Raw genomic sequence first — 108,122 nt, forward strand, 5'->3', positions numbered from 1 at the left:
CGCGCATGCTGGTCTCCGCTTTCCCCGAGGGGGCCGGCTGGTGGGGGGTCAGGCGGCGGGAAGGCTCGCCTGTTCCGCCGACTCCAGCGCCGAACGATAGACCCAGACCCGGGCAGGCGGAAGATTGCGCCAGACGCGCGGGCTGACATGGGCGTGGATCGGCCGGTCTTCCAGCGGCAGCGGCGACACCACGGCATAGGTGAACTGGATGAACGGCGCGCCGGGACGGGACATCTCGAACGCCTGCTGCACCAGGGCGTGGCGCTCCGGCGCGGGCCGCGTGAACAGCGGCAGGCTGGAGACCACCGCGACCGCCGGGGCCGACAGCGTGTCGTTCAGCGTGGCGCGCATGTCATAGGCATCGCCCCGAATCACGGTGGCGCCGGGAAAGCGCGTCTTGAGCAGCCGGCAGAATTCCGGGTTGTATTCGATCAGCACCAGCCGCTCCGGGGCGACGCCGCGGGCCACCAGCGCACTCGTCACCGGCCCGGTGCCCGGTCCCAGCTCGATCACCGGCCCGTCCTCATGGGGATCGACGAAATTGGCCATGGTCCGCGCCAGCGCACGCCCCGACGGCGAGACCGCCCCGGTCCGCAGGGGGTTCTGGAACCAGGATTGCAGAAAGCGGACCTCATCGGGCCGGGTTTTCGGCCTCGAGCCACGGGTATCAGCGCGGTGCAGCATGCCACTAGGATTCCAGCAGACCCACCCGGAAGCGGGACGCGATGCGACGGAAAGACAACGAAACGAACGTCAACACTAGAAAGCTAATCGGCTCTTGTTAAGGCCCGGTGATGACGCAGGCATTACGTGCACCGTTTCCGGCGTGAAACGGAATCTTATTCGGCATCCCCGGCAAAGAAATCCTTTACCTTCGCAAAGAATCCGCTGGATTCGGGGTGCGTCTCCTTCGAGCACTCACCGTCGAACTCCGCCAGCAGTTCGCGCTGGCGGCGGGTGAGATTCTGCGGAGTCTCCACCATCACCTGCACATACATGTCGCCGCGATTGCGGGTGCGCAGCACCGGCATGCCCTTGGCCGTGAGGCGGAAGCGCTTGTCGGACTGCGTGCCCTCGGGGACCTTCACCTTGGTGGTGCCGCCATCGATGGTGGGCACCTCGAAGGCGCCGCCGAGCGCCGCCGTCACCATGGAGATCGGCACGCGGCAGAACAGGTCCGCGCCGTCACGCCGGAAGAATTCGTGCGGGGCGATCGACAGGAAGATGTAGAGGTCGCCCGAGGGGCCGCCCCGCGTGCCGGCCTCGCCTTCATTGGACAGGCGGATGCGGGTGCCGTCCTCGACGCCGGGCGGGATCGCGACCTCGAGCGTGCGCTCGCGGGTCTGGTGGCCGGTGCCGGCGCAGGAGGGGCACGGATCCTCGATCACCTGGCCGCGCCCCTGGCAGGACGGGCAGGTGCGCTCCAGCGTGAAGAAGCCCTGCGCCTGCCGGATGCGCCCGCTCCCTGAGCAGGTGCGGCAGGTGGTGGGCTGGGTGCCGGCCTTGGCGCCCGAGCCCGAACAGGTCTCGCAGACGATGGAGGTGGGCAAGTGGATGGTGGCATCCTTGCCGGCGAACGCGTCCTCCAGCGTGATTTCCATATTGTAGCGCAGGTCCGCCCCGCGCTCGCGCCCGCCGCGCTGCGGGCCGCGACGCCCGCCGCTCATGCCGAACAGGTCGTCGAAGATGTCGGAGAAGGTCGAGGCGAAATCAGCGCCGAAACCGGGGCCGCCGCCACCGCCCATGCCGTTCTCGAAGGCCGCATGGCCGAAACGGTCATAGGCCGCGCGCTTCTGCGGGTCCTTCAGCACCTCATAGGCTTCGCTGATCTGCTTGAAGCGGGCCTCCGCCTCGGCATTGCCGGGGTTCTTGTCCGGGTGCCACTTCATGGCGAGCTTGCGGTAGGAGCTCTTCAGCTCGCCGTCATTGCAGGTCCGGGTGACTTCCAGGAGCTCGTAATAGTCGATCTTGGCCATGAGTTCAGGTCAGCTCGGTCGGTTAAGCCGCGGCACTGCCGGTCCGGCGGGTGGCGTTCCTCACGGAAGGCCGTGCGGGCCGAAGCAGCCGGACCATGCAGGAATCCTGCCGCGCGCGTCGTCATCGGGCGCGCGCCGATCGGTCCTGCCGCAAAAAACACCGCCCCCGGCTTGTGGTCCGGGGGCGGGGCGAATCGTGGGCGATCAGGCCGACTTCTTGTTGTCGTCGTCGACCTCGGTGAACTCGGCATCCACCACGTCGTCCTTCGGCGCGGCGCCGGCATCGTCACCGCCGGACTGGGCGGCATACATCGCCTCGCCCAGCTTCAGCGAGGCCTGGGCCAGCGTGTTGGTCTTGGCGGCGATCGCCTCGGCATCCTCGCCTTCCAGCGCGGTCTTGAGCTCGGCGATCGCGGTGGCGATCGCGGCCTTCTCGGCCTCGCCGACCTTGTCACCATGCTCGGCGACGGCCTTCTCGGTCGAATGGACCAGCGCCTCGGCGTGGTTCTTCGCCTCGACGAGAGCCTTGCGCTTCTTGTCTTCCTCGGCGTGGGCCTCGGCGTCCTTCACCATCTTGTCGATGTCGGAATCCGAGAGACCGCCGGAGGCCTGGATGCGGATCTGCTGTTCCTTGCCAGTGCCCTTGTCCTTGGCGGACACGTTGACGATGCCGTTGGCGTCGATGTCGAAGGCGACCTCGATCTGCGGCACGCCGCGCGGCGCCGGGGGGATGCCCACGAGGTCGAACTGGCCGAGGATCTTGTTGTCCGCCGCCATTTCGCGCTCGCCCTGGAACACGCGGATCGTCACCGCGGTCTGGCCGTCTTCCGCCGTCGAGAACACCTGGCTCTTCTTGGTCGGGATCGTGGTGTTGCGGTCGATCAGGCGCGTGAACACGCCGCCCAGCGTCTCGATGCCGAGCGAGAGCGGGGTCACGTCGAGCAGCAACACGTCCTTGACGTCGCCCTGCAGCACGCCGGCCTGGATCGCGGCGCCGATGGCGACCACTTCATCCGGGTTGACGCCCTTGTGGGGCTCCTTGCCGAAGAACTGCTTCACGATCTCCTGCACCTTCGGCATGCGGGTCATGCCGCCGACCAGGACCACCTCGTCGATCTGACCAGCCGAAAGGCCCGCATCCTTGAGCGCCTTCTTGCAGGGCTCGACGGTGCGCTGGATCAGGTCGTCGACCAGCGCCTCGAACTTGGCGCGGGTGAGCTTCATGGTCAGGTGTTTGGGGCCCGAGGCGTCCGCCGTGATGAAGGGCAGGTTGATCTCGGTCTGGGTCGCGCTGGACAGCTCGATCTTGGCCTTCTCGGCCGCTTCCTTCAGGCGCTGAAGGGCCAGCTTGTCGTTGCGCAGGTCGATGCCCTGCTCCTTCTTGAACTCGTCCGCGAGATAGCCGACGAGCCGCATGTCGAAATCTTCGCCGCCGAGGAAGGTGTCGCCGTTGGTGGACTTCACCTCGAACACGCCGTCGCCGATCTCGAGGATCGACACGTCGAACGTGCCGCCGCCGAGGTCATAGACCGCGATGATGCCGGACTGCTTCTTGTCGAGGCCATAGGCCAGCGCGGCCGCGGTCGGCTCGTTGATGATGCGCAGCACTTCGAGGCCGGCGATCTTGCCGGCGTCCTTGGTGGCCTGGCGCTGGGCGTCGTTGAAATAGGCGGGAACCGTGATGACCGCCTGCGTGACCTTCGCGCCGAGATAGGATTCGGCGGTTTCCTTCATCTTCTGCAGGGTGAAGGCGGAGATCTGCGAGGGCGAGTACTTCTTGCCGTCCGATTCCAGCCACGCGTCGCCATTGTCGCCGCGCACGATCTGGTAGGGCACCAGACCCTTGTCCTTGGCGACGGTCGGGTCGTCGTAGCGGCGGCCGATGAGGCGCTTGACCGCGAAGAAGGTGCGCTCGGGGTTCGTGACCGCCTGGCGCTTGGCCGGCTGGCCGACGAGGCGCTCGCCGTCCTCGGTGAAGGCGACGATGGACGGGGTGGTGCGTGCACCTTCCGCGTTCTCGATCACCTTGGGCGTGGAGCCTTCCATGACCGCGACGCAGCTATTGGTCGTGCCAAGATCGATGCCGATGACTTTAGACATATGGTTTCTCCTTCCGGCAGGCCGGCCGGGCCTTCGTGAAGCACCCGGAGAAGAACGGCGGGTAGAACCCGCGCCGCCCTCCGGGACCGGCCCCCAAACAATTCGGGTACGGTGCGTCGAGCACCGTTCGTCGCCGATATAGGGGTGGCCATCAGCGCCCGCAAGACACTCCCTGCGCCGACACGCCACTCCTTGCGTTTAAAAGCGGCAGGCGGCGCTCAAGGGGCATGCCGTGCGAGGGCGCCACGCGCGCCTTGCGCTCAGCAGCGCCCCTCACGCCACCGGCGAGGACAGCGCGCGGAACCGTCCCGCCAGCGCCTTCAGCGCCGCCACCTGCTCGGGCAGTTCGCGCCAGTGGCGGGGATCGAGCTCCATGATCGCAACCGTGCCCGGCGCGACCGGAACCGCATTCACCACCGCCTCCCAGTCGATGCTGCCCCAGCCGATCGGCAGGTGCAGGTCGCCCTCGCCCAGCGCCACCGCCTCGGCGGGGTGATAGGTCCACAGCTCGGAGGGGCGGCCGAAGGAATCGTGCAGGTGCAGATGGGCGATATGGGGTGCCAGCGCCGCGATCTCCGGCAAAGGATCGATACGCTGCTCGGCGCAGCGGATGAAGGCGTGGCTGACGTCGAGTGTCGCCTTGACGGCCTTGTGGTCGATCGCCGCCAGTTCCCCGGCCAGCTTGGAGGGCGTGGCGGTCTCGCGGGCGCCACCGAAGCGGAACACGTTCTCCACGCACAGCGTCACGCCGAGCGCGGCGGCCTTGTCGCCGGCCCGCAGCAGGGCGCCGCGCTGGCGCTCATAGGCGAGTTCCAGATCGTCGGCCGCGTCGCGCACCACGCCGGTATGCATCACCAGATGCTGCGCGCCGATGGCGGCGGTGATCTCGATACTGGCTTCCAGCACCGCCTCATGGCGGGCGAGGCGCTCGGGAATGTCCATCAGGTTGACCGCGAGCGGGCCATGCACCGTGTAGCCGAGCCGGCGGCCGGCAAGTGCGCGCTTGAGGTCATCGAGACGGTTGCCCAGCAGGCGGCCACCCACGATGAGATGCCACGCATAGACCGGCAGCTCCACGACATCGACGCCCAGCGCCTCCGCTTCGTCGAGGCCGGCACCGAGATCGTCGAATTCGGGGCTTCCTTCCTGCAGGGCGTAACCGGAGGCGCGAATGGGGGAGAACGGGACATGCATCTGCATCGATCGGCTTTTCCTGTCGTTTCAAGGGCGTGCCATGAAATGGCCGCGGGGAAGCCATGGCCGGCGCCCCGCGTCGCCATGTCTGCGCCGTCACTATGGCACACGGATTACGCCCGTACCGAATCCGTCGGCGCGAGCGGGCGGGTAGCTGCCCCGCCGCTTCACATGCGCGGCGTCATCCACGCCATATAGGCGCCCGTGGCATCCTGCACCACCGCGATGCGGCCGACGCCCGGCACGTCGAACGGCGCCTTGGCCACAGCGCCGCCGGCCTCCACCGCCGCCGCGACCTGCGCATCGACATCATCCACCGCGAAATAAGTGAGCCAGTGCGCGGGAATATCGCGGAACTCCGGCGCGGTCAGCGGGAAGATGCCGCCGAGATCCTTGTCGCCGTGGCGGATGATCCAGTACTCGCCATCCGCCATCGGAAAGGCCGAGAAGCTCCAGCCGAACATCGTCGCATAGAAGGCGCGGGCGGCTTCGGGGTCGGGCGTGTTCAGCTCGTTCCAGATTATAGTACCGTGCAGAGGTCCGTCCGCCATGATTTTCTCCCGCGGCTGCTCTCTCCGAAAGGCCGGAATCTATCCGCCCTTCTTAACAGTTCAGATACGATATCTTGAACATTCCGGCACCGGGGTGGCGAAGATGCGGCGGTCCCGCCTTGTTGGTGCCGCGATCACTTGCGAAGTGGCATGATCCCTTCTAGACCAAACGAAGGTGCGCGCCGCAGCGGCCACGTGAATTTCCCGGAAAATGAAGCTTCATCATCACCCTTTCTGCGCACATTCGCGTCTTGTCAGGCTCGCTTTCGGCGAGATGGGAATCGAGCCCGAGCTCATCGAGGAGCGCGTCTGGGAGCGCCGGCCGGAATTCCTGATGCTCGACCCCGCGGGCGAGACCCCGGTGCTGGTCGAGGATGACGGCTTCGTCGTGCCGGGTGCGGCGGTGATCACGGAATATCTCGACGAGACGCGCGGCCACGCGCTGAACGGGCGCCGGCTCCTGCCCACCGAACCGTTCGAGCGCGTCGAGGTGCGCCGGCTCTCGGCGTGGTTCAACGAGAAATTCTTCACCGAGGTGTCCGAGCCTCTGGTGCGCGAGAAGGTCTACAAGCGCTACATGCCGCGTGAACTCGGCGGCGGACCGCCGGACATGGCGGTGATCCGCGCCGCGCGCTCGAACATCCGCTACCATCTCCAGTATATAGGCTGGCTGCTCAAGACGCGGAACTGGCTCGCCGGCGAGCGGCTGAGCTATGCTGACCTTGCCGCCGCCGCGCATATTTCCAGCGTCGACTATCTCGGCGACGTGCCGTGGGAAGAGGATGAGGGAGCGAAGATCTGGTACGCCCGCATCAAGTCGCGCCCGGCCTTCCGTCCGCTGCTCGCCCTCACCATGGCGGGGATGCCGCCGGCGGCCTGCTACGCGGATCTCGACTTCTAGAACCCGCGAGCGCGCGCGAGCTGCTGTTCGCCCTCGCCCGTGAGGAAGGTTTCGACGCCATGGGCATCGCCGCCCCCGGCGCGATCCCCCATGCCGCCCCGCGCCTTCATCAATGGATCGCCGAGGGCGCGCATGGCGACATGGAATGGATGCCGCAGACCGCCGATCGGCGCGCCGCTCCTGGCAGTCTCTGGCCGGAGGTCGGCGCCGTTCTCATGCTCGGGCTCAATTACGGCCCCGACAGCGACCCGCGCCTGTCGCTGGCGCAGCGCGAGGCCGGCACGATTTCGGTCTATGCCCGCGGCGATGATTATCATGAGCTGATCAAGGGCAAGCTCAAGCGCATCGCCTCGCGCTTCGTGCCGCGCGCGGGCGGCGAGGTGAAGGTGTTCGTCGACACCGCGCCGCTGATGGAGAAGCCGCTGGCCGAGGCCGCCGGGCTGGGCTGGCAGGGCAAGCACACCAATCTGGTGTCGCGCGAGAAGGGCTCCTGGCTGCTGTTAGGCGCCATCGCCACCTCGCTCGCTTTGCCGCCGGATGAGCCCGAGCGCGACCATTGCGGCTCCTGCCGCGCCTGCCTTGATGCCTGCCCGACCGGCGCCTTTCCCGCGCCGTACCGCATCGATGCGCGCCGCTGCGTCTCCTATCTCACCATCGAGCACAAGGGGCCGATCCCGCGCGAACTGCGACCGCTGATGGGCAACCGCATCTATGGCTGCGACGACTGCCTCGCCGCCTGCCCGTGGAACAAGTTCGCCGTGCTGGGCCGCGAGGCACGCCTTGCCGCCCGCGACGAGAACCGCGCGCCCGCGCTCGCCGACCTCGCCGGGCTCGACGAGGCGGCGTTCCGCGCCCGCTTCACCAAGAGCCCGGTCAAGCGCACCGGGCGCACCCGCTTCCTGCGCAATGTGCTGGTGGCAATAGGAAACTCCGGGGAGCCCGCTCTCGCCGCCGAGGCGCGACGCCTCCTCGACGACGACCAGCCGCTGATTCGCGGCGCCGCGATCTGGGCGCTCTCGCGGCTGCTGCCCCGGCCGGCTTTCGCGGCTCTGCGCGCCCGTCACCGCCCCGGCGAAGCCGATGCGCAGGTGCGCGAGGAATGGGACGCCGAGCCCCCCATAACCGACGGACCTTACGCATGACTGCCCTGCTCAGCCTCGGCCATGGCTATTGCGCCAGCCACTTCGTCGCCTTGCATGGCGAGCTGTTCACCCGGCGCACCGGCACGCATCGCGGCGAGCCGGGCGAGCGGGACGGCACCCGGCTTCTCACCTTCGCCGGCACCGCATCGCCGGAGCAGCTGGACGCCGCCACGCGGGCCGACATCGTGCTCGCCAGCGCCGCTCCGGGCGAGACCGGGGACCCGTTCCTGCCCGAGATCGGCGCAACGCTCGCGGCCTCCTCCCGCAAGGGCGCGCTGATCTATCTCTCCACCATCGGCGTCTATGGCGACACCGGAGGCGACTGGATCGACGAGAGCACGCAGCCCGCCGCCGCCAGTGCCCGCGCGCGCCGTCGCGTGGCGGCGGAAGCGGCCTGGCAGGCCGTCGGGGCGAAGGCCGGGCGGCCGGTGTTCATCCTGCGGCTCGGCGGCATTTACGGACCGGGACGCAACGCGCTGGTCGACGTCGCCGCCGGCACCGCCCGCTGCATCGAGCGCGAGGGGCAGGTGTTCAACCGCATCCATGTCGACGACATCGCCGACGCCATACGCGCGGCGTGCCTTTCCGCCAAGGGCGGCATCGTCAATGTCGTGGATGACGAGCCCTCGCCCTCCTGCGCGCCGGTGCGCTTCGCCGCCGGCCTGCTCGGCCAGCCCGCGCCGGAGCCGGAGCCGTTCGCGCTGGCGGCGCAGAGCATGTCGGCCATGGCGCTGTCGTTCTGGGCGGAAAACCGACGGGTGAGGAATGACGCGCTGCATCGCCTGACCGGCGGGCCCCTGCGCTATCCCAGCTATCGCGACGGGCTCGCCGCGCTTCATGCCGCCGCCGGCGGGGCGGCGGGCGGGACGGGCTGACGCGGCCTCAGTGCAGCGGGTCGTCGTCCTTGCGGCGACGGCGGGCATAGGCGCTCATGAACGAGTTCACCGTATGGTGGACCACGCGTTCGACCATGGCGGCGTCAGGCTCGCGGCCGCCGCCGAACAGCATCGGCATGCCCACCAGCGCATGGCAGCCCACCATGAACTGCCAGGCAGCGAGTTCCACGTCGTCGATCCACAATTCCCCGCGCGCGATCTTGGCGCGCAGCCACTCCGACAGGCGGCTCACGCCGGCTTCCTGGCCGGCCGAGAGATAGGCCTGACCGATCGCGGGGAATTTCTCGGTGACGCCGAGGACCATGCGCACCGTGGCGATGGTCTCGGGCCGGGTCATTGCCGCGACATAGCGAAAACCGGTCTGGGTGAGCGTGTCGCGCACATCCGCGTCGACATCCAACACGAAGCAGTGCTCGGCGGTCTGCCCGCATTCCTCGCGCACCAGAGCGGCGAACAGATCTTCCTTGGAGCCGAAATAGACATAGAGCGTGCCCTTGGACACGCCGGCCGCGCGGGCGATCTCACCCATGCTGGCGCCATCGAAGCCGCTGCCGAGAAAAACCTCGCGGGCGCCCGCGAGGATCTGCCGACGCTTTTCTTCGCTCTGGTTCGACGTCTGGGAGTGCGTTTCAGCCTCGCGCTGGGACGACAGCAGGGCCGCGAGGTGGTTTGTGTCTCCCATTCGAACAACCCGTGAAGCTGATTCTCGCCGCGGCGTCTGCGCTTGGCCGTGATTTTGACGATCTGGTCCGAGAACGCAATGGAATGTGAAACCCGACCCGAAAATGACCGGGGATTGACTGGCATGCCCGTCGTGGGAACCTCACGCAAATGAAATGACCGAACCGTTCGGTTCTGCTTGCTTGTATCCAATTCTGCGCTAAGATCATTTGCGTACCTCCGGACGGAGCTCGAAGGACCCCGCAAGCCTTCGGTTCAGCATCGGCCGATGGTCGAGGGAGGAGGGTTATATCCGCCCCCCAATCCTCCTCCCTCATTCATGCCCCGCTCACGGAGCGGGATGGCGCGACGATCCCGCCATCCGCACCCGATACGCCGCTTGGCGTCGGCGCCGTTGAAGGGTATTGCTGCGTAGCCTGCATCTACGGCACATCCCGCCCGATCCTGGCCCGCCCAAGCCATCGCCGCCTGTGCTGCACAGGTGGCGGCGACGCTGGCGGGCGAGACGGACGAGGGCATGCCGAATCGGTAACGCCATGGCCAAAACCACGCCGCATACACGTCGCTCGCTACCCTTTTCCGCCGAAATAGCGGCCCTCGGCGTCGTGTTCGGCGACATCGGCACCAGTCCGCTCTATGCGTTCAAGCAGGGGCTGCTGGCTGTCGGCGGCGATGGCGTCAATGATGGCGACGTGCTGGGCCTGCTCTCGCTCGTCACCTGGGCCATCATCCTCTCGGTCACCATCAAATATGTGATGCTGGTGCTGCGCGCCGACAATGACGGCGAAGGCGGCATCCTCGCGCTGGTGACGCTGCTGGACCTGCACCGCAGCGCCAGCGGGGCACGGCTCTGGCTGCTGGTCGCCGGGCTGGTCGGCGCCGCCATGCTGATCGGAGATGGCGTGCTGACCCCCGCCATCTCCGTGCTCTCCGCCATCGAGGGGCTTGAGGTCGCCGCCCCCGGGCTCGATCACTGGATCGTGCCAGCCACGGTGCTGGTGATCATGGTGGTCTTCATCTCGCAGCGCGCCGGCACTGACCGGATCGGGGCGTTCTATGGCCCGGTCATGCTGCTGTGGTTCTTCTCGCTCGGCGCGCTCGGCATTCATGGCATCGTGCAGGCGCCCGATGTGCTGGCCGCGCTCGATCCGCGCCACGGCCTGGCGCTGCTGGCCGATCACTACCTGCTGGCGGGCGCCATTCTCGGCGCAACCTTCCTCGCCATCACCGGCGGCGAGGCGCTCTATGCCGATCTCGGCCATTTCGGCCGCCCGGTCATCACCCGGGCGTGGCTGGCGGTGGCGATGCCCGCGCTGCTCCTCAATTATTACGGACAGGGCGCAAACGTGCTGATTCACCGCGAATCGGTGAAGAACCCGTTCTACGACCTGTCGCCGGACCTGCTCGAACTGCCGCTGATCATCCTTGCCACCGCCGCCACCGTCATCGCCTCGCAGGCGATCATCACCGGCGTGTTCTCGCTCGCCAAGCAGGCCATCGAGCTCGGCTACCTGCCGCCGATGCGCATCCGCTACACCAGCGAGCACAACGACCAGCACATCTATATCGGCCGGCTGAACTGGCTTTTGATGATCGCCTGCATCGGGGTCGTCATCTCCTTCGGCTCCTCGGACCGCCTCGCCTCCGCCTACGGCATCGCGGTGGCGATGGCGATGGTGTCGACCACCATCCTGTTCGTCTCCTTCGTCCGCCGGCGCTGGGGCTGGCCGCTGCCGGCCCTGATCGGCCTCGCCCTCGGGCTGGCCGTGGTCGACCTGTCCTTCGTCGCGGCCAACCTGACCAAGCTGCACGATGGCGGCTGGCTGCCAGTGGCGATCGCCGCCTGCGTGCTGGTGGTGATGGTGAGCTGGCGGCGCGGGCTGGAAGGGCTGGGCATCCAGCAGCGGCGCTTCACCGAGCCGCTGGAGGATTTCGTGGCGCGCGGCAAGCCGGTCGGCTGCGCCGTGAGCCCCCGCACCGCCATCTTCCTCGCCCGGGGCGGCACGGTGACGCCGGTGGCGCTCGGCCGGCTCTCGGACCTGCTCAACATCCAGTTCAACCGCGCGGTGATCGCCTCGGTCTGGATCGCCTCCCGCCCGCGCGTGGCGGTCGACGACCGGGTACGCGTCGTGGCGCTCGACGCGGTTCATGTGCGGGTCGACGTCCATTTCGGCTACATGCAGCAGATCGACGTGCCCTCGGTGCTCGGCCCGGCGCTCTACGCGCGCGGCATCGATCCCGACGAGGCGGTCTATGTCATCGGCCATGAGCGGGTGATGCCGCCCGACGAGGTGCGCGGCGTCCGCGACGTGCTGGCCCATGTCTTCGCCTTCCTCGCTCGCAACGCCGAACGCTCGGTCGACCGCTTCGGCCTGCCCCGCCCGCGCACCATCGAGATCGGCTACCCGGTGCGGCTGTAGGGGCGCGATCACGGCTGCGCGATGTCACACCGGCGTCACGTCATTGCCGCGAAGTGGTCGGACAAGCCCGGGCCTCGATAGTGCCCGGCGGGCGGCGCGCGCTTTACCATGCGGTAATGCGCCGCGCGTGACGGCGTAAACGGTTCCGAAACACGCCGAGGTCTGGTAGGCCTGCGCCGTGTCCTGTGGTCCGGGGCGGATCATACGGGGCCAGCCTTTCGGCGGGGGTGGCGTGATGAAAGTGACGAGTGAGGCATGAGCAGGCTGAAGGCGTTTCCCGGCTGGCTGCGCGAACGCGTGGGTTGGCACACGCTCGGCCTCGTCGCCAGCCTCGTCATCATCGGCATCGCCGTGGTCGTGCTCTACGAGATGCTGCGGAACATCAATCCGGGCGAGGTGTTCGATGCGCTCACCGACACCGACCCGTGGCGGGTCGCCCTGGCCGCGCTGTTCGTGGCCTGCGCCTATTTCACGCTCACCTTCTATGACTGGTTCGCGCTGCGCACCATCGGCAAGCCCCAGGTGCCCTATCGCACCGCGGCGCTCGCCTCCTTCACCTCCTATTCGATCGGCCACAATATCGGCTTCTCCGCCTTCACCGGCGGCACGGTGCGCTACCGCATCTATTCCGCGCACGGGCTCGGCGCGGTCGATGTCGCCAAGCTGTGCTTCATCACCGGACTGACCTTCTGGCTCGGCAACATAGCGATCCTCGGCCTCGGGATCACCGTGGAACCCTGGGCGGCGAGCGCGGTCGACCATCTGCCGCCCTGGATCAACCGACTGATCGGGCTGGCATTGCTGACGGCGCTCGGCGGCTATGTGGTGTGGGTGGGGCTGAAGCCGCGCCGGATCGGCGTCGGCGAGGGCCACTGGACCGTCACCCTGCCGGGCTCGCGACTGACGCTGACGCAGATCGCCATCGGCATCGTCGACCTCAGCTTCTGCGCGGCGGCGATGTATGTGCTGATGCCGCAGACCCCGTTCATCGACCCGATCGCGCTCGGCGTGGTGTTCATCTCCGCGACGCTGCTCGGCTTTGCCAGCCACGCGCCCGGCGGGCTCGGCGTGTTCGACGCCGCCATGCTGGTGGCGCTGCCGCAATTCGAGAAGGAACCGCTGCTCGGCGCCCTGCTGCTGCTGCGCCTGCTCTATTACGTGACGCCCTTCGCGATCGCGCTGATCATCATGGGCGTGCGCGAATTGCTGCTCAGCCGGAAGCGGCGACGCCAGATTCTGGCGGATACGCTGGACGAGGCACTCCACCAGGCCGCCACGGTCGATGGCGTCGCGGAGCCGGCTGCGACCGCCCAGCCCCCGGCGAACCGCCGCGCGGCCGGCTGACGGCGGAACGCCTTATTCCATCAGGCCGGGCAGCAGCTTCTGCATGCCGCGCGGAATCCGCGTGACGCTGGTGCCGGCCGGCACCGCGAAGCGCGCCGGGTCCTGAGCCACCCGCTCCAGCTCGGTCACCTCGAAACCCGCGCTGTCCCCGCCCGGCCCGCCGCGCATGCGCAGCGGGATGCCGTCATCGGTAAGGCACACCTCCAGCGACTTCGACGTCCCCTTCTCGCCGACGCGCCAGACGCCGCACGGCTCGGTCGCCACCATGTCGGCACCGACGAACTGCGCTTGGGGCGGCAGGTCGAGGAAGCGGAATTTCGGCGGCAGGTCCACCTCGACCGCCATACCCTCCATGCCGGTGACGCCGGACAGGAGCGTCATGCGATGGGACCGCAGGTCGAGCAGGCCGGTCAGCGCCGACCCGTCCTGCTGCGTCGAGACGTCGATGCGCACCCGCCCTTGCCGGTGAGCAATCATGATCTCGCCGCCAGCTGGCTGGGTGCGCCCGCGCATCGCGTAATCGGTGAGGGGACGGGGCGGCAATGTCTGGCCGATCGCGGGCAGCGGCCCGAGGAATGCGAGGCCGGCAAGAAGCGCCCGCGCACGCCGTCGAGCAGAACGCCGACAACCCGGCGCCGCGGGGCGCCGCGGGACCACCGGGCAGGAACGACCAGAAGGCATGTCAATCATTACGCCGCGCGAGAAAGCCAGGACCGTCGAGGACGATGGCCGGGTCGGTCACGCCGAGCACCCGGTCATCGCGTTCATCATAAGGAAGCTGGCTGAGCAACTGGCGTATGACGCCGAGGCGCGCGCGCATCTTGTCGTTGGCGAGCACCACGGTCCACGGTGCGGTCGGCGTGTGGGTCCGCGCCAGCATCACGTCGCGCGCCGTGGAAATCGCATCCCAGCGCGCCGGCGCGGCGAGGTCGACCGGCGACAGCTTCCAGTGCTTGAGAGGGTCCTTGCGGCGGTCGAACAGACGCTTGAGCTGCATTTCCCGGCCGATATCCAGCCAGATCTTGAACAGGCGGATGCCGTCATCGGCCAGCATCTTCTCGAACACCGGCACCTGTTCGAGAAAATGCGCGGTCTGCTGGGGCGTGCAGAAACCCATGACCGGCTCGACCACGGCGCGGTTGTACCAGGAACGGTCGAACAATGTTATTTCTCCGCCGCGCGGCAGATGCGCGACGTAGCGCTGGAAGTACCATTGCGCGGCCTCGGCATCGCTCGGCTTGGAGAGCGCGACCGTGCGCACATAGCGTGGGTTGAGGTGCTGGATGACGCGGTGAATGGTGCCACCCTTGCCGGCGCCGTCGCGTCCCTCGAACACGATCGCGATCCGCTCGCCGGTCTTGGTCACCCAGTTCTGCAGCTTGAGAAGCTCGATCTGCAGCGCGCGCAGCTCCTTCTGGTAGGCCTTGCGCTTGGGCCGGTCGACATAGGGGTAATGCCCGCTGCCATAGGCACGGGCGGCGATCACCGGGGCGAGCTGGGGCGCGTCGATCGAGAACGCCGACAGCGCGGCAGCCAAATCGTCCGGCACGACAGGGGCGGCTCCCTGTTGGGGGGAGGCACTGGCACGGTCGGAAGCCGATGCCTTGCGCGCGGCCTTGCCGGCCGGCACGCTGGGCGACTTTCCCGGCTTCTTCGTCATATGGAAGCCTCTCAGAAGGGACTAAAGGTAAGCATCACCCGCGAAAGCACACCGCCGCGGGCGCGCCTGCCCATAGCGAATAAAGCCGTTCACGTCGCGCGGCCACCATATCCAAGAACGCGACGTTGAGGAATGAATAGCCGGAGGAAAGAAGAGTCCATGGCCTTGAGCGATTCTCATCAACTCGCGGAAGATACGCTGCGCGAACGCCTCATCGGCGCGCGGTGGATTCTTGCGGGCGTCGCGCTCGGCCTTGGAATCTCGCTCTGGGGCGGCGTGCTAGGCCCCACCACGGCGATCGCCATCGGCGTGCTGGCACTCGCCGGCGGGTTGATTCCCTCCCGTCGCCGGCCGGTGGTGGCGGCGCTGGCCCGGCTTGGCGGCGAGACGCTCCCGCCCGCCGCCAAGCAGCAGGGCGAGGAGAAGCTGCGCGCCCTCGTCCGCGCGCTTCCCGAGGCGGCGCTGCTGCTCGACGCGCGCGGCACCGTGCTGGTGGCCAATGCGCGGGCGTCCGGCATCGTGTCGAGCGTGCGGGTCGGCGACCCCGTCTCCTTCGCGGTGCGCGTGCCCGAGGTGCTGGAGGCGATCCGCGCCAGCACCGGCGACCGCACGGCGCGGCACATCGAGTTTGCCGACCGCGTGCCGGTGGACCGCTGGCTGCGCGCCGACATCGTGCCCTTTTCCACCACGGGACGGGAAGGCCGCGATTCCGGCGCCATCCTCGTTACCTTCGTCGACCTTACCCCGCAGCGGCGCGTCGAGCAGATGCGGGTCGACTTCATCGCCAATGCCAGCCATGAGCTGCGCACCCCGCTCGCCTCGCTTTCCGGCTTCATCGAGACTCTGCAGGGGCCCGCGAAGAATGACGCCAGCGCGCGCGAGCGCTTCCTCAAGATCATGGGCGAGCAGGCCCGGCGCATGTCGCGCCTCATCGACGACCTGCTGTCGCTCTCGCGCATCGAACTCAACGCCCATCAGCGGCCCGTCGCCGAGATCGACCTGGTGGCGGTGGTCGGCCATGTGCGCGACACGCTCGCCCCGCTTGGACGCGAGCGCGGCGTGGAGATCGGCTTCGAGCACCCGGCGCCCTCGGTGACAGTGCGCGGCGACCGCGACGAACTGATCCGGGTGTTCGAGAACCTGGTCGAGAACGCGCTCAAATATGGCGGGTCCGGGCGGCGGGTCGACATCATCATCGCGCGTGAGGCCGCGGATGCGGTGGTCTCGGTGCGCGATTACGGCCCCGGAATCCCTCCCGAGCATGTGCCGCGCCTCACCGAACGCTTCTACCGCGTCGACACCGCCCATTCGCGCGAGCAGGGCGGCACCGGGCTGGGCCTCGCCATCGTCAAGCACATCGTGGCGCGCCATCGCGGACGGCTGGGCATAGAGAGTACCCCCGGCGAAGGCTCAACCTTTTCGGTACGCCTGTCCGCGCAACCGCCAGACATTTCGAATTCAGACGATTCTTCAACGACTTGAACTGTCATTCAGTCGTCATCGCAAGGTCATAGAACCTTGGTGCCGGGCCGCTAAAAGTCCTGCGTTGTTGTTTCCGCCGCCTCTGACCAGAGACGCTCCCGGCATGGGCCGGGATGCAGCCGGACTCCCGAGCTAAGGAGAAGACCCTTGAAGTTCACCCATATTCTCGGCGCTGCCGCGCTGTCGCTCAGCACCATGCTTTCCACGGGCGCCTTCGCCGCCGACATCACCGGCGCCGGCGCGTCGTTCCCGGCCCCGGTCTACCAGGCGTGGGCTGCCGCCTACAAGGCGAAGACCGGCACCGGCCTCAACTACCAGTCGATCGGCTCGGGCGGCGGCCAGAACCAGATCGTCAACCGCACCGTCGATTTCGGCGCCTCCGACGCGCCGATGAAGGATGACAAGCTGGAAGCCGCCAACCTACTCCAGTTCCCCACCGTGATCGGTTCGGTCGTCGCCATCGTCAACATTGACGGCGTCGAGAGCCTGACCCTGGACGGCACCACGATCGCCGACATCTATCAGGGCAAGATCACCAAGTGGAACGACCCGAAGATCGCCGCGCTCAACAAGGGCGTGACCCTGCCTGACAGCATGATCGTGCCGGTCTATCGTTCGGACTCCTCGGGCACCTCCTTCGTGTTCACCTCCTACCTCGCTGATTCCAGCGCGGGCTGGAAGTCCGACGTCGGCGCCGCCACCTCCGTTCAGTGGCCGGCCGGCGCGGGCGCCAAGGGCAATGAAGGCGTTGCCGGCACCGTGAAGAACACCAAGGGCGCGATCGGCTACGTCGAGTTCATCTACGCCGCCGCCAACAAGCTCGCCGCCGCTGACCTCGTGAACAAGGCCGGCAAGGTCGTGAAGCCGTCGGTCCCGGCCTTCATGGAAGCCGCCGCCGCTGCGGACTGGAAGAACGCGAAGAACTTCGCCGCCTCGATGATCAACACCGCCGGCGAGGGCGCGTGGCCGATCACCTCGGCGACCTACATCCTGCTGCCGAAGAACCCGACCAGCGCCGCCCAGTCGGCCGAAGTCATCAAGTTCTTCGACTGGGCCTACAGCGCGGAAGGCGACGCGGTCGCCGAGAAGCTGCACTACATCGCCCTTCCCGACGCGGTCGTCGCCGAGATCAAGAAGGCCTGGGCGAGCGAAGTGAAGGCCGACGGCAAGGCCGTGTGGACCAACTGATCGCCTGATCGACACCAGGGGCGGCCGCCACCCGCGGCCGCCCTTTTTGGCCGCCTCTTCTCGTGCATGCGCCACAGGGCTAGACTAGCCCGCCTTTCCGGCGATGCCGTGCCCGCCGCCCGCCATGGTAAGCCGCCCGGCCCTCTGGAGGCCCGGCGCTGAAGGATCACAGGACATGGATGCCACACTCAGCGGAGCGCAGACCGTGAAGGGTCTTGCCGCCGCCAAGCCGACCGGCCGGATCAGCGATCCCCTCTTCGTCGGATTGCTCTGGGCGAGCGGTATCTTCGTTCTCCTGCTTCTCGGCCTCATCATCGCGATGTTGTTCGAGGGCGGCCTGCCGGCGCTGCGCGAATTCGGCATCTCCTTTCTCTGGTCGACGACCTGGAACCCGGTCACCGAGCGCTTCGGCGCCGGCGTCATGGTGTTCGGCACGCTGTTCAGCGCCGTCATCGCGGTCATCGTCGCGCTGCCGCTGTCCTTCGGCATCGCTTTCTTCCTCACCGAGATCGCGCCGGGCCCGCTGCGTCGGCCCATCGGCGTTGCGATCCAGCTGCTCGCCGCCATCCCCTCGATCATCTACGGCATGTGGGGCTTCTTCATCGTGGTGCCACTGATCGCGGCCTATGTGCAGCCGCCGCTGATCGAATGGCTCGGCCCGATCCCGCTGATCGGCGCGCTGTTCCAGGGCCCCCCGCTCGGCGCGGGCATGCTGACCGCCGGCCTGATCCTCGCGCTGATGATCCTGCCCTTCATCACCGCCATGTTCGTCGAGGTGCTGGAATCGGTGCCGCCGATGATCAAGGAATCCGCCTACGGCGTGGGCGCCACCACCTATGAAGTCTACCGCAACGTGTCGGTGCCCTATGGCCGCAGCGCCATGGTCGGCGCGGTGATGCTGGGCCTCGGGCGCGCGCTCGGCGAGACCATGGCCGTCACCTTCGTCATCGGCAACGCGACCCGCATGTCGGCCTCGCTGTTCGCCCCGGGCGCGACCATCGCCTCGACCATCGCCAACGAGTTCCCCGAAGCCTCGATCGGCTCGCTCAAGCTTCAGGCGCTGCTGCAGCTCGGCTTCATCCTGTTCGTCATTTCCTTCATCGTGCTTGCGCTGTCGCGCATGCTCGTGCGGTCCAAGCTCAAGGGCTGAGAGGCAGATCATGGCTTCCCTCGCGCGCCGCCGCGCCACCGACTACACGGTCAAGGCCATCTCGATCGGCTTTGCCGGTCTCTCGCTGGTCCTGCTGGCCTGGATCATCTGGACCCTGCTGTCGCGCGGCCTGCCTGCGCTCGGCCCCCATGTCTTCACCCGCATCACCCTGCCGCCGGGCGCCGGTGGCGGCCTGCTCAACGCCATTGTCGGCTCGCTGATCCAGATCGGCATGGCGCTGGTGATCGGCACCCCGATCGGCCTGATGTGCGGCACCTTCCTCGCCGAGAATGGCCGGGGCACCCATATCGGCAACGTCGTGCGCTTCGTGAACGACGTGCTGCTGTCCGCCCCGTCGATCCTGATCGGCCTGTTCGTCTACCAGCTGCTGGTGGTGCCCTTCGGCGGGTTCTCGGGCTGGGCCGGCGTGGTAGCTCTCGCCATTCTCGTGATCCCGGTGGTGGTGCGCACCACCGAGGACATGCTCGCCCTGGTGCCGATCGGCCTGCGCGAGGCCGCCTTCGCGCTCGGCGCGCCGCAGTGGAAGGTGGTGACCATGATCACCTGGCGCGCCGCCCGCGCCGGCATCACCACCGGCATCCTGCTGGCGCTCGCTCGCGCCGCCGGCGAGACCGCCCCGCTGCTGTTCACCTCGCTCGGCAATAATGGCTGGTCGTTGAACCTCAATGCGCCGATGGCAAGCCTGCCGATCGCGATCTATCAATATGCCGCCAGCCCGTTCGAGGACTGGGTGGCTCTCGCCTGGGCCGGCGCGCTGCTGATCACCGCCGGTGTGCTCGCCCTCAATATTGTTTCCCGCCTCGTGCTGGCGAAGATGAAGTGAGACGGACCATGAACTTCGCTCCCGAAACGTCGATCGACATCGCCTCCGCCGTCAACCGCGCCACTGCGCCGTCGACCGAAGCCAAGCTCAAGGTCGAGAAGCTGAATTTCTACTACGGCGATAACCACGCCCTGAAGAACATCAACTTCGATATTCCCGAGAAGCGCGTCACCGCGATGATCGGGCCGTCGGGCTGCGGCAAGTCCACGCTGCTGCGCATCTTCAACCGCATGTACCAGCTCTATCCGGGCCAGCGCGCGGAAGGCTCCATCCTGTTCGACGGCATCAACCTGCTGGGCAAGGAACTGGATTCGACCATCGTGCGCTCGCGCATCGGCATGGTGTTCCAGAAGCCGACCCCGTTCCCGATGTCGATCTACGACAACATCGCCTTCGGCGTCCGGCTGCATGAGAGCCTCTCCAAGGCGCAGATGGACGAGCGCGTGGAATGGTGCCTGCGCAAGGCCGCGATCTGGGAGGAAACCAAGGACCGCCTCCACACCTCCGCGCTCGGCATGTCCGGCGGCCAGCAGCAGCGCCTGTGCATCGCCCGCACCATCGCGGTGCGCCCGGAAGTGATCCTGCTCGACGAGCCGACCTCGGCGCTCGACCCGATCTCGACCTCGAAGATCGAGGACCTGATCGACGAGCTGAAGCAGGAATTCACCATCGTCATCGTGACGCACAACATGCAGCAGGCCGCCCGCTGCGCCGATATCACCTCGTTCTTCTATCTCGGCGAGCTGATCGAGGTCGGCCCGTCCGCCGAAATCTTCACCAATCCCCGCGAAGCCCGCACCCGCGACTACATCACCGGCCGCTTCGGCTGAGCGAATGACGAGAGAGGTTCATGCCATGACCGAACATATCGTTTCGTCATTCGACACCGATCTGAAGGAAATCGGGCGCCGCGTCGTGGAAATGGGCGGCCAGGCCGAGCGGCTGGTGTCCGATTCCGTGGCGGCTCTGGTCAAGCGCGACACCGAACTTGCCCAGAAGGTCATCGTGCTCGACGGCCCGATCGACCTGCTCCAGCGCGAGATCGAGGAAAAGGCGATCCTGACCATCGCCCGCCGCCAGCCGCTGGCCGGCGACCTGCGCGAGATCGTGGCGGCCATGCGCATCGCCAACGACCTGGAGCGCATCGGCGACCTCGCCAAGAACACCGCCAAGCGCGTGCTCGCCCTCACCGGCGAGTTCCACCCGCAGAAGCTGGTGCGCGGCGTGGAGCACATGTCGAGCATCGTGTTCGAGCAGCTGAAGATGGTGCTGGACGCTTATGCCAGCCGCGACGATGCCCGCGCCGTCGAGGTGTGGCAGCGCGATGGCGAGGTCGACGTGCTCTACACCTCGCTGTTCCGCGAACTGCTCACCTATATGATGGAAGACCCGCGCAACATCTCGCTGTGCACCCACCTGCTGTTCTGCGCCAAAAACATCGAGCGCATCGGCGACCACGCGACCAACATCGCCGAGACCGTGCACTACCTCGCGACCGGCACGCTGCTCACCGAAGAGCGGCCCAAGCAGGACACTTCCAGCCTTACTTCCGTGGCGTTCCCGTCCTGATCGTCAGGCGCAGAGCGGCGTGCGGCGAGGATAGACGATGCCGACCAATATTCTGATCGTGGAGGATGAGGAGCCCCTCACCCTCCTTCTGCGCTACAATCTCGAATCCGAAGGCTACGCGGTGGAAAGCGTGGCGCGCGGCGACGAGGCCGAGACACGGCTGCGCGAGAGCGTGCCGGACCTCGTGATCCTCGACTGGATGCTGCCGGGCCTGTCGGGCATCGAGCTGTGCCGGCGCCTGCGCGCCCGGCCGGAAACCGAGCGCATGCCGGTGTTGATGCTCACCGCCCGCGGCGAGGAGACCGAGCGCGTGCGCGGCCTCGCCACCGGCGCCGACGACTATGTGGTGAAGCCGTTCTCTGTGCCGGAGCTGGTGGCGCGGGTGCGCGCGCTGCTGCGCCGCGCCAAGCCGGATCACATCTCCACTTTGCTGCGTGCCGGCGACATCGAACTCGACCGAGAGACCAAGCGGGTTCACCGCTCGGGCCGCGAGCTTCATCTGGGGCCGACCGAGTTCCGGCTGCTGGAGTTCCTGATGCAGTCGCCCGGCCGGGTCTATTCCCGCGAGCAATTGCTCGATGGCGTGTGGGGCCAGGACGTCTATATCGACGAGCGCACCGTCGACGTGCATGTCGGCCGCCTGCGCAAGGCGCTGAACCGCCCGCGCCAGCCCGACCCGATCCGCACCGTGCGCGGCTCCGGCTATTCGTTCAACGAAATGTTCGCCCGCGCCCATTGAGGGCGCAGGCGCCGCAACGAAATGTTCGCCCGCCCCATTAAGGGCACAGGCGCCGCAACGAAATGTTCGCCCGCGCCCATTGAGGGCTCGCTTCGACAAGATGATCGCCCGCGCGTGACCAACGCGCGGGCGATGTCGTCAGGCGGGCATTGCCGTCAGGTCCTTGTGATCGACAGCCCGCCATCGACCAGATGCGCGGTGCCGGAGACGAAGGACGCGTCGTCCGAGGCGAGATAGAGCACCGAGCGCGCCAGTTCCTCCGGCCGCGCCACGCGCTTCAGCGCGTGCAGTCCGGTGATGAACGATTGCGCTTCGGGCGTGTCGTTGGCTTCCTTGTACATCTCGGTCTCCACCGCGCCGGGCAGCACCGCATTGACGCGGATGTTCTGCGGCCCGAACTCGGAGGCCAGTGCCTGGGTGAGGCCGATCAGGCCGGATTTCGAGGCGGCATAGGCGGCGAGCCCGGGAAAGGCCGTGGTGTAGCCGACGAAGGTCGAGGTGAAGATCACCGACCCGCCGCCGGTCTTCAGCATCTGCGCGATCTGGTGCTTGGCCCCGAAGAACGAGCCGGTGAGATTCACCGCGAGCGCGTCCTCCCAGCCCCCGGCCGAGACGCCGGTGCTCGGCCCCTTCTCGCCGAGCGTGCCGGCATTGTTGAACGCGATGTCGAGCCGGCCGAAACGCTCCACCGCCAGCGCCACCAGCGCCTGCGCATAGTCTTCGGAACGCACGTCGCCCGCGAGCGCGACCGCCTCGCTGCCGGCGGCGGCGATCTCGGCAACCGCCGCATCGAGTTCCTCCTTGCGGCGGGCGCCGAGCACCACCTTCGCGCCCTCCCGCGCGAACAGAAGCGCGGTGGCGCGGCCAATGCCGGAACTGGCGCCGGTAATCAGCGCGACCTTGTTGCTAAGACGGGGCATCAAACTTCTCCGTGGATCAATGAACGGCCGCCGGGGCCGGTGTCGCGCAGGAATATGGCGCGGCAGCCTCGTTCGGATTAGCCTACCAAAAATGGAAACGATGTCCGGAAACTCCGAACGATGAAACTCGATGGCATCGCCGCCTTCGTCACGATCGCGGAGGCCGGCTCGATCAGCGAGGCCGCCCGCCGGCTGCGCCTGTCGAAATCGGTTGTCAGCGACCGGCTGGCGCAACTCGAACGCCGGCTTGGCGCCAGCCTGGTGCATCGCTCGACCCGCAGTCTGTCGCTGACCGAGGACGGCCTCGCCTTTCTGGAACTCGCCTCACAGGCGTTGCGCGACCTCGATTCGGCGGCCGCCGCGCTTGCGGAACGGCGCGGCACGCTGAGCGGACCGTTGCGGATCTCCGCGCCTGTGACGCTGACGGTCCTGCATGCCGGGCCCGCGCTCTACCGGTTCCTGCGCCGCCATCCGCAGATTGAGCTGAGCATCGAACTCGACGACCGCGTGGTCGACGCGCAGGCTGAGGGCTTCGACGGCGTGATCCGCCATGGGCCGATGCGCGACAGCCCGCTCACCGCGTGGCAGATCGCCCGCAGCCGCCGCGTGCTGGTCGCCTCACCCGACTATCTGGAACGGCAGGGCACGCCGCGCGACCTGGTCGAACTGGAGGCGCATCGCGGGATCTTCTACACCCATCGCGGCCTCGCCGACTGGCGGTTCGAGACCGACGCCGGCATGCGGCAGGTACGCGCCAGGCTGGGGCTGCAGGTGAACAACGGCATGGTGATGCGCGACGCGGCGATGGCCGGCCTCGGCATCGCCATGCTGCCGCTGTTCATCGCCGGGCCGCACATCCGTGACGGCGCGCTAAGGGTGATCGAGGTCGGCGCCGAAACGGAGCCGGAATTCATCCATGTCGCCCATCCCGAGGGGCGTAATCCCACGGCCAAGCTGCGCGCGCTCGCCGACTGCCTGCGCGAGGCTTTCGGCGATCCGCCCTATTGGGAAGCCGGATTATGAGCCGGCGAATGAACGTTCCACTCACGCCCCGCCCTGGTTGTGCCCCTTGCGCGACCAGTTGTGCGACAGCGTGAAATCGGCGATGCGCGGGGCGATCTCCGAGCGGAAGCGCGAACCGTTGAACACACCGTAATGGCCTACGGTCGGCTGCAGGTAGTGCGCCCGCATGTCCTCCGGCAGGCTGGAGCACAGCGTCTGCGCCGCGCGGGTCTGGCCGACGCCGGAAATATCGTCGTTCTCGCCCTCGATGGTCAGCAGCGCCACGTTGCGGATCTTCGAGGGATCGACCGGCGCGCCGCGATGCATCATCTCGCCCTTCGGCAGGGCATGGTCGATGAACACGGTCTGCAGCGTCTGCAGGTAATATTCAGCCGGCAGATCCATCACCGACAGATACTCGTCGTAGAATTCCCGGTGCTTGGCCGCGGAATCGCCGTCGCCCTTCACCAGATGGCCGAACATGTCGGCATGGGCACGCAGATGGCGCTCCAGATTCATCGAGACGAAGCCGTGAAGCTGGAGGAAGCCGGGATAGACCTGCCGCATGACGCCGGGATGCGGCCACGGCACGGTGGTGATGACATTGCGGCGGAACCAGTCGAGCCCGCGCTCCTGCGCGAAATCGTTCACCGCGGTCGGGTTCTCGCGCGTGTCGATCGGCCCACCCATCAGGATCATCGAGGCCGGGACCTGAGGGTCGCCTTCCGCCTCCATGCGCGCGACCGCCGCCAGCACCGGCACGGCCGGCTGGCACACGCCCACCACATGCATGCCGCCATCCATGTGGCGGAACATCTCGATCAGATAGTCGATATAGTCGTCGAGATCGAAGCGCCCCGCGCTCAGCGGCACCTCGCGCGCGTCCGTCCAGTCGGTGACATAGAGGTCGTGGGTCTCCAGCAGCGTCTGCACCGTGCCACGCAGCAGAGTGGCGTAATGGCCGGAGAGCGGCGCCACGATGAGCATGCGCGGCTGCGGCCGGCGCGGGGGACGGGCAAAGTCGCGCCGGAAATGCAGCAGCCGGCAGAACGGGCGTTCCCACACCGTCTCCACCGTCACCGGCACGCGCACGGCACCGATCGTCACCTCCTCGATGCCCCAGCCCGGCTTGCCATAGCGCCGCGTGGTGCGCTCCAGCATCTCGAACGCGGCGGACATCGAGCGGCCGACCCCGGTGTGCGACAGCGGATTGACCGGGTTGCGGTAATAGAGCCGGCCGGCATCGGCCATGATCCGCACCGGCTCCAGCGCCGCCTGCCCCATCTCGAACATCCAGTAGAGCGGCCGGGTGAAGGCCGATGCGAGCTGCACCTGCGCCTCGGGCGTGCGGACCGCGTCCTCCGCCTCGTAGACATCTCCGAAAACACCGATCGCCATGCATGCCTCCGTGGGGAAATCCCGACTGCCGGCCGACGCGCCTGCGCGGCTCTGGCCGCCTTCCGGGGCCGCGAGCCCCCTCGCGCCGAGGGCCGCACCTTACATTGTGCGCTGCAGCATAAATAGCCGCTTTCTTCGCCAGTTCAATGACCGCCCCGCAGTGACCGCGTGCGCGACGGCGACAGGCAGGCGGCAACGCGCGGCCGCGCCACCGGTTCCGCCGGTCGCGACAGGGTTCCTGAGACCCTTCGCGCCCCGGCGCTTCGGCGCTATAGAGGGAGCGCGACGGCAGGAACTCCATGACGCTCTCTCTCGACCGCCCCATCGGGGAACGCTATTTCGGCCTCAGGCTCGACACGCTGATCCGGCTGCGCTGGCTCGCCATTGGCGGACAGACGCTGGCCATCGTGGTGGTGCAGGGCCTGCTCGGCTTCACCCTGCCGCTCGGCGCGTGCCTCGCCGTGGTCGCGCTCTCGGCCTGGCTCAATCTTGCCTTGCGCCTGCGCAATCCCGGCGCGCGGCGGCTGTCGGATGTCGAGGCGGCGTGGCTGCTGGCCTATGACATCCTCCAGCTCACCGCGCTGCTGTTCCTCACCGGCGGCCTCGCCAATCCGTTCGCGCTGCTGTTTCTCGCTCCGGTGCTGATCTCGGCCACCGCGCTCTCGCCGCGCACCACCATCCTGCTCGGCATGCTGGCCAGCCTGTGCGCGGCGCTGGTCGGGCTGTGGCAGATGCCGCTGCCCTGGTCGCACAGCGACGCGCTGGGCGGCGGCCCGGTGCTGCCGCCGGTCTATCTCGCCGCGATCTGGTGCGCGCAGGCCATCGCCATCGGCTTCATCGGCGTGCACACCTGGCGGGTGGCGGAAGAGACCCGCGAACTCTCCGAAGCCCTCGCCGCCACCGAGCTGGTGCTGGCGCGCGAGCAGCATCTCTCGGCGCTGGACGGGCTGGCCGCGGCCGCCGCCCATGAGCTCGGCACGCCGCTCGCCACCATCACCGTGGTGGCCAAGGAGCTGGCCCGTGCGCTGCCGCCCGACAGCCCGATTGCCGACGACATCAAGCTGCTGGGTGAACAGTCCGAGCGTTGCCGCGCGATCCTGCGCACGCTGACCTCGCTCGGCGCGGGCGACGCGCCGTTCGACCGCATGCCCATTTCCCACCTTCTGGAGGACGTGGTCGCCCCACACCGCAATTTCGGCATCGTGATCAACGTCGCGCTCCCCTCCGGCTCGACCGACGTGCCGGTGCTCGCCCGCAATCCCGGCCTGCTCTACGGGCTGGGCAACATCGTCGAGAACGCGGTCGACTTCGCGCAAGGCCGCGTCGACATCGTCGCGAGCTGGAGCGAGGACGTCATCACCATCAACGTCACCGATGACGGCCCGGGATTTCCGTTGGAGCTGATCGACAGCATCGGCGCACCCTATGTGACCAGCCGGGGCCGCCAGCGCTGGCGCCGGGAGGTCGATGAGGGCGACGAGCCCAGTGGCGAGGGTCCGCGCGAGGGCCTGGGGCTCGGCGTGTTCATCGCCAAGACGCTGCTGGAGCGCACCGGCGCGACGCTGAGCTTCGTCAACCGCCACGCTCCCGCCCATGGCGCCGAGGTCGTGGTGCGCTGGCCGCGCCGCCTGATCGACATTTCGGGCGAAGCCGAGCGCGAGATGCTGGAAAACGCCGCGTCGGACGGACTATAAGACCAAAGAAGATGCGACAATTTTGCACTGTCCGGCCTGACAGTGTAACCTGCGCCGAAACGAAAAGAGAGGGGCCGCGCCGCCGGATTGTCGGCCCCAAGGGATACGTCATGCTTGATGCCACCGCTGAAACGCTCGACCGGACGCTGCTGATCGTCGATGACGACAAGCCGTTCCTGCAGCGCCTCGCCCGCGCCATGGAAATGCGCGGCTTCACGGTGGTCACCGCCGAGACCGTGGCGGACGGCCTCGCCCGCGTCGAAGGCGGCGCGCCGGCCTATGCGGTGGTCGACATGCGGCTCGGCGACGGCAACGGGCTCGACGTCATCTCCGCGCTCAAGCGCCGCCGGCCCGAAGCGCGCGGCATCATCCTCACCGGCTATGGCAACATCGCCACCGCCGTGAACGCGGTGAAGATGGGCGCGGTGGATTATCTCGCCAAGCCCGCCGACGCCGACGACATCTGCGCCGCGCTGAACGCGCAGGGCGACTTCAAGCCGCAGCTCCCCGAGAACCCGATGTCGGCCGACCGGGTGCGCTGGGAACACATTCAGCGGGTCTATGAATTGTGCGGGCGCAATGTCTCGGAGACCGCGCGCCGCCTGTCGATGCACCGCCGCACCCTCCAGCGCATCCTCGCCAAGCGCGCCCCGCGCTGAGGCGGGCTTTTTCGCCGCTATAGCCAGCATCCCGATGGCAAGGGCCGGACCATCAGCTTGTCAACGGGCGCGGCTATACAACTTTTAATTGCAATTAAAGCCTAAAATCGCAACCTTACGATGCCACACCAGCATCGAGGGGGACGCGCGTTGATTGAGGCTCTCAAAACCGTCATTGACCTGTTCAAAACCAAGCCTTTCAAAATCGCCTTTACCGCCTTCGTGCTTTCGACGCTGATATTCGGCGTTCTCTGGGCCCTTCTCCATCTGCAATTTGCCGACGGTGGCATTAATCAGATCCCGAACACCGAGGAGGCCGCCCTCACACGCTATGTTCTCGCAGCGACGTTTCCTGTTTGCCTGATTGTTGTCTGGTTCATTTTCTACGTGACGACCAACAACGACGCTTCGGATGTCTATACCGAGGTCAGAAATTTGCTCGAAGGTGACTGGATCGTCGAATACGAAGCCAATCATGGCCCGATCTCGAATATCACGATTGTCGATCAACGAATCGTCAGTTGTGAAATTTCAATAAATCCTGAAAATCTGAAGCTCGAAATGCGCTTCAATATAACGAATAATCCGATTTTCTCTGACAAAAGCGGTCAGATTATAAATGATGTCGCCATCAGATACGACACATCTGGTGAGTATATAATGTTTTATTACTTCAAAGCTGACCGAAAAATTTTACCGCACCTCGCGCAACATATCGTTCCGGAAGCAGAGCATCATGATCCGGCGGATCTCGAAGTAGAGATTTTCGGCCGGGTCTCCTTCAAGAAACCCGCCGGCAGGAACACCATTACCGATATGCAGGGCGAATGGTTCGATTTGAACGGAAATACCAGCCGGCTTCTGGCGCTGATTGACCACCACATGATGGCCGCGTTGCAGAAACAACCCTTCTCGCCGCTCAAGCTGTCGGAAGTGCCAATCCACCACCGCTATTTCGACGCGCGGATGGGAGCGGTTCATTTCCACCGCTCCTGAGGGCGCCCCGCCGCGTTCGGGCACCCCATCCCGGCTGTCCGAAAGCTAGACCCGCAGCCCCTGCTCGCGCGCCAGCTCCTTCAGCGCCTTCTCGGGGCGGGCGCCGATGTGGCTGATGATCTCACTCGCGCACAGCGCGCCGAGCTTCAGCGACTCTTCGGGCGAAAAACCCTTGGCGAAGCCGTGGAGATAGCCGGCGGCGAACAGGTCGCCGGCGCCGGTGGTGTCCACCACCTTCGCCACCGGGTGAGCCGGCACCGCGACCAGATCGTCGCCGCACACCGCGAGCGCGCCCTTCTCCGAGCGCGTGACCACCGCCCGCGTCACATCGCCCCGGATCGCCGCCAGCGCGGCGTCGAAGCCGGTCTCATAGAGCGAGGTCAGCTCGGCCTCGTTGGCGAACACCAGATCGACCACGCCCGAGCGCATCAGGTCGAGGAATTCCGCCCGGTAGCGGCCGACGCAGAACGCGTCCGACAGCGTCAGCGCGACGGTGCGGCCATTGGCATGGGCGATGCCTGACGCCTTCAGAAACGCCTCCTTGGCCGCCGGCGGGTCCCACAGATAGCCTTCGAGATAGGTCACGCCTGCGAGCGCGACCGCCGTCTCGTCGACATCGGCCGGGGAAAGATCCTGCGCGGCACCGAGATAGGTGTTCATGGTGCGCTCGCCGTCCGGCGTCACCAGAATGAGGCAGCGCGCCGTGGCCGGGCCGGCCGTCGCGGCCGGCGTGGCGTAGGCGACGCCCGCCGCGCGGATGTCGTGGGCAAAGATGCCGCCCAGCTCGTCGTCGCGCACCTTGCCGACGAAGCCGCCGCGCCCGCCCAGCGCGGCAATGCCGACCATTGTGTTGGCCGCCGAGCCGCCGGAAATCTCCACGCCCGGCCCCATCGCGCCATAGACCGTTTCGGCCCGCGCCTCGTCGATCAGCGTCATGGCGCCCTTCTGCATACCGTGGCTGGCAAGGAACGTCTCTTCCGAACGGGAGATCACGTCCACGATGGCATTGCCGAAGCCGATCACGTCGAGCGGTTGCACGGTCAAGGGTCTGGCCTTTCACGAGGGAGCGGGAGGTGAAACCGCGGTAGCAGAGCGCGCCGGGCCCCGCAACGCATTCCGGTTCGGCATAGTTGCGGCCGGGCGCTTCCCCGCCCGGCGCTCCGCGGCTATTGCTGGGCGGCGGCCTGCCGCTTCTCCCGCCGCTTCCTGGGATCTCATGGCCCTGTTCCGGCATGCCTCGACCGTTGCCGCCCTCACGCTGACCTCGCGCGTGCTCGGCTTCGCGCGGGACGCGGCGATCGCAAGCCTGTTCGGCACCGGCGTGGTCGCGGATGCGGCGGTGGCCGGCCTTGCCCTGCCCCAGCTGGCGCGGCGGCTGCTCGGCGAGGGCGCGCTCAACGGCGCCATCGCCCCGCGCCTCGGCAGCGGGGCGGCAGCGGCGCAGCGGGCGTCGGGTGCGCTGGCGCTGTTCGCTCTGGTGGCGAGCGCGCTCGCACTGCTGGCCTATGTCTTCATGCCGTGGGTGGTCGCTGTGATGATGCCGGGCTTTCCCGCGGACGGGCCGCGCGAGGCCGGCGCGGTACTCGCCGGGCGGCTGGCGGTGATCTGCCTGCCGCTGGCGGCGGTCGCCGGGGTGCTCGCCGCGCTCGCCAATGCCGCCGGGCGCGTCACCCGCCCCGCCATGGCGCCAGCGCTCGCCAATGTCGCGGTGATCGCGGTGATCGCGCTGCTTTATCTGAGCGGCGCGGTCGAGACCGGCAGCGAGGTGACCAACCTCGCCTGGCTGGCCGGCGCCACCGTGGCCGGCGCCGTGGTGCAGCTCCTCGTCATGGTGTCGGCGCGGCCGGACGGCGCGCTCGCGGCGGGGCTGCCCCGCGCGGCGCGGCGCGCGGGAGTGTTCGCCCAAGCGCTGCGCGCGGCCTTGCCCATGCTCGCCGCCGCCGGCCCCAGCCTGTTCGCCGCCGCCCTGCCGCAGCTGCGTTTCCTGCTCGCGGCAGCGGCGGCCTCCGCGCTCAGCGGCGGCGTCGCGGCGCTGTTCTTCGCGACCCGGCTGGTCGAGCTGCCGCTCGGGCTGGTCGGCGCCAGCGCCGGTGCGGTCCTGCTGCCCGCGCTCGCGGCCGGCGGCACGGACGGCACCGAACTGCGCACGCGCAGTGTCGAGGCCGCGCTGGCGCTCGCCCTGCCCGCCGCGCTCGGGCTTGCCGTGCTGGCCCACCCCATCGTCAGCGTGCTGTTCCAGCGCGGGGCGTTCGACGCGTCCGCCACCGAACTGACCGCCCGTGCGGTCGCGCTGCTGGCGCTGACCATCCCCATTCAGGCGCTGGAGAAGGTGCTCGCGGCCATCGCCTTTGCCCGAGGCTTCGGTCGCCTCGTCATCCGCGCCAATCTGCTGGCGCTTCCGGCCGGCGCGGCGGCGGGATTTCTGGGCGCCGGCGCGCTGGGCATTGCCGGCCCCGCACTGGGCGTGGTGGCCGCCAGCCTGCTCGGCACCGCGGGCCTCGCCCTCGCGCTGGCGCGCCGCGGCCTTGTGACGCTCGATCGGCCAGCCCGGCGCCGGGTGCTGGCGCTGGTGGGCTCCGCTGTCGCGATGGCGCTCCTGCTGATGCTGGCCGCGCGGGCGCTGGACGGGCCGCTGGCGGCCGGCGGACTGCGCGCGGCGCTGGTACTTGCCGGGCTGGTGGGTCTCGGTGTCGCAGTGTATGGCACGCTGGCAGCCCGGCTCGGCGCGGTGCGGCTTCCCGCGCTGCGGGCGGCGCTGCGCGAGTGAGGCCGGCCCGACCGAACCCCCGCCGCACGAAAACCTTGCGAGCGCCGGGATCGCATGCCATGAGGCCCGCGAATGGCACGGCTCTAGCGGGACCGACGGGACGTCGCCGGTCGTCGAGGACGTAACGATATGGCTTTCCAGCAGCGTGTGTTTTCCGGCGTTCAGCCGAGCGGCAACCTCCACCTCGGCAATTATCTCGGCGCCATCAAGCGCTTCGTCGAGATGCAGGCGGATTATGACTGCCTGTATTGCGTGGTCGACATGCACGCCATCACCGTGTGGCAGGACCCGGTGGAGCTGAAGCGCTGCATCCGCGAGGTCACGGCCGCCTTCCTCGCCGCCGGCATCGACCCGACGAAGCACATCGTGTTCAACCAGAGCCAGGTCTCCGGCCATGCCGAGCTGGCCTGGGTGTTCAACTGCGTGGCGCGCCTGGGCTGGCTGAACCGCATGACCCAGTTCAAGGAAAAGGCCGGCAAGGACCGCGAGAACGCCTCTGTCGGCCTCTATGCCTATCCGAACCTGATGGCCGCCGACATCCTGCTCTACCGCGCCACCCATGTGCCGGTGGGCGAGGACCAGAAGCAGCATCTCGAACTGACCCGCGACATCGCGCAGAAGTTCAACAATGATTTCAGCCCCTCCATCGCCGAGCTGGGCCTGGGCGACGCATTCTTCCCGCAGCCCGAACCGCTGATCGGCGGGCCCGCGGCGCGGGTGATGAGCCTGCGCGACGGTTCCAAGAAGATGTCGAAGTCCGACCCGTCGGACAATTCGCGCATCAACCTCACCGACGATGCCGACGCCATCGCCTCCAAGGTGCGCAAGGCCAAGACCGACCCCGAGCCGCTGCCCTCGGACGTTGAGGGGCTGAAGCCGCGCCCGGAGGCGGAGAACCTCGTCGGCATCTACGCCGCCCTCGCCGACACCACCAAGGACAAGGTGCTGGCGGATTTCGGCGGCGGCCAGTTTTCGACCTTCAAGTCGGCGCTGGTCGATCTCGCCGTCGCCCGGCTCGGGCCGATCGGGTCGGAGATGAAGCGCCTCGTTGCCGATCCCGGCTACATTGACGGCGTGCTGCGCGATGGCGCGTCCCGCGCGCGGGTGCTGGCGGACGAAACCATGGGCCACGTCAAGGATATCGTCGGCTTCGTGCGCTGAGCCCGGCTGGGGGGTGCGCTCCCCAGCCATGCCCGCTTGTGCTAAGAGCGGCGGCATGCCTCGCAGCCCGGCTGCGCCCCTCCCCTCGCACGGGCGAGTTTCGATGCCGCGCAAGCGCCAAAGTCATGAGCCCGGCCACCGCCGCAAGTTCCTGGTGGTGATCGACGACACGCCGGAATGCGACCGCGCGGTCTATTACGCCGCCCGCCGCGCCGCGCGCACCCATGGCGGCGTGGTCATGCTCTCCGTGCTGGAACTCGCCGACGTGCAGAGCCAGTGGCTCGGCGTCGCCGACCTGATGCGCGCCGAGGCCACCGACAAGGCGGAGGCGCAACTCGCCCATTTCGCCGCCCGCGCTCGCCTGCTGTCGGGAATGGAGCCCGAACGGGTGATCCGCGAGGGCAAGGTTGCCGACGAGATCCTAAAGGTCATCGAGGCCGACGAGGACATCGCCATCCTCGCGCTCGCCGCCGGGGCCGGCAGCGAGGGGCCCGGCCCGCTGGTCGCCATGCTCGCCGCCGGCATGGGTGCGGGAAGCTGGGCGCATCTGCCGATCCCGATCACCATCGTGCCGGGCGCGCTCGAAGACGCCGAACTCGACGCGCTGGCCTGAGCGGCCTTCACAGCCCCGCACCCGGCCGCTGGAGCCGGCGCAGGCCGACAAGAGGACGTCACTTGGACGCGCGCCACGATCCCGCCCCTGCCTCGGCAGCCAGCCGCCCCCGTCATGGCGGCGAGCTGGACGCGGCACGCGCCCGCTTCCCGCAGGCGCCCGAGCCGTGGATCGACCTGTCCACCGGCATCAATCCGCGACCCTACCCCTTCGACGCCGGCACGCTGGGCGAAGAACGGTGGACCCGGCTGCCGGAACGCGCGGCGATCGACCGGCTGGAGGCGACGGCCGCGCGGGCCTATGGCGTCGCGCCGCATGGCCGCGTGGTGGCGGCGAGCGGCACCCAGCCGCTGATCGCGGCGCTGCCGGCGCTGTTTCCCGCGCGCCGCGTCGCCATTCTCGGCTTCGGCTATCAGGAACACCCGGCCCGCTGGCACGCCGCCGGCGCGCAGGTGCGGATCGTCGAGGAGGTGGAGGCGCTGTGCGCGCAAGACATCGACCTCGCGGTCGTGGTCAACCCCAACAATCCCGACGGGCGGCTGGTGGAGCCGGGCGACCTCGCCACGGTGGCGGCCCGTCTTGCGGCACGCGATGGCGCGCTGGTGGTGGACGAGGCGTTCATGGATGTGGTCGCCCCCTCGCGCAGCCTCATCCCCGCCCTGCCCCCGCGTACGATCATCCTGCGCTCCTTCGGCAAGGCCTATGGCCTCGCCGGGCTGCGCCTGAGCTTCGCGGTCAGCGAGCCGGACCTTGCCGGGCGCCTGCGCGCCGCGCTCGGCCCTTGGCCGGTATCGGGGCCGGCGCTCGCCATCGGAACGCAGGCGCTCGCCGATGCCGGCTGGCTCGTGCGCACCCGCGCGCAACTCGATCACGACGCCGCGCGGCTGGACGGCCTGCTGCGCGCCACCGGGTTCCAACCGCTGGGCGGGACCAGCCTGTTCCGCCTCGCCGCCGCGCCCGATGCCGCCCACAGCTTCGAGCGCCTCGCCCGCGCCGGCATTCTGGTGCGGTCCTTCCCCGAGCGGCCGCACTGGCTGCGCTTCGGCCTGCCGGGCGACGATGCCGCCTGGCGACGGCTGGAAGCGGCGCTCGCCGGGTAACGGCGGCATTCGCGCCCACTTCCCCTTCCGCGGGCGAGAGCTTATTTAGATTCCAGATCCCCACGTCGCCGGGGCCTTGACCCCCGGTAGGCAGGAGCCAGACCCATGTTCATCCAGACCGAAGCCACGCCGAACCCCGCCACGCTGAAGTTCCTCCCCGGCCGCACCGTGCTGGGCGACGGCACCTTCGAGGCGCGCGACCCCTCCGAGGCCGGCCGCTCGCCGCTCGCCAGCCGCCTGTTCGAGATCCCCGGTGTCTCCGGGGTGTTCTTCGGCTCGGACTTCGTCACCGTGACCAAGCAGAACGCGGAATGGCCGCATCTCAAGCCGGCGATTCTCGGCGTGATCATGGAGCATTTCGTCTCCGGCCAGCCGGTGCTGCCCGGGACCCATGAGCATGCCGAGGACGACGCCTTCTTCGAGGCCAAGGACGAGGGGCTGGTCGACACCATCCGCGAGCTGATCGACACCCGCGTGCGCCCGGCCGTGGCCAATGACGGCGGCGACATCACCTTCCGCGGCTACAAGGACGGCGTGGTGTTCCTCGCCATGAAGGGCTCCTGCGCGGGCTGCCCGTCCTCGACCGCGACGCTGAAGAACGGCATCGAAAACCTGCTGCGCCATTTCGTGCCGGATGTGGTCGAGGTGCGCGCGGTCTGATCCGCGTCCTCGCGCGCCGGCCGCCACTTTCCTTCGCCCGCCGGCCGTGCGCATGGTGAGGCGAGATGTGACGGAAGGCCCATGCTGATTCTCGCCATCGATACCGCTCTGGAAGCGTGCTCCGCCGCGCTCCACGACATCGCCGAGGACCGCACCCTCGCCAGCGAAAGCCTGGCGATGGAGCGCGGCCATGCCGAGGCGCTGATTCCGCTGGTGCAGCGGCTGATGGACGGCGCCGGCATGGACTTCCGCGACATCGACCTGTTCGCGGTCACGGTAGGTCCCGGCAGCTTCACCGGGCTGCGCGTCGGCCTCTCCGCCGCCCGCAGCTTCGGCCTCGCGACCGGGCGTCCGGTGATCGGCATCTCGACGCTGGCGACGCTCGCCGCCCCGCTCTTCGCCACCGATGACAGCATCCCGGTCGCGGCGGCGATCGATGCCCGGCACGGCAATGTCTACCTCCAGATGATCGGCCCCGGCGGCCGCCTGCTGGTCGGTCCGCGCGCCATGGCGCTGCGCGACGCCGCGCGGGCGGTGTCCAATGGCCCGGTGCGACTGGTCGGCTCCGGGGCGGCGCTGCTGGCCGAGCACTGGCCCTCCGGCGAGCGCCCGCCGGTGCTGGTCTCGCCCGAGGCGGTGCCAGATCCGGTGTGGCTGGCGCGCCTCGCCTCCGTCGCCGATCCCGCGCGCTCCGAGCCGCGCCCGCTCTATCTGCGCGACGCCGACGCCAAGCCGCAGACGGCGGCGCGGATCGCAAGGCGATGATCGGCAGGTCCCGATGATGAGCCGGGCGCTGGCGTGGCTGGGCGGCCGGCTCGGCTTCCCGCGCCGCGCCCTGCACCTGCGCGGGGCCTCGCCCGCCGATGCCGACAGCTTCGCCCGGCTCCACGCCGAGGGGTTTCACATCGCGTGGGACAGCGCCGAGTTCGAACGCCTGCTCGCCGATCCGCTCGCCCGCGCCTTTCTCGCCACGGCGGGAGCCGGCGGCCCGGCGGTCGGCTTCGTGCTGTTCAAGGGCGTGCGGCCGGAGACCGAAATCCTCTCGGTGGCCGTGGCCCGCGCCCGCCGGGGCGAGGGAATCGGCCGAAAGCTGCTGGAGCGCGGTTTTTCCCTGCTGGCGGCAGAGGGATTCCGCACCGTGTTCCTGGAAGTCGAGGACGGCAACGCATCGGCCCTGCGGCTATACGAGCATCTCGGCTTTCGTGAAATCGCCCGGCGGCGGGATTATTATCGCACCGCCACGGGCGCGTCCGCCACGGCGATCGTGATGCGGCGGGACATCGCCTGAGGCGCAGGCCTCGACGAGCCGAGCCAAGGGTTGCCCTCGCGGGCTCCCCTGTTCCATAAGGCGCCGGAGACGGGAGACCCGCCGGATATGAACGACGAGAAGCCGACCGCCATCGAGGATGCCTGCGTCACGCTCGGCCTGCGCATGACCGACCAGCGGCGCGTCATCGCGCGCGTGATCGCCGACGCGCAGGACCATCCCGATGTCGAGGAACTGCACCGGCGCGCGGCGGCGGTCGATGACCGGATCTCCATCTCCACCGTCTACCGCACGGTGAAGCTGTTCGAGGATGCCGGCATCATCGAGCGCCACGATTTCCGCGACGGCCGCTCGCGCTACGAGCCGGTGCCCGACGAGCACCATGACCATTTGATCGACATCCGCTCCGGCCATGTCGTCGAGTTCCGCTCCGAGGAGATCGAGCATCTTCAGGAAGAGATCGCCCGCAAGCTCGGCTACAAGCTGATCGGCCACCGGCTGGAGCTTTACGGCGTGCCGCTCGACGCCAAGAAGAAGGGCTGAGCCCCCGTGCGCACGGCCAGCCTTCGTGCCTGGCTGGTGCTGGTGCCGGTCGTGGCGCTCACCCTTGTCGGCATTCCCCTGCAGGCCGGCGCCGTGGCGCTGAAGCTGAAGGCGCGGCGGCGGATTCCGGTGCTCTATCATCGCGCGGTGCTGGCGCTGATCGGGATAAGGGTGCGCGTCACCGGCGCGCCGGTGCCGGCCCGGCCGCTGCTCCTTGTCGCCAATCACGTCTCCTGGCTCGATATCTGCGTGCTCGGCGCGCAGTTCCCGCTGTGCTTCGTCGCCAAGAGCGAGGTCGGCCGCTGGCCCGGCATCGGGCTGCTGGCCAGGCTGCAGCGCACGGTCTTCGTCGACCGCACGGCGCGCGCCGCCACCGGCCGCGCGGCTGGGGAGATCGCCGGCCGGCTCGGCGACGGCGACCCGGTGGTGCTGTTCGCCGAGGGCACCTCCAGCGACGGCAACCGTGTGCTCGCCTTCCGCTCCGCCCTGCTCGGCGCGGCGAGCCGGGGCGCCGGCGAGCACGCGGCCGTCCAGCCGCTGGCCATCGCCTATGTCGCGCAAGGCGGGGTGTCGCTCGGGCGCACGCGCCGCCCGCTGGTCGCCTGGTATGGCGACATGGACCTCGCCGCGCACCTGATGGAAGTGCTGCGGCGCGGCACGCTCGATGTCGAACTGCGCTTCGGCGAGGTGATCGACGCTGGCAACCGCAAGGCGGCGGCGGGCGAGGCCGAGCGCCGGGTGCGCGCCATGCTCGCCCGCTCGCTGAACCCGCGCGTCGATTCAGGGCATTAACCCCCGCTTTACTTCTGGCGGCCGCATTCCCTTTTGGCGGGAATCCGGCTACACAGGAATGAGGTGTCACCGATCGGAGACGTGGACGATCTCAAGCTGGGAACGAGCGGCGAATAGCGGGGGCGCCTCATTGGCGGCGCATCTGACGCGCGCAATGTTTTCAAGGGATTTGACCGGCCTCTCGCTTGCCGAGACGGTGCGGCACAGCTCGATCGACACGCATGAGTGAACCGCGCAAACTTTATATCAAGTCCTTCGGCTGCCAGATGAACGTCTATGACGCCCAGCGCATGACGGATCAGCTCGCGCATGAGGGTTATGTCGAGACACAGACGGCGGAGGACGCCGATCTGGTCATTCTCAACACCTGCCATATCCGCGAGAAGGCCGCCGAGAAGGTCTATTCCGAGCTTGGCCGGCTGCGCAAAAGCCAGGACGAGCTGGGCCGCCGCCAGATGGTCGCGGTCGCCGGCTGCGTGGCGCAGGCCGAAGGCGCGGAAATCATCAAGCGCGCCCGCTCGGTCGACCTGGTGGTCGGCCCGCAGAGCTACCACAAGCTGCCCGAGCTGATCGCGCAGGCCGAGCTTCGCGGCTCGAATCGCCGCGCGGGCATCGTCGAGACCGAGTTCCCGGTCGAGGACAAGTTCGACCATCTCGCCGCCCCCTCGCGCGCGGCCATCGCCAAGCGTGGCCCCACCGCCTTCGTCACCGTGCAGGAAGGCTGCGACAAATTCTGCACCTTCTGCGTGGTGCCCTATACGCGCGGGGCGGAAGTCTCGCGGCCGGTGGCGAAGATCGTCGAGGAAGTGCGCCGCCTCGCCGATGGCGGCGTGCGCGAGGTCACGCTGATCGGGCAGAACGTCAACGCCTATCACGGCGAGGACGCGGCCGGCCGGCCGGTGAATCTTCCGGGGCTCATCCGCGCCATCGTCGAGGTGCCGGGCATCGCCCGCGTGCGCTACACCACCAGCCACCCGCGCGACATGGACGAGGAACTGATCGCCGCCCATCGCGATCTGCCCCAGCTCATGCCCTATCTGCACCTGCCGGTGCAGTCCGGCTCCAACCGCATTCTGGCGGCGATGAACCGCAAGCATGACCGCGAGCTGTTCTTCGAGACCGTGGAGCGCGTGCGCGCGGCGCGTCCCGACATCGCCTTCTCCTCGGATTTCATCGTCGGCTTCCCCGGCGAGACCGACGAGGATTTTGCCGACACCATGGACCTCGTGGAGAAGGTGCGCTTCGCTGGCGCCTTCTCGTTCAAATATTCCCCGCGTCCCGGCACGCCGGCCGCGACCATGGCCGGCCAGCTTCCCGAAGAGGTGAAGTCGCAGCGCATCTACGCGCTGCAGGCCCTGCTCGACCGGCAGAAGGCGGAATTCGACGCAGCCTGCCGTGGCCGGCGCTTCGACATTCTGCTGGAAAAGCACGGCAAGCTGCCGGGCCAGCTCATCGGCCGCTCGCCCTGGCTCCAGTCCGTGGTGGTGCTGGCGCCGCCGGAGGCGATCGGCACGCTCGCCACCGTCGAGGTGCGCGAGGTGTCCACCAAGAGCATGTCGGGGCAGATCCTCGGCGGCGAATTCTTCGACGGCCGCGGCGAACCCGCGGCCCGGTTCATGGGTTCCATTGGGCAGAGCGAGAAAGTGGAGGCATAAGCGTGCGTCGATCCGGGTCTGATTCCGATCGTGCCTTGGTAAGTGCCCGTGCGGGAACCACAACGGCCGGGACCCGCCCGCCCCGAACGCCCGCCTCCTCCTCCGACACAACGGCACGCTGGATGACACCCACCGTCGACGCCACCAACCAGACCGTCCTCGCCTTCGACGACAACAGGCTCGCCAGCCTGCTGTTCGGCCATTACGGCCAGAACCTCGCTTTGATCGAGCGTCGGCTGGAAATCGTGGCCGAGCAGCGCGGCAACCATGTCACGCTGGAGGGCCCGCGCGAGGCCTGCGATCAGGCGCGCCATGTGCTGGAGACGCTCTATGCCCGGCTGAAGAAGGGCGGCGAGATCGCCCCCGGTGATGTCGAGGGCGTGCTGCGCGAGGCCGCCAGCCAGGGCTTCCTGTTCGATTTCGACCCCGCCGCGCGCAAGCAGAGCTTCGACGAGATCCAGCTCCGCCGCCGCCCGGTGCGCGCCCGCACCGCCGCGCAGGACGCCTATATCCGCGCGCTCAAGCGCCAGACGCTGGTGTTCGGCGTCGGCCCGGCCGGCACCGGCAAGACCTGGCTCGCCGTCGCCTATGCCGTGCACCTGCTGGAGCGGCGGGTGGTGGACAAGATCATCCTGTCGCGCCCGGCGGTGGAGGCCGGGGAACGGCTCGGCTTCCTGCCCGGCGACATGAAAGAGAAGGTCGACCCCTATCTGCGTCCGATCTATGATGCGCTCCACGACCTGATGGACCGCGCCTTCGTCGAGCGGGCGCTGACCTCCGGCGAGATCGAGATCGCGCCGCTGGCCTTCATGCGCGGCCGCACGCTGGCCAATGCCTGCGTCATCCTCGACGAGGCGCAGAACACGACGTCGATGCAGATGAAGATGTTCCTGACCCGTCTGGGCGAGAATTCGCACATGATCATCACCGGCGACCCGAGCCAGATCGACCTGCCTCCCGGCCAGACCTCGGGCCTTGCCGAGGCCGTCGGGCTGCTCGGCGAGGTCGAGGGTGTCGAGGTGTGCCACTTCAACGCCGCCGACGTGGTGCGCCACGAACTGGTCGGGCGCATCGTCGCCGCCTATGACACCAAGGCCGCGACCGACCGCGCCGCCGCCATCGCGAAGGTGCCGCCGCGATGAGCGAGCGCCCCGCCATCGAGATCGACGTGCTGGTGGAGGCGCCCGCCTGGGATGCCGTGCCCGACGCCGAAAGTCTCGTGACGCGGGCGGTGATCGCGGCCTGCGAGGGCGCGGCCACCGAGTATGAGCTGGACATCGAGGGGGCGGAGATCGCGGTGATGCTCACCGACGATGCCGGCATCCGCGCGCTCAACCGCGACTGGCGCGGCAAGGACAAGGCGACCAATGTCCTGTCCTTCCCCACGCCGGAGGTGGCGCGGCGCGGCGGCGATCCCCATCTCGGCGACATCGCCATCGCCATCGAGACCCTTGAGCGCGAGGCGACGAGCGAGGCCAAGCCCTTCGCCGACCATCTCGTGCACCTCGCGGTGCACGGCACGCTGCACCTGCTCGGCTATGACCACGAGGTCCCCGAGGAGGCGGAGGAGATGGAGGCGATGGAGCGCGCGGTGCTCGCATCGCTTGGCGTGCCCGATCCCTATGCCGAAACCGAACCCGTATCTCAGGCGTCCTAGAAGAAGGCCAGAAGAAGCAAGGCTATGTCCGACCCCGTTCCCCATACCTCGCCCTCCGCTGCCGACAATTCCGGCAGCGAGGGGCCAAGTAGTCCCACCGCCGGCCCGCGACGCACCGGCGAGGTTCGCGCGACCGACCCTCGCGGCGGCCTGATCGATCGGCTTCGCGGCCTGATCGGCGGCTGGCGCTCCACCGGCTCGCTGCGCAGCGACCTCGCCGAGGTGCTTGCCGCCAACTCCGATGCCGGCGCGGACCTGACCGCGACCGAGCGCTCCATGCTCAAGAGCATTCTGGAGCTGCGCGAGCTGCGCATCGGCGACGTGATGGTGCCCCGCGCGGACATCGTGGCGGTGCAGAAGGACATTTCGCTGGGCGAACTGCTCGCCGTCTTCGCCGATGCCGGCCATTCCCGCCTCGTGGTCTATGACGACACGCTCGACGACCCGGTCGGCATGGTCCACATCCGCGACCTCGTGACCTATCTCACCCAGCGCGCCATGTCCGCCCGCCCCGGCGCCGCCCGCTCCGCTGCCAGGGACGCCGTCACGCGGGACGCGGCCCCCCGGGACAGCGACGAGCGCGTGGGCGAGCGCGCGCCGCGCGGCAAGGCGCTGGTGCCCGCCTTCAATCTCAAGGCGATCGACCTGTCGGCCTCGCTGTCTTCCGCCAAGCTGATCCGCCGCCTGCTGTTCGTGCCGCCCTCCATGCCCTCGATCGAGCTGCTGGCCAGCATGCAGGCGAGCCGCATCCATCTGGCCTTGGTCATCGACGAATATGGCGGAACCGACGGCATCGTCTCGATGGAAGATCTGGTCGAGGAGATCGTCGGCGACATCGAGGACGAGCACGATGACGACGAGACCCCGCTGATCGCCCGCCAGCCGGACGGCAGCTTCATCGCCGACGCCCGCGCCAATCTCGAAGACGTGGCCGAGGAGGTCGATCCCGCCTTCGCCGCCGGTGAAGAGGCCGAGGAGGTCGACACGCTGGGCGGCCTTCTGGTCACGCTCGCCGGCCGCGTGCCGGTGCGTGGCGAGATCGTCGCCGGGCCCGGCGGTTTCGAGATCGAGGTGCTGGACGCCGATCCGCGCCGGGTGAAGCGCCTGCGCATCGCCGCCGCGCGCGGCGCGGCCGACCGGGTGGCCGTCCGCGAGGACGAGCCCGCCCTGCGCGGACGCCCGGTTCCCGGCAGCCTGCCGCCGCCCGCCGAACAGGCCGGCGCGCATCATTCGGCATCCGCGCGCGGCCCGGATGCCGCCTGAAGCGCCGGGCGAGGCCGGGCGGGTGGCCCTTGAAGCCCCGCGCCCGGCTCCGGCCACCGGGCGGATCGGCCGTGCCCTGATGGGCCTGCCGCAGCGCCTGCGCCGCCTGTCGACGCGAAAGCGCGGCGGGCTGGCTTTTCTGGCCGGCGCGGTCTCCGCGCTTGCCATGCCGCCCTTCTCGCTCTGGCCGCTGCTGGCGCTGACACTGCCGCTGCTGGTGCTGCTGCTGGACGTCGCGCTGGAGGGTCGCCCGGCGCGCGCGCGGCTATGGCCCGGCTTCGCCACCGGCTGGCTGTTCGGCATGGGCTATTTCCTCGCCGGCCTGTGGTGGATCGGGCAGGCCTTCCTGGTTCAGGCCGACGCCTTCGCCTGGCTGATGCCGTTTGCGGTGCTGGCGCTGCCGGCGGGGCTGGCCTTGTTTACCGGCCTTGGCTGCGCGCTCGCCGCGCTGGGCTGGGGCGGAAGCCGGGGCCGCATCCTGCTGCTGGCGGGCGCGCTCACCCTTGCCGAGTGGCTGCGCGGCACCGTGCTCACCGGCTTCCCCTGGAACAATTTCGGCTATGCGCTGGCGAATGATCTGAGGCTGGCGCAGGCGGCTTCCGTGGTCGGCCTTTACGGCCTGTGCGTGATCGCGCTGGCGACGCTGGCCTCTCCCGCGGCGCTGTTCGGCGCCCGAGGCGGCATCAAGGCCCGCCTTGGCCCGCCGCTGCTCGCCGCGCTGGTGCTGGCCGTCCTGTGGGGCGCCGGCGCCTGGCGGCTCGCCACCACGCCCACCACCTTCGTGCCGGATGTGAAGCTGCGCCTGATGCAGCCCGACCTGCCGCAGGACCAGAAATTTCGCTACGACGCCCGCCGCTCGGTGATGGACCTCTACATCGCCACCAGCCAGCAGCCGGGCGGGCTTGCCGGCATCACTCATCTGATCTGGCCGGAATCGGCGTTTCCGTTCTTTCTGGAACGTGAGCCCGAGGCGCTGGCGCGGCTGCGCGGCCTGCTCGGGCCGACCGGCACCCGGCTCATCACCGGCGCCGCCCGCATGGAGCCGCGCCCGGGCCAGCCGAGGCCGGACGCCTATAACAGCCTGCGCGTGCTGGGCCCGGACGGCACCTTCCTCGCGACCGCGGACAAGGTGCATCTCGTTCCGTTCGGCGAATATCTGCCGTTCCAGGACACCATGGAATGGCTCGGCTTCGAGCAGCTGACCCGCCAGCGCGGCGGCTTCTCGGCGGCGCCGCGCCGCGAGCTTATGGCGATTCCCGGCCTGCCGCCGGCGGTACCGCTCATCTGCTACGAGGCGATTTTCCCCGGCCGGATCCTGCCCGACGACCTGGCTCCGGACGCCCGCCCCGGCTTTCTTCTCAATGTCAGCAACGATGCATGGTTCGGCATTACGCCGGGTCCCTACCAGCATTTCGAGCAGGCGCGCCTGCGTGCCGTAGAGGAAGGCCTGCCTCTGGTGCGGGCCACGAATAACGGTATTTCCGCGATCGTCGATCCGCTGGGTCGAATCACCGGGATGCTACCATTAGGTGTACGCGGCACCCTCGATGGAGCGCTCCCGGAACCGGGGAAAACGACTATTTATTCGAGAGTTGGCAGCTCGATACCACCGCTTCTTGTACTTTTGTGCCTAATCGTGACAATTATGCTGCAACGCCGTTATGCACGCGGAGATTGATCGACGATGCCCCACGCTTTGCCTAGACTAGCCGGGTATGAGGCAGCGCTTCCCTTCTCCTTGCCGGAGCAGGGGGGCATTTTTTTGCTTGAGGCTGGGGAAGATGATGACCAAGAAGTCTCCCAATCCAATTGACAGACATGTCGGAAGTCGCGTCCGGATGCGGCGGATGATGGTCGGGATGAGTCAGGAGAAACTTGGAGAGAGCTTGGGAATCACTTTCCAGCAGATTCAAAAATACGAAAAAGGCACCAATCGCATCGGCGCGAGCCGCCTGCAGAACATTTCCAGCGTGCTGAGCGTCCCCGTGGCTTTCTTCTTCGAGGGCGCACCGACCGGCACCGCTGGCGACGGCTTCGCCGAGGATGCCTCGCCCGCCTATGTCAACGATTTCCTCGCGACCTCCGAGGGCCTCGCCTTGACCCGCGCCTTTACCCGGATCGCCGATCCCAAGGTGAGGCGGCGCATCGTCGACCTCGTGGAATCCCTCGCGGACGCTCCCGCCGCCGGCTGAGGCGTTCTTTTTTCCGAACGCGTTCGCCAAAATTCTTGACCCTTCCGCCGGCGCTTGCCAGAACACCAGCGCCGGCTTTCCCTTTGCGCCGGCAGATATCCGAGGAGCCGACGCGTGTCCCGCCAAGACTATCTGTTCACCAGCGAATCCGTTTCCGAAGGCCACCCCGACAAGGTTTGCGACCGCATCTCCGATGAAGTGGTCGACGCCTTTTTCCGCCTCGGGCCGGAATTCGGCTGGGATCCGAGCCATCTGCGCGTCGCTTCCGAGACGCTGGCCACCACCAACCGCGTCGTGATCGCGGGCGAGACCCGCGGACCCGCGCAGATCACCCACGACCTCATCGTCCACCTCGCGCGGCTTGCCATCAAGGATATCGGCTACGAGCAGGAAGGCTTCCACTGGCAGGATGCCGACATCGAGGTGCTGCTGCACGCCCAGTCGGCCGACATCGCGCAGGGCGTCGATTCGGCCAGTAACAAGGACGAGGGCGCGGGCGACCAGGGCATCATGTTCGGCTATGCCTGCCGCGAGACCCCGGAGCTGATGCCGGCCCCGATCTTCTACGCCCACAAGATCCTGAAGCGCCTCGCCGAGGCCCGCCATTCCGGCGAGAGCACCGTGCTCGGCCCGGACGCCAAGAGCCAGGTCACCGTGCGCTATGAGGGCGGCAAGCCGGTCGAGGTCACGCAGATCGTGCTCTCCACCCAGCACCTCGACGCCGACCTGTCGTCGCACGACGTTCAGTCGATCGTGGAACCCTATATTCGCGAGACGCTGCCCCAGGGCTGGATCACCCCCTCCACCGTCTGGCACGTCAACCCGACCGGCAAGTTCGTCATCGGCGGTCCCGACGGTGATTGCGGCCTCACCGGCCGCAAGATCATCGTGGACACCTATGGCGGCGCGGCGCCCCATGGCGGCGGCGCCTTTTCCGGCAAGGACCCGACCAAGGTCGACCGCTCGGCCGCCTATGCCGCGCGCTACCTCGCCAAGAACGTGGTCGCCGCCGGCCTTGCCGACCGCGCCACCATCCAGCTCGCCTATGCCATCGGCGTCTCCGACCCGCTGGCGATCTATGTCGACCTGCACGGCACCGGCCAGGTCGAGGAAGCCAGGCTCGAAAAGATCCTGCGCGAGGTGATGAACCTGCGTCCGCGCGGTATTCGCGAGCATCTCGCCCTCAACAAGCCGATCTATGCGCGCACCGCCGCCTATGGCCATTTCGGCCGTCCGGCGGAAGAGGATGGCGGCTTCTCCTGGGAGCGCACCGACCTCGCCGACGCCATCAAGGCCGCCGTGGCCTGAGCACCGGCCGATTGCCTGATCCGGCAACGACGTTTAAGCGGGGCGGACCCAGATCCGCCCCGTTTCGTTTATCGACCGTCTCAAGAGCCGCCGCCGCTTCGTGACATGACCGCCGATCCCGACGACACCGCCCCCGCCCGCCGCGACGCCGCCTTCTATGGACGGCGCAAGGGCAAGCCGCTGCGCGCCGCGCAGGCCGCGAGCATGGACAGCGACCTGCCGCGCCTCGCCGTGCCGCTGGACGCACTCGCCGGCCAGCCGCTCGCCGCGCTGTTTCCCCGCCCCATGACCGCGTTCCGGCTGGAAATCGGCTTCGGCGGCGCCGAGCACCTGATGAGCGAGGCCAAGCGCCATCCCGATATCGGCTACATCGGCGCGGAAGCCTTTCTCAACGGCATCGCCAAGGCGACGGTCGCGGTCGCCGAGGCCGGGCTCGACAATATCCGCCTGCATGGCGACGATGTGGTGCCGCTGCTGGAGCGCCTGCCGGACGCCTGCCTCGACCGGGTGGACCTGCTCTATCCCGATCCGTGGCACAAGCGCCGGCACTGGAAGCGTCGCTTCGTGCAGGCCGACAATATCGGGCGCATCGCCCGGGTGCTGAAGCCGGGCGGGCGCTTCCGCTTCGCCACCGACATCGAGAGCTACGCCGCCTGGACGCTGCGCCAGATGCTGGCCGATCCGCGCTTCGAATGGACCGCGCGCCGCGCCGACGACTGGCGCCTGCCCTGGGCCGGCTGGCCCGGCACCCGTTATGAGGCCAAGGCCATCCGCGAGGGCCGCACGCCCGGATATTATGAGTTCCTGCGCACCTGAACACCGCCTATCATGGCGGAACCTACCGTGATGCCGCCGCGTTGAAGGGACAGCATCACCGATGATTGCTCAGGAGAACCATCATGGCCGAACCCGACGCGCAGAATGATTTCGCCAAGTTGAGCGAGGATCTGGCGGTCCTGAGGGCGGATGTCGCCAAGCTCGCCGAAACCCTGTCGCTCATGGCCAAGGCCGAGGGCGAAGCCGTTACCGACGCGGTGAGGCAGAAGGTTCGCGCCGGCGCGGCGAGGGCCGAAGCCACCGCCTCCGGCCTGCTCGAAGAAGGCACCGCCGCCTATGAGGAAGCCAAGGCCCGCGCGCAGGGGCTCACCAGCGAGCTCGGCTCCACCATCGAGCGCAACCCGCTCAGCGCCGTCGCCGCGGCGCTCGGCATCGGCTTCCTGTTCGGCCTGCTGACGCGGGGCCGCAACTGATGCTGCGCTTCATCCTGTCGCTTGCCGGCGTCGAGCTCGACCGCGCCCTGCGCCGGGCGGCGGGAACCGCGATTCTGTTCGCGATCGGCGCGCTGCTGCTTGGCGGCGCGCTGGTTGCGCTTCTGGTCGCTCTGTTCATCGCGCTGGCCGATGCCTATGACCCGGTGGTCGCGGCATTGCTCATCGCCGCCATCTCCTTCATCGGCGCAACCGTGCTGCTGATTCTCGGCTATGCGCGGCTGCGCCGTCCCGCTCCGCGCCCGGGCTATGGCTTCAACCCGCTGGCCGGTCTCGGCCCGGTGGCGCCTCCGCCGACGGCGGCCCCGCTCACCGGCGAGCTTCCGCCGTCCACCCCGCGGGTCGGCAGCGGCACCATTCTCGGCATTGCAGCCGGCGCGGCACTGCTCGGCCTTATTCTTGGCCGACGCATCTGAAATCCTGCACGCTCGGCAGTGCGGATTGCTTGGTACCGGCGCGCGGCTTGCGGTTGCGGGCGCGCGCAAAAAGGACCAATCTGCCCGCGAGCGCCGAACCGCGAACCGTCAAGGGTTCGCGGTGCCCATGCGCTGCAGGAGGTTTCCGACTTGACGTCTCGACGTTTGCCGCTGCGGCCGGGAGCGGCCATCATCGCCGCGCTCATGGGGCCGGTTTTCGCGTTCGGCTCCATCAGCCCCGCCTTTGCCGAAGCTCCGCCCCCCGGATTGATCGCGCGCTCCTCGCCCGCCGGTAATTACCTTGCGGCACGCCTGGCCGTGTCCGAACGCGATACCACTGCGGCGGCGGCCTATTACCGTGCGCTCGTGCAGGCCTTCCCGCGCAATGGCGAGATTCTGGAACGCGGTTTCCTGATCATGCTCGCCGACGGCTCGATCGACGAGGCCGTCGACCTCGCACAGCGCATCGTGCGCATCGATCCCGAGCACGGGCTGGCGCGGCTGGTGCTTGGCGTGCGCGCCATCAAGGCCAAGCAGTACATCACCGCGCGCTCCAATCTGAAGCGCGCCGGTCAGGACGCCATCGCCAAGCTCAACGAGACGCTGCTCACCGCCTGGAGCCAGTACGGCTCCGGCAATCCGCGCGCCGGCGTCACCGCCATCGAGGCGCTGCAGGGCCCGGAATGGTATTCCGGCTTCAAGGACTACAATGCGGGCCTGCTGCTGGAGCTTGCCGGTTCCAAGAAAGAGGCCGGCCAGAAGCTCGCCGAGGCGCTGAAGATCGATTCGCGCACGCTGCGCGTGGTCGACGCCTATGCCCGCTGGGCCTCGCGCAGCGGCAACAAGCAGCTCGCCATCGAGACCTATGAGAATTTCGACAAGCTGCTGCCGGACGATCCGCTGGTTAGCCAGTCGCTGGAGGCGCTGCGCGCCGGCAAGACGTTGCCCGCGCTGATCACCTCGCCGCAGGCCGGCGCCGCCGAGGTGTTCTACGGCCTCGGTTCCGCGCTCGGCCGGCAGGGCGAGGAGGACCTCGCGCTGATCTATCTCCAGCTCGGCCGCTGGCTCGATCCCTCGCACCCGCTGATCAACATCACGCTGGCCAATCTCTACGAGAACCTGAAGAAGCACGACGAGGCGATCGCGCTGTTCCGCGCGGTGCCCAAGGATTCGCCGTTCCGCGAGAACGCCGACATCCAGCTCGGCCTCAATCTCGACGCCGCCGGCGATTTCGCCGCGGCCCGCACCGCGCTGGAGACGGTGGTCGCCAACAACCCGAAGGACGTCCGCGCCAAGATGGCGCTCGGCGACGTGCTGCGCGCCAATGACAAATATGCCGAGGCGGCCGAGGTCTATACCCACGCCATCGACCTGCTTGGCACGCCGTCGGGCAATAACTGGATGCTGTTCTATTTCCGCGGCACCGCCTATGAGCGCACCAAGCAGTGGGACAAGTCCGAGGCGGATCTGCGCAAGGCGCTGGAACTGCGCCCCGACCAGCCGCATGTGCTGAATTATCTCGGCTATTCGTGGATCGACCAGGGCGTCAATCTCGACGAGGGCATGGAGATGATCCGCAAGGCGGTGACGCTGCGTCCTGATGACGGCTTCTTCATCGACAGTCTCGGCTGGGCCTATTACCGCACCGGCAAGTACAATGAGGCGGTCGAGGAACTGGAGCGCGCGGTCGAGCTGAAGCCGAACGAATCGGTGATCAACGACCATCTCGGCGATGCCTACTGGAAGGTCGGGCGCCGGCTGGAAGCCAAGTTCAAGTGGAACCACGCCCGCGATCTCGGCGCGGAGCCGGCCGATCTGGCGCGTATCGAGCGCAAGATCGCGGTCGGGCTCGACGAGGCGGACAAGGCCGACAAGGCCGATCCCGACGCGCCGGTGATGCAGAAGACCGAACAGCCCTCGACCGAGGCGCAGAAGGCCGCGGTCGAGCCGCCGGCCGCGCCGGCAACCGAAAAGGGCGGCGGCGGCTGAGGCCGCCACCACCCCCTTCTCGTGTCACGCCGCCGCAGGGCGGCCGACGAAAAACAGCGGGCGCGAGCGCAGGGCGAACGCGCCGTCGCCCAGCAGCCAGAGCGCGAAGGAGGCGGCGATCAGGAAGCCGGGATATTCCCAGCCGCCGCCAGCCGCCGAGAACAGCCAGCCATTGCCGAGATGCGCGCTCATGGCGCCGACCATCACCGGGATCATCAGCAGCGCGACATGGCGCGCATAGATGCCGGCGACGATGAGGACGCCGCCGATCAGCTCGGCATAGATCACCGGGCCGGCCAGCGCGGCGGGCAGGCCGAGGCTGGAAAGATAGCCGGCAAAGCCGGGAATCGTGAACATGATGTACTTCAGCAGCGCATGGGAAATCCACATGGCGCCCAGCGCCAGGCGAAGCACGAACACCCCGTAAGGGGCAGAGTGAGTGTCGATCATCGTCGTCATCCGTTGCGAGGATTTTGAGGGCGATCGCCCCGTCGGGAGCGGTCAGTGAAGATGCCCTTTGATAGCCCCGCCCATTTCGCAATGCGATAGACGATATCGAACGATCATTATTGCGTTTTTGCAATTATCGCGTCAAATGCGTACCGACGGCATCGCGCTGCTCCCGCGCCACCGACTGCCGGCATCCGCCCGTTCCGTCGTATGTTCAGTGTTGGTCGTCGCCCTGCGTGGTCGCCACGCGCTCGGTGCCGGCGCCCGGACGGCGGCTCTGCGCGGCGAGCTTGGTTCGCCCGCTGCCGCCGCGCTGGAACTCGCACCACAGCCGGTCGGCACCGGCGAGATTGCCGCGGAAGCTCTGCTCGCTGGTCTTCTCCAGGTCGAAGCAGGGCTGGAACATCATGCCCTTCAGCTTGGCGCACACCGCCTCGCCCTTCACCACCAGCGTGCCGGCCGGCAGCGTCACATAGCGGGCCTTGCCCTTGCCGCGCATCTGGATGGTGCCGGCGACCGACCCGTCCTTGAGAATGCGCCCGGAACCGACCGTGCCCTCGTAGCAGCTATAGGAGAAGGTGCGGCCGATCACGAAACGCTGCGCCGTCTGCGCATCGAGCGGCTCCGCCATCGCCGGCACGGCGGGGGCGATCGCGAGGAACAGGCCCGACAGGGCAAGAGACACGGAACGCATGCGCAGGTCCATCGATGCTGGTGAGCCTTCACGATGCGCTGCGAAAGCCCTGCCTTGTCAAGGCAAAGCAACCCCGGCCGGGCGCGGGAGAAGCGCGCGCGGCCCGCACTGTGGCGCATGCGCAACGCCCCCCTGCACCACAGCACCGCCATGATGAACGGATCTGGTTAAGGACCGGCAAACAGGGCGCGCCGGTCCGGGCCGCTCACGCCGTCTGCGGACGGGCCGCGACCGGGCGCTCGACGATCGGCAGGTTGATGATCGCCGAGGCGAAGCTCAGCGCCACCGCCAGCCACCACACGAAGTCATAGGAGCCGAGCCGCTCATAGAGCACGCCGCCGAGCCACACGCCGAGAAAGCCCCCGACCTGATGGCTGAAGAAGGCGAAGCCGTAGAGCATGGCGAGGTAGCGCGTGCCAAACATCAGCATCACCAGCCCCGAGGTCGGCGGCACGGTCGACAGCCACAGCAGGCCGAGCACGATGCCGAAGCCGATCGAGGTCACCGGGGATGCCGGCAGCAGCACGAAGGCGGCGATGGCGAGCCCGCGCGCGAAATAGATGATCGCCAGCAGCCAGCGCCGCGACATCCGGCTCGACAGCCAGCCCGAGGACAGCGAGCCCACCATATTGGCGAGGCCGATCACCGCCAGCGTCCAGCCGCCGACCTGGATCGAGAGCCCGCGATCGATGAGATAGGCCGGCAGATGGGTGGTGACGAAGGCGAGCTGGAAGCCACAGGTGAAGAAGCCGAGCACGAGATAGACATAGCTCGGGTGGCGGAACGCCTGCCCCAGCGCCTCGCCGATCGACTGCCGGGGCTCGTCCAGCCTGGCCGGGGCCGGCGCCGGACTGGCGAGAGCGAGGGCGAACGGCATCACCAGCAGCATGGCGAGGCCGAAGATGGTCAGCGTCTCCTGCCAGCCGACGCTGGAGATCAGCCCGGTCGCCAGCGGCGGAAACAGGAACTGGCCGAACGAACCCGCCGCCGTCCCCGCGCCGAAGGCGATCGGCCGCATCCGCTCCGGCAGCATCTTGCCGAACGCCGCCAGCACGATGTTGAACGAGCAGCCGGACAGGCCGAAGCCGACCAGCACGCCGGCCGACAGATGCAGCAGGCCGGGCGTCGAGGCATAGGCCATCAGCCCCAGCCCGAGCGCATAGATCAGCGCGCCGACGCACAGGACGCGCACCACGCCGAACCGGTCCGCCACCGCCCCGGCGAACGGCGTGCCGAGGCCCCAGAGCAGGTTCTGGATCGCGATGGCGAGGCCGAACGTGTCGCGGCCCCAGCCATATTCACCGGTCATCGGCAGCATGAAGATGCCGGAGGAGGCGCGCGGGCCGAAGGTCAGCATGGCAATCATGCAGCCGCAGAGCAGCACGAAGAGCGGGGCGCGGGTGGCGAGGCTGGCGCGGGGCGGCGAGGCGGCGGTCATGCGGGACTCCGGCGCGGATCGGGAGGCGGCGCGGAACAGGGCGCCCGGCCCTTTTAGATAGCGGCTCCGGGACGGGGCTGGAAAATGAATAATTTAGCGGACGGCCATCAGCAATGTTCATGCATCGCGCGCCACCCCTGCGGCGCCCGGCGCGGCCTGTCCCGCCATCCTTTTGGCCGAAAAGCGTTTTCAGATACCGTCCGCGCCCCTTAATCGCGCGTTTATGATGAATCCGCGTTCATAACTTGTAGACGCGAATCATGGCATGCCGCGTTTAGGACACGGCTCATGACCAACCTCCCGGTCATGACTCTCGTCGTAAACCGAATGCCAGGATGCCTCATGCCGCTCGACCGTCGCCTGTTCCTGCTCGCCGCCTCCGCCGCGCTCGCCGGCTGCACCGCGCGGCGTGGCCCCCAGCCGCAGGCCATTGCGCCGGTCAATGCCCAGTTCGCCTCGATGTATGCCGCGATCGACACCGAGCCGTTCCCGGTGCCGGCGATCGACGTCTCGGAGATGGACCCGCGCTTCCTGAGGCAGGAGGTCGCCTATCCCACCCGCGAGCAGCCCGGCACCATCGTGGTCGACCCCAATGAGCGTCACGCCTATCTGGTGCTGGAGGGTGGCCGCGCGCTCCGCTACGGCGTCGGTGTCGGCCGCGAGGAAGGCTTCAATTTCCGCGGTGACGCGACGATCGCGCGCAAGGCGGCCTGGCCGCGCTGGACGCCGACGCTCGACATGATCCGCCGCGAGCCGGACCGCTACGGCCCCTATGCCGGCGGCCTGGCGGGCGGCCCGACCAATCCGCTCGGCCCCCGCGCGCTCTATCTCTATTCGGGCGGCAAGGACACGCTGTACCGCCTGCACGGCACCACCGAGCCGCAGACCATTGGCACCATGGTGTCCTCCGGCTGCGTGCGCTTCCTGAACCAGGACATCATCGACCTCTACAACCGCGTGCCGGTCGGCACCAAGGTCGTGGTGCTGCCGGCCGCCGCCGCTGCGGTGAGCTGAGCCCTCAATCGAGCCGGATCTCGAACGGCTCGTTCTCCATCGCCTCCGCCCCGCGCCCGATGGCGGCGATCGCCTCGACCATCCGCCCGTTGCGCCCGAGCGCGGCGTCGGCCAGCGACACCAGCAGCGCGTTGGGCGTGGCGATAGGCGAGGCCGCGCGCAGGGCGAGCGCAAGCTCCCGTTCGTCGCGTTGCGGGGCGAGCGCGCAGGCGGCGACATAGGCCGAGGCGGTGGAGCGGCTGATTCCGGCATAGCAGTGCACCACCAGCGGCGCCGCGCGGTCCCAGCGGCGGGCAAAGCCGAGGATCGCCTCGACATGCTCGGCCGAGGGGTGCACCAGCCCGTCCTGCGGCGCCACGATGTCGTTGAAGCCCACGAACAGATGGTTCTCGCGCGGAAATTCCGCCGGCAGCGTCACCGGCGTCGCGATGTTGATCACGCTCAGCACATGGCGCGCCCCGGTGCGGGTCACGGTTTCCGAAAGGCGGGAGAGCGGGCAGATATGAATCATGGCTGGGGTCCGGCGGTTTCCTCGCCGGCAATCGCGGCAAAGCGTTCGAGAAATCGTGTCTTGGCTTCCTCCGCGCTCCAGGGCGCGAGCAGGTCGCGCTCGGTGGCGGGATCAAGCGGGAAGGGCTGACCGAAGAAGCGCCGGGCCTCGCCGACCTCGAAACCGGCCAGCCGCGTCGCCTCCAGAAAGGCGCTGGCGCGGTCGGCGGCCTTGACCAGGCGGACCAGCGGCGCCGGCCAGGTCGCCGGCAGGCCGAAACGCAGGCTCACCGCCACCAGCAGCCGTGCCTCCACCGCCTTGTAGTCGCCGCCCAACACCGCCTTGAACGGCGAGATCATGTCGCCCACCACATATTCCGGCGCGTCATGCAGCAGCGTGGCGAGCCGCCAGCGCCGGTCAAGCTCTGCGCCCCGCGCCCGCGCCTGCCGTTGCGCGATCAGTTCCACCAGCACGGAATGCTGCGCGACCGAGAAGGCGTGCGGGCCACCGGTCTGCCCGTTCCAGCGCGCGACGCGGGCGAGGCCATGGGCGATGTCCTCGATCTCGATGTCGAGCGGCGAGGGGTCGATCAAATCGAGCCGCCGCCCCGACAGCATGCGCTGCCACACCCGCGCGGAAGCGGCGCGCGGGGCCGCCGGCGCCCGCGTCACGCGCGCTTCCACGGGACGTCCTCCCCCGCATGGGCGCCGTGGCGGTGGCAGGTGGCGAGATGGTCGTCGACCATGCCGACCGCCTGCATGAAGGCATAGACGATGGTCGGCCCGACAAAGTTGAAGCCGCGCTTCTTCAGCTCCTTCGACATGGCGAGCGCGGTCGGGGTCGAGACCACCGGCGTGTCGCCCTCCTTCAGCGCGCCGTCGCGCGGCGGGCCGTTCATGTCCCAGAGCAGGGCGGCGAAGCCCGGGCCCTTCTCCATGATGTCGAGGAAGACCTGCGCCGAGCGCACCGTGGAGACGATCTTGGAGCGGTTGCGCACGATGCCGGGGTCCTGCATCAGCGCCTCGATCTTTTCCGGCGAGTAGCGGGCGATGATCTCCGGCTGGAACCCGTCGAAGGCGGCGCGAAAACCGTCGCGCTTGCGCAGAATGGTGATCCAGGCGAGCCCGGCCTGGAAGCCGTCGAGGATCAGCTTCTCGAACAGCGCGCGGTCGTCATATTCCGGCACGCCCCATTCGGTGTCGTGATAGGCGACATAGAGCGGATCGCTGCCGCACCAGGCGCAGCGCGTCACGCCGTCGGGATGGAGATGGGCCTTCACGTCAGCGCTCCGTACCGGGAATGGGGAAACTCGCCCAGGCGAGCGGCTCGGGAACCAGCGCGGCGCCGGCGGCCTCGATGCCGAGCCCGGCCTCGCGCGCTTCCGCGAGACGGTCAAGCCGCACCGTCGCCAGCACGCGCCCATCGGCCCCGGAGCCGACCTGCCCCAGCGTCTTTGCCCCCGCGACCACCGGCGTGCCCGGCGCCGGGACCGGCCCGTTCACCGCGAAGGGGATCACCCGCGTGCGCGCGGTGCCGCGATGCTGCATGCGGCTGACGATTTCCTGCCCGACATAGCACCCCTTGTCGAAATCGATGCCGTGGAGCTGGTCCATGTCCGCCTCGTGCGGGAAGGCGTCGCCATAAGCGAAATCGCGCCCGCCCTCCGGCACGCCGAGTGCGATGCGGTGCGCCTGCCAGTCGGCCTCGGGCACGGTGGCAAGCCCGCCCGCCGCGCCGGCCTCGATCAGGAAGCGCCGGCCGAGCGCGGGCAGCCGCGGGTCCTCGAAGGCCGGCGCGCCCTCGGGCACCGCCGCCCCATCCCAGGCGACGCCGGCGACGAGACCGTCCACAGCCTCGATCTCGACCCTGGCGCGCAGGCGATAGAGCTTCAGCTTCTTCAGGAGTTCGGCGAGCAGCGGCGCCGGCACATCGAGCCGGAATCCGTCCTCGGGCACGGCGAGCACGAACATGTCGGCGAGAATCTTGCCCTGCGGCGCCAGCAGCGCGGCATAGCGCGCCGCGCCCGGCGCGGGCGCGCGGGCGGTGAGCAGATTGTCGAGGAAATGCGCGGCCTCGGGTCCGGCGACCCGCGCCACCGCACGGCCCTCAAGAAGCGCGATCGGCATGGAGCATGCGTCCTCGCCCGCCCGAAGCGGCGGGGTGAGGGCAGAGGTAAGCACTGAGGCCGGCAGGAGCAAGGGTGCGAGATGGGTGCAACGCGGCTTGCCGGTGCGCGCCGGCTCAGGGCCGGAAGGACGGACCGTTGGTGATGATCATGCCGTGGCCCGCCACGTCGTTGCCGGTGGGATAGACCCCTTCCAGCACGGTCTCGAAGTGCTGGCGCACCACCGCGTGGCACTGGCAGCTCATCGCCTCCAGCATCTGCGGGTCGCGGATGCGCAGCCGGGCCCGGCGCGTGTCGATCGCGCCGCTGCTGCGCAGCTCGCGGATCACCCGCCCGATATAGGAGCGGCCCACCGCGAGCATCGAGGCGAGCTGCTCCTGGGTCAGCGTCACCTCCTCGTCGCCCGTGCGGTCGAGCGCGGCGAGAAGCCATTTGGCGGTGCGCTGCTCGATGCTGTGAGCCGCGTTGCAGGCGACCGACTGGAAGATCTGCGCCAGCAGGCAGTCGGCATATCGTGCGAACAGATGACGCAGCGCGGCGGATTGGTCCTTCGCGCGTTCCAGTTCGGCGCTGTCCAGCCGCAGCATCGGCCCGCCGATCTGCACCACGGCGCGGGCATAGGCCGGCAGGCGCCCCTGGGACACGATGCCCCCCACCGCGCCCTCGCGGCCGACCAGCCCGATCTCCACCAGCCGGCCATCCTCCAGCATCACCATGAATGACACCACGGTCTGCGCGCAGGGAAAATACACCGTGCGCACGTCGTCGCCGGGCTCGTACAGCACGGCCCCGGCCGGGCGGTCCAGGCGCCGCAGACTGGATTTCAGCAGGGCGAAGTCCGCCGCGCGCAGCGCGCCCAGCAGATTATTGCCGCCGGACGAGACCGCAGCATTGGCCTGCACCACCTGATCCATCCCCGCTCCCCCAAATGATACCTGTCACCATGTACTCTGCTATGGAGACTTAACGCGGCGGATCGGGATATGTTCACTAGTGGCCAAAACTTCCGGTGCGTTGGCTCTACAAGCATACCCATGGCAGCGACCTCTTTCATATCGGCAAGCACAGACATGATCGGCAACGGCTCAGGCCCGGTCGCGGCCCCGGCCCGTACGCGGGGCTGGGCGCTAGGTTGGGCGCGGGTTGGGGCGCGTCGATGACGAAACCACCTGCCGACTCCTTCCAGCCTCCCGTCTTCTGGCGCCTGATGGACGCGGTCGAGCCGCTGCGCCGCAACCGCCTGCTCGGCGATGTCTGCGGGATCGGGCTGTTCGCCCTCGCGCTAGCCCTTCGCGCGCTGGTGGACGACGTGCTGCCGGCGGGCTTTCCGTTCCTCACCTTCTTCCCGGCCGTCATCCTGTCGACCGTCATGTTCGGGCTGCGGCCCGGCATCGTGTGCGCCGTCCTCTCCGCATTGGCGGCGTGGTACTTCTTCATCGGTCCGGCGACCGGCATGGTGCTCACCGGGCAGGCGGCGCTGGCCCTCGGCTTCTTCGCGTGCATCGCGGCGATCGACATCGCGCTGGTCCATGTCAGCTTCGCCGCCGCCGAGCGGCTGCGGCAGGAGAAGGCGGTGACCGCCAAGCTCTATGAGGAACAGCGCACCATGTTCCAGGAGCTGCAGCACCGCGTCGCCAACAACATGCAGTTCGTCGCGGCGCTGCTGATCCTGCACCGGCGCGAGGCCGCGCAGGCGCCGGAGCGCGCGCTCACCACGCTGGACGAGGCCCGCCGGCGGCTGGAGACCATCGCCCGCCTGCATCGCCGGCTTCATGATCCCGACCGGCTGGCCCTGCCGATGGAGCCCTATCTGCGTGAGCTGTGCCGCGACCTGCTGGAAGCCGCCGGCGCACGCGCCGTGGTGTGCCACGTCTCGGCCCCGGACGTCACGCTGGGCGTCGCGCGCCTCACCACCCTGTCGCTGCTGGTGGCGGAGATCGTCACCAACAGCCTGAAACATGCGTTCGGGCCGCATGGCGTCGGCGCGCTCGACGTCACGCTGAGCCGCCTCTCCTCCGGCCGCCTCGAACTCGTCATCGTGGATGACGGCCCGGGACTGCCGGATGATTTCGATCTGGAACGCAGCCCGAGCCTCGGCCTGCGCATCATCCAGGGATTGGCCGGGCAGCTCGACGGCGCGGTCCGCTTCGAAAATCGCAACGGCACGGCCGTTCTGGTCGAGTTCAGCGCGGCCTGACACGGGGGCAGGCCGTTCGCGGCTCGCAAAAAGCGGTGCGCCCCGGCCCGACATGTTCTAGAAGCGCGAGCGTCACGTTGCCAACGCAGGAGCGCACCATGCCTGAGACCTTCGACCTCCTCCTCAAGGGCGGCACCGTGGTCAACCAGGATGGCGAGGGGGTGCGCGATATCGGCGTGAAGGCCGGCCGCATCGCCGGCATCGGCTCGTTCCATCCCGACCAGGCCGGCGAGACCATCGACTGCACCGGCCTGCACATATTGCCCGGCGTGATCGATACCCAGGTCCATTTCCGCGAGCCGGGACTGGATCACAAGGAAGACCTCGAATCAGGCTCCCGCGCCGCGGTGATGGGCGGCGTCACCGCCGTGTTCGAAATGCCGAACACCAACCCGCTCACCATCTCGGCGAGCGCGCTGGAAGACAAGCTCGCCCGCGCGCACGGCCGCATGCATTGCGACTTCGCCTTCTTCGTCGGCGGCACCCATGACAATGTGAAGGACCTGCCGGAGCTGGAGATGCTGCCCGGCGCGGCCGGCATTAAGGTGTTCATCGGCTCCTCCACCGGCTCGCTGCTGGTGGCCGACGATCCGGGCGTGCGCGCCATCCTGAAAGTCATCCGCCGCCGGGCCTCGTTCCATTGCGAGGACGAGCCGCGCCTCGAAGAGCGCAAGCACCTGCGCGTGGCCGGCGATCCCTCCTCGCACCCGGTGTGGCGCGACGAGATCGCCGCGCTCACCGCCACCACCCGCCTCGTCAACCTGGCGCGCGAGGTCGGCAAGCGCATCCACGTCCTGCACATCACCTCACAGGAGGAGATGGAGTTCCTGCGCGGCGCCAAGGATGTCGCCACCGTCGAGGTGACGCCCCATCACCTGACCATGGACGACAGCTGGTATGGCCGCCTTGGCTCGATGGTGCAGATGAACCCGCCGGTGCGGGCCGCCCATCACCGCGCCGCCATCTGGCGAGGCCTGTCGGAAGGCGTGGTCGACGTGCTCGGCTCCGACCACGCGCCCCACACGCTGGAGGAAAAGGCCAAGCCCTATCCGAACAGCCCCTCGGGCATGACCGGCGTGCAGACGCTGGTGCCGATGATGCTGGACCATGTGAATGCCGGCCGGCTCTCGCTCGCCCGCTTCGTCGACCTCTCCAGCGCCGGCCCGGCGCGCATCTTCAACATCGCGACCAAGGGCCGGATCGCGGTCGGCTACGATGCCGATTTCACCATTGTCGACCTCAAGCGCCGGCAGACCATCCGCAACGAATGGATCGCCTCCAAGCCCGGCTGGACGCCCTATGACGGCGTCGAGGTCACCGGCTGGCCGGTGGGGACGCTCATTCGCGGCAACAAGGTGATGTGGGAAGGCGAGCTGACCGGCCCCTCCGGCGGCGCCCCCGTGCGCTTCATGGAAGCGCTGGAGCCGACCCGCCCCACCCGCACCCCGACCCTGCTGGAGCGGCTGGGCTAGGGAGCGGCTGGGCTAGTACGTCACTTCCGCCAGATACAGCCCGGCGGAGGGGGCCATCGGGCCGCAGCGTGTGCGGTCCTTCGCTTCCAGCGCGGCGCTCACATCGTCCGGCGTCCACGCGCCCTCGCCGACCTTCACCAGCGTGCCGACCATGGAGCGCACCTGGTGGTGGAGGAAGGAGCGCGCCGCCGCGTGGACGCGGATTTCGCCGTCCAGCGTCTCCACCTCCAGCCGGTCCAGCGTCTTCACCGGCGAGGCGGACTGGCAGCCAATGGCGCGGAAGGTGGTGAAGTCGTGCCGCCCGACCAGCCGCGCCGCGCCCAGCGCCATCGCCGCGACATCGAGCGGCCGGCGGATGCGCCACGCCCGGTCGCGCTCCAGCGCGAGGTCGGCGCGGCGCACGATCAGCCGGTAGACATAGCGCCGCCCCGTCGCCGAGAACCGGGCGTGGAAATCATCCGCCACCCGCTCGGCCGTCAGCACCGCGACCGGGTGCGGGCGCAGATGCGCGTTCATGGCGTCGCGCACCGTGTCGGCGCGCCACTCCTTCGCCAGTTCGACATGGCCGACCTGCCCGGTGGCGTGCACCCCCGAATCGGTGCGCCCCGCGCCATGGACCGGCGCATCCTCGCCGGAAAAGCGCCGCACGGCGTCGGCCAGCACGCCTTGCACACTCGGCTGGCCGTCCTGGATCTGCCAGCCGGCGAAGGGCGTGCCGTCATATTCGATGGTCAGCTTGTAGCGGGGCATGGTTTCATCCTCGCGGGTTCTCTAAGCCCGCCGCCGCGCGCGGGCAATGGTTGCCCCCCTCTCCCGCTTGGGGCATCGTGCCGGCCCGAAACGGAGCCCCCCATGTCCGAGACCTCCAGGGAAGAGCCGGTCGATGCCGGCGACCATGTCGTCCTCATCGACGGCTCGGCCTATATCTTCCGCGCCTATCATGCCCTGCCCCCGCTCACCCGCTCCTCGGACAAGCTCCCGGTCGGCGCGGTGGCGGGGTTCTGCAACATGCTGTGGAAGCTGGTGCGGGCCGGACAGAATGGCGGCGGGTTCTCGCCCAGGCCCACCCATCTCGCCGTGGTGTTCGACAAGAGCGAACAGACCTTCCGCAAGGACATCTACCCGCTCTACAAGGCGCAGCGCCCGGAGCTGCCGGAGGATTTGCGCCCGCAATTCCCGCTGATCCGCGAGGCCACCCGCGCATTCGACCTCGCCTGCGTCGAGCAGGCCGGCTTCGAGGCCGACGACCTGATCGCGACCTATGCCGAACAGGCCAAGGCGCGCGGGGCGCAGGTCACCGTCATCTCCTCCGACAAGGACCTGATGCAGCTCGTCGACCGTCTGGTGCGCATGTACGACCCGATGAAGGACAAGGCCATCGGCACGGAGGAGGTATTCGAGAAATTCGGCGTCGCGCCGGAAAAGGTGGTCGACGTGCAGTCGCTGGCCGGCGATTCGGTGGACAACGTGCCGGGCGTGCCGGGCATCGGCATCAAGACCGCCGCGCAGCTTCTCGCCGAATATGGCGACCTCGACACCCTGTTGGCCCGCGCCGGCGAGATCAAGCAGACCAAGCGCCGCGAGAACCTGATCGAGTTCGCCGACCAGGCCCGGTTGTCGCGCGAATTGGTGACGCTGAAGCGCGACGTGCCGCTCGACGTGCCGCTCGACGACATCGCGGTGGTGGAGCCCGAGGGCAAGCGGCTGATCGCCTTCCTCAAGGCGATGGAGTTCACCACCCTCACCCGCCGCGTCGCGGAAGCCTATGAGATCGAGGCCGCCGCCGTCGAGCCGGACCCGGCGCTGAAGGCGGGGGGGGCGGAGAGCGACGCCCTCGCCAGCCTCGCCGACCCGGCGGATGGCACCAAAACCGCCGACGGCGCGCCGAAATCGCCGGTCGGCGCGGCGGGCAATGCCCTCACCCCGCAAGCGCTCTCCGCCGCCCGCGTGGCCGAGGGCACCGCGACCCCGGTCGACCGCGCGCGCTACGAGACCGTCACCACCCTCGCCCGGCTGAAGGAATGGATCGCACGCGCCGCCGACCTCGGTGTGGTCGCGGTCGATACCGAAACCACCGGGCTCGACGCCATGGCGGCCGATCTGGTCGGCATCTCGCTGGCCACCGCACCCAACGAAGCCTGCTACATCCCGCTCACCCACAAGGGCGGCGATGAGGGGCTGTTCAGCGAAGGCCTGCTGCCGGGCCAGATTGCGCTCGAAGACGCGATCACCGCGCTGAAGCCGCTGCTGGAGCATCCCGGCGTGCTCAAGATCGGCCAGAACATGAAATATGACTGGCTGATCTTCGCGCGCTACGGCATCGAGGTCGGCCCCTATGACGACACGATGCTGATCTCCTACGTGCTCGATGCCGGCGCCTCGCCCCATGGCATGGACCCGCTCTCGATCCGCTGGCTCGGCCACACGCCGATCAAATATGAAGAGGTCGCCGGCAAGGGCAAGAACGCCGTCACCTTCGACCGCGTGACCATCGAGAAGGCGGTCGAGTACGCCGCCGAGGATGCCGACGTCACGCTGCGGCTGTGGCGCGTGCTCAAGCCCCGGCTGGCATCGGAAGGCAAGGTCGCGGTCTATGAGACGCTGGAGCGCCCGCTGGTCGCGGTGCTCGGCAACATGGAGCGGCGCGGCATCCTCATCGACCGGCAGATGCTGTCGCGGCTCTCGGGCGAATTCGCCCAGGGCATGGCGCGGCTGGAGGCGGATATCTCGCAAATGGCGGGCGAGAGCTTCAACCCCGGCTCGCCCAAGCAGCTCGGCGACATCCTGTTCGGCAAGATGCAGATTCCCGGCGGCCGCAAGACCCCGACCGGGGCATGGTCCACCGGCGCCGACGTGCTGGAAGAGCTGGCGGAGGCGGGCCACGAACTGCCGCGCCGCATCCTCGACTGGCGCCAGTTGCAGAAGCTCAAATCAACCTATGCCGACGCGCTGCCGACCTATGTGAACCGCGACACCGGGCGCGTGCACACCTCCTTCGCCCTCGCCGCCACCACGACGGGCCGGCTCTCCTCCTCCGAGCCTAACCTGCAGAACATCCCGGTGCGCACCGAGGAAGGCCGCAAGATCCGCAAGGCCTTTATCGCCGAGCGCGGCCACAAGCTGGTCTCGGCGGACTATTCGCAGATCGAACTGCGCCTGCTTGCCGAGATCGCCGACACCCCGTCCTTGCGTCAGGCGTTCCAGGACGGGCTGGACATCCATGCCATGACCGCGTCGGAGATGTTCGGCGTGCCGATCGAGGGCATGCCGGGCGAGGTGCGCCGGCGTGCGAAGGCGATCAATTTCGGCATCATCTACGGCATTTCGGCCTTCGGGCTGGCCAACCAGCTCTCGATCCCGCGGGAGGAGGCGGGGGCCTATATCAAACGCTATTTCGAGCGCTTCCCCGGCATCCGCGCCTATATGGACGAGACCCGCGCCTTCGCCCGCGAGCACGGTTATGTGGAGACGCTGTTCGGCCGGCGCTGCCACTACCCGGACATCAACGCCAAGAACCCCTCGATCCGCGCCTTCAACGAGCGCGCGGCGATCAATGCCCGGCTTCAGGGCTCCGCCGCCGACATCATCCGCCGCGCCATGGCGCGCATGGACGCCGCGCTGGAAACCGCGCGCCTTTCCGCCCGCATGCTGCTGCAGGTGCATGACGAACTGATCTTCGAGGTGCCGGACGAGGAGATCGAGGCGACGCTGCCCGTGGTGCGCGAGGTGATGGAACAGGCGGCGCTGCCGGCCGTCGCGCTCGCCGTGCCGCTGAAGGTCGATGCCCGCGCCGCGCAGAACTGGGACGAGGCACATTGAGGGTACCGGCGACAAGCCGGCTAACCGAGCGCGCAAATCGAGCAGCCCCATCCTCTCCCCGCGGGGGGAGAGGATGGGGTTCGGTGCCTTACGCCACCGCGAGCTCGACCGGAATGTTCCCGCGCGTCGCCTTGGAATAGGGGCACATCTGGTGCGCGGCCTCGATCACTTCCTGCGCCTCGTCCTTGGAGAGCGCGGGCGCCTTGAGTGTGAGCTTCACGGCGAGGCTGAAGCCGTCATCGCCCTTTACCAGAGAGGCCGCGACCGTCACGGCGGCGCCCGTCACATCCAGCTTCTTCTGCCGGCCGACCGCCTCGACCGCCGAACCGAAACAGGCCGCATAGCCGGTCGCGAACAAATGCTCGGGCGTGGTCTTGCCGGAATCGAGCACGCCATTATTCGGCATGGCGAGATCGACGGAAACCGAGCCGTCGCTGGTCTGCGAATGGCCGTTGCGGCCGCCAATGGCGGTGGCGGTTCCCGTGAACAGAACAGTGCCGGACATGATGTGTCTCCCTTTGGGTTTTGACCGAGAATGACAGCCTCCTGCTAAAATGGTGCGACAGGCCGACACGACAACCGCCCCCTGTCCGAACCGCACGCCGCTCCTGCATGCGCGCCCTGCATCCGCGGCTCTTGTGCGGCAGGCGGAGGCATGGCACTTGGCCGTTCCATGAAAGCTGAAGCCGCTCCCGCTCTGCCGCCCTGCCTTCCCTTCTCGGAACTCGCGCCGCGCTATGACGTGCTGCTGTGCGACGTGTGGGGCGTGCTCCACAACGGGGCGCAGGGCCGCCCGGACGCCGCCAATGCCTTGGAACGCGCCCGCGCGGCCGGCGCCACGGTCATCCTGGTCTCCAACGCCCCGCGTCCGCCCGATGGCGTGGCGAAGATCCTGGACGGCTTCGGAATTCCGCGCAGCGCCTATGACGCCATCGTGACCTCCGGCATGGTCACGACAGCGCTGCTGGCGGAGCGGCCGGGCGTGCGGATGTGGCATCTCGGCCCCGATCGCGACCTCGGCATCTATGTCGGGCTCGACCTCGTGCTCACCGATCTGAAAAGCGCCGAGCTGATCGTCTGCACCGGCCTGTTCGACGACACGGTGGAGACACCGGAGGATTATCACGACACGCTGAAGGCGGCGAAGGCGCGCGACCTTCCCTTCATCTGCGCCAACCCGGACATCGTGGTGGAGCGCGGCGGCGAACTGATCTGGTGCGCCGGGGCCATCGCGGAAGCGTATGAAGCGCTCGGCGGTTCCGCGGTCTATTGTGGCAAGCCGCACCGGCCGATCTACCAGACCGCCTTCGACACCGCCCGCGCGCTCAGGGGCAGCGACACACCGCGCGAAAGATTCCTCGCCATCGGCGACGCGCTGCGCACCGATCTCGCTGGCGCGCTGGGCGCGGGCATTGACTGCCTGTTCGTCGCCGCCGGCATCCATGCCGGCGAGCTTGGGCTGGAAGACACTGGCACACTCGATCCGCACGCGTTGGCGCGCCTGCTGGAAGACGGCCCCGGCCGGCCCGCCGCCGTCACCACCCGGCTGGCCTGGGGCGCGTGATGAACAGCGGGGGCGGCGTCGGTTCCGGCCTTGACGGCACGCCACCCTGTCGCCTTCCATGCCCACCGGCCCGCACGGACGGGTGCCGAGCGTAGCGACATGACCCACCCCACCGTTTCCCTGAAGCCTTTCATGGTACTGCGCGGCGGCGACACGCTGCCGGCAGCGCTCCACGGGCCGGTGGTGGCGATCGGCAATTTCGACGGCGTGCATCGCGGCCACCGCGCGGTGATCGGCACCGCGATCGAACAGGCCCGCTCCTTCGGCAAGCCGGCGCTGGCGCTGACCTTCGAGCCGCACCCGCGCGCCTTCTTCCGCCCGGACGAGCCGATGTTCCGCCTCACCCCCGAGCCGATGAAGCTCGCCCGCCTCGCCGAGACCGGGCTCGACGGCGCGGTGGTGCTCGGCTTCGATGCGGCGCTGGCCGCCCGCGATGCCGAGAGCTTCGTCGCCGACATTCTGGTCGGCCAGCTCGGCGTCGCCATGGTGGTGGCCGGGTTCGACTTCCATTTCGGCAAGGGCCGCTCGGGTTCGCCCGCCTTTCTGCGCGAGGCCGGGGCGCGGCACGGCTTCCGGGTCGAGATCGTGCCGCCGCTGCTGGACGAGGGCGCGCAGATTTCCTCTTCCGCGATCCGCGCCGCGCTGGCGCAGGGCCGTGTCGAGCAGGCCGCCGACATGCTCGGTGCGCCATGGGAGATCGAGGCCGAGGTGATCCATGGCGACAAGCGCGGGCGCGAGTTCGGCTATCCCACCGCCAATATGCGGCTCGACCCCTCGATCCAGCTCGCCCACGGCATCTACGCCGTGACGCTGGAGATTGACGGCGCGCGTCGCCCCGGCGTCGCCAGCTTCGGCCGGCGCCCGACCTTCGACGACGGCGCGCCCCGGCTGGAGAGCTTCGTGTTCGACTTCACCGGCGATCTTTACGGCCGGCGGCTGCGCGTCGCCTTCCACGCCTATCTGCGCCCCGAGCTGAAGTTCGACAGCATCGAGGCGCTGATCGCGCAGATGGACATCGACAGCGCCAAGGCGCGGGCCGCGCTCGGGTCGTAGCGTTTGAAGGCGTCCGGCAGGCTTCCACGCCCTTGCACCGCCCCGTCGCTGCGCTTAAACCGTGCGGCGAGAACGAGGAGCGCGTCATGACGAGCCGCAACAGCGACGGTCGCGAGACCAGCGGGACCACGGGCAAGGCCGCACAGGGGGCCGAGACGGAGGCCGCGCGCGACTATTCGTCGACCCTGTTCCTGCCGCAGACCGATTTCCCGATGCGCGCGGGCCTGCCCCAGCGCGAGCCGGAAATGCTGGCGCGCTGGAAGGCGATCGACCTTTATGGCCGCCAGCGCAAGGCCGGCGAAGGCCGCCCGCGTTTCGTGCTGCATGACGGCCCGCCCTATGCCAATGGCAACATCCATATCGGCCATGCGCTCAACAAGATCCTGAAGGACGTGGTGGTGCGCTCGCAGGGAGCGCTGGGCCACGATTCCAACTATGTGCCCGGCTGGGACTGCCACGGCCTGCCGATCGAGTGGAAGATCGAGGAACAATACCGCGCCAAGGGCCGCAACAAGGACGAGGTGCCGGTCGTCGAGTTCCGCCAGGAATGCCGCGCCTTCGCGCAAGGCTGGCTCGACATCCAGCGCGAGGAATTCAAGCGGCTCGGCGTCGAAGGCGACTGGGCGCACCCTTACGTCACCATGAGCTTCGACGCCGAAGCGCAAATCGCGCGCGAGATCATGAAGTTCGCCGCCAACGGCCTGCTCTATCGCGGCTCGAAGCCGGTGATGTGGTCGGTGGTGGAGAAGACCGCGCTCGCCGAGGCCGAGGTCGAGTATCACGACCACCAGTCCACCACGATCTTCGTCAAGTTCCCGGTCACGGGATACCGCAAAAGTGCCGCCACCGCCGGTGGCCTGCCCAAGGGGCTGGAACCGGCCGACAATGCCGCCGACATCCACCTCTTCCCCTCCTATGAGGGGGCGAATGTGGTGATCTGGACCACCACGCCCTGGACCATCCCCGGCAACCGCGCCATCGCCTTCTCGAAGGATGTCACCTATGCCGTCTACGAGGTGACCGAGGCCGCGGCCGACAACTGGGCCAAGGTCGGCGAGCACTTCATCCTCGCCGACAAGCTGGCGCCCGAGGTGTTCAAGGCCGCCCGCGTGACGGGCTATGAGCGCCACCGCGAGGTGGACCCCACCCATCTGGTCTGCGCCCATCCGCTCAAGGGCGTCGAGGGTGCCGGTCATTATTTCGACTTCGCCGTGCCGGTTGTGGCGGGCGATTTTGTCACCGACGACACCGGCACCGGCTTCGTCCACCTGGCTCCCGGCCATGGCGCGGACGACTTCAACCTCTACATCGCCGAAAAGCTCGGCGAGGTGCCGCACACGGTTGGGCCGGACGGGCGCTATTACGATCACGTCCCGCTTTTCGCCGGCCATCGCGTGATGGATGACAAGGGCAAGGACGGCGACGCCAACGACGCGGTGATCAAGGCGCTGGCCGCGGCCGGCAAGATCATCGCGCGCGGCCGGCTGAAGCACCAATACCCGCATTCATGGCGCTCCAAGGCCCCGATCATCTTCCGCAACACGCCGCAATGGTTCATCGCGATGGACAAGGACATCGCGGCGTCCGACGGCTCGAAGACCAGCGGTGACACGCTGCGGGCGCGGGCGCTTTCGGGCATCGCCGGCGTGGACTGGGTGCCGGCCAGCGGGCGCAACCGCATCAATGGCATGATCGAGAACCGCCCGGACTGGGTGGTCTCGCGCCAGCGCGCCTGGGGCGTGCCGATCGCGGTGTTCGTCAAGGACAAGGGCGACGGCACGGTCGAAATCCTGAAGGACGACAAGGTGAACGCGCGCATCGCGAGCGCCTTCGCGGCCGAGGGCGCCGACGCCTGGTATGAGGAGGGCGCCGCCGCCCGCTTCCTCGGCAATGATTACAGCCCGGACGAGTGGTCCAAGATCGACGACATTCTCGATGTCTGGTTCGATTCCGGCTCCACCCACGCCTTCACGCTGGAAGTGCGCGACGACCTCAAGGTCGACCGCGCCTTTAATGGCGGGCCGGACCGGGTGATGTATCTCGAAGGCTCGGACCAGCATCGCGGCTGGTTCCATTCCTCGCTGCTGGAGAGCTGCGGCACGCGCGGGCGCCCACCCTATGACGTGGTGCTCACCCACGGCTTCGTGCTCGACGAGGACGGGCGCAAGATGTCGAAGTCGCTCGGCAACGTCGTCGCCCCGCAGGAGGTCATCAAGTCCTCCGGCGCCGACATACTGCGCCTCTGGGTCTGCGCCTCCGATTATTCCGACGATCTGCGCATCGGCCCGGAAATCCTCAAGACCACGGTCGAGACCTATCGCAAGCTGCGGAACACGCTGCGCTGGCTGCTCGGCTCGCTGCATCATTACCGCGAGAGCGAGCGCGTGGCTTTCTCCGACATGCCGGCGCTGGAGCGCATGGTGCTGCATCGTCTCGTCGAACTCGACGCCGTGGTGCGCGAGGCCTATGCGAGCTTCGACTTCAAGCGGGTGCACGCCGCGCTGTCGTCCTTCATGACCACCGAGTTGTCCGCCTTCTATTTCGACGTGCGCAAGGACGCGCTCTATTGCGACCCGATTTCGTCGGTGACGCGCCGCGCCTGCCTGACCGTGCTCGACGAGGTGTTCAACCGCCTTGTGGTCTGGCTCGCCCCGATCCTGCCTTTCACCGCGGAAGAGACCTTCCTGGCCCGCTTCCCGTCCGACACCAGCTCGGTGCATCTGGAGACCTTCCCGGATACCCCGGCCAAGTGGCGCAACGAGGTGCTGGCGGATGAGTGGCGCAAGATCCGGCTGGTCCGCCGCGTGGTCCTCGGCGCGCTGGAAGTGGAGCGCGCCGCCAAGCGCATCGGCTCCAGCCTGGAGGCGGCGCCGGTGATCCATGTCTCCGACCCGAAGCTGTTCGCCGCGGTGAGCGCGGTTGACCTCGCGGAGGTCTGCATCACCTCCGACGCGCATCTGATGCCCGATGAAGGTCCGGCCGAGGCGTTCCGGCTAGAAGAGGTGCCGGGCGTCAGCGTGGTGCCGAACCGCGCGCAGGGTCACAAATGCGCCCGCTCGTGGAAGATCTCTCCGCTGGTCGGCACCGATCCCGACTACCCGGACGTGACGCCTCGCGACGCGCAGGCGCTGCGCGAACTGGCGGTCGCGCGCCGCGCGGCCGAGTGAGGCTTCCCGCGAACGGGGCCGGCAAGGGACATCGATGAAACTGCGTCTGGCCGGCCCCCTCTCGCTCTATGGCGGCGTCTATGCGCTGGCGGCGCTGGTCATCGATCAGGCGTCGAAGCTCCTGGTGCTGAATCGGGTGGATTTTGGCGATGAGGGCATGGTCCGCGTCCTGCCGTTCCTCGACATCGTGCGCGCCTGGAACACCGGCATCAGCTACGGGCTGTTCTCACAGGGCGCGAATGGATGGTGGCTGCTTGGCGGGCTGAAGATCGCGGCGGCGGTCTTCTTCACCTTCTGGCTTGCCCGCGTGGAGCGGCGGCTGGAGGCGGCGGCGCTCGGCCTGCTGATCGGCGGCGCGCTTGGCAATGCCATTGACCGCGTGGCCTATGGCGCGGTGTTCGACTTCGTGTCGCTGCACGCTTTCGGCTTCTACTGGTACGTCTTCAACCTGTCGGATGTCGCCATAGTTGCCGGTGTCGCCCTGCTTTTGTATGACTCGCTTAAGGGCGATGCCGTAAAATAGCCGTCCTGAAATGAGAACCGAGCTTTCCGCACCTTGAGCGGATCGTCGCGGGAGCGGCTTTGCCCTTCCGTGCCGGGTCGGCAGGAGATGACCGGATGATCACACGACTGGACACCACGCGCCTTGCCAGCCGCCGCCCGGCGCTGGCTTTGGCGGCGGCCACCGGCTTCGCAATGGCTCTTCTTGCCGGCGGTGCACCGGCACAGGCGCAGGAAGATACCAGCTTCACCGAGCAGTTGTTCACCACACTCGGCCTCGTTCCCCCGGCGCCTCCCGCGATCGATTATCGCGAGCGCGCCCCGCTGGTGGTGCCGCCGAGCGGCGATATCCTGCCGCCGCCGCGCGACCAGTCGGCGCTGGCCGAAAATCCGGCCTGGCCCAAGGATGTCGATCAGGAAGAGCGCAAGAAGGCCGCCGCCGCCGCCAAGTTGCCGAGCTTCGTCAACGATCGCGACGACACCCGCGCCCTGACCCCGCGCGAGGTTGCCACCGGCCGGCGCTCCGGCGCCGGGCTGAACACCAGCGCGCCGCAGCCCACCAGCCTGCGCGAGAAGGAGGGCTGGATCCAGCCCAAGAATCTCGGCTTCACGGGCTGGATGAACAAGACGGAAGAGAAGCCGATTCCCTTCGACGGCGAGCCCGAGCGCCAGGCGCTGACCGAGCCGCCGCCCGGCTACCAGACGCCCGCGCCAAACGCGCCCTATGGCGTCGTGGCCGAGCGCGAGGAGGATAAGGGCTTCAAGCTTCCCAACCTGTTCGACCGCACGCAGAAGAACAACGACCGTCACTGACGGCTGCCGCGCAGCATCCGGCGCGGCTCCCGGGCGTGCGCGCCATCACACGGGATTGATCGGCTGCCGCACATTCGCCGGATGGAGTGTGGCAAGGTTCCACCTCCGCGCCTCCTGGGATGGCGCGGAACGGCCGGTGGAATCGTGTCCCCGGCTCCTCCCGTCAAACGCGTGCCCGTCGGGCGCCCACGCCTGGATAAACGTGACCGGAATGCCGACTCGAAAGCCGACTGGAAAGTTCATGCCCGCCCTCATGCTTCTCGCCGCCGCCGGCGCTGCCACGCTTGCCTCCTCCCGGCCCTCGCAAGCGGCGGAGATTTCGCAGTTCACGCTCGACAACGGCATGCAGGTCGTGGTGGTCCCCGACCATCGCGCGCCGGTGGTCACCCATATGGTGTGGTACCGCGTCGGCTCGGCGGATGAGCAGCCCGGCAAGTCCGGCATCGCCCATTTCCTCGAACACCTGATGTTCAAGGGGACCGAAAAGCACCCGACCGGCGAGTTCTCGCAGGTGGTGGCCAAGCTCGGCGGGCAGGAGAACGCCTTCACGTCGCAGGACTACACCGCCTATTTCCAGCGCGTGGCCAAGGAACACCTGCCTGTGGTGATGGGCTTCGAGGCCGACCGCATGACCGGTCTCGTGCTCACCGATGAGGTGGTGCTGCCCGAGCGCGACGTGGTGCTGGAGGAGCGCCGCATGCGCACCGACAACGACCCGGCGTCGCAGCTCTCCGAGGCGTCGCAGGCCGCGATGTTCACCAATCACCCTTACGGCCATCCGATCATCGGCTGGGAAGACGAGATCAAGCAGCTCAACCGCGAGGACGCGCTGGCCTTCTATCGTCGCTTCTACACGCCCAACAACGCCATCCTCGTGGTGGCGGGCGATGTCGATCCGGACGAGGTGAAGAAGCTCGCGCAGGAAAGTTACGGCAAGGTTCAGCCGCGCGCCGAAACCGCGGCGCGCGTGCGCCCCGCCGAGCCGACCCCGCGCGCCGAGCGCCGGCTGGTGCTCGCCGATGCCCGCGTCGGCCAGCCGAGCCTGTCGCGCTCCTATCTCGTGCCGTCCTATCGCGGCAACCAGCAGGAGAGCGTGGCGCTCGACGTGCTGTCGCAGGTGCTCGGCGGCGGTTCGACCGGCCGGCTCTACCGCAGCCTGGTGGCGGAGAAGGGCCTCGCCGCCAATGCCGGCGCCTGGTACCAGTCGACCGCGCTCGACGATGCGCGCTTCGGCCTTTCCGCCTCGCCGCGTCCCGACGTTCCGCTTGAGAAGCTGGAGGCCGCGCTCGACGAGGTGATCGCCAGCATCGCCGCGAACGGCCCCGATGCCGGCGAACTGGAGCGCGCCAAGACCCGCCTCGTCGCCGACGCGATCTACGCCCAGGACAATCAGGCTACGCTCGCCCGGATCTATGGCGCGGCGCTCGCCACCGGAAGCACCGTGGACGATGTGCAGAACTGGCCGGAAATGGTGAAGACCGTCACGGCCGACCAGGTGCGCGAGGCCGCCAAGCGCTACCTTGTCACCTCGCGCTCCGTCACCAGCCAGTTGCTTCCGGCCAAGACCGAGGCGCAGGGCACGCAAAAGCCGGCGCCGGAGAAGCGTTCATGAGCGGTTCCGCGCGCAGCATCGGCGCCCGCGCCGGAATTTCTCGCCCCGGATCTTTCCGTTCCCTGTCCCACCTCGCCGCCGCGGTCCTGACCCTGATGACCATTGCCCTGATCCCGACCGCCCCTGCCCAGTCCGAGACCACGCGCATCCAGCGCGTCGTCAGCCCGGGCGGCATCGAGGCGTGGCTGGTGCACGACACCACCCTGCCGCTGGTGGCGATGGAGTTTGCCTTCCTCGGCGGCGCAGCGCAGGACCCGGCCGACAAGCCCGGCGTCGCCTCGCTCGCCTCCTCCCTGCTCGACGAGGGCGCCGGCGATCTCGATTCCCAGGCGTTCCAGGACAAGCTGGCCGAGAAGGCGATCGAGCTGCGCTTCGACGCCTCGCGCGACATGCTCGGCGGCTCGCTGCGCACGCTCTCCGAGAATGTCGATCCGGCCTTCGAGCTGGTCCGGCTCTCGGTCAACGAGCCGCGCTTCGACGACGAGGCCGTGGAGCGCATCCGGCAGGGCGTGCTCGCCTCGCTGCGCCGGCGCGCCAATGATCCCTCCGCGCTCGCCAATCTCGGCTGGTCGGCCGCCGCTTTCCCGAACCACCCCTATGGCCGCCCGGTCTCCGGCACGCTGGACAGCGTGCTCACCATCACCCGCGAGGATCTCGCGAGCTACGCAAAGAAGGTGATGGCGCGCGACAACCTCAAGATCGCGGTGGTCGGCGACATCACCCCCGAAGCATTGGCGCCCAAGCTCGACGCCATGTTCGGCGCGCTGCCGGCCAAGGCCGAACTGACCCCGGTGCCGGACGTCACCCCGCAGGGCCTCGGCACGGTGGTGGTGAAGGAAGTCGACGTGCCGCAGACCTCGGTGGTGTTTGGCGGCATCGCGCTCAAGCGCAATGACCCGGACTTCATCCCGGCCTTCGTGCTCAACCACATGCTCGGCGGCAGCGCTTTTTCCTCGCGGCTGTTCCGGGAAGTGCGCGAGAAGCGCGGCCTCGCCTATTCGGTCTACAGCCACCTCGCCCCGCTCGACCATGCCGGCCTCATCCTCGGCGGCACCGCGACCAAGAACGACCGCACGGCCGAGTCCATCGATCTGATCCGCGCCGAATACCTCAAGCTGCTCACCGAGGGGCCGAGCGAAGAAGAGCTGCAGGATGCCAAGGACTATCTGACTGGCAGCTTCGCCCTGCGCTTCGATTCCTCGGCGAAGGTCGCCGCCCAGCTGCTGCAGATCCAGATGGACGATCTCGGCATCGACTATATCGACAAGCGCAACGAGCTGGTCGCGGCGGTGACGCTGGATGATGTGAAGCGCGTCGCCGCCCGGCTGAAGGAGCACCCCGACCTGCTGTTCAGCCTGTCCGGCAAGCCGGCGGGTATCGCGCCCAACGGCGGCTGAACGCGATCCCGCCGGAGCGCCCGGCGCGGTTTCGCCCGAACACAGGTGGTCTTGGCGCGCGCCGGGTGTTCCCCCCGCGCGCCATGGCCTGCTATAAGGTCCGCCGGCCGGAGGAATGCCGCACCACCGAACGGGGATAGCGTATGCGAGTAGCCGACACTGGAGCCCATGGACACCCTGGATCTGGACCTGTTGGGTCTGGACGCATCCGCACCGCGCTCGCCTTCCCGCTGATCGCCCTGCTGCTGGCGGGTTGCGCGGGGATCGACGGCACCGGCGGCGGCGGCAATGAGGGCCCGCTCGGTGCCGGCAATTCCGGCAGCCAGGGCGGCTTCGGCTCCACCATGGAGACCACCACGGTCGCCGCGTCCCCACGCGCCGCGACGACGCCGGCGGCTCCCGCCGCGACCACCCTGCCCGCGAGCGCCATCTCCACCCAGGTCGTCCAGTCCGGCAGCGATGGCGGCGGCGCCAGTACGGGCGACACCTCGGACTTCACCTGTCCGGGCGTGCAAGTGCGCGGCGGCGCAGCGGCCTGGCAGGTTACCGATCCCGGCGATGGCGGGCTGCGCTATCAGGCGACGCTCGGCCAGTTCTCCCGCGAATGCCACTACACCACCCCGGACATGACCATGCGCGTCGGCATCCAAGGCCGCGTGCTGCTCGGCGCCAAGGGCGGCCCCGGCCGGGTCAGCGTGCCGATCCGCCTCGCTTTGGTCGAGGAAGGCCCGGTGCCCAAGCCGGTCTGGACCAAGTTCTATTCCGTGCCGGTCGAAATCGGCGAGGGCGTGATGCAGGTCGATTTCGGGCTCGTCGCCAGCGACGTTACCTTCCCGCGCCCGTCGCCGGCGACGCTGGAGCGCTATGTGCTCTATGTCGGCTTCGATCCGCAAGGCGCCACCGAGAAACCGACGAGGCCGCGCCCGGCCAAACCGAAGCCGGCTCAGGCGGCGGCGCCCCGCCCCGCGCAGAGCGCGCCCGCCGCGGCCCGCACCACTCCGGTACAATCAACTCCCGTGCAGTCCGCGCCGATCGAGGTCGAGCCCGCTCAGGCCGCTCCCGCCGCCGCGCCGGCACCGGTCGCGGTCCAGCCCGCCCCGGCGGCTCCGGCCCAGAACCAGTGGATCGGCACGCCCGCCCCGTCGACGGGCGGCTTCTCGCAGTAAGGTCAGCCTGGGGCACGCGTGGACGAGGCGTCTCAGCTTACGCCTCGTCGAAATGGCCCTTGCGGATCCGTCGCACCACGGCCCAGATCGACAGCACCACCACCGGCACACCGAGCGCCGTGGCGGTGCCGACGTCGTAGTGAACGCCCATCGCCTCCGCCTTGTGGTGCAAGCCCTCCAGCACATAGTGCAGCAGGCTCACCACATAATAGGAGATCGCCGCCACCGAGAGCCCCTCGACCGTCTGCTGCAAGCGGAGCTGCATGCGGGTGCGCTCGTTCATGGAGCGCAGCAGGTCGCGATTCTGCTGTTCCAGCTCGACGTCGACGCGGGTACGCAGCAGGTTGGCGGCGCTGGTGAGCTTCAGCGACATATTGGCCTGCCGCTGCTCGATGGCGTGGCAGGTGCGCATGGCCGGCTGCATGCGGCGGGCGAGAAACTGCTGCCAGGTCGGAAAGCCCGCGACAGGCCGCTCGCCGATGGTGCGCAGGCGCAGCTCGACGATCTCCTCATAGGCCCGGCTGGCGCCGAAGCGGAACAGCGAGGCCGCCGCATCCGCCTCCAGCTCGGCGGCGAGCGTGGTCAACTCGTCCAGCAGCTTGTTATTGGCCGCCAGCCCTTCGGAATTCTTCATCTCCTCGGTCAGCGCGCCGAGCCGGCCCTCGATATGGGCGACCTTGGGCGCAAGGCGCTGCGCCTCCGGCAGACCCAGCAGCGCCAGTGTGCGGTAGGTCTCGATCTCCAGCACGCGCTGCACGAGCGCGCCGGCCGCGTCGTCGGTCATGCCGCGGTCGCGCACCAGAATGCGCACGAAACCGGACGGGTCGGGCTGAAAATCGGTGGCGATCTCCGCGAAACCGTCTTCGACATCCGAGCGCGCGAGGCTGGCGCGGTCGAACAGCCGGTCGAGCGGCAGAGCGTCGGCGGTATCGGTCACCAGATGCAGGTCGACCGCGACCAGCAGCGGACCGGGCTGCGGCATCTGCAAGAGCGTGGCACCGAAGCTCGCCGAGGAGGGCTGGAACGGCAGGCCACCCTCCATCAGGTCCTCCGCCGGCAGCTCCCAGGTATAGGTCGTGAACTCGGCATGTCGCTCCCAGCGCAGCACCGCTCCGCCGAAGGCCACGCGATGCTGCTTGGCATCCGCCGCCGGACCGGGGTGCCCGCGCGAGGCGCAGAACGCCGCGAAGGCCGAGCGGTCGGCACGGGCCGCATCGCGATCCACCAGAAAAGCGACGTGCAGGATGCGCGCGGGCGTCGCGATCGAGACGAAAGGCCGCGCGTGAAGCTCCGCCAGCACGGGCGCACGCAGCGGATGGTCGGTGAAACCGAGGGCCAGCATCGAGGGTGCGGTGGTCTCGCTGGACGACACGATGTTGCCTCCGGGTCACAGGTCTCGCGGCGCTCCGTCGCCCGTCCGAAACCGGGGGAACCATGCGCGGGCCCAATCGGTTGCATGAGGGATGGCGCGCTGGCAACCCCTGCCGCCGGTCGCGGGCTGTGGCCAATTAGCATCAACGGCGCGACAAGTCTGAGGTATTTCAAAATTCGTTTGCCATGACGAACATGGCAGATGCATGAAGGCTGTTGGGTTTTTCGGGATTCGCGACATGACCAAATTCGCGCGGGCGCTGTGCCTTGTTGTTCTCTCCGTCGTCGCCCTCGCCCTGACCGTGCCGGAGGCTTCCGCGCAGTCCAAGGGTCCCCAGCCGCGGGTCTACCTGTTGCGTGGCCTGGCCAATATCTTCTCGCTCGGCATGGACGATCTGGCCGCGAAGATGAACCAGCAGGGCATCAAGGCGAGCGTACATTCCTATTCCGACTGGCAGGTGCTGGCCGAGCAGGCGGTCGAGCAGGCGAAGGCCGGCGGCACCAAGCGCCGTCCGCAGCCGGTGATCATCATCGGTCATTCGCTCGGTGCGGATGCCGCGGTCTATATGGGCAACAAGGTCGGCGCCGCAGGCGTGCCTGTGCCGCTGGTCGTGACCTTCGATCCCGTCACCCCGACCATCGCCTCGGCGCGGATCGGCCGCGTGGTGAATTATTACAAGCCCGGTGGCGCGGGCAAGGCGGTCTCCGGCCCCCGGGTCGAGAATGTCGACCTCACCAGTTCCGACACCATCGGCCATTTCAACATCGACAAGGTGGCCTCGTTGCACGCCAAGGTGATCGCCATGGTGAAGCAGCCCACGCCCCCCGTGCGCAAGAAGCCGCGCCCCGTCGCCCCGGTGGCGACGCCGGCTAGCCCGGTCGCCCCCGCCGCCACGCCGGCCTCCGCGGCGGTACCCGTCCCTGCGGCCGTCGTCGCGCCGGCTCCGACTGAAACCGCGGCGGCTCCCGCCGGCCCCGTCAACTGACGGCACGCGGTACTTCCCGTTTGAAAGCCGCTCCCAGGCCGGGGAACGGCTTTTTTACATTGAGGCCGGCACGAAGGGGTCAGGCCGGATTGACGGTGAACACCTGGAAGGTGTGCATGTCGCCATCCTCCTCGCGCAGCGACACATATTCCCCCGGCACGAAGGCATGGTCGGCGAAGCGATAGCCGGTCTCGTCGTCCTCGATCTCGCCCTGCTCGTAGTCGAACACCCAGCTCGCCCCGTTCACGCCGCCGGCGCGATGCACCAGCAAGCCCTGTTCGGGCGCATCATTGCCCCAGAAGCGCTCCACCGTGCAGGCCGCGCGCACCGTGCGCCAGGCGTCGAGATCGATATGGCCGCTCCCGTCCAGCGGGGCCACGAATTCGTAGCCATGGCGTGCGCTGCCCTCGGGAAACTCCTTAGAACGCGCCAGATGAAGCCGGATGCGGCTGAGCGCGGGTGCAGTACTGTCGGTCATGCGTGTCTCCCTGGGCAATCGCGGGCGTGTGGCAGGCCAATGGGCCGGCACATCGGCGCCCTGCAGTCGGTCATGGCTCCGGCCTTGTCGCCGGCCTTCTTGCCAGCCCGAAGGTGCCCGCCGCCTTGATCCGGCGCAAGGGTCTCGCGCGAGGCGCCTCCTACATCAGGAGGCCCGACGGTTTGGCGACCGCGCGTTGATGCCGCTACGCCCCATGCGTCGATGGTCTAGTTTTTTTACCATATCGCGCGTAAAGGCTTTTCCCTAGAATGGATCGAAACGGCCGGAAAGGCCGGAACGATGACAGGGAGAACGCCATGTCCGCTCTCGTGATGCCGGAACTCAAGGCCGACGTGCTGGCCCGGCGGGCCGAGATCATCGCCGATCTCCGCGCCATCGTGCCCGGCGAGGGCGTTATCGATGCGGTCAACGAGATGCGCCCCTATGAGAGCGACGGCGTGACCGCCTATCGGCAGCTGCCCCTCGCCGTGGTGCTGCCATCCACCACCGAACAGGTTTCGAAGATCCTCGCCTATGCCCACGCCAACGGCATTCCGGTGGTGCCGCGCGGCGCCGGCACCTCGCTGTCCGGCGGGGCGCTGCCGCTGGCGGACGGCATCCTGCTCGGCATGGGCAAGTTCAACCGCATCCTCGACATCGATTTCGAGAACCGCACCGTCACCGCCCAGCCCGGTGTCACCAATCTCGGCATCACCAATGCGGTGGTGAATAACGGCTTCTATTATGCGCCCGACCCATCCTCGCAGATCGCCTGCACCATTGGCGGCAATGTCGCGGAGAACTCCGGCGGCGTGCACTGCCTGAAATACGGCCTCACGACCAACAATGTGATGGGTGTCGAAATGGTGCTGATCACCGGCGAGGTCATCCGCCTCGGTGGCCAGCATCTCGATTCGGGGGGGCTGGACCTGCTTGGGCTGATCGTCGGCTCGGAAGGCCTGCTCGGCGTCGTCACCGAGGTGACCGTGCGCATCCTGAAGAAGCCGGAAACCGCGCGCGCGGTGCTGGTGGGCTTCCCCTCCTCCGAAGCGGCGGGTGCCTGCGTCGCCGCCATCATCGCTGCCGGCATCATCCCGGGCGGCATGGAGATGATGGACAAGATGATGGTCCACGCCGCCGAGGCCTTTCTCGGCGTCGGCTATCCGCTCGACGTGGAAGCCCTGCTCATCGTCGAACTGGATGGCCCGGAGGCGGAGGTCAACCACCTCATCGACCAGGTGGCCAAGATCGCCGGCGGCCTTGGCTGCACGACGCTGCGCGCCTCCACCAGCGAGGAAGAGCGCCTGGCGTTCTGGGCCGGGCGCAAGGCGGCGTTCCCGGCGGTGGGCCGGCTCTCACCCGACTATCTGTGCATGGACGGCACCATTCCGCGCAAGGCGCTGCCGCTGGTGCTGACCCGCATGGAGGAGATGTCCGCGAAGTACGGCCTCAAATGCGGCAACGTCTTCCATGCCGGCGACGGCAATCTCCACCCGCTGATCTGCTACGACGCCAACAAGCCCGGCGAGCTGGAAAAGGCCGAGGCGTTCGGCGCCGACATCCTGCTGCTGTGCGTGGAAGTCGGCGGCGTGCTCACCGGCGAGCACGGCGTCGGCGTCGAGAAGCGCGACCTGATGGGCTCGATGTTCAACGAGATCGACCTCGCCCACCAGCAGCGCCTCAAATGCGCCTTCGACCCGGACTCGCTGCTCAATCCGGGCAAGGTGTTCCCCCAGCTCCATCGCTGCGCCGAGCTGGGCAAGATGCATGTGAGCGGGGGCAAGCTGCCCTTCCCCGATATTCCCCGGTTCTGACGCGGCGCGGGACGGACGGCGCGGGTGGAATGGCGGACGCAGCAAACATGACGCTAGGTGAGGCAACGACGTGCAAGGCGCTCGCCAATGCGTGCAGGCGCGGTAATCTCAGGGCTTCCGGCCTCGCCGGGGGCCGGGGCGGGAGCTGCCGGCTCTCCCTCTCCGCTCCAGCCCTGATGGCGGCCCGCTCATGACCACGCTGCTTGCACGCAATGCCACCGTACTCGTCACCATGGACGGCGCCCGCCGGGAGATTCCCGGCGGTGGACTGTTCGCCCGCGACGGGCGCATCGAGGCCGTCGGCCCGAGCGAGACCCTGCCCGCCACCGCCGACACGGTGATCGACCTTTCCGGCCATGTGGTGATGCCCGGGCTGGTGAACTGCCATCACCATCTCGACCAGACGCTGACCCGCAACCTGCCGGCGGCGCAGAACACCAACCTGTTCCGCTGGCTCAAGGCGCATTACCTGATCTGGGCCGCACGCACGCCGGAGGCCTCGCGCACCTCGACGCTGGTCGGCCTCGCCGAACTGGCGCTCTCGGGCTGCACCACCGCGTTCGACCACGCCTATGTATTCCGCAATGGCTGCAAGGTCGACGACCAGATCGCGGCCGCGCGCGAGATCGGCATGCGCTTCATGGTCTCGCGCGGCTCTATGTCGCTCGGCCAGTCGCGCGGCGGCCTGCCGCCCGACTCCTGCGTCGAGCAGGAGGACGACATCCTCGCCGACTCCGAGCGGGTGATCGGCGCCTATCACGACCCGAATCCGGGCTCGATGCTGCAGATCGCGCTGGCGCCGTGCTCGCCCTTCTCGGTTTCGGCCGAGCTGATGCGCGAGAGTGCGGCGATCGCCCGCCGGCACAAGGTGAAGCTTCACACCCATCTGGCCGAGACCGTGGACGAGGAGCGCTACACGCTGGAGCGCTTCGGCAAGCGCCCCGTCGCCTATATGGAGGAATTGGGCTGGCTCGGTGACGATGTGTGGTTCGCGCACGCTGTGCATGTCGACGACCACGAGATCGGCTGCTTTGCCGGCGCGGGCGTCGGCGTCTGCCATTGCCCGTCCTCGAACATGCGGCTCGCCTCCGGCATCGCGCCTGTGATGAAATATCGCCGCGCCGGGGTGAAGGTCGGCCTCGGCGTCGACGGCTCGGCCTCGAACGACGGCAACCACATGCTCGGCGAGGTGCGCCAGGCCATGCTGCTGGCGCGGCTCCAGATTTCGCTGCGCCCGCCGGAAGGCCCGGACACGGAGCTCTCCACCTCCGATCCCTCGCGCGATGCCGAATGGATGACCGCGCGCCAGGCGCTGGAACTCGGCACGCTGGGCGGCGCCAGCGTGCTCGGCCGCTCCGACATCGGTGCGCTCGCGCCCGGCATGTGCGCGGACTTCTTCGCGGTGAAGCTCGACGATGTCGGCTTTGCCGGCGGCCTTTCCGATCCCGTCGCCGCGAGCGTGTTCTGCGCGCCGGCCCGCGCCAACTGGACCGTGGTGAACGGTCATCCGGTCGTGGCCAATGGCGCGATCACCACCATCGACCTGCCCGCCATCGTCGCCGAGCACAACCGGCACGCGGCGCGGCTGGCCGCCCTATCGGAGTGAAGCTGAGACCATGAGCGACCGCCTGTGCCCGAGAGACGAGGCCGAAGTCGTCGAGACCGTCCGCTGGGCGATATCGGAAGGCCGCACCCTGGAGGTGGCCGGCACCGGCTCCAAGCGGCGTCTCGGCCGGCACGTCCAGACCGATGCCACGCTGGACCTGTCCTCGCTCACTGGCGTCACCCTCTATGAGCCCGAGGAACTGGTGCTCAGCGCCCGCGCCGGCACCCCGCTCAGCGAAATCCGCGAGCTGGTGGCCGGCTCCAAGCAGATGCTGGCCTTCGAGCCGATGGATTACGGCCCGCTCTTCGGCAAGCCTTCCGGCGGCGGCACGCTTGGCGGCATGATGGCGACCAATCTCGCCGGCCCGCGCCGGCCGAGCGCGGGCGCGGCGCGCGACCATGCGCTGGGCCTGCGCGGCGTTTCCGGGCGCGGCGAGGCGTTCAAGGCCGGCGGGCGGGTGGTGAAGAACGTCACCGGCTACGACCTGCCGCGCGGCCTAGCCGGCTCCTACGGCACGCTCGCCGCCTTCACCGAGTTGACCATCAAGGTTCTTCCGCGTCCGGAAACGCAGGAGACCCTGCTGATCCTCGGCCTCGACGAAGCCGCCGGTGCCAGCGCCATGAGCGCGGCGGTCGGCTCCTATTACGACGTCTCCGGCGCGGCGCACCTGCCGGCCGAGATCGCGGCAACGATCCCCGTCGTGGCGGAGGCCGGCACCTCGATCACCTGCCTGCGGCTTGAAGGCGTGCTGCCCTCCATCGTCCATCGCCGCGCCAAGCTGGAAGAAATGCTCGGCGCGCGCGGCACGCTGGGCTTCCTCACCGCGGAGAAATCCGCCGCGCTATGGGAGGCGCTGCGCGACGCGCTGCCATTCGCCATCGACACCACGCGGGCGCTATGGCGCGTCTCCACCGCCCCAATGGCCGCGCCGACGCTCGGCGCCGCGATGCGCACGCTCGGCGCCGCCTGTTTCTACGACTGGACTGGCGGGCTGGTCTGGATCGAGATGCCAGACGGGGAGCCGCGCGCCGGGACGCTACGCACTGCGTTGCGTGAGTTCGGTGGCCACGCCACGCTGATCCGCGCCTCCGAGTCCGCCCGTGCCGCGCTCGACGTGTTCGAGCCGCTCGACGCGGTGACCGGGGCGCTGGTGACGCGCATGAAGAACAGTTTCGACCCGAGCCGGGTGCTGAACCCCGGCCGGATGTATGCGGGAGTGTGAGGCGCCATGCAGACCAATTTCTCCCTGGCGCAGCTCGCCGATCCCCATGTCGCCCGTTCCGAGCAGATTCTCCGCGCGTGCGTCCATTGCGGCTTCTGCACCGCGACCTGCCCGACCTACACGCTGCTGGGCGACGAGCTGGATTCCCCGCGCGGGCGCATCTACCTGATCAAGGACATGCTAGAGAATGACCGGCCAGCGACGGCCGAGGTCGCCAAACATGTCGATCGCTGCCTGTCCTGCCTGTCCTGCATGACCACCTGCCCCTCCGGCGTGCACTACATGCACCTCGTCGACCATGCCCGCGCGCATATCGAGGAGACCTACCGGCGCCCGTTCATGGACCGGATGATGCGCGCCCTGCTGGCGCAGGTTCTGCCGCATCGCGGCCGCTTCCGGCTCGCCATTGCCGGCGCCATGGTCGCGCGGCCCTTCGCCGGCATCATCGGCTCGATCCCGGGCCTTGCACCGGTGGCGGCGATGCTGAAGCTCGCCCCGGCCCGCCCGGCCTCGCGCTCGGCCAGCGAGGGCGAGCGGCACTTCCCCGCCGCCGGCCCGCGCCGCGCCCGCGTCGCGCTGCTCGACGGCTGCGCCCAGCCCGTGCTGCGCCCGGAGATCGACGAGGCGGCCATCCGCCTCATGACTCGCATGGGTGTGGAAGTGGTACGGCCCAAGGGCGGCGGCTGCTGCGGCTCGCTGACCCATCACATGGGCAAGGAAGAGCCCGCGCTCGCCAATGCCCGCGCCAATGTCGATGCCTGGTGGCGCGAGATCGAGGGCGAGGGGCTAGACGCCATCATCATCACCACTTCGGGCTGCGGCACCACCATCAAGGATTACGGCCACATGCTGCGGCTTGAGCCGGCCTATGCCGAGCGCGCGGCCAAGGTCTCAGCGCTCGCCAGGGACATCAGCGAGTTCCTGGTGGAGCGCGAACTGCCTGTGCCGGTGATCGATGCGGGCACCCGCGTCGCCTATCATTCCGCCTGCTCGCTCCAGCACGGGCAGAAGGTGAAGACCGCGCCCAAGACCCTGCTGCAGCGCGCGGGCTTCACGGTGCTGGAGCCGGCGGAAGGCCATCTGTGCTGCGGCTCGGCCGGCACCTACAACATTCTCCAGCCGGAGATCGCCGGCCGCCTGCGCGACCGCAAGGTCGCCAATATCGAGCGTACCGATCCGCAGATCATCGCCGCCGGCAATATTGGCTGCCTGACGCAGATCGGCGGCGGCACAGCCATCCCGGCCGTCCACACGGTGGAACTGCTGGACTGGGCGACCGGCGGGCCCAGGCCCGACACGCTCGGCGAGATGAACCGCGCGGCCTGAGGTTCGCATCGCTCTCATCGACCAGGAGTGCCGGAGTGAGGGGGTGTTAATCGCGCCGCGAGCGAGCGCCCCTCGCCGACCGGCATCACAGGACGGAACCGGACTCGGGCAGCGACCGAGTTCGGACGGCGAGGCACAATGAGCCGGCCGCCTCCCCGCTTCCGTACGGCCCGTCAGGGCCGGGCAGGCAGCACAAGCCCCCCGTGATCATTGCCGCGTGACGCCATCGGGCGCCGGGGGCTATCTTCGGTGCGCCCTTCGTCAGGATTCGCCTCCATGCCCCTGCCCCGCCTGCTCATGCTGTCGCTCGGCGGCACCATCACCATGACCGCCTCGACCGGCGGCGGTATCGCGCCGACGCTCGGCGCCGAGGATCTGATAGCCGCCGTGCCCGGCCTTGGCACGGTGGCGCGGATCGAGGCGCGCTCCCCGCTGCGCCTGCCGAGCCCGTCGCTCTCCCTCAATCACATCGCGGCGGTGGCGAACGACATCCGGGCGGCCTTCGCCGCTGGCGTCGACGGCGCGGTGGTGATCCAGGGCACCGACACCATTGAGGAAACCGCCTTCGCGCTTGATCTGCTGGTGCGCGGCGAACAGCCGGTGGTGGTGACCGGCGCCATGCGCGGCCCGCAGTCGCCGGGCGCGGAGGGCCCCGCCAACCTGCTCGCCGCCGCCCTCGTCGCGGCCTCGCGCGAGGCGCGCGGGCTGGGTGCGCTCGCGGTGCTCAACGACGAGATCCACGCCGCGCGCTTCGTGCGCAAGGGCCACACCGCACTCACCTCCGCCTTCGTCTCCGACAATGGCGGCCCGCTGGGCATCGTCGCCGAAGGCCGGCCCCGGCTGTTTTCCCGCGTTGCCCCGCTCGACCTGCCGCCGCTGGGCAGTGACGACGCGCTGCCGGCGGTTGCGCTGGTCAAGATCGCCATGGGCGACGACGGAAGGCTGCTGCGCGCCGTGCCGCAGCTTGGCTTTAGCGGCGTCGTGATCGAGGGACTGGGCGCGGGCCATGTGCCGGCCGGCATGGCCGATCTGGTCGGCGAGATCACGGCAGCGATGCCGGTCGCGCTCGCCACGCGCACGCTGTCGGGCCCGGTCTTCACCGGCACCTATGGCTATGCCGGTTCGGAAATCGACCTCATCGGGCGCGGCGTCATGCCCACCGGCTTCCTTTCCCCGGTCAAGGCGCGGCTGCTGCTGACGCTGGCGCTGGCCGCCGGGCTGGAGCGCGAGGCGATCGCGGGTGCCTTCCGGGCGTTCGGCTGAGGCGGCTCAAGGCGCTGGCGTTACGTTCCAGCTGGAAATGACGCGCATATCGGGGTGACTCGGGTCGAAGCCGAGAATGCTGTAGGTCGCGGTGCCGAGCATGAAGTGCTGCGCCTCGATCAGCGGGAGTCCGGCCCAGCGGGTGACGAAGCTGCGCCCGAGATGGCCGTGCGAGAACAGGGCGACGGTCCCGCTCAGCAGGCTGAGTTTTCCGATCAGCCGGTCGACGCGGGCGGTCATGTCGGCGACCGATTCGCCCCCCGGGCAACCATCGCGAAAGACCTCCCATGCCGGCCAGTCCTTGCGGATGTCGACCGAGCGCCGACCCTCGAACTCGCCATAGTCCCATTCCGCCAGATCCGGCTCGGTCTCGATCGGCACGTTCATTCCGGCGAGCTCGGCGGTGCGCCGGGCGCGGATGCGCGGGCTGCACAGCACCCGGTCGAAGGTCACGGCGCCGAGCGGGGCGGCCAGCCGGCGCGCCTCCTCCTCGCCATGCGCGGTCAGCGGAATGTCGGTGCGTCCGGTGTGCTGGCCGGAGAGCGACCATTCGGTCTGGCCGTGGCGGATGAGGTAGAGGCGGAGGGGCGCGGAGCGGGCGGGCACGGGAGGCGTCGACATGGCGGGGATTCCATCGCGATGGTGGCGGCAGCCCCTGCGGGCGCCGTCGCGATGTTAGCCCTGTTCGCGCCCGCTCGGCCATGGGCCGTGCGGACAAACCGTCCCATGCCGGGGAGTGCGACGGGCACGGCCCCCCTGCCCGAAACGAAACGGGGCGCCCCAAGGCGCCCCGCTGGATGGATGCGATGTGTGACCGATCACTCGGCGACGGATTCGGCCTCGTCGCCCTTACGTGCTTCGAGGTCCTCGCCGGTGGCCTGGTCGACCACCTTCATGGACAGGCGGGTCTTGCCGCGCTCGTCGAAGCCGAGCAGCTTGACCTTGACCTTGTCGCCTTCCTTGACGACGTCGGACGGCTTGGCCACGCGCTCCTTGGCGAGCTGCGAGACATGCACGAGGCCGTCCTTGGCGCCGAAGAAGTTCACGAAGGCGCCGAAATCGACGACCTTGACCACGGTGCCCTCGTAGATCTGGCCGACTTCCGGCTCGGAAGCGATCGACTTGATCCAGTTGAGCGCGGCCTTGATCGACTCGCCGGACGCCGAGGCCACCTTCACGGTGCCGTCGTCCTCGATGTTGATCTTGGCGCCGGTCTTCTCGACGATCTCACGGATCACCTTGCCGCCGGAACCGATCACTTCGCGGATCTTGTCGACCGGGATCTGGATCACCTCGATGCGCGGAGCGTGCTCACCGAGTTCGGCGCGGGCGCCGGTCAGCGCCTTGCTCATCTCGCCGAGAATGTGATGACGGCCATCCTTCGCCTGGGCGAGGGCGACCTTCATGATCTCCTCGGTGATGCCGGCGATCTTGATGTCCATCTGCAGGGCGGTGACGCCCTTGTCGGTACCGGCCACCTTGAAGTCCATGTCGCCGAGGTGATCCTCGTCGCCGAGGATGTCGGTCAGCACGGCGAACTTCTCGCCTTCCAGGATCAGGCCCATGGCGATGCCCGCCACCGGACGGCGCAGCGGCACGCCGGCATCCATCAGCGCCAGCGAGGTGCCGCAGACGGTCGCCATCGACGAGGAGCCGTTGGATTCGAGAATCTCGGACACCGCGCGCAGCGTGTAGGGGAACTCGTGCGCGGGCGGCAGGATCGGGCGGATGGCGCGCCAAGCCAGCTTGCCATGGCCGATTTCGCGGCGGCCGGGCGAGCCCATGCGGCCGGTCTCACCCACCGAGAAGGGCGGGAAGTTGTAGTGCAGCAGGAAGCGCTCCTTGTAGGTGCCTTCCAGGCTGTCGATGAACTGCTCGTCCTCGCCGGTGCCCAGCGTCGCGACCACGAGGGCCTGCGTCTCGCCGCGGGTGAACAGCGCCGAGCCATGGGCGCGCGGCAGAACCGAGGCTTCCGCCACGATCGGGCGGACGGTCTTGGTGTCGCGGCCGTCGATGCGAACCCCCTCGTCGAGGATGGTCCAGCGGACGATCTTGGCCTCAAGCTCCTTGAGCACTTCGCCGAGAACCTGCGAGTCCGGCACATCCTTGCCTTCGGCGGCAAGGGCGGCGTAATGCGCCTTGGCCTTCGACTTGGCAGCGCCGACCGCGTCGTAGCGGTCCTGCTTGCGGGCGATCTTGTAGGCGGCGCGCAGCTCGTCCTCGATCAGGCCGCGCAGCTCGGTCTCGAGCGCGGAATGATCCGGCGCACTGAAGTCGCGCGGCTCCTTGGCGGCCTTCTCGGCGAGGCGGATGATCGCCTCGATCACCGGCTGGAAGTGGCGGTGGCCGAACATCACGGCGCCGAGCATCACTTCCTCGGGCAGTTCCTTGGCTTCCGATTCCACCATCAGCACGGCGTCGGCGGTGCCGGCGACCACGAGGTCGAGCGCGGATTCCTTGACCTCGTCGACGGTCGGGTTGAGCACGTACTCATTGTCGATGAAGCCGACGCGGGCGCCGCCGACCGGGCCCATGAACGGCACGCCCGACAAGGTGAGCGCGGCGGAGGCGGCGACCAGGGCCACCACGTCGGGATCGTTCTCGAGGTCGTGCGAGAGAACGGTCACCACGACCTGGGTGTCATTCTTGTAGCCGTCGGCGAAGAGCGGGCGAATCGGGCGGTCGATCAGGCGGGAGACCAGGGTCTCCTTTTCGCTCGGGCGGCCTTCGCGCTTGAAATAGCCACCGGGAATGCGGCCCGCGGCATAGGCCTTTTCCTGGTAGTTGACGGTCAGCGGGAAGAAGTCCTGGCCGGGCTTGGGCGCCTTGGCGGAAACGGCGGTGGCGAGCACGGTGGTGTCGCCATAGGTCGCGAGCACGGCGCCATCAGCCTGGCGCGCCATGCGGCCGGTCTCGAGGACGAGCGTGCGCCCACCCCAATCGAGTTCCTCGCGGTGAATATCGAACATGTCTGTCTCTGGCTTTCCGAAACGGATGCCATGGGCAAGACGGCGAGAGGCTCGCTGAAGGGGTGAGGGCGCGAGCCTCCGGCGATCCTGCCATGGCCGCCGCTTCTCATCGGACGCGGCGAGCCCCATGCCCGCCACTCGTATCATTTCGACGCCCCGGATTATCCGCCGGCGGCGGCGAAGCAGAAACGGGCGGGCCCGGCGCGACGCCGGACACCGCCCGCAAAAATCAGCGACGGATGCCCAGCCGCTGGATCAGGGCCTTGTAGCGGCCTTCCTCGGTCTTCTTGAGATAGTCGAGAAGGCCGCGGCGGGCGGAGACGAGCTTCAGCAGGCCGCGGCGGGAATGGTTGTCCTTGGCGTGGCTCTTGAAGTGCTCGGTCAGGTTCACGATACGCTCGGTGAGGATCGCGACCTGGACTTCCGCCGAGCCGGTGTCGCCCGGCTTGGTGGCGTATTCGGTGATGAGCGCCTGCTTGCGCTCCGCAGTGATCGACATCGGTCTTCCTTTCGATTGTCATGACGATAGAAGCGGCGGCGCACGTCGGCGATGAATCGCCCTGTCGCCGCCTTGTCCGCCGTTCGGCCGGGCCGGGATGTCGTCCAGCACGGTCGAAGCACTGCGGATCGCGCGGAGGTATGTCCGCAACGCGCCGGCACCATACACGAAAACGCCAGCGTGGCTAGCGCGATGTGCGGCGCGCGAGGGCGGTTGGCGCGGCCGTCACCGCCCGGAATGGAAAATCCGGCGCGGGTGGATTTCACCGGCTTCCGCCTCGCCGAGCGCGATCAGGCGGCCGCCGGCATTGATGGCGACGAAGCCTTCAAGCACCGGCGCGTCGCGCCCGCGCAGGATGATGCTCTGGCCATGAGCGAGGCGCGCGGCATCGGCCGGGGAGACCCGGAGCGCCGGCAGCGTGTCGAGCCCGACATCCACCGGCCGGAGCGCTTCCATCGGCGCGGCGTCGTCCATCGCCTCGGAGATTTCGCGCAGCCGCGCCAGCGGCACGAGATCGGCCTCCGCAAAGGTGCCGACGCAGGTGCGGCGCAGGGCGGCGATGTGGCCGCGCGTGCCGAGCAGGCGGCCGATATCGCGGGCGATCGAGCGCACATAGGTGCCCTTCCCGCATTCGGCCTCGAACACCGCATGGTCGGCATCGGGTTCGTCGATCAGCTCGATGCGGTGGATCACCACGGTGCGCGCCGCAAGTTCCACCACGATGCCGTCGCGGGCGAGGTCATAGGCGCGCTCGCCATTGATCTTCAGCGCCGAATAGGCCGGCGGGACCTGCTGGATCTCTCCGCGAAAACTTTCCAGCGCGTCGAGGATCGCCGCGCGGGACGGGCGCACGTCGGAGGTGGCGACCGACGCTCCCTCGCTGTCGTCGGTATCGGTCTCGATGCCCCAACGCACGGTGAAGCGGTAGATCTTGCGGCCGTCCATGACGAAGGGCACGGTCTTGGTGGCCTCGCCGAGCGCGATCGGCAGGCAGCCGGAAGCGAGCGGGTCGAGCGTGCCGGCATGGCCGGCTTTCTTGGCCGAGAACAGCCATTTCACCGCGCCGACCGCCTGTGTCGAGGTCATCCCGATAGGCTTGTCCAGCAGCACCCAGCCGTCAATGTCGCGCTTGGGGCGGCGCTTGCGGGCCGGCGCGTCCTTCACCGGCAGCGCCGGCGCATCGAGCGCCTCGGCGGAAAGCGGCGCGTTCACCGGGGCGTTCATTGGTCGTCTCCGTCGGTCTCGTTGTCGGTGCCGAGGTCGCGCTGCACGTCGGGCGAGCGCAGAAGCGCGTCAATCCGCGCGCCTTCCTCAAAGGAGGTATCCAGCCGAAACCGCAGTTCCGGGGTGTATTTCAGCTCGACGCGCCGGGAGATTTCGCCACGCAACGGCTTGGCATTGGCAGCCAGAGCGGCGATGGCCTCCTTCTCGCCCTTGCCGCCGAGCGGCATGACGTAGCAGGTGGCGATCTTGAGATCGGGGCTCATCCGCACCTCGGGCACGGTGATCAGCACGCGCGCCAGCGCGGGATCGGGAAGATCGCCGCGCGAGAGAATATCGGAGAGCGCATGGCGCACCAGTTCGCCCACGCGCAACTGGCGCTGGCTCGGGCCGGAACCCGAACCGGTCTTGTTCTTCATGATCGTTTACAAACCTTCAGGGCCCGCCCCGGACGGGGCACGGGCCGGCTTCGACCGGGACAGGCGGATTTGGACCGCCGATCCCCGCGGAATTTTTCGGGCGCCCGCTGCCGGGCGCCCGGGTCTAACAGGTGCAGATCACAGCGTGCGCTGCACCACCTCGACGCGGTAGCACTCGATGACGTCGCCGGCGCGCATGTCCTGGTAGTTCTCGAACGACATGCCGCACTCCTGGCCGGCATGCACCACGTTGACCGCATCCTTGAAGCGGTTGAGCGTGGCGAGCTTGCCTTCGTGGATCACCACGTTGTCGCGGATCAGGCGGACATGCTGGCCGCGCTCGACGATGCCGTCGGTGACCAGGCAGCCGGCGACCTTGCCGACCTTGGAGACCGCGAAGATCTCCTTGATCATGGCATTGCCGAGCATGGTCTCGCGGTTGACCGGCGCCAGCAGGCCACCCATCGCCGCCTTCACGTCATCCACGAGGTCGTAGATGATGTTGTAGTAGCGGATCTCGATGCCGGCACGCTCGGCCGCCTCGCGGGCTTCCTTGTTGGCGCGCACATTGAAGGCGATGATCGCGGCGCCGGCGGTCTCGGCCAGCGTCACGTCGCTCTCGTTCACGCCGCCCGCGCCGGAATGGATGATGCGGGCCTGCACCTCGTCGGTGCCGAGCTTCTCCAGCGAGGAGATGATCGCTTCCACCGAGCCGGAAACGTCGCCCTTGATGATCAGCGGGAATTCCTTGCGGCCCGCCGTCTTCGCCTGGCTCATCATCTGCTCCAGCGAGCCGCGGACGGTGGCGGAACGGGCCGCTGCCTTCTCGCGCTTCTGGTGCTGGCGATAGTCGGTGATCTCGCGGGCACGGGCCTCGCTCTCCACCACCGCAAGGCGGTCGCCCGCCTCCGGCGTGCCGTTGAAACCGAGCACTTCCACCGGGGTGGAGGGGCCGGCCTCGCCGAGCTGGGTGCCCTTGTCCGAAATAAGGGCGCGCACGCGGCCCCATTCGGCGCCGGCGACCACGATGTCGCTGACCCGGAGCGTGCCGCGCTGAACCAGCACGGTCGCGACCGGACCACGGCCACGGTCGAGCTTGGCTTCGATCACGGTGCCTTCGGCATCGCGCACCGGGTTCGCCTTGAGGTCGAGCAGTTCGGCCTGCAGGCTGATCAGTTCCAGCAGCTTGTCGAGATTGGTGTGGGCCTTGGCCGAGACTTCGACTTCCAGCGTGTCACCACCCAGGCTTTCGACCTGAACCTCGTACTGCAGCAGTTCGCTGCGCACGCGCTCGGGCTTGGCGTCCGGCTTGTCGATCTTGTTGATCGCCACGATCAGCGGCACCTTGGCGGCGCGGGCGTGATTGATGGCTTCCACAGTCTGGGGCATCACGCCGTCATCGGCCGCGACCACCAGCACCACGATGTCCGTCACCTTGGCGCCGCGGGCGCGCATGGCGGTGAACGCCGCATGGCCGGGCGTGTCGATGAAGGTGATCTTGCCGCCGAGCGGCGAGACGACCTGATAGGCGCCGATATGCTGGGTGATGCCGCCGGCCTCGCCGGAGACGACATTGGCCGAGCGCAGGGCGTCGAGCAGCGAGGTCTTGCCGTGGTCGACATGGCCCATGATCGTGACAACGGGCGGGCGCGAGACCAGCTCGTCCTCGGTGTCCGGCGTGTCGAACAGGCCTTCCTCGACGTCGGATTCGGCGACGCGGCGCACGGAATGGCCGAGTTCCTCGGCGATGAGCTGGGCGGTATCGGCGTCGATCACATCAGTGATCTTCACCATCTGGCCCTGCTTCATCAGCAGGCGGATCACGTCGACCGCGCGCTCGGCCATGCGGTTGGCGAGTTCCTGGATCGAGATGGTCTCCGGCACCGTCACTTCGCGGGAGATCTTTTCCTTGGCTTCCACCTGGCGGTGGCCGCTCATGCGCTGGGTGCGACGGCGGAAGGAGGCGACCGAACGCTGGCGCTCGTCCTCGCTCGACAGGGCGGTGACGACCGTCAGACGGCCGCGGCTCTTGTCCGGGCCGGCGGGGCGGGTCGGCTTCTGCGGCGGCGGAACGGGACGCGCGGGAGCGCCGCCGGGGCCGCGGCGGACCGGACGACGCTCGTCATCCTCCGCTTCCATCGCGGTCGGGCTGCGCGGGGTGGCCACGCGCGGAGCGCCAACGGCCGGGGCGGAGGTCGTGGTGGACTGCGGTGCGCGGGCGGACGGCGCAGCAGCGGCAGCGGGCGACGCCGCAGGCGCGGAGGCATTGTCCTCGCCGAAGCGCTTGCGCGCCTCCTGCTCGGACTTGCGCTTGGCTTCCTCCTCGAAGGCGCGGCGCGCGTCTTCCTCGCGCTTGCGGGCCTCGGCGGCCTCGCGCTCGGCCTTTTCGCGCACTTCGCGCTCGGCGCGGCGGCGGGCCTCTTCCTCGGCGATGCGGCGTTCCTCGACCTCGCGGACGCGCGCGTCCTGAAGGGCGGCGGTGCGGGCGCGGGCCTCTTCCTCGGTCAGCGAGCGCAGCACGACGCCACCCGGGCGCGAGCCCTGGGGAGCGGGCCGCGGCCCGGAAATGTTCGCGCCGGGCGCGGGCTGGGTGCGGCTCTGCACCGGCGGGCGCGCGGGCTGCGACGGGGCCGGACGCGCGGGCGCACCGGACGGACCGGCGGCGGGCCGGGCGGGAGCGGCGGGCTGTGCGGAAACCGGCGGCGCAGCGGGCGTGCTGGCGGCAGCGCTGGCCGGCGCCTCGGGCTTGTCACCCGGGCCGAGCACACGGCGCTTCACCTTCTCCACCACCACGGCCTTGGAGCGGCCATGGCTGAAGCTCTGACGGACGACGCCCTGCTCGACAGGCCTCTTGAGCGTCAGGGTCTTGCTCCCTTGGCCAACGCCCATCGTCTTCTCGCCGGGGTTCTTCGTATCGGTCATTCGGTTTCCGTTCCTCGACATCCACGCCCTGCGCGGGGATGCGTCATATCTGTGCACCAGCCTCTAACTGGCGCGCCAGGCCTCGAGCTTTCTTACACGCGAGAGAAACCCCGCGCTCGTCGGATGCGCGAGCAGCGCAGCATGTACCACATTTGCCCGCCCTAGCGCCAAGTCCAATTGCACTCCGGAGAGGCATTCTGTGACGGCAATCTGCCTGTTTGTTGCCTCACCGATGCGATTCGCCAGCGCATCGAGCTTGGCGGCGCCGTCGCGGGCCGCGTCGCTGGAGTGAACCAGCACCGCGACATCCCCGCTCTGGAGCGCCTCGTTCACGCGGGTCGTGCCGGTGATCACGCGCCCCGCCTTGTTGGCGATGCCGAGCGCACCCAGCGCGTCTTTCTCCAGCAGGCCTTCCACCAGCTCGGGCAGCGCCGCATCGGCCCGTCCCTTGCCCTTGAAGGCGCGCCCGAAGGCCTTTTTCTTCATCGCCTGCGCGAGAGCCCCGCGCGTGGCCGTAACCCAGGCTCCCCGCCCCGGCAGCCGCGCCCCGAGATCGGGCACCACGGTGCCATCAGGCGCAACCACGAAGCGGAGCATTCGCGCCACCGGCGTCACCTCGCGGGTGGCGAGGCACAGCCGGGACGGTTCACGACGGGCCGCCGCCGGTCCGTCGTCGGTCTCGTCGGCCAGATCGGCGGCGCCGTCGGCGGCCGTCGGCGCGAAGGCGGCGGCATCCGGTTCGACGGCGGACGGCGCCACGCTCCCGGCCAATGCCGGGGCGAGGTCATCGACCAAGCCGTTCTCGTCCGCCGCGCCGTCCTTCACCCTGCGCTCCCTTCACGAGACCCGCGCCGCTCAGGCGCCGGTCTCCGCGTCTTCTTCCGCCACGTCCTCGTCGGCCGGGCCGGCGAGATCATCCTCGGCGATCCAGCCCGCCTTGACGCGGGCCTGCATGATCAGCGCCTCGGCATCCTCGCGGGAGAGGCTGAAGCCTTCCAGCGCGCCGGCGATGCGGACGGTCTCGCCGTCCTTGCGCTCGGTCCAGCCGGTCAGGTCGTCGGTCGCGCAGCCGGCAAGGTCCTCGACGGTCTTGATGTCGTTCTCGCCGAACGCCACCAGCATGGCCGAGGTCACGCCCGGCACCTCGCGCAGCCCGTCCTCGACGCCCAGCGCGATGCGCCGTTCCTCGAAATCGGCCTCGACCTGGGCGAGATAGCCCAGAGCGCGGTTCTGCAATTCCTGCGCGGTGTCCTCGTCGAAGCCCTCGATGCCCGCGAGTTCGCCGATCGGCACATAGGCCAGTTCTTCCACCGTGGCGAAGCCCTCGGAGGCGAGGAGCTGGCCCATCATCTCGTCGAGATCGAGCGCCTCGGCGAACATCTTGGTGCGCTCGGCGAATTCCTTCTGCCGGCGCTCGCTTTCCTCGGCCTCGGTCATGATGTCGATGTCCCAGCCGGTGAGCTGGGAGGCGAGGCGCACATTCTGGCCGCGACGGCCGATCGCCAGACTTAGTTGGGCATCCGGGACCACGACTTCAATACGCTCGCGATCCTCGTCGAGCACGACCTTGACGACTTCCGCCGGGGCCAGCGCGTTGACGATGAAGGTCGCGACGTCCGGCGACCACGGGATGATGTCGATCTTCTCGCCCTGCAGCTCGTTCACCACGGCCTGCACGCGCGAGCCGCGCATGCCGACGCAGGCGCCGACCGGGTCGACCGAGGAATCGCGCGAGGTCACGGCGATCTTGGCGCGCGAGCCGGGGTCGCGGGCGACCGCCTTGATCTCGACGATGCCGTCGTAGATTTCCGGCACTTCCTGCGCGAACAGCTTGGCCATGAACTGGGGATGGGTGCGCGACAGGAAGATCTGCGGGCCGCGCGGCTCGCGGCGCACGTCATAGACATAGGCGCGGATGCGATCCGAGGTCTTGAAGATCTCGCGCGGCAGCAGCTCGTCGCGGCGCAGCGAGGCCTCGCCACGGCCGAGGTCGACGACCACATTGCCGTATTCCACGCGCTTGACCGCGCCGTTGACGATCTCGCCGATACGGTCCTTGTACTCGTCATACTGCCGGTCGCGCTCGGCCTCGCGCACCTTCTGCACGATGACCTGCTTGGCAGACTGCGCGGCGATGCGGCCGAAATCGAACGGCGGCAGCGTGTCCGCGATCGAATCGCCGATCTGCGCGGCCGGGTTCAGACGGCGCGCGCCGGTGAGGTCGATCTCGATGGCGGAATTCTCGACCTGCTCGACCACCAGCAGATGGCGCGCCAGCCGCAGTTCGCCGGTGCGCGGGTTGATCTCGGCATGGATGTCGGTCTCCGCGCCGTAGCGCGAGCGCGCCGCCTTGGCGATGGCGTCCTCCATGGCGGCGATGACGATCTGCCGGTCGATCGACTTCTCACGCGCGACCGCATCGGCGATCTGGAGAAGTTCGAGCCGGTTTGCGCTGACCACAGCCATTGTCAGGTCTCCTTCGCGTGGGATTTGCGTTTGGCGTTGGACTTCTTGGTCGGTTTCGCAGCGCCTTTGGGCTTCAGCATGGGGCCCTTGCGGACCGGCATCTTCTTGGGCGGAATGACCCGGACAGCGATGCTCTCGCCCTCGCTCTCCGGCTCACCGCCGAAATCGGCCGCATCGAAATCGGCCTCGTCGATCTCGTCTTCCTCGATGCCCGCGCCTTCGCGCAGCGCCTTGTCGCGCCGCAGGGCCTCGCGGATCAGATCGTCGGTCAGCACAAGGCGCGCATCGCCGATATCGACGATCGGCAGATGATGCGTGTCCGGCGCGCCGGCGGGCGCATCCGGCAGGCGAACGACCGCGTTGGCGCCCTCGACGCCGATGAGCTTGCCGCGGAAGCGCTTGCGCCCCTCATGCGGCACCGCCATCTCGATCTTCAGCTCATGCCCGGCCCAGCGCTGGAAATCGGAGAGCCGCACCAGCGGCCGATCGATGCCCGGGGAGGACATTTCGAGGTTGTAGGCGCCGGAGATCGGGTCCTCGACATCGAGCACCGGCGAGATGGCGCGGCTGGCCGCCTCGCACTCGTCGATGCCGAACGAACCGTCCGGACGCTCGGCCATGATCTGCAGCGTGAGGTGCTCGCCGCCGGAGATCTTCGCCCGCACCAGGCGGAAGCCCAGCCCTTCGAGCACCGGACCCACAATGGCGGCGACACGAGCGGCGGGCCCGCTCTCGGTGACGAGGCGGGGCTCGTTCAGCGCGGGCGCGTCGGTCGCGGCGGCGCTCTCGTTCAGGTCGTCGGTCTGATGTTCGCTCATTGTCCTCGCCGGACGGCTGAACGGGCTCAATGCAAAAAGAGCGGGTCCCGGCGGCGGAACCCACTCTCAACCGACCGTTCAGTCGCTGTGAGATGTCTTTGATGGCGTGCTTATACGCCCAAAGCCGATCTGCGCGCAAGGGCGGGGTACGGGGGCAGAGCACGAGGCAGACGGGCGCCCCTCTTGTCGCCCGGTGCAGGCCCGCGCATAAGCGCCTCATGATCGCTCCCGCCGACACCGCCCCGCTTTCCGAGCGCGCGCCCGCCAAGATCAACCTGTCGCTGCGGGTCACCGGACGGCGGGCGGATGGCTATCACGATCTGGCGAGCCTGGTCGCCTTTGCCGGCACCGGCGACCGGCTGGCGCTGTTCCCGGGCGAGGCCCTCGGGCTCGACATGACCGGCCCGCGCGCCGGCGCGCTCGCGGCCGAGCCGGATAATCTGGTGCTGAAGGCCGCGCGGGAGCTGGCGGAGCGGGTGCCCGGCCTGGCCGCCGGCCGCTTCCGTCTCGACAAGCGTCTGCCCGTCGCCTCCGGCATTGGCGGCGGTTCGGCGGACGCGGCGGCCGGCCTGCGGCTGCTGGCGCGGCTCAACGGGATCGCGCGCGACGATCCCCGCCTGTTTGAAGCCGCCCTCGCCACCGGCTCCGATGTGCCGGTGTGTCTTTATTCCCGTGCCTGCGTGATGACCGGGCGGGGCGAGGGTCTTGCGCCGTTGACCCTGCCGCGCTTCGGAGCGGCGCTGGTCAATCCCGGGGTCGCGGTCGCGACCGCCGCCGTGTTCCGGGCGCTGGCGCTGCCGCCCGGCACCCGGCTCACTGATGCCGCGCGGCCGGGCGGTTTCGCGGACCGCCGCGCGGTGCTCGATTTTCTCGCGGGCGCGCCCAACGATCTCCAGCCGCCGGCCCATGCGCTGGTGCCCGTACTCGACACGGTGGAGGCCGCGCTGAGGGCGACGCCGGAGGTGCGTCTGGTGCGCATGTCCGGCTCGGGTGCGACCATGTTCGCCCTGTATGACGATTGCCGGGCAGCGGCGCGCGCGGCCAAGATGGTGGCCCGCCTTCACCCCGACTGGTGGGTCAAGTCCACCATCCTCGGCTGAAAGACCCACGGCATGCACACGCCCATCGTCTTCGCCCTCGCCGCGCTCACGGAGATCGCCGGCTGCTTCGCGTTCTGGGCGGTGGTGCGGCAGGGCGCGAGCGCGCTCTGGCTCGGGCCGGGCGTGGTCAGCCTGATCGCCTTCGCCGGGCTGCTGACGCTGGTGGAATCCGCCGCCGCCGGACGCGCCTTCGCGGCCTATGGCGGGGTCTATGTCGCGGCGTCGCTGGCCTGGCTGTGGGCGGTGGAAGGGTTCCGGCCGGATCGCTGGGACCTCGTGGGCGGGGCGGTGTGCCTCGCCGGGGCGGCGATCATCATCTTGGCGCCACGGGGCTGAACGGACGCTCAGCGCGCCCGCGCCACGCAGAAATCCACCACGTCGAGCAGCGCCCGCTTGGCCGGGCCGTCGGCGAACAGGCCGAGCGCGTCCTTGGCCATGGCGCCGTAGTGCCGGGCGCGGTCCACCGTGTCGGCCAGCGCGTCGTGGCGCGCCAGCAGCTTCATCGCGTGTTCGAGGTCGCCCTCGTTGATCTCGCCGGTTTCGAGGCAGCGCTTCCAGAAGGCCCGTTCCTCGTCATTGCCGCGCCGGAACGCCAGCACGATCGGCAGGGTGATCTTGCCCTCGCGGAAATCGTCGCCGACATTCTTGCCGAGCTTGGCGCGCGAGCCGCCATAATCCAGCGCGTCGTCGATGAGCTGGAAGGCGATACCGAGATTCATGCCATAGCTGCGGCAGGCCGACTGTTCGACCTTGGGCCGGCCGGCGATCACCGGGCCGACCTCGCAGGCGGCGGCGAACAGCTCGGCGGTCTTGCCGCGAATCACGGCGAGATACTCGTCCTCGCTGGTCGCGGTGTTCTTGGCGGCGGCGAGCTGGGCCACCTCGCCCTCGGCGATCACCACGGCCGCGGTGGAGAGAATATCGAGGGCGCGCATGTTGCCGACCTCGATCATCATGCGGAACGCCTGGCCCAGCAGGAAGTCGCCGACCAGCACGCTGGCCTCGTTGCCCCACAGCATGCGGGCGGCGAGCTTGCCACGGCGCATCTCGCTGTCGTCGACCACATCGTCGTGCAGCAGGGTGGCGGTGTGCATGAACTCGACGGAGGCGGCCAGCTTGATATGGCCGTCGCCGGCATAGCCGGTGAGGTCGGCCGTGGCGAGGGTCAGGATCGGGCGCAGCCGCTTGCCGCCGGAGGAGATGAGGTGCTGGGCGACCTCGGGGATCATCGTCACCTCCGAACCCGTGCGCGACAGGATGAGCGCGTTCACCCGCTCCATGTCGGCGCGCACGAGGGTGAGGATGCCCTCCAGCGACGGCTCGGCATCGATCTCGGCAGCGGGGTCGAACGGAAGGACGACGGCCACGGGCGATTTCCTTCAAATGAACGCGTCAGGCGACGTAAGGGAACGGCGGACGAAACGCCGGAGGCGGCGTGCCGAAGCCTTCTCATAGCCCACTCGCAGGACAAGCGAAAGTTGACCCGGGAACGAGGCTGCCGTCGAAGCCGCGCCGGGTGCCTCGGGGACGGCTTGCCCTTGCGGCCGGTTCCTGCGCCAATGCCGCGATGCGTCCCCTTGTCCTGACCAATGATCTGATTCTGCTCAACGCCATCGAGGCGCTGCTCACCAGTGCCGGCATCGGCCATGTCGTGCTGGACCAGCACATGAGCGCGCTGGAAGGCTCGATCGGCCTGCTGCCGCGCCGGCTGCTGGTGGAGGAGGAGCGCTATCGGGCGGCGCGGGCGCTGTTGTCGGAGGCCGGCTTCGGCCATGCCCTCGCTGTCGAGTGATCCCGCGGAGCCGCGCCCGTGAGCCTGCCGACATCACCGGAAGAGACCACGGACGACGCCCTGCTCGGCGGAAGGCTGCGGCTGCTCCAGCCTGCGCGCGGGCACCGCGCGGGGCATGACGCGCTATTGCTCGCCGCAACCGTGCCGACCGATGCCCGCCATGCCGTCGACCTCGGCGCCGGGGTCGGCGCGGCGGGACTGTCGGTCGCCATCCGCCTGCCGGAGGCGCGGGTGACGCTGGTCGAGATCGACCTCGCCACCGCCGCGCTCGCCACGCGCAACGCCGCCCGGCAGACACCGGACATGAGCGCGCGCATCACGGTGGTCACCGCCGATATCGCGACGCTCGCCCGTCCGTCCGGCCCCGACCTGCCGGCGGCGCGCGCGGCCGATGTCGTGCTGGCCAACCCGCCCTTCAACGATCCCGCCCGCCACCGCGTCTCCCCGCTCGACGAGAAGGCGCGCGCCCACGCCATTCCCGATGCCGGTATGGAGGCGTGGATCAAGGCCGCCGAGCGGCTGCTGGAGGCGGGAGGCCGGCTGCGCCTCATTCACCGCCCGGAGGCGCTGGAGGCGCTGCTGGAGGCGCTGCGGGGGCGTTTCGGTGCCGTATCGATCCTTCCGGTGCATCCCACGGCGCAGGCCCCGGCGATCCGGCTGCTGGTCGGGGCGATCAAGGGGCGACGCACCCCCCCCCGGCTTCTGCCCGGCCTCGTGCTGGCCGGCGCGGATGGCCGGCCTTCACCTGAGACCGAACGCCTGTTGCGGGCCGGCGAAGGGGTGGCGCTGGAATAAGTTGCCGTTCGGGTACGCCCTCGCTTGAGAGAATCCCCGCGCAGCCCTATCTCTCTGCCATGGCAAACAACAGCTTCCTCGACACGCTCCGCCGCCGGCTCCGCCCCATTCTGCCCGCGCGGTTGCGCGGTGATAACGCGATCGTGCCGGTGGTGCGCCTGCACGGCGCCATCGGCATGAATGCGCCGCTGCGCCCCGGCCTCACCTTCGCCGGCATCGCCAAGGCGCTCGACCGCGCCTTCGCGGTCAAGGGTGCCAAGGCGGTGGCGCTGGTGATCAATTCGCCGGGCGGCTCGCCGGTACAGTCCCACCTCATCTATCGTCGCATCCGGCTGCTGGCGCAGGAGAAGGGGATCCCGGTCATCGCCTTCGTGGAGGATGTCGCGGCCTCGGGCGGCTACATGCTGGCCTGCGCGGCGGACGAGGTGGTCGCCGACACCTTCTCGGTCGTCGGCTCGATCGGCGTGGTCAGCGCCGGCTTCGGCTTCGACCGCGCCATTGGCAAGCTCGGCATTGACCGGCGCGTCTACACCGCCGGCGTGAGCAAGGTGATCCTCGACCCGTTCCAGCCGGAAAAGGCCGAGGATGTCGAGCGGCTGAAGGCGCTGCAAAAGGATGTGCATGACGGCTTCATCGCCCTGGTGAAGGAGCGGCGCGGCGATGTCCTGTCGAGCCCTGATGACGCCCTATTTTCCGGCGAGTTCTGGGTGGCGCCGCAGGCGCTGGAACTCGGGCTGATCGATGCCATCGGCGATCTGCGCTCCTTCCTCAAGGCGCGCTATGGCGAGAAGGTCGTGACACCGCTCATCCAGTCCAGCGGCGGCCTGTTCGGCCGGCGCACGCCGGGCGTATCCACGGCGGCCCTGCCGGAGGCCGCCGCCATCGGCGCCGGCTTCGCCGAGCAGATGCTGGGCGCGGCGGAAGAGCGCGCGATGTGGAGCCGTTTCGGGCTGTGAACGCGTGGGAATGACAGCGGGGGAGACACCATGCCGCCTGTGTTCGTTCTGGCGATCGGCGCGATCGGCGCCGCTGCGCTGGTCAAGCTGCTGGCCAAGGAATCGCGCCGCGTAAACCAGGAACTGGACGCCACGCGTCGCGACCTCGATGCCCGCGCGCCGGAACCCAGCCGCACCCTGCGCCGCGACCCGGCCACCGGCGATTATCGCCCGCTCGACCATTGAGCCGCCGACCGTTCCTTGGAAGTTCTATAGACTAGACGCACGACAATTGCGGTTTTCCATAGGCTTTGCCTATCATTACCGCGAATTCACTTTGTGCGCCGCAGCTTGAGCCTTATCCCTTGTAATGGAACGGGATAGGCGAGAACGCGATGTTGCAGAGGTCCGAAACCAGCCGGGACAGTCAGGCCAGCGGCGAGGCGCATGTGGTGCGGCGCCGCAAGCGTCGCGGCTGGCCGCTCGTGCTCGGCGCGCTCGTTCTCGCGGGCGGCGCGGGCGGCTATTACTACTACGCCCGGCAGGAAGCCGCGGCCACGGCGCAGCCCGCCCTGCAGACCACGCCGGTTACGCTCGGCGACATCGAGACCAGCGTCACCGCCATCGCCAAGATGCAGCCCAAGACCTATGTCGATGTCGGCACGCAGGTGTCCGGCCAGCTCCGCACCATCATTCCCGATGTCGGCGCGCTGGTGAAGAAGGACGATCTGCTCGCCGAGATCGACCCCACGGTCTACCAGACCCGCGTCGCCGGCGACCGCGCCAGCCTCGACAATCTGCGCGCCCAGCTCGCGCAGGCGCAGGCCCAGCTCGTGCTGGACAGGCTGCGCGAGGAGCGCGCGCAGGAACTGCTGGCCAAGCAGAGCGGCAGCAAGGACGCCGCCGACGCCGCCATCGCCACCGCCCGCATCAGCGAGGCCAAGATTGATGCGCTGAAAGCCCAGATCGCCCAGACCCAGGCGACGCTGGACGGCGACCTCGCCAATCTCGGCTACACCAAGATCTACGCCCCGATCGACGGCACCGTGGTCTCGATCACCGCGCGCGAGGGCGGCACGCTGAATGCCAACCAGTCCGCCCCCATCGTGCTGCGCATCGCCGACCTGCAGACCATGACCGTCACCGCGCAGGTGGCGGAGGGCGACATTCCCCGCATCAAGGTCGGCACGCCGGTCTATTTCTCCACGCTCGGCCTGCCGGACCGGCGCTGGAACGGCACGGTGCGCCAGATCGAGCCGACGCCCACGATCGTCAATGACGTGGTGCTCTACAACGTGCTGATCGACGTGCCCAATGACGACCTCACCCTGATGACCGACATGACGGCGCAGGTGTTCTTCCGCCTCGGCGAGGCGAAAAACGTGCCGCTGGTGCCGACGCCGGCCCTGCGCACGCGCCGCGACGGCACCCACAGCGTGCGCGTGATGACGCCCAAGGGGCCGGAGGAGCGCATGGTGAAGACCGGCCTGTCCAACCGCACGGTGACGCAGGTGGTCGAGGGCCTCGCCCCCGGCGATGTCGTGGTGACCGGCGCCAGCGCCCCGCGTCCCGCCGGGCAACAGCGCCCCGCCATGCCGCCGCGGCTCTAGGGGAACGCGCCGATGAACGTCATCGCCGGCCGCCCCGCCGACAGCGCGAGAATTGACCCGGCGCCGGCAGATGCCCCGCGCGGCGAGACCGGCCAGCCGATCATCGAGCTGGTCGACGTCAGCCGCATCTACCCGAACGGCGAGACCGTGGTGCGGGCGCTGGACCGCGTTTCGCTCGCCATCCATCCCGGCGAGTTCATCGCCATCATGGGCCAGTCCGGCTCCGGCAAGTCGACGCTGATGAACATTGTCGGCTGTCTCGACCGCGCCTCGTCGGGCAGCTATCGCGTGGCCGGCGTCGATGTCGAGGAGCTGGACGCGGACGCGCTGGCGGGGCTGCGCTGCTCCACCTTCGGCTTCGTGTTCCAGCGCTACAACCTGCTGCCGACGCTCACCGCCGCCGAGAATGTCGAGATCCCCGCCATCTATGCCGGCATGCCGCAGGACGAGCGCGCGGAGCGCGCGACGCAACTCCTGGCCCGGCTCGGCCTCGGCGACCGCACCGAGCACCGGCCGAGCCAGCTTTCCGGCGGCCAGCAGCAGCGCGTCTCCATCGCCCGCGCCCTGATGAACCGCGCGCCGGTGATCCTCGCCGACGAGCCCACCGGCGCGCTGGATTCGCGCTCCGGCGAGGATGTGCTGGCGCTGCTCACCGAGCTGAACGCGGAAGGCCACACCGTCATCCTCATCACCCATGATGCCGATGTCGCCGCCCATGCCCGGCGCATCGTGCGCTTCCAGGACGGGCGCATCGTCTCGGACGAACGCCGGGAAACCGACCCGGACCGGGCGCCGCTGCCGGCACATGGCACTCCCCGGCGCGGCCGCTTCGCCCGCTTCGTGCCGGACCTCGCGGAGGCCGTGCGCATGGCCTTCTCCTCGATGTATGCGAACATCTTCCGCACCGCGCTGACACTGCTCGGCATCGTCATCGGCGTCGCTTCGGTCATCACCATGCTGGCGGTCGGCGACGGCGGAAAGGCGAGCGTGCTGGAGCGCATCTCGCAGATGGGCACCAACCTGCTGATCGTGCGCCCCGGCGCGGCCGGCATCCGCTCCTCCGGCGACAATGCCACGCTGCTGCCGGAGGATTCCGACGCGCTGGGCGCCGTGCCGGGCCTCAGCGCCGTCGCGCCCGAGCGCTCGGGCCGCGCCACGCTGCGCTTCGGCTCGCAGGACTATTACACCCAGGTGGTCGGCACCAATGCCGATTATCTCGGCGCCCGCGACTGGCCGATCGCCCGCGGGGTGATGTTCACCGGCGAAGACGTGCGCACCTATGCGCCGGTCGTGGTGCTGGGCCAGACCGTGGTGAACAACCTGTTCAGCGGCGACGACCCGATCGGGCAGTACGTCCTGATCAAGAACGTGCCTTATGAGGTGATCGGCATCCTGTCTCCGCGCGGTGCGAACGCCTTCGGCCAGGACCAGGATGACACGGTGCTGATCCCGCTCTCCACCAGCTTCATGCGGGTGTTCGGCCGGCGCTTCCTCGGCTCGATCACCGTGAAGGTGGAGAATGCCGACGATATTCCCACCGCTGAGGCCGCCATCACCCGCATCATCACCGAGCGGCACCAGACCGAGGATTTCCAGGTGCGCAACACCTCGCAATTCCTGGAGACCGCCATGGCGACGCAGGACACGCTGACGCTGGTGCTGGGCTGCGTCGCCGCCATCTCGCTGCTGGTGGCCGGTATCGGCGTGATGAACATCATGCTGGTGAGCGTGACCGAGCGCACCCGCGAGATCGGCATCCGCATGGCCACCGGGGCGCGCATGAGCAACATCATGCTGCAGTTCAACACCGAGGCGCTGGTGGTGTGCGGCGTCGGCGGCGCGGTGGGCGTCGCGCTCGGCATCGGTGCCGCGCTGGGGCTGGAGGCGATGGGGGCGAATATCCTGCTCTCGCTGATGCCGCCGCTGCTCGCCTTCGGCTGCGCCTTCCTCACCGGCCTCGTCTTCGGCTACCTGCCGGCCCGCAAGGCCGCCGGCATGGACCCGGTGACGGCGCTCGCCTACGAGTAGCCGGGCCGCGCCCGCCGCGCGGCTTTCCCTCATGCCCCTTGCCCGTTCACGCCCGAACGTTTAGGCCGAACGCGGATGATGCAAGGAGATGCAGGCGATGAACGTTCTTCTGCTGGGCTCGGGCGGCCGCGAGCATGCGCTCGCCTGGAAGCTGGCTCAGAGCCCGCTGATGGAGACCTTCATCGCCGTGCCCGGCAATCCCGGCATCGCGGAATTCGCCCGCTGCATCGACACCATCCCGCTGACCGATCATGACGCCCTCGTCACGCTGTGCGGGGCGGAAGGCATCGACCTGGTGGTCGTCGGCCCGGAAGCGCCGCTGGTCGATGGGCTCGCGGACCGGCTGATCGCCGAGGGGATCGCCGTGTTCGGCCCGCGCCGCGTCGCCGCCCAGCTCGAAGGCTCGAAGCTGTTCACCAAGGAACTGTGCAAGTCGCACGACATTCCCACCGCCGCCTTCGGCCGGTTCTCCGATGCCGAAGCCGCCCGCGCCTTCGTGCGCCGCCATGGCGCACCGATCGTGCTCAAGGCCGACGGGCTGATGGCCGGCAAGGGCGTGATCGTCGCCATGACCCTGGACGAGGCGCTGGCCGGCATCGACGAGGTGTTCGCCATGGGCGCCAGCGGCACGGAGATCCTGATCGAGGAATTCCTTGATGGCGAGGAGGTCAGCTTTTTCTGCCTGGTCGACGGCGAGACCGTGCTGCCCTTCGGCTCGGCACAGGACCACAAGCGCGCCTTCGACGGTGACCAGGGCCCCAATACCGGCGGCATGGGCGCCTATTCCCCCGCCCCGGTGTTCACCGCCGAGATGGAGCGCCGCACGCTCCACGAGATCGTCAAGCCGACCGCCCGCGCGCTCGCCGATGCCGACAGCGCCTATCGCGGCATCCTGTTCGCCGGGCTGATGATCACCGCCGACGGCCCCAAGCTGATCGAATACAATGTCCGCTTCGGCGATCCCGAATGCCAGGTGCTGATGCTGCGGCTCGACGGCGACCTGCTGCCGCTGCTCCACGCCACCGCGACCGGCCGGCTGGAGGACCACGACATCGCGCTCAAGCCCGAGGCCGCCATCACCGTGGTCATGGCCGCCAGGGGCTATCCGGGCCATTATGACAAGGGCTCGGTGATTTCCGGGCTGGAGGCCGCCGGGTCGATCCCGGGCGTGCATGTGTTCCATGCCGGCACCGCACGACGCGACGGCGCGATCGTCGCCAATGGCGGGCGTGTTCTCAATGTCACCGCCATCGGCTCCAATGTTGCCGAGGCCCGCGAACGCGCCTATGACGCGGTGGCGCGCCTCGACTGGCCCGAGGGCTTCTGCCGCAGCGATATCGCGTGGCGCGCGCTGGGCTGACGGCGCCTTCCGCCGGTATTCGACCATAAGGCGCGCACAGAAATGCCGCGTGAGCGTGGCAGGATGCCGGATATGGACGATCAGGCGATGACTCAGCGTGCACGGCACGGCGACAACCATGTTGCGGCAACGGCCTCCGGCGATCACGACGGTGGCCGGCATCCGGCCGAACCCGTGCCCCGCCCGCCCGGCGGGCCGACCATCGGCGTCGCGCTTGGCTCGGGCGGCGCGCGCGGGCTCTCGCATATTCTCGTGCTGGAAGCGCTGGACGAACTCGGCGTCCGCCCGGTGGCCATGTCCGGCACCTCGATCGGCGCGCTGGTCGGCGCGGCCTATTGCGCCGGCATGCCGGGCCGCGACATCCGGCATCTCGCGCTGAGCCTGCTGCGCAACCGCCGCGAGACGATGGGGCGCCTGCTCACCGCGCGGGTGGGACGCATCAAGGACCTGTTCGGCGGCCTCGGCAATCCGGTGCTGATCGACGCCGAGCGCTTCGTCGACGCCTTTTTGCCGGAGGTGGTGCCGCAGACCTTCGAGGAGCTGGGCATCCCGCTGCAAGTCGTGGCGACCGATTATTGGGGCCGCTGCGAGCGCATCCTCCACCATGGCGCGATCCGCCCGGCGGTCGGTGCCTCTCTGGCCATCCCCGGCCTGATCCGCCCGGTGACGCAGGGCGGGCACACGCTGGTCGACGGCGGGGCGGTCAACCCGCTGCCCTTCGACCTGTTGCGCAACAAGGCCGACATCGTGATCGCGGTCGACATCACCGGCGGGCACAATGGCGAGACGCGCGGCCTTCCCGGCCCGTTCGACGCCATGTTCGCGACGCTGCAGATCATGGCCTCGTCCATCGTGGCGGAAAAGCTGAAGGCCGGCGCGCCGGACGTGCTGATCCGGCCCAATGTCGATGCCTTCCGCGTGCTGGAATTCTTCCGCGCCACCGCCGTCCTCAAGGCCGCCGAGCCGGTAAAGGACGAGGTAAAGCGCCGGCTGGAGGCGGTGCTGGGGTGATCACCGCCGCCCCGCGAAAAATTCCCTCAGCAGGCCCGCCGCCTCGCTCTCGCGAAAGCCGCCATAGATGTCCGGCCGGTGATGGCAGGTGGCCTGCGCGAAAAAACGCACGCCGCTCTCCACCGCTCCGCCCTTGGGATCGGCCGCGCCGTAATAGACCCGGCGCAGCCGCGCCCAGGCGATGGCGCCCGCGCACATGGTGCAGGGCTCCAGCGTGACGTAGAGATCGCAATCGGAGAGCCGATCGGTGCCCAGCGCGGCTGCACCGGCGCGGATCACCAGCATCTCGGCATGGGCGGTGGGATCGGCCAGTTCGCGGGTGCGGTTGCCGTCGGCGGCGATGATCGCCCCGTGCCGGACCAGCACCGCGCCGATCGGGACCTCGCCACGGGAGGCGGCGTTTTCCGCCTCTTCCAGCGCCCGGCCCATGAAGTCCGGACGGCTTCCGGCAACGCTCGCTTGTGTTTGTTGCGTCAAGTGCTCGCCTCGTACCGCGGGACATGATAGCACCGCGACCCAAACCGGATTGACCCAATGCCGAAAAAAGCCCCGCCTCGCAAGGATCACAACAAGGTGCCGCGCGCCCCGCGCGAGATCACCGCTCTGGAACCGCGCGAGGCCGAGCGCGTCGCCAAGGTCATCGCCCGTGCCGGGCTCGGCTCGCGCCGCGAGATCGAGGAATGGATTCTCGCCGGCCGCGTGGCGGTGAATGGCGAGGTGCTCGAAAGCCCGGCCCGCACCGTGACCGCGCAGGACCTCATCGAGGTCGACGGCACGCCGATCCCGGCCAAGGAGCGCACGCGGCTGTTCCTCTACCACAAGCCCAAGGGCGTGGTGACCACCAATTTCGACCCCGAGGGCCGCGCCACCCTGTTCGAGATCCTGCCGCAGGGGCTGCCGCGGCTGGTCTCGGTCGGCCGGCTGGACCTCAACACCGAAGGGCTGATCCTCCTCACCAATGATGGCGGGCTCTCGCGCCTGCTGGAGCTGCCGGAAACCGGCTGGCTGCGCCGCTACCGCGTGCGCGCCAAGGGCGAGATCACCCAGGACAAGCTCGACGCCCTCATCAAGGGCGTGACGGTCGACGGCGTGCATTACGGGCCGATCGAGGCCGCGCTCGACCGCGTGCAGGGTGCCAATGTGTGGCTGACGCTGGCGCTGCGCGAGGGCAAGAACCGCGAAGTCCGCAATGTGCTGGGCTCGCTTGGGCTCGACGTGAACCGCCTGATCCGCCTGTCCTACGGCCCGTTCCAGCTCGGCGAAATCGCGCAGGGCGCGGTCGAGGAAGTGCGCACCCGCGTGCTCGCCGACCAGCTCGGCCCCGAGCTTTCCGCTGCCGCCGGCGCGGATTTCGACGGCCCGGTGTTCGACCACGCCGTCCCCGAGGAAGAGGCGCCCGCGCGTGCCGCCAAGCCGGCTGGCAAGGCCGGCGCCAAGGGCCCGCGCTACGCCAAGCCGGAAGGCGGGGAGGACCGCCACCGCCGCCGGCCGATCGACCTTGAGGAAAGCGCCGATCGCAGCGTGACGTCCGGCCTTGTCGCCGATCGCAAGGGCCGCAAGGTGCTGGTGCAGCGCGTGCGCTCCACCGAGACCGCCTCGGAGGAGGAGCGCCCGGCTCGTCCGCTCCGCGAACGCGAGCGCCGCGAAGGCGAACGCGAGGCCAAGCGTGCCCGCCCTGTGCGCGAGCCCCGGCCGGGCGGCGGCACAAGCACCTTCCGCAAGCGCCCGGAGGGAGATCGCCCCCCGCGTCGCGACCGCCCCGAGGGCGAGCGTTCGGAGCGCCCGTTCCGTGAGCGCACCCCGCGTCCCGAAGGTGAGCGTGCCGAGCGTCCGTTCCGCTCCCGCCCCGATGGCGAGCGCGGTTTTCGTCCCCGCACGGACAGCGAGCGGCCCCCGCGTCGCGAACGCCCCGAGGGCGAGCGTTCGGAGCGCCCGTTCCGTGAGCGCACCCCGCGTCCCGAAGGTGAGCGTGCCGAGCGTCC

Annotated in this window: 100 protein-coding genes (1 of these 100 cut by a window edge); 65 read left to right on the plus strand and 35 right to left on the minus strand. The window is 68.7% G+C overall.

Annotation, left to right across the window (positions count from 1 at the left end):
• The 6 genes from MKI84_RS11225 to MKI84_RS11250 all read right to left on the minus strand — a co-directional run.
• On the minus strand, window positions 1-7 hold the 5' portion of the coding sequence (locus MKI84_RS11225) for an NADPH-dependent FMN reductase (RefSeq protein WP_241619530.1). Its footprint begins 578 nt before the window's first position; 7 of the gene's 585 nt are visible here — the first part of the coding sequence; it begins with the start codon at window positions 5-7; its stop codon lies beyond the left edge, outside the window.
• A gap of 41 nt (window positions 8-48) precedes the next feature.
• Window positions 49-684 carry a class I SAM-dependent methyltransferase gene (locus tag MKI84_RS11230; protein WP_241619531.1) on the minus strand — a complete coding sequence of 212 codons (636 nt, stop codon included), beginning with the start codon at window positions 682-684 and terminating at the stop codon, window positions 49-51.
• 155 nt (window positions 685-839) lie between these two features.
• A complete protein-coding gene (dnaJ, locus tag MKI84_RS11235) occupies window positions 840-1,976 on the minus strand; it encodes a molecular chaperone DnaJ (RefSeq protein WP_241619532.1) in 1,137 nt (378 codons plus the stop codon).
• Window positions 1,977-2,180: 204 nt separating this feature from the next.
• Window positions 2,181-4,076, minus strand: a complete 1,896-nt coding sequence (gene dnaK / locus MKI84_RS11240; protein WP_241619534.1) for a molecular chaperone DnaK — start codon at window positions 4,074-4,076, stop codon at window positions 2,181-2,183.
• Between the two features lie 273 nt (window positions 4,077-4,349).
• Window positions 4,350-5,276 (minus strand): sugar phosphate isomerase/epimerase family protein, encoded by a 927-nt coding sequence (locus MKI84_RS11245; protein WP_241619535.1) that lies wholly within the window; start codon window positions 5,274-5,276, stop codon window positions 4,350-4,352.
• A gap of 161 nt (window positions 5,277-5,437) precedes the next feature.
• The gene (locus tag MKI84_RS11250; protein ID WP_241619537.1) at window positions 5,438-5,821 is read right to left on the minus strand and encodes a VOC family protein; all 384 of its coding nucleotides are present in this window, start codon (window positions 5,819-5,821) and stop codon (window positions 5,438-5,440) included.
• A gap of 211 nt (window positions 5,822-6,032) precedes the next feature.
• Here MKI84_RS11250 and MKI84_RS11255 point away from each other — a divergent pair, with 211 nt between their 5' ends.
• The 3 genes from MKI84_RS11255 to MKI84_RS11265 are packed head-to-tail and all read left to right on the plus strand — an operon-like array spanning window position 6,033 to window position 8,739.
• Window positions 6,033-6,722, plus strand: a complete 690-nt coding sequence (locus MKI84_RS11255; RefSeq protein ID WP_241619538.1) for a glutathione S-transferase family protein — start codon at window positions 6,033-6,035, stop codon at window positions 6,720-6,722.
• Window positions 6,698-7,864, plus strand: coding sequence for a tRNA epoxyqueuosine(34) reductase QueG (queG, locus tag MKI84_RS11260; RefSeq protein ID WP_241619651.1), 1,167 nt, complete (start codon window positions 6,698-6,700; stop codon window positions 7,862-7,864). Before MKI84_RS11255 ends, queG begins: the two co-directional genes overlap by 25 nt.
• Window positions 7,861-8,739, plus strand: a complete 879-nt coding sequence (locus MKI84_RS11265; RefSeq protein ID WP_241619539.1) for an NAD-dependent epimerase/dehydratase family protein — start codon at window positions 7,861-7,863, stop codon at window positions 8,737-8,739. Before queG ends, MKI84_RS11265 begins: the two co-directional genes overlap by 4 nt.
• 7 nt (window positions 8,740-8,746) lie before the next feature.
• Here MKI84_RS11265 and MKI84_RS11270 read toward each other — a convergent pair whose 3' ends face one another.
• A complete protein-coding gene (locus MKI84_RS11270; protein WP_241619540.1) occupies window positions 8,747-9,442 on the minus strand; it encodes a TetR/AcrR family transcriptional regulator in 696 nt (231 codons plus the stop codon).
• A 535-nt stretch (window positions 9,443-9,977) separates the two neighbouring features.
• Between MKI84_RS11270 and MKI84_RS11275 the strand changes: the two genes are divergently transcribed.
• On the plus strand, window positions 9,978-11,861 hold the full coding sequence (locus MKI84_RS11275) for a potassium transporter Kup (protein ID WP_241619541.1): 1,884 nt from the start codon (window positions 9,978-9,980) through the stop codon (window positions 11,859-11,861).
• Between the two features lie 255 nt (window positions 11,862-12,116).
• Window positions 12,117-13,205: a putative bifunctional lysylphosphatidylglycerol flippase/synthetase gene (locus MKI84_RS11280; protein WP_241619542.1), complete on the plus strand. Its 1,089-nt coding sequence runs from the start codon at window positions 12,117-12,119 to the stop codon at window positions 13,203-13,205.
• A 12-nt stretch (window positions 13,206-13,217) separates the two neighbouring features.
• Here MKI84_RS11280 and MKI84_RS11285 read toward each other — a convergent pair whose 3' ends face one another.
• Together MKI84_RS11285 and ppk2 are read right to left on the minus strand one after the other, a co-directional pair.
• Window positions 13,218-13,748, minus strand: a complete 531-nt coding sequence (locus MKI84_RS11285; RefSeq protein ID WP_241619543.1) for a hypothetical protein — start codon at window positions 13,746-13,748, stop codon at window positions 13,218-13,220.
• A gap of 139 nt (window positions 13,749-13,887) precedes the next feature.
• Complete coding sequence (ppk2, locus tag MKI84_RS11290) at window positions 13,888-14,865, minus strand: polyphosphate kinase 2 (protein ID WP_241619545.1); 978 nt, start codon at window positions 14,863-14,865, stop codon at window positions 13,888-13,890.
• Window positions 14,866-15,024: 159 nt separating this feature from the next.
• Here ppk2 and MKI84_RS11295 point away from each other — a divergent pair, with 159 nt between their 5' ends.
• The 7 genes from MKI84_RS11295 to phoB all read left to right on the plus strand — a co-directional run bounded on the left by MKI84_RS11295 (window position 15,025) and on the right by phoB (window position 21,837).
• Window positions 15,025-16,347, plus strand: a complete 1,323-nt coding sequence (locus MKI84_RS11295) for an ATP-binding protein (protein WP_241619546.1) — start codon at window positions 15,025-15,027, stop codon at window positions 16,345-16,347.
• A 147-nt stretch (window positions 16,348-16,494) separates the two neighbouring features.
• Window positions 16,495-17,535, plus strand: coding sequence for a phosphate ABC transporter substrate-binding protein PstS (pstS, locus tag MKI84_RS11300; protein WP_241619547.1), 1,041 nt, complete (start codon window positions 16,495-16,497; stop codon window positions 17,533-17,535).
• 175 nt (window positions 17,536-17,710) lie between these two features.
• Window positions 17,711-18,685, plus strand: a complete 975-nt coding sequence (gene pstC, locus MKI84_RS11305) for a phosphate ABC transporter permease subunit PstC (protein WP_241619548.1) — start codon at window positions 17,711-17,713, stop codon at window positions 18,683-18,685.
• 10 nt (window positions 18,686-18,695) lie between these two features.
• Window positions 18,696-19,529 carry a phosphate ABC transporter permease PstA gene (gene pstA / locus MKI84_RS11310; protein ID WP_241619549.1) on the plus strand — a complete coding sequence of 278 codons (834 nt, stop codon included), beginning with the start codon at window positions 18,696-18,698 and terminating at the stop codon, window positions 19,527-19,529.
• An 8-nt stretch (window positions 19,530-19,537) separates the two neighbouring features.
• Complete coding sequence (pstB, locus tag MKI84_RS11315; RefSeq protein WP_241619550.1) at window positions 19,538-20,359, plus strand: phosphate ABC transporter ATP-binding protein PstB; 822 nt, start codon at window positions 19,538-19,540, stop codon at window positions 20,357-20,359.
• A 25-nt stretch (window positions 20,360-20,384) separates the two neighbouring features.
• Window positions 20,385-21,098: a phosphate signaling complex protein PhoU gene (gene phoU, locus MKI84_RS11320; protein WP_241619551.1), complete on the plus strand. Its 714-nt coding sequence runs from the start codon at window positions 20,385-20,387 to the stop codon at window positions 21,096-21,098.
• Window positions 21,099-21,135: 37 nt separating this feature from the next.
• Entirely contained in the window at window positions 21,136-21,837 is a 702-nt protein-coding gene (gene phoB / locus MKI84_RS11325; RefSeq protein ID WP_241619552.1) for a phosphate regulon transcriptional regulator PhoB, read from the plus strand.
• A gap of 155 nt (window positions 21,838-21,992) precedes the next feature.
• Here the strand turns inward: phoB and MKI84_RS11330 are convergent, their stop codons facing one another.
• A complete protein-coding gene (locus MKI84_RS11330; RefSeq protein WP_241619553.1) occupies window positions 21,993-22,757 on the minus strand; it encodes an SDR family oxidoreductase in 765 nt (254 codons plus the stop codon).
• Window positions 22,758-22,877: 120 nt separating this feature from the next.
• Here MKI84_RS11330 and MKI84_RS11335 point away from each other — a divergent pair, with 120 nt between their 5' ends.
• Window positions 22,878-23,780 (plus strand): LysR family transcriptional regulator, encoded by a 903-nt coding sequence (locus MKI84_RS11335; protein WP_241619554.1) that lies wholly within the window; start codon window positions 22,878-22,880, stop codon window positions 23,778-23,780.
• A 21-nt stretch (window positions 23,781-23,801) separates the two neighbouring features.
• Here the strand turns inward: MKI84_RS11335 and MKI84_RS11340 are convergent, their stop codons facing one another.
• Window positions 23,802-25,157, minus strand: coding sequence for a polyhydroxyalkanoate depolymerase (locus tag MKI84_RS11340; RefSeq protein WP_281063220.1), 1,356 nt, complete (start codon window positions 25,155-25,157; stop codon window positions 23,802-23,804).
• 299 nt (window positions 25,158-25,456) lie between these two features.
• On the opposite strand from MKI84_RS11340, the gene MKI84_RS11345 reads away from it, so the two are divergent.
• From MKI84_RS11345 to MKI84_RS11355, 3 genes are all read left to right on the plus strand, one after another.
• Complete coding sequence (locus MKI84_RS11345; protein ID WP_241619555.1) at window positions 25,457-26,851, plus strand: ActS/PrrB/RegB family redox-sensitive histidine kinase; 1,395 nt, start codon at window positions 25,457-25,459, stop codon at window positions 26,849-26,851.
• 110 nt (window positions 26,852-26,961) lie between these two features.
• On the plus strand, window positions 26,962-27,510 hold the full coding sequence (locus MKI84_RS11350; protein ID WP_241619556.1) for an ActR/PrrA/RegA family redox response regulator transcription factor: 549 nt from the start codon (window positions 26,962-26,964) through the stop codon (window positions 27,508-27,510).
• 150 nt (window positions 27,511-27,660) lie between these two features.
• Window positions 27,661-28,506 carry a hypothetical protein gene (locus tag MKI84_RS11355; RefSeq protein WP_241619557.1) on the plus strand — a complete coding sequence of 282 codons (846 nt, stop codon included), beginning with the start codon at window positions 27,661-27,663 and terminating at the stop codon, window positions 28,504-28,506.
• A gap of 45 nt (window positions 28,507-28,551) precedes the next feature.
• Here the strand turns inward: MKI84_RS11355 and MKI84_RS11360 are convergent, their stop codons facing one another.
• Complete coding sequence (locus MKI84_RS11360) at window positions 28,552-29,550, minus strand: adenosine kinase (RefSeq protein ID WP_241619558.1); 999 nt, start codon at window positions 29,548-29,550, stop codon at window positions 28,552-28,554.
• A 172-nt stretch (window positions 29,551-29,722) separates the two neighbouring features.
• Here MKI84_RS11360 and murJ point away from each other — a divergent pair, with 172 nt between their 5' ends.
• The 20 genes from murJ (at window position 29,723) to MKI84_RS11460 (ending at window position 49,157) form a co-directional block, all read left to right on the plus strand.
• Entirely contained in the window at window positions 29,723-31,273 is a 1,551-nt protein-coding gene (gene murJ, locus MKI84_RS11365; protein ID WP_241619559.1) for a murein biosynthesis integral membrane protein MurJ, read from the plus strand.
• Window positions 31,274-31,402: 129 nt separating this feature from the next.
• Window positions 31,403-32,434 (plus strand): tryptophan--tRNA ligase, encoded by a 1,032-nt coding sequence (trpS, locus tag MKI84_RS11370; RefSeq protein ID WP_241619560.1) that lies wholly within the window; start codon window positions 31,403-31,405, stop codon window positions 32,432-32,434.
• Between the two features lie 28 nt (window positions 32,435-32,462).
• On the plus strand, window positions 32,463-33,047 hold the full coding sequence (locus tag MKI84_RS11375; RefSeq protein WP_425353829.1) for a universal stress protein: 585 nt from the start codon (window positions 32,463-32,465) through the stop codon (window positions 33,045-33,047).
• Window positions 33,048-33,109: 62 nt separating this feature from the next.
• Window positions 33,110-34,147: a threonine-phosphate decarboxylase CobD gene (cobD, locus tag MKI84_RS11380; RefSeq protein WP_241619562.1), complete on the plus strand. Its 1,038-nt coding sequence runs from the start codon at window positions 33,110-33,112 to the stop codon at window positions 34,145-34,147.
• A 105-nt stretch (window positions 34,148-34,252) separates the two neighbouring features.
• Window positions 34,253-34,807: a NifU family protein gene (locus MKI84_RS11385; RefSeq protein ID WP_241619564.1), complete on the plus strand. Its 555-nt coding sequence runs from the start codon at window positions 34,253-34,255 to the stop codon at window positions 34,805-34,807.
• Between the two features lie 81 nt (window positions 34,808-34,888).
• Window positions 34,889-35,572 carry a tRNA (adenosine(37)-N6)-threonylcarbamoyltransferase complex dimerization subunit type 1 TsaB gene (gene tsaB, locus MKI84_RS11390; RefSeq protein WP_241619565.1) on the plus strand — a complete coding sequence of 228 codons (684 nt, stop codon included), beginning with the start codon at window positions 34,889-34,891 and terminating at the stop codon, window positions 35,570-35,572.
• A gap of 16 nt (window positions 35,573-35,588) precedes the next feature.
• Window positions 35,589-36,095, plus strand: coding sequence for a GNAT family N-acetyltransferase (locus MKI84_RS11395; protein ID WP_241619566.1), 507 nt, complete (start codon window positions 35,589-35,591; stop codon window positions 36,093-36,095).
• Between the two features lie 87 nt (window positions 36,096-36,182).
• Window positions 36,183-36,617, plus strand: a complete 435-nt coding sequence (locus tag MKI84_RS11400) for a Fur family transcriptional regulator (RefSeq protein WP_241619567.1) — start codon at window positions 36,183-36,185, stop codon at window positions 36,615-36,617.
• A gap of 6 nt (window positions 36,618-36,623) precedes the next feature.
• On the plus strand, window positions 36,624-37,409 hold the full coding sequence (olsA, locus tag MKI84_RS11405) for a lyso-ornithine lipid O-acyltransferase (protein WP_241619568.1): 786 nt from the start codon (window positions 36,624-36,626) through the stop codon (window positions 37,407-37,409).
• Window positions 37,410-37,630: 221 nt separating this feature from the next.
• The gene (gene miaB, locus MKI84_RS11410; protein ID WP_241619569.1) at window positions 37,631-39,064 is read left to right on the plus strand and encodes a tRNA (N6-isopentenyl adenosine(37)-C2)-methylthiotransferase MiaB; all 1,434 of its coding nucleotides are present in this window, start codon (window positions 37,631-37,633) and stop codon (window positions 39,062-39,064) included.
• 122 nt (window positions 39,065-39,186) lie between these two features.
• Window positions 39,187-40,206 (plus strand): PhoH family protein, encoded by a 1,020-nt coding sequence (locus MKI84_RS11415; protein ID WP_241619571.1) that lies wholly within the window; start codon window positions 39,187-39,189, stop codon window positions 40,204-40,206.
• Window positions 40,203-40,721, plus strand: coding sequence for an rRNA maturation RNase YbeY (ybeY, locus tag MKI84_RS11420; RefSeq protein ID WP_241619572.1), 519 nt, complete (start codon window positions 40,203-40,205; stop codon window positions 40,719-40,721). Before MKI84_RS11415 ends, ybeY begins: the two co-directional genes overlap by 4 nt.
• A 24-nt stretch (window positions 40,722-40,745) precedes the next feature.
• On the plus strand, window positions 40,746-41,984 hold the full coding sequence (locus MKI84_RS11425; protein WP_241619573.1) for a transporter associated domain-containing protein: 1,239 nt from the start codon (window positions 40,746-40,748) through the stop codon (window positions 41,982-41,984).
• Between the two features lie 79 nt (window positions 41,985-42,063).
• The gene (gene lnt, locus MKI84_RS11430; protein ID WP_241619653.1) at window positions 42,064-43,662 is read left to right on the plus strand and encodes an apolipoprotein N-acyltransferase; all 1,599 of its coding nucleotides are present in this window, start codon (window positions 42,064-42,066) and stop codon (window positions 43,660-43,662) included.
• Between the two features lie 106 nt (window positions 43,663-43,768).
• Window positions 43,769-44,176: a helix-turn-helix domain-containing protein gene (locus tag MKI84_RS11435; RefSeq protein WP_241619654.1), complete on the plus strand. Its 408-nt coding sequence runs from the start codon at window positions 43,769-43,771 to the stop codon at window positions 44,174-44,176.
• Window positions 44,177-44,290: 114 nt separating this feature from the next.
• Window positions 44,291-45,484, plus strand: coding sequence for a methionine adenosyltransferase (metK, locus tag MKI84_RS11440; protein ID WP_241619574.1), 1,194 nt, complete (start codon window positions 44,291-44,293; stop codon window positions 45,482-45,484).
• A 105-nt stretch (window positions 45,485-45,589) separates the two neighbouring features.
• Window positions 45,590-46,300 (plus strand): tRNA (guanine(46)-N(7))-methyltransferase TrmB, encoded by a 711-nt coding sequence (trmB, locus tag MKI84_RS11445; protein WP_241619575.1) that lies wholly within the window; start codon window positions 45,590-45,592, stop codon window positions 46,298-46,300.
• Window positions 46,301-46,383: 83 nt separating this feature from the next.
• The gene (locus MKI84_RS11450) at window positions 46,384-46,734 is read left to right on the plus strand and encodes a hypothetical protein (RefSeq protein ID WP_241619577.1); all 351 of its coding nucleotides are present in this window, start codon (window positions 46,384-46,386) and stop codon (window positions 46,732-46,734) included.
• Window positions 46,734-47,168, plus strand: a complete 435-nt coding sequence (locus tag MKI84_RS11455) for a phage holin family protein (RefSeq protein ID WP_241619578.1) — start codon at window positions 46,734-46,736, stop codon at window positions 47,166-47,168. The genes MKI84_RS11450 and MKI84_RS11455 overlap by 1 nt, the downstream gene beginning before the upstream one ends.
• A 204-nt stretch (window positions 47,169-47,372) precedes the next feature.
• The gene (locus MKI84_RS11460; protein WP_425353832.1) at window positions 47,373-49,157 is read left to right on the plus strand and encodes a tetratricopeptide repeat protein; all 1,785 of its coding nucleotides are present in this window, start codon (window positions 47,373-47,375) and stop codon (window positions 49,155-49,157) included.
• A 24-nt stretch (window positions 49,158-49,181) separates the two neighbouring features.
• Here MKI84_RS11460 and MKI84_RS11465 read toward each other — a convergent pair whose 3' ends face one another.
• The 3 genes from MKI84_RS11465 to MKI84_RS11475 all read right to left on the minus strand — a co-directional run bounded on the left by MKI84_RS11465 (window position 49,182) and on the right by MKI84_RS11475 (window position 51,739).
• Window positions 49,182-49,607, minus strand: a complete 426-nt coding sequence (locus tag MKI84_RS11465; protein ID WP_241619580.1) for a DoxX family protein — start codon at window positions 49,605-49,607, stop codon at window positions 49,182-49,184.
• 214 nt (window positions 49,608-49,821) lie between these two features.
• Complete coding sequence (locus MKI84_RS11470; RefSeq protein WP_241619581.1) at window positions 49,822-50,301, minus strand: hypothetical protein; 480 nt, start codon at window positions 50,299-50,301, stop codon at window positions 49,822-49,824.
• A 205-nt stretch (window positions 50,302-50,506) separates the two neighbouring features.
• On the minus strand, window positions 50,507-51,739 hold the full coding sequence (locus MKI84_RS11475; RefSeq protein ID WP_241619582.1) for an MFS transporter: 1,233 nt from the start codon (window positions 51,737-51,739) through the stop codon (window positions 50,507-50,509).
• A 342-nt stretch (window positions 51,740-52,081) separates the two neighbouring features.
• Here MKI84_RS11475 and MKI84_RS11480 point away from each other — a divergent pair, with 342 nt between their 5' ends.
• On the plus strand, window positions 52,082-52,753 hold the full coding sequence (locus MKI84_RS11480) for a L,D-transpeptidase (protein WP_241619584.1): 672 nt from the start codon (window positions 52,082-52,084) through the stop codon (window positions 52,751-52,753).
• 4 nt (window positions 52,754-52,757) lie between these two features.
• Here the strand turns inward: MKI84_RS11480 and MKI84_RS11485 are convergent, their stop codons facing one another.
• From MKI84_RS11485 to MKI84_RS11505, 5 genes are all read right to left on the minus strand, one after another.
• Window positions 52,758-53,264, minus strand: coding sequence for a tyrosine phosphatase family protein (locus tag MKI84_RS11485; RefSeq protein ID WP_241619585.1), 507 nt, complete (start codon window positions 53,262-53,264; stop codon window positions 52,758-52,760).
• Window positions 53,261-53,914, minus strand: a complete 654-nt coding sequence (locus MKI84_RS11490; protein WP_425353833.1) for a YfbR-like 5'-deoxynucleotidase — start codon at window positions 53,912-53,914, stop codon at window positions 53,261-53,263. The genes MKI84_RS11485 and MKI84_RS11490 overlap by 4 nt, the downstream gene beginning before the upstream one ends.
• Window positions 53,911-54,522, minus strand: coding sequence for a DNA-3-methyladenine glycosylase I (locus MKI84_RS11495; RefSeq protein ID WP_241619586.1), 612 nt, complete (start codon window positions 54,520-54,522; stop codon window positions 53,911-53,913). The genes MKI84_RS11490 and MKI84_RS11495 overlap by 4 nt, the downstream gene beginning before the upstream one ends.
• Window position 54,523: 1 nt before the next feature.
• Complete coding sequence (gene ygfZ / locus MKI84_RS11500; RefSeq protein ID WP_241619587.1) at window positions 54,524-55,369, minus strand: CAF17-like 4Fe-4S cluster assembly/insertion protein YgfZ; 846 nt, start codon at window positions 55,367-55,369, stop codon at window positions 54,524-54,526.
• Window positions 55,370-55,484: 115 nt separating this feature from the next.
• Entirely contained in the window at window positions 55,485-56,282 is a 798-nt protein-coding gene (locus MKI84_RS11505; protein WP_241619588.1) for a Crp/Fnr family transcriptional regulator, read from the minus strand.
• A 242-nt stretch (window positions 56,283-56,524) separates the two neighbouring features.
• On the opposite strand from MKI84_RS11505, the gene MKI84_RS11510 reads away from it, so the two are divergent.
• The gene (locus MKI84_RS11510) at window positions 56,525-57,565 is read left to right on the plus strand and encodes a sensor histidine kinase (RefSeq protein WP_342593630.1); all 1,041 of its coding nucleotides are present in this window, start codon (window positions 56,525-56,527) and stop codon (window positions 57,563-57,565) included.
• A 98-nt stretch (window positions 57,566-57,663) separates the two neighbouring features.
• Window positions 57,664-59,037 (plus strand): dihydroorotase, encoded by a 1,374-nt coding sequence (locus MKI84_RS11515; RefSeq protein ID WP_241619590.1) that lies wholly within the window; start codon window positions 57,664-57,666, stop codon window positions 59,035-59,037.
• A 12-nt stretch (window positions 59,038-59,049) separates the two neighbouring features.
• On the opposite strand, the gene truA is transcribed toward MKI84_RS11515, so the two are convergent.
• The gene (gene truA / locus MKI84_RS11520) at window positions 59,050-59,787 is read right to left on the minus strand and encodes a tRNA pseudouridine(38-40) synthase TruA (protein ID WP_241619591.1); all 738 of its coding nucleotides are present in this window, start codon (window positions 59,785-59,787) and stop codon (window positions 59,050-59,052) included.
• 102 nt (window positions 59,788-59,889) lie between these two features.
• Between truA and polA the strand changes: the two genes are divergently transcribed.
• Window positions 59,890-62,856, plus strand: a complete 2,967-nt coding sequence (polA, locus tag MKI84_RS11525) for a DNA polymerase I (RefSeq protein ID WP_241619592.1) — start codon at window positions 59,890-59,892, stop codon at window positions 62,854-62,856.
• Window positions 62,857-62,944: 88 nt separating this feature from the next.
• Here the strand turns inward: polA and MKI84_RS11530 are convergent, their stop codons facing one another.
• Entirely contained in the window at window positions 62,945-63,361 is a 417-nt protein-coding gene (locus tag MKI84_RS11530) for an Ohr family peroxiredoxin (protein ID WP_241619593.1), read from the minus strand.
• Between the two features lie 150 nt (window positions 63,362-63,511).
• On the opposite strand from MKI84_RS11530, the gene MKI84_RS11535 reads away from it, so the two are divergent.
• From MKI84_RS11535 to MKI84_RS11570, 8 genes are all read left to right on the plus strand, one after another.
• Window positions 63,512-64,420 (plus strand): TIGR01459 family HAD-type hydrolase, encoded by a 909-nt coding sequence (locus MKI84_RS11535; RefSeq protein WP_241619595.1) that lies wholly within the window; start codon window positions 63,512-63,514, stop codon window positions 64,418-64,420.
• A gap of 99 nt (window positions 64,421-64,519) precedes the next feature.
• Window positions 64,520-65,473: a bifunctional riboflavin kinase/FAD synthetase gene (locus tag MKI84_RS11540; RefSeq protein ID WP_241619596.1), complete on the plus strand. Its 954-nt coding sequence runs from the start codon at window positions 64,520-64,522 to the stop codon at window positions 65,471-65,473.
• Between the two features lie 86 nt (window positions 65,474-65,559).
• Window positions 65,560-68,640, plus strand: a complete 3,081-nt coding sequence (gene ileS / locus MKI84_RS11545) for an isoleucine--tRNA ligase (RefSeq protein WP_241619597.1) — start codon at window positions 65,560-65,562, stop codon at window positions 68,638-68,640.
• 34 nt (window positions 68,641-68,674) lie between these two features.
• A complete protein-coding gene (lspA, locus tag MKI84_RS11550; protein ID WP_241619598.1) occupies window positions 68,675-69,163 on the plus strand; it encodes a signal peptidase II in 489 nt (162 codons plus the stop codon).
• Window positions 69,164-69,258: 95 nt separating this feature from the next.
• A complete protein-coding gene (locus tag MKI84_RS11555) occupies window positions 69,259-69,954 on the plus strand; it encodes a hypothetical protein (protein ID WP_241619599.1) in 696 nt (231 codons plus the stop codon).
• A 241-nt stretch (window positions 69,955-70,195) separates the two neighbouring features.
• Window positions 70,196-71,566: a M16 family metallopeptidase gene (locus MKI84_RS11560; protein WP_241619600.1), complete on the plus strand. Its 1,371-nt coding sequence runs from the start codon at window positions 70,196-70,198 to the stop codon at window positions 71,564-71,566.
• Window positions 71,563-72,963: a M16 family metallopeptidase gene (locus tag MKI84_RS11565; RefSeq protein WP_241619601.1), complete on the plus strand. Its 1,401-nt coding sequence runs from the start codon at window positions 71,563-71,565 to the stop codon at window positions 72,961-72,963. Before MKI84_RS11560 ends, MKI84_RS11565 begins: the two co-directional genes overlap by 4 nt.
• 143 nt (window positions 72,964-73,106) lie before the next feature.
• Window positions 73,107-74,129, plus strand: a complete 1,023-nt coding sequence (locus MKI84_RS11570) for a hypothetical protein (protein WP_241619603.1) — start codon at window positions 73,107-73,109, stop codon at window positions 74,127-74,129.
• 37 nt (window positions 74,130-74,166) lie between these two features.
• Here the strand turns inward: MKI84_RS11570 and MKI84_RS11575 are convergent, their stop codons facing one another.
• The gene (locus MKI84_RS11575; RefSeq protein ID WP_241619658.1) at window positions 74,167-75,471 is read right to left on the minus strand and encodes a DUF3422 family protein; all 1,305 of its coding nucleotides are present in this window, start codon (window positions 75,469-75,471) and stop codon (window positions 74,167-74,169) included.
• Window positions 75,472-75,739: 268 nt separating this feature from the next.
• On the opposite strand from MKI84_RS11575, the gene MKI84_RS11580 reads away from it, so the two are divergent.
• Window positions 75,740-76,486: an alpha/beta hydrolase family protein gene (locus MKI84_RS11580; protein WP_241619604.1), complete on the plus strand. Its 747-nt coding sequence runs from the start codon at window positions 75,740-75,742 to the stop codon at window positions 76,484-76,486.
• Window positions 76,487-76,565: 79 nt separating this feature from the next.
• On the opposite strand, the gene MKI84_RS11585 is transcribed toward MKI84_RS11580, so the two are convergent.
• Window positions 76,566-76,964, minus strand: coding sequence for a hypothetical protein (locus tag MKI84_RS11585; RefSeq protein WP_241619605.1), 399 nt, complete (start codon window positions 76,962-76,964; stop codon window positions 76,566-76,568).
• Window positions 76,965-77,281: 317 nt separating this feature from the next.
• Here MKI84_RS11585 and MKI84_RS11590 point away from each other — a divergent pair, with 317 nt between their 5' ends.
• The 5 genes from MKI84_RS11590 to MKI84_RS11610 all read left to right on the plus strand — a co-directional run bounded on the left by MKI84_RS11590 (window position 77,282) and on the right by MKI84_RS11610 (window position 84,195).
• Window positions 77,282-78,778, plus strand: coding sequence for an FAD-linked oxidase C-terminal domain-containing protein (locus MKI84_RS11590; RefSeq protein WP_241619606.1), 1,497 nt, complete (start codon window positions 77,282-77,284; stop codon window positions 78,776-78,778).
• A 190-nt stretch (window positions 78,779-78,968) separates the two neighbouring features.
• The gene (locus tag MKI84_RS11595; RefSeq protein WP_241619607.1) at window positions 78,969-80,384 is read left to right on the plus strand and encodes an 8-oxoguanine deaminase; all 1,416 of its coding nucleotides are present in this window, start codon (window positions 78,969-78,971) and stop codon (window positions 80,382-80,384) included.
• 10 nt (window positions 80,385-80,394) lie between these two features.
• On the plus strand, window positions 80,395-81,606 hold the full coding sequence (gene glcE, locus MKI84_RS11600; RefSeq protein ID WP_241619608.1) for a glycolate oxidase subunit GlcE: 1,212 nt from the start codon (window positions 80,395-80,397) through the stop codon (window positions 81,604-81,606).
• A gap of 6 nt (window positions 81,607-81,612) precedes the next feature.
• The gene (gene glcF / locus MKI84_RS11605) at window positions 81,613-82,932 is read left to right on the plus strand and encodes a glycolate oxidase subunit GlcF (RefSeq protein WP_241619609.1); all 1,320 of its coding nucleotides are present in this window, start codon (window positions 81,613-81,615) and stop codon (window positions 82,930-82,932) included.
• A gap of 276 nt (window positions 82,933-83,208) precedes the next feature.
• Window positions 83,209-84,195, plus strand: a complete 987-nt coding sequence (locus MKI84_RS11610; RefSeq protein WP_241619611.1) for an asparaginase — start codon at window positions 83,209-83,211, stop codon at window positions 84,193-84,195.
• A 6-nt stretch (window positions 84,196-84,201) separates the two neighbouring features.
• Here the strand turns inward: MKI84_RS11610 and MKI84_RS11615 are convergent, their stop codons facing one another.
• The 9 genes from MKI84_RS11615 to rimP form a co-directional block, all read right to left on the minus strand.
• Window positions 84,202-84,816 carry a histidine phosphatase family protein gene (locus MKI84_RS11615; protein ID WP_241619612.1) on the minus strand — a complete coding sequence of 205 codons (615 nt, stop codon included), beginning with the start codon at window positions 84,814-84,816 and terminating at the stop codon, window positions 84,202-84,204.
• Between the two features lie 197 nt (window positions 84,817-85,013).
• Window positions 85,014-87,164: a polyribonucleotide nucleotidyltransferase gene (gene pnp, locus MKI84_RS11620; protein WP_241619613.1), complete on the minus strand. Its 2,151-nt coding sequence runs from the start codon at window positions 87,162-87,164 to the stop codon at window positions 85,014-85,016.
• Window positions 87,165-87,393: 229 nt separating this feature from the next.
• A complete protein-coding gene (rpsO, locus tag MKI84_RS11625; protein WP_241619614.1) occupies window positions 87,394-87,663 on the minus strand; it encodes a 30S ribosomal protein S15 in 270 nt (89 codons plus the stop codon).
• Between the two features lie 225 nt (window positions 87,664-87,888).
• Window positions 87,889-88,887, minus strand: a complete 999-nt coding sequence (gene truB / locus MKI84_RS11630; protein ID WP_241619615.1) for a tRNA pseudouridine(55) synthase TruB — start codon at window positions 88,885-88,887, stop codon at window positions 87,889-87,891.
• Complete coding sequence (rbfA, locus tag MKI84_RS11635) at window positions 88,884-89,303, minus strand: 30S ribosome-binding factor RbfA (protein ID WP_241619617.1); 420 nt, start codon at window positions 89,301-89,303, stop codon at window positions 88,884-88,886. The genes truB and rbfA overlap by 4 nt, the downstream gene beginning before the upstream one ends.
• A 138-nt stretch (window positions 89,304-89,441) precedes the next feature.
• Complete coding sequence (gene infB / locus MKI84_RS11640; protein WP_241619618.1) at window positions 89,442-92,225, minus strand: translation initiation factor IF-2; 2,784 nt, start codon at window positions 92,223-92,225, stop codon at window positions 89,442-89,444.
• A 63-nt stretch (window positions 92,226-92,288) separates the two neighbouring features.
• The gene (locus MKI84_RS11645) at window positions 92,289-93,050 is read right to left on the minus strand and encodes an RNA-binding protein (protein ID WP_241619619.1); all 762 of its coding nucleotides are present in this window, start codon (window positions 93,048-93,050) and stop codon (window positions 92,289-92,291) included.
• Between the two features lie 30 nt (window positions 93,051-93,080).
• The gene (gene nusA, locus MKI84_RS11650) at window positions 93,081-94,691 is read right to left on the minus strand and encodes a transcription termination factor NusA (protein WP_241619620.1); all 1,611 of its coding nucleotides are present in this window, start codon (window positions 94,689-94,691) and stop codon (window positions 93,081-93,083) included.
• A 2-nt stretch (window positions 94,692-94,693) separates the two neighbouring features.
• Complete coding sequence (rimP, locus tag MKI84_RS11655) at window positions 94,694-95,509, minus strand: ribosome maturation factor RimP (RefSeq protein WP_241619621.1); 816 nt, start codon at window positions 95,507-95,509, stop codon at window positions 94,694-94,696.
• Between the two features lie 218 nt (window positions 95,510-95,727).
• On the opposite strand from rimP, the gene MKI84_RS11660 reads away from it, so the two are divergent.
• Together MKI84_RS11660 and MKI84_RS11665 are read left to right on the plus strand one after the other, a co-directional pair.
• Complete coding sequence (locus MKI84_RS11660) at window positions 95,728-96,609, plus strand: 4-(cytidine 5'-diphospho)-2-C-methyl-D-erythritol kinase (protein ID WP_241619622.1); 882 nt, start codon at window positions 95,728-95,730, stop codon at window positions 96,607-96,609.
• Between the two features lie 12 nt (window positions 96,610-96,621).
• A complete protein-coding gene (locus tag MKI84_RS11665) occupies window positions 96,622-96,945 on the plus strand; it encodes a YnfA family protein (protein WP_241619623.1) in 324 nt (107 codons plus the stop codon).
• 8 nt (window positions 96,946-96,953) lie between these two features.
• On the opposite strand, the gene MKI84_RS11670 is transcribed toward MKI84_RS11665, so the two are convergent.
• Window positions 96,954-97,976 carry a polyprenyl synthetase family protein gene (locus tag MKI84_RS11670; RefSeq protein ID WP_241619624.1) on the minus strand — a complete coding sequence of 341 codons (1,023 nt, stop codon included), beginning with the start codon at window positions 97,974-97,976 and terminating at the stop codon, window positions 96,954-96,956.
• Window positions 97,977-98,176: 200 nt separating this feature from the next.
• On the opposite strand from MKI84_RS11670, the gene MKI84_RS11675 reads away from it, so the two are divergent.
• The 8 genes from MKI84_RS11675 to MKI84_RS11710 all read left to right on the plus strand — a co-directional run bounded on the left by MKI84_RS11675 (window position 98,177) and on the right by MKI84_RS11710 (window position 106,140).
• A complete protein-coding gene (locus MKI84_RS11675; RefSeq protein WP_241619625.1) occupies window positions 98,177-98,401 on the plus strand; it encodes a putative signal transducing protein in 225 nt (74 codons plus the stop codon).
• An 18-nt stretch (window positions 98,402-98,419) separates the two neighbouring features.
• Window positions 98,420-99,196 carry a tRNA1(Val) (adenine(37)-N6)-methyltransferase gene (locus MKI84_RS11680; RefSeq protein WP_241619627.1) on the plus strand — a complete coding sequence of 259 codons (777 nt, stop codon included), beginning with the start codon at window positions 98,420-98,422 and terminating at the stop codon, window positions 99,194-99,196.
• Between the two features lie 59 nt (window positions 99,197-99,255).
• Complete coding sequence (locus tag MKI84_RS11685; RefSeq protein ID WP_241619628.1) at window positions 99,256-100,152, plus strand: S49 family peptidase; 897 nt, start codon at window positions 99,256-99,258, stop codon at window positions 100,150-100,152.
• Between the two features lie 30 nt (window positions 100,153-100,182).
• Window positions 100,183-100,377, plus strand: coding sequence for a hypothetical protein (locus MKI84_RS11690; protein ID WP_241619629.1), 195 nt, complete (start codon window positions 100,183-100,185; stop codon window positions 100,375-100,377).
• Window positions 100,378-100,526: 149 nt separating this feature from the next.
• The gene (locus MKI84_RS11695) at window positions 100,527-101,741 is read left to right on the plus strand and encodes an efflux RND transporter periplasmic adaptor subunit (protein ID WP_241619630.1); all 1,215 of its coding nucleotides are present in this window, start codon (window positions 100,527-100,529) and stop codon (window positions 101,739-101,741) included.
• Between the two features lie 12 nt (window positions 101,742-101,753).
• On the plus strand, window positions 101,754-103,769 hold the full coding sequence (locus tag MKI84_RS11700) for a MacB family efflux pump subunit (RefSeq protein ID WP_241619631.1): 2,016 nt from the start codon (window positions 101,754-101,756) through the stop codon (window positions 103,767-103,769).
• 97 nt (window positions 103,770-103,866) lie between these two features.
• On the plus strand, window positions 103,867-105,129 hold the full coding sequence (gene purD / locus MKI84_RS11705; RefSeq protein ID WP_241619632.1) for a phosphoribosylamine--glycine ligase: 1,263 nt from the start codon (window positions 103,867-103,869) through the stop codon (window positions 105,127-105,129).
• Window positions 105,130-105,216: 87 nt separating this feature from the next.
• Window positions 105,217-106,140, plus strand: a complete 924-nt coding sequence (locus MKI84_RS11710; protein WP_241619633.1) for a patatin-like phospholipase family protein — start codon at window positions 105,217-105,219, stop codon at window positions 106,138-106,140.
• Here the strand turns inward: MKI84_RS11710 and MKI84_RS11715 are convergent, their stop codons facing one another.
• Complete coding sequence (locus MKI84_RS11715) at window positions 106,141-106,569, minus strand: nucleoside deaminase (protein ID WP_241619659.1); 429 nt, start codon at window positions 106,567-106,569, stop codon at window positions 106,141-106,143.
• Window positions 106,570-106,674: 105 nt separating this feature from the next.
• Between MKI84_RS11715 and MKI84_RS11720 the strand changes: the two genes are divergently transcribed.
• Window positions 106,675-108,122 (plus strand): pseudouridine synthase (locus MKI84_RS11720; protein ID WP_241619635.1); only part of this gene is annotated, 1,448 nt, incomplete at its 3' end.

The organism is Ancylobacter gelatini (genome assembly GCF_022601675.1).
In the GTDB taxonomy this organism is placed as follows: Bacteria; Pseudomonadota; Alphaproteobacteria; order Rhizobiales; family Xanthobacteraceae; genus Ancylobacter; species Ancylobacter gelatini.

Bases quoted from the DNA above. Each gene is read 5' to 3' on its own strand.
- MKI84_RS11230 (WP_241619531.1), bottom strand. From the start codon at position 684: ATGCTGCACCGCGCTGATACCCGTGGCTCGAGGCCGAAAACCCGGCCC.
- dnaJ (WP_241619532.1), bottom strand. From the start codon at position 1,976: ATGGCCAAGATCGACTATTACGAGCTCCTGGAAGTCACCCGGACCTGC.
- dnaK (WP_241619534.1), bottom strand. From the start codon at position 4,076: ATGTCTAAAGTCATCGGCATCGATCTTGGCACGACCAATAGCTGCGTC.
- MKI84_RS11245 (WP_241619535.1), bottom strand. From the start codon at position 5,276: ATGCAGATGCATGTCCCGTTCTCCCCCATTCGCGCCTCCGGTTACGCC.
- MKI84_RS11250 (WP_241619537.1), bottom strand. From the start codon at position 5,821: ATGGCGGACGGACCTCTGCACGGTACTATAATCTGGAACGAGCTGAAC.
- MKI84_RS11255 (WP_241619538.1), top strand. From the start codon at position 6,033: ATGAAGCTTCATCATCACCCTTTCTGCGCACATTCGCGTCTTGTCAGG.
- MKI84_RS11265 (WP_241619539.1), top strand. From the start codon at position 7,861: ATGACTGCCCTGCTCAGCCTCGGCCATGGCTATTGCGCCAGCCACTTC.
- MKI84_RS11270 (WP_241619540.1), bottom strand. From the start codon at position 9,442: ATGGGAGACACAAACCACCTCGCGGCCCTGCTGTCGTCCCAGCGCGAG.
- MKI84_RS11275 (WP_241619541.1), top strand. From the start codon at position 9,978: ATGGCCAAAACCACGCCGCATACACGTCGCTCGCTACCCTTTTCCGCC.
- MKI84_RS11280 (WP_241619542.1), top strand. From the start codon at position 12,117: ATGAGCAGGCTGAAGGCGTTTCCCGGCTGGCTGCGCGAACGCGTGGGT.
- ppk2 (WP_241619545.1), bottom strand. From the start codon at position 14,865: ATGACGAAGAAGCCGGGAAAGTCGCCCAGCGTGCCGGCCGGCAAGGCC.
- MKI84_RS11295 (WP_241619546.1), top strand. From the start codon at position 15,025: ATGGCCTTGAGCGATTCTCATCAACTCGCGGAAGATACGCTGCGCGAA.
- pstC (WP_241619548.1), top strand. From the start codon at position 17,711: ATGGATGCCACACTCAGCGGAGCGCAGACCGTGAAGGGTCTTGCCGCC.
- pstA (WP_241619549.1), top strand. From the start codon at position 18,696: ATGGCTTCCCTCGCGCGCCGCCGCGCCACCGACTACACGGTCAAGGCC.
- pstB (WP_241619550.1), top strand. From the start codon at position 19,538: ATGAACTTCGCTCCCGAAACGTCGATCGACATCGCCTCCGCCGTCAAC.
- phoU (WP_241619551.1), top strand. From the start codon at position 20,385: ATGACCGAACATATCGTTTCGTCATTCGACACCGATCTGAAGGAAATC.
- phoB (WP_241619552.1), top strand. From the start codon at position 21,136: ATGCCGACCAATATTCTGATCGTGGAGGATGAGGAGCCCCTCACCCTC.
- MKI84_RS11330 (WP_241619553.1), bottom strand. From the start codon at position 22,757: ATGCCCCGTCTTAGCAACAAGGTCGCGCTGATTACCGGCGCCAGTTCC.
- MKI84_RS11335 (WP_241619554.1), top strand. From the start codon at position 22,878: ATGAAACTCGATGGCATCGCCGCCTTCGTCACGATCGCGGAGGCCGGC.
- MKI84_RS11340 (WP_281063220.1), bottom strand. From the start codon at position 25,157: ATGGCGATCGGTGTTTTCGGAGATGTCTACGAGGCGGAGGACGCGGTC.
- MKI84_RS11345 (WP_241619555.1), top strand. From the start codon at position 25,457: ATGACGCTCTCTCTCGACCGCCCCATCGGGGAACGCTATTTCGGCCTC.
- MKI84_RS11350 (WP_241619556.1), top strand. From the start codon at position 26,962: ATGCTTGATGCCACCGCTGAAACGCTCGACCGGACGCTGCTGATCGTC.
- murJ (WP_241619559.1), top strand. From the start codon at position 29,723: ATGGCCCTGTTCCGGCATGCCTCGACCGTTGCCGCCCTCACGCTGACC.
- trpS (WP_241619560.1), top strand. From the start codon at position 31,403: ATGGCTTTCCAGCAGCGTGTGTTTTCCGGCGTTCAGCCGAGCGGCAAC.
- MKI84_RS11375 (WP_425353829.1), top strand. From the start codon at position 32,463: ATGCCCGCTTGTGCTAAGAGCGGCGGCATGCCTCGCAGCCCGGCTGCG.
- MKI84_RS11385 (WP_241619564.1), top strand. From the start codon at position 34,253: ATGTTCATCCAGACCGAAGCCACGCCGAACCCCGCCACGCTGAAGTTC.
- tsaB (WP_241619565.1), top strand. From the start codon at position 34,889: ATGCTGATTCTCGCCATCGATACCGCTCTGGAAGCGTGCTCCGCCGCG.
- MKI84_RS11395 (WP_241619566.1), top strand. From the start codon at position 35,589: ATGAGCCGGGCGCTGGCGTGGCTGGGCGGCCGGCTCGGCTTCCCGCGC.
- MKI84_RS11400 (WP_241619567.1), top strand. From the start codon at position 36,183: ATGAACGACGAGAAGCCGACCGCCATCGAGGATGCCTGCGTCACGCTC.
- miaB (WP_241619569.1), top strand. From the start codon at position 37,631: ATGAGTGAACCGCGCAAACTTTATATCAAGTCCTTCGGCTGCCAGATG.
- MKI84_RS11415 (WP_241619571.1), top strand. From the start codon at position 39,187: ATGACACCCACCGTCGACGCCACCAACCAGACCGTCCTCGCCTTCGAC.
- ybeY (WP_241619572.1), top strand. From the start codon at position 40,203: ATGAGCGAGCGCCCCGCCATCGAGATCGACGTGCTGGTGGAGGCGCCC.
- MKI84_RS11425 (WP_241619573.1), top strand. From the start codon at position 40,746: ATGTCCGACCCCGTTCCCCATACCTCGCCCTCCGCTGCCGACAATTCC.
- lnt (WP_241619653.1), top strand. From the start codon at position 42,064: ATGGGCCTGCCGCAGCGCCTGCGCCGCCTGTCGACGCGAAAGCGCGGC.
- MKI84_RS11435 (WP_241619654.1), top strand. From the start codon at position 43,769: ATGACCAAGAAGTCTCCCAATCCAATTGACAGACATGTCGGAAGTCGC.
- trmB (WP_241619575.1), top strand. From the start codon at position 45,590: ATGACCGCCGATCCCGACGACACCGCCCCCGCCCGCCGCGACGCCGCC.
- MKI84_RS11450 (WP_241619577.1), top strand. From the start codon at position 46,384: ATGGCCGAACCCGACGCGCAGAATGATTTCGCCAAGTTGAGCGAGGAT.
- MKI84_RS11455 (WP_241619578.1), top strand. From the start codon at position 46,734: ATGCTGCGCTTCATCCTGTCGCTTGCCGGCGTCGAGCTCGACCGCGCC.
- MKI84_RS11460 (WP_425353832.1), top strand. From the start codon at position 47,373: ATGGGGCCGGTTTTCGCGTTCGGCTCCATCAGCCCCGCCTTTGCCGAA.
- MKI84_RS11465 (WP_241619580.1), bottom strand. From the start codon at position 49,607: ATGATCGACACTCACTCTGCCCCTTACGGGGTGTTCGTGCTTCGCCTG.
- MKI84_RS11470 (WP_241619581.1), bottom strand. From the start codon at position 50,301: ATGCGTTCCGTGTCTCTTGCCCTGTCGGGCCTGTTCCTCGCGATCGCC.
- MKI84_RS11475 (WP_241619582.1), bottom strand. From the start codon at position 51,739: ATGACCGCCGCCTCGCCGCCCCGCGCCAGCCTCGCCACCCGCGCCCCG.
- MKI84_RS11480 (WP_241619584.1), top strand. From the start codon at position 52,082: ATGCCGCTCGACCGTCGCCTGTTCCTGCTCGCCGCCTCCGCCGCGCTC.
- MKI84_RS11485 (WP_241619585.1), bottom strand. From the start codon at position 53,264: ATGATTCATATCTGCCCGCTCTCCCGCCTTTCGGAAACCGTGACCCGC.
- ygfZ (WP_241619587.1), bottom strand. From the start codon at position 55,369: ATGCCGATCGCGCTTCTTGAGGGCCGTGCGGTGGCGCGGGTCGCCGGA.
- MKI84_RS11505 (WP_241619588.1), bottom strand. From the start codon at position 56,282: ATGGATCAGGTGGTGCAGGCCAATGCTGCGGTCTCGTCCGGCGGCAAT.
- MKI84_RS11510 (WP_342593630.1), top strand. From the start codon at position 56,525: ATGACGAAACCACCTGCCGACTCCTTCCAGCCTCCCGTCTTCTGGCGC.
- MKI84_RS11515 (WP_241619590.1), top strand. From the start codon at position 57,664: ATGCCTGAGACCTTCGACCTCCTCCTCAAGGGCGGCACCGTGGTCAAC.
- truA (WP_241619591.1), bottom strand. From the start codon at position 59,787: ATGCCCCGCTACAAGCTGACCATCGAATATGACGGCACGCCCTTCGCC.
- polA (WP_241619592.1), top strand. From the start codon at position 59,890: ATGTCCGAGACCTCCAGGGAAGAGCCGGTCGATGCCGGCGACCATGTC.
- MKI84_RS11530 (WP_241619593.1), bottom strand. From the start codon at position 63,361: ATGTCCGGCACTGTTCTGTTCACGGGAACCGCCACCGCCATTGGCGGC.
- MKI84_RS11535 (WP_241619595.1), top strand. From the start codon at position 63,512: ATGGCACTTGGCCGTTCCATGAAAGCTGAAGCCGCTCCCGCTCTGCCG.
- MKI84_RS11540 (WP_241619596.1), top strand. From the start codon at position 64,520: ATGACCCACCCCACCGTTTCCCTGAAGCCTTTCATGGTACTGCGCGGC.
- ileS (WP_241619597.1), top strand. From the start codon at position 65,560: ATGACGAGCCGCAACAGCGACGGTCGCGAGACCAGCGGGACCACGGGC.
- lspA (WP_241619598.1), top strand. From the start codon at position 68,675: ATGAAACTGCGTCTGGCCGGCCCCCTCTCGCTCTATGGCGGCGTCTAT.
- MKI84_RS11555 (WP_241619599.1), top strand. From the start codon at position 69,259: ATGATCACACGACTGGACACCACGCGCCTTGCCAGCCGCCGCCCGGCG.
- MKI84_RS11560 (WP_241619600.1), top strand. From the start codon at position 70,196: ATGCCCGCCCTCATGCTTCTCGCCGCCGCCGGCGCTGCCACGCTTGCC.
- MKI84_RS11565 (WP_241619601.1), top strand. From the start codon at position 71,563: ATGAGCGGTTCCGCGCGCAGCATCGGCGCCCGCGCCGGAATTTCTCGC.
- MKI84_RS11570 (WP_241619603.1), top strand. From the start codon at position 73,107: ATGCGAGTAGCCGACACTGGAGCCCATGGACACCCTGGATCTGGACCT.
- MKI84_RS11575 (WP_241619658.1), bottom strand. From the start codon at position 75,471: ATGCTGGCCCTCGGTTTCACCGACCATCCGCTGCGTGCGCCCGTGCTG.
- MKI84_RS11580 (WP_241619604.1), top strand. From the start codon at position 75,740: ATGACCAAATTCGCGCGGGCGCTGTGCCTTGTTGTTCTCTCCGTCGTC.
- MKI84_RS11585 (WP_241619605.1), bottom strand. From the start codon at position 76,964: ATGACCGACAGTACTGCACCCGCGCTCAGCCGCATCCGGCTTCATCTG.
- MKI84_RS11590 (WP_241619606.1), top strand. From the start codon at position 77,282: ATGTCCGCTCTCGTGATGCCGGAACTCAAGGCCGACGTGCTGGCCCGG.
- MKI84_RS11595 (WP_241619607.1), top strand. From the start codon at position 78,969: ATGACCACGCTGCTTGCACGCAATGCCACCGTACTCGTCACCATGGAC.
- glcE (WP_241619608.1), top strand. From the start codon at position 80,395: ATGAGCGACCGCCTGTGCCCGAGAGACGAGGCCGAAGTCGTCGAGACC.
- glcF (WP_241619609.1), top strand. From the start codon at position 81,613: ATGCAGACCAATTTCTCCCTGGCGCAGCTCGCCGATCCCCATGTCGCC.
- MKI84_RS11610 (WP_241619611.1), top strand. From the start codon at position 83,209: ATGCCCCTGCCCCGCCTGCTCATGCTGTCGCTCGGCGGCACCATCACC.
- MKI84_RS11615 (WP_241619612.1), bottom strand. From the start codon at position 84,816: ATGTCGACGCCTCCCGTGCCCGCCCGCTCCGCGCCCCTCCGCCTCTAC.
- pnp (WP_241619613.1), bottom strand. From the start codon at position 87,164: ATGTTCGATATTCACCGCGAGGAACTCGATTGGGGTGGGCGCACGCTC.
- rpsO (WP_241619614.1), bottom strand. From the start codon at position 87,663: ATGTCGATCACTGCGGAGCGCAAGCAGGCGCTCATCACCGAATACGCC.
- truB (WP_241619615.1), bottom strand. From the start codon at position 88,887: ATGAACGCCCCGGTGAACGCGCCGCTTTCCGCCGAGGCGCTCGATGCG.
- rbfA (WP_241619617.1), bottom strand. From the start codon at position 89,303: ATGAAGAACAAGACCGGTTCGGGTTCCGGCCCGAGCCAGCGCCAGTTG.
- infB (WP_241619618.1), bottom strand. From the start codon at position 92,225: ATGACCGATACGAAGAACCCCGGCGAGAAGACGATGGGCGTTGGCCAA.
- nusA (WP_241619620.1), bottom strand. From the start codon at position 94,691: ATGGCTGTGGTCAGCGCAAACCGGCTCGAACTTCTCCAGATCGCCGAT.
- rimP (WP_241619621.1), bottom strand. From the start codon at position 95,509: ATGAGCGAACATCAGACCGACGACCTGAACGAGAGCGCCGCCGCGACC.
- MKI84_RS11660 (WP_241619622.1), top strand. From the start codon at position 95,728: ATGATCGCTCCCGCCGACACCGCCCCGCTTTCCGAGCGCGCGCCCGCC.
- MKI84_RS11665 (WP_241619623.1), top strand. From the start codon at position 96,622: ATGCACACGCCCATCGTCTTCGCCCTCGCCGCGCTCACGGAGATCGCC.
- MKI84_RS11675 (WP_241619625.1), top strand. From the start codon at position 98,177: ATGCGTCCCCTTGTCCTGACCAATGATCTGATTCTGCTCAACGCCATC.
- MKI84_RS11685 (WP_241619628.1), top strand. From the start codon at position 99,256: ATGGCAAACAACAGCTTCCTCGACACGCTCCGCCGCCGGCTCCGCCCC.
- MKI84_RS11690 (WP_241619629.1), top strand. From the start codon at position 100,183: ATGCCGCCTGTGTTCGTTCTGGCGATCGGCGCGATCGGCGCCGCTGCG.
- MKI84_RS11695 (WP_241619630.1), top strand. From the start codon at position 100,527: ATGTTGCAGAGGTCCGAAACCAGCCGGGACAGTCAGGCCAGCGGCGAG.
- MKI84_RS11700 (WP_241619631.1), top strand. From the start codon at position 101,754: ATGAACGTCATCGCCGGCCGCCCCGCCGACAGCGCGAGAATTGACCCG.
- purD (WP_241619632.1), top strand. From the start codon at position 103,867: ATGAACGTTCTTCTGCTGGGCTCGGGCGGCCGCGAGCATGCGCTCGCC.
- MKI84_RS11710 (WP_241619633.1), top strand. From the start codon at position 105,217: ATGACTCAGCGTGCACGGCACGGCGACAACCATGTTGCGGCAACGGCC.
- MKI84_RS11715 (WP_241619659.1), bottom strand. From the start codon at position 106,569: ATGGGCCGGGCGCTGGAAGAGGCGGAAAACGCCGCCTCCCGTGGCGAG.